The organism is Aminobacter sp. Piv2-1, assembly GCF_037625995.1.
In the GTDB taxonomy this organism is placed as follows: Bacteria; Pseudomonadota; Alphaproteobacteria; order Rhizobiales; family Rhizobiaceae; genus Aminobacter.
Genome location: NZ_JARKMU010000005.1, coordinates 166,711 through 276,332, shown reverse-complemented (window position 1 = coordinate 276,332; position 109,622 = coordinate 166,711). Strand labels below are relative to the sequence as shown.

Below are 109,622 nucleotides of genomic sequence, written 5' to 3'. Positions count from 1 at the left end.
GAAGCTCCGAGCGTTTCAATTCCTCCACATTGTCGATTTTCGATCTTCTGTCTGCGCGCTCCAGCATGCCATGAAGGCGGCGGTGCTCGTCCGGCTTGCGGGTGAGGAACCCTGGGCCTTGCGATTCGGCTTCGGGAAAAGCGGGGGGGGGGCGCGGCTCGACCACTTCATCGCTGCCGGGCAGCGAATCACGTCGCCGTGCAGTCCTCAGAGATATTGCCCGAGCTTGTTGCCGATTCGGATGAAGCGCAGCGGGTCGACAGGCTCGCCGTTGCGGCGCACCTCATAGTGCAGGTGCGGGCCGGTCGAACGGCCGCTGCTGCCGATCTCGCCGATCTGCTGTCCCGGAACGACCTGTTGGTTCGGCACCGCCAGCACCTTGTTCAAATGGGCATAGCGGGTGACGAAGCCGCCGCCGTGGTCGATCTCGACCATGCGGCCGTAGCCGCCGTTCCAGCCGGCCTTGGTAACGGTGCCGGCAGCCGTGGCCAAGGCCGCGGTTCCGTAGGGCGCGCGAAGGTCGGTTCCCGAATGAAGGGCGGCGCTGCCGATCAGCGGGTCCTTGCGCGGCCCGAACGGGCTGGAGACGGACCTGCCGGGGGCGGGATTGGCGAGCGGCAGCTTGCGGGCGCCGGTCTTGAGTCGTTCGAGGACGTCGAGGGCGTCGTCGAGTTCCTTGACCTTGGTGTCGAAGGCCATCGGGCCGTCGAGCGCGATCAGCGGCCCGCCGACATCCACTTTGCCAAAATCCTGGTCGGCCGGCAGGCCCGCGTCCCGCAACGTTTCGGCGATCGTGTCCGCCGCCTGATAGGCATCGCTCGCAAGCGTCGTCACGCGCTCGATCTGGTCGTCTTCGACCGCGCGCAGCGACTTGTTGAGGGTCACGAAAAGCCGGTCGGCGCGGTCGGCCTGGCTTTCGGCCTCGTGGCTGGTCACCCTGGTCGACCAGAAGGAGAAGGGGCGGCTGGCGTCTGCAGTCGCCACGGCGAGCGTCTCCGCCTGAGGAGCGCCGACGAGGCTGGCCTGCTCGTCCGGCGACTTGGCGGGCGGCGCGGCATCGGCGGGCGAGGTGGGTTCCTGATCGGCGGCGGGCCCTAGTCGGCCGTTCCGCAACGACAGCTGCGACTGCCGCGACAGCAGCTCGCTGACCTTGGTTTCCATCAGTTGCTGGTCGAGGAACTGACGGCTGGTGATGCGGTCGACCTGGGCGCGCAGCGCCGAGATGCGGTCCTCGTAGGCCTGCTGCACGCGCGCCTGGCGGGCCATGGTCGCGCCGATCAGGTCGTCGCGGAAGACCAGGTAGGTCGTGGCCGTCAGATAGCCGATCGCGGCCACGGCGAATGCCGAGCCGGCGGCGGCGGCGATCCAGGGGCGCACGGTGAAGTGCCGGATCTCATTGCCGCGCGCGATGATGACCGTATGCGGTTCCTTGCGTCTGCCGAAGGCGGCAGCCTGAGCTGATGTTTTCACCGGACCGAACTCTCACGCCGAGATGTCGACGGTCCGATTACACATTATTAGGGTTAACAAAGATTTTCGGCCGCGAACGCTCAGCGCAGTGCATGCACCGCTTCCAGCACTTCCTCGGCATGGCCGGGCACGCGGACCTTGCGCCAGATCCGGGCGATCTTGCCGTCGGGGCCGATCAGGAAGGTGGTGCGCTCGACGCCCATGTATTTGCGGCCATACATGGACTTCTCGGCCCAGACGCCGTAGGCCTCCAGGGCCGTGCGCTCCTCGTCTGCCACCAGATCGATGCCAATGTCGTGCTTGGCCTTGAATTTGTCGTGTTTCTTGGTGCTGTCGGGAGACATGCCGATGACGACCGCATCTGCGGCCTCGAACTGGGGTTTGAGCCGGCTGAAGTCGATCGCCTCCGCCGTGCAGCCGGTCGTATCGTCCTTGGGATAGAAATAGAGGACAATCGGTTTGCCGGCGAAATCGGAAAGCGTCAGAATACCCCCGCCGTCACGCGGCAGGGCGAATTGCGGGGCGGGTTGGCCAGTCTCGAGTTCAGACACGTCGATACCCTTGTTTGAAGTTAGGCTCGCAGGGATGTCAGGATATTAATGCCGGACTTGGATTCGTCCACGACCGAAACGACTACGGGACACCGCGTGGGTCAGGAAGTGCTTCGGCACGAGAAAATCCGTTTCAGGCGCGACGAGATCACCGATCTTGGCGCGATGCCGTCGGCTGCCGGCCTGGAACTGAGCCCGCCGCCGTCGAAGTGGCGCCGCGCCGGCCATTGCGCGCTCGCGGCGGTCGCCGTGGCGGGCTCGCTGTTGCTTCTGGCGATCATCGCCGTCGAGGCGTTGAGCTATTCCGGCATCGGCCAGGACAGGATGCGCTCGGAGGCCGAGCGGGCCATCGAGGAACTGGCTGGCGTCGATGTCGACGTGTCGATGGGGCAGGTGAGGCTGGCGCTCGACGGCTTGAAGCTTGTCGCCGTCGAGGTGCCGGACGTGCGACTGCGCAGTGCCGGTGGCGCTGAAATCGCCAGCGTGGGGTCGATGCGCTTCGGCATCAGGCTGCTGCCCTTGCTGTCCGGCGACATTCGGCTGGGCAATGCCAGGATCTCCGACGCCCGAATCGTCGTCGAGGCCGTGCCGGGGGGGGGCGGTTCGGACTGGGCGGCTGCGTTGCGCAACGGGCAGGGCCTCGTGGAGCCGCAGAAGGTGCTCGACGGGACGTTCCGCGAGGTGCGCCGCGGCTTCCAGGCGGTGCGCTGGGACGGGCTGCGCGAGATCGCGCTCGACAACGTCGATTTCGTCCTTCCGTCCGGCGGCGAAGTGAAGATCGTCCGCGTTCTGAACGCCGCGCTTGCCAAGACCCGCCTCGGCGATCTTCGCGTTTCCGCCACCTTCGACATCGACGGCCGCGACGTCGAGCTGACGGCCAAGGCGAGCCGCGAAGCCGAAGCCGACAGGATCGCTACGCTCGAAGCGTCGGTCACGATGACGGACCCCTTCGCCGGTCAGGCGCAGGTGCCGGCGGCCAAGGCGAGCCGTATCGGCTCGGCGGATCTGGTGATCACCGGCAGCGAGACCGGCAGCGGTGCGGAGCTCGTCGCCAGGGGTTCGATCGGAAAGTCCACGCTCGACCTCGGCCCGCGCGGCCAACTGGTCGGCGACATCACCGTGGACGCGCGTCTGGCGGACGGCCTGAACAAGCTGGACATCCGCAAGCTGCTGGTCACCACCGACCGCTCCACCTTCGATTTCATCGGCGGCCTCGGCCCGAGGCCCGCCACCAATGCCCCGGGAGACAGTGCGGCCTACCGGTTCGAGCTCATCAGCCGCGAATCGCGGCTGGCTCCGGGAGAATCGCCCGAGCCGGGGATGAACTTCCTCGCTCGCGTCGCCGGCACCTACGATGTGGCGACCAAGACGCTGTCGGCCGACCAGATCGGCGTCAAGTCCGGCCCCACCGGCGAGGTGCTGGGCAAGGCTTCGGTCCGCTTCGTCGAGGGCAAGGCGCCGGGCATCTTCCTGGCGTTCAACGTGCACGACATGCCGGTCGCCCATGTGAAGCAGCTCTGGCCGTGGTTCTCGGCCCGCAACGCCCGGCTGTGGGTCCTGCAGAACCTGTTCGGCGGGCGCGTCGTGGAAGGCAGCGTCCGGTTCGACGTCAGGCCCGACCGCCTGGGCAACGGCGTTCCGCTGACCGCCCAGGAAGTTTCCGGCCGCTTCAGCATCGAAGGCACGCGGTTCGACACCGCCGGTCACATTCCGCCGATCCGCGACGCCGTCGGCGTGGTCGAGTTCTTCGGCAACGACGTCGACGTCGCCTTGTCGTCCGGAACGGTCTTCATGCCCAGCGGCCGCACGGTCGCGGCGAGCAACGGCAAGCTCAAGGTGGTCAAGGCGAACGTCTCGCCCGTCATCGGCGCGCTCGACATCGACGTGGCGGGCAGCGCCGACGCAGTGGCGGAACTTGCCTCCTACGAGCCGATCAATGCCATGCGCCACGTCGGTATCCTGCCGGAGGAACTGAGCGGCGACGTGACCGGCAACGTCAAGGCCGATATCCCGCTCACCAAGGGTATCGACACCGACAAGCTCGACTGGGCCGTGTCGCTCGACTACGAGAAGCTTGCGCTGGCGAAGCCCTTCGACGGCCAGCAGCTGTCGGAGGCGACCGGTTCGATCACCGTGACCCCCAGCAAGGCCGTCGTCTCGGCCAAAGGCAAACTCAACGGCGTCCCGGCTCAGCTCGATCTCGTCGAACCGCTGCGCGAGCAGGAAGGGCTCGAGCGCGAGCGCAACGTGGAGCTGGTGCTTGACGACAAACTTCGCAACGCGCTGATTCCGGGTCTTTCGGAGATGCTGTCCGGCACGATCAAGGTCGATGTCGAGCAGCCGGAACCGGGCAAGCGCAACATCGTCGCCGATCTCACCGCCGCCCGGCTGGATTTTCCATGGGTCGGCTGGAGCAAGGGGCCGGGCATACCCGGCAAGGTGTCGTTCGTCATGAATGGCGACGGCCAGAACGCGACGCTTTCCGGTTTCGAGCTCGAAGGCGCCACCTTCGGCATCAAGGGCGAGGTCACGCTCGCCGGCGGCAGCCTGTCGACGGCGACGTTCAGCCGGGTGCAGCTCAACCGCGGCGACGAGGTTTCGGTAAACATCAGGCGTTCGGGCAAGGGTTTTGCCGTGCGGGTGAAAGGCGACACCCTCGACGCCCGTTCGCTGATCAAGCAGTTCATGGCCGACACCGACACCGCGACCAAGTCGGCGGGCTCCAACTCGGTGTCGGTTAGCGCAAATGTCGCGAAAATGGTCGGGTTCGGCGGGGAAGCGCTCCAGAACGTCTCGATCGACTATTCCGGCTCCGGCGGCCGGATCAACGGCCTCACCGTCGCGGCCACCGCGGCGTCCGGCGGCCTGATCACCGTCAGCAACGCGCCCAAGGGTGACGGCCGCCGCATGGACGTCCGCTCCGCCGATGCCGGCGCCATCCTGCGTTTCCTCGACGTCTACGGCCGCATGCAGGGCGGCAGCCTGGCGCTCGCGCTGGAATCGGCCGGCAATGGCCCGCTCAGGGGACAGGTCGACGTGCGCGAATTCTGGGTGGTCGACGAGCCGCGGCTGGCCTCCATCGTGTCGAGCAAGCCGGCTGGCGACACGCGCAGCCTCAACCAGGCCGTGCGCAAGGACATCGACGTGTCTCGGGTCAAGTTCGAGCGCGGCTTTGCTCAGATCGACAAACGGGAGAAATATCTGGCGCTGGCCGACGGCGTGTTGCGCGGGCCGCTGATCGGCACGACCTTCCAGGGCGTCCTCTACGACCAGCAGGGCCAGATGAACATGACCGGCACCTTCATGCCGGCCTACGGCCTGAACCGCCTCTTCGGCGAGCTGCCTTTGGTCGGCGTGATCCTCGGCAATGGCCGCGACCGCGGCCTGATCGGAGTGACCTACAAGCTCTCGGGCGACGCCAACGCGCCTAGGCTGCAGGTCAATCCTCTGTCGGTGATCGCGCCCGGCATTTTCCGGGCCATCTTCGAATATTGAGCCCGGCCGCCAACGGGCAACCTCCAGATACGAAAATGGCCGGCAGTGCCGGCCATTTCTGATTTTTGCGAGGCGCGGCCTTTACGCCGGGCGCACCAATATGTGCTTTTTCTTGCCGAGCGACAGCTTGACCACGCCTTCCGGCGTCAGGTCGGCGGTGGTCACCGCGCGTCGTTCGTCGTTGACCGGCTGGTCGTTGAGCCTGACGGCGCCGCCCTGCACATGGCGGCGGGCCTCGCCGTTCGAGGCGGCAAGCCCGGCGCGCACGACGAGCGAAAGGAGTCCGATGCCGGCCTTCAATTCGTCGCCGGCAACCTCGACGGTCGGCAGCGTGTCGGCGAGCGCGCCTTCCTCGAAGGTTTTCCGCGCGGTCTCGGCCGATTGCTCTGCCGCGGCACGGCCGTGCAGCATAGCCGTCACCTCGGTTGCCAGCACCTTCTTGGCGTCGTTGATCTCCGAGCCGCCGAGGGCCGCGAGCCTTGCGATCTCGTCTAGCGGCAGCACCGTGTAGAGCTTGAGGAAGCGCTCGACGTCGGCGTCCTCGGTGTTGCGCCAGTACTGCCAGAAGTCGTAGGCCGACAGCATGTCGGCGTTCAGCCACACCGCGCCGTTCATCGACTTGCCCATCTTGGCACCGGAAGAGGTGGTCAGCAGCGGCGAGGTCAGCGCGTAGAGCTGGGGCGTGCCGAGGCGATGGCCGAGGTCGATGCCGTTGACGATGTTGCCCCACTGGTCCGAGCCGCCCATCTGCAGGCGCAGGCCGTACCGCTTGTTGAGCTCGACGAAGTCGTAGGCCTGCAGGATCATGTAGTTGAATTCGAGGAACGACAGCGACTGCTCGCGGTCGAGGCGCTGCTTGACGGAATCGAAGCTCAGCATCCGGTTGACCGAGAAGTGCTGGCCGACGTCGCGCAGGAACTCGAGGTAATTGAGCGGCATCAGCCACTCGGCGTTGTTCGGCATCAGCGCGTCGCGCGGGCCGTCGCCGAAGGTCAGGTACTTCGAGAACACCTGCTTGATGCCGTCGATGTTCGACTGGATCGTCTCCGGCGTCATCAGCTTGCGCGCCTCGTCCTTGAAGGACGGGTCGCCCACCATGCCGGTGCCGCCGCCCATCAGGGCCACGGGCCGATGGCCGGTCTTCTGCATCCAGTAGAGCATCATGATCTGGATGAGGCCGCCGGCATGCAGGCTCGATGCCGTCGGGTCGAAGCCGATATAGGCCGACACGATTTCCTTGGCGAAGAGGTCGTCGAGGCCGGACTCATCCGAGATCTGGTGGATGAAGCCGCGTTCCCAGAGGATGCTCAGGAAATCGGATTTCAGCGAGGGCATGTTCTTGTTCTCTTGTCGGACGGATTGTCTCGGCCGGCCCGGCATTGGATCGGCGCCGCTGGCGCTTTAGCATCTGAACCCATGGAATCACAAGGACAGCAGGCTTCATGGCGCTCCTGACGGCGATCGGATTGATGAGCGGCACCTCGATGGACGGCATCGACATCGCCATCCTGCGTACCGATGGTGTCAACACCATCGAATTCGGGCCTTCGTCGGCGATCGCTTACGAAGCTGCTTTCCGCCGCCGCATCGAGGCTTCGCTGGAAACGGCAAAGGCGATCGTGCGCCGGGAGGACAGGCCCGGCGATCTGGCCGACCTGGAGCGCAAGATCACGCTGCGCCACGCAGCTGTCGTACGCGATTTCGTGGCCGGCCTGCCGGCGGAATGGCGCAAGCCCGACCTGATCGGGTTCCACGGCCAGACCGTCCTGCACCGCCCGCAACTCGGCCTCACCGTCCAACTCGGCGACGGCGGCCTGCTCGCCCGCGAGACCGGCATCCCGGTCGTCTACGACATGCGTGCCGCCGACATGGCGCAGGGCGGGCAGGGGGCGCCGCTGGTGCCGGCCTATCACGCAGCGCTCGCCCGTTCGCTGCCCGAGCCCTATCGCGCGATGAAGCCTGCCGTCTTCGTCAATGTCGGCGGCATCTCCAACATCACCTATGTGCCGGAGGAGGGCGATCCCATCGCCTTCGATAGCGGGCCGGGCAACACGCTGATCGACCAATGGGTCAGCCGCGAGGGCGGTGTTCCCTTCGACGCCGGCGGCGCCATCGCCAGCGAGGGCGGCGTGGTCGCCGAGGTGGTCGCGCGCTACCTCGACAACCCGTTCTTCGACGAATCCGGACCCAAGTCGCTCGACCGCAACGATTTCACGCTTGCACTGGCCGAGGGGCTGGAACTCGCCGACGGCGCCCGCACGCTCGCCAATGTCTCCGCCGAGGCCATCTTGAAATCCGTCGAGCATCTGCCGGAAGCGCCAAGACTCTGGATCGTCTGCGGTGGCGGTCGCAAGAACCCGCATGTCGTCGGCGACCTCAGGGCAGGGGCGGAACGAACCCGTGCAAAGGTCATCGTCGCCGAGGATGCCGGCCTCGACGGCGACGCCACCGAGGCCGAGGCCTGGGCCTTTCTCGCCGTGCGCTCGGCGCTCGGCCTGCCGCTCACCTTCCCGACGACAACCGGCTGCAGCCGGCCCGTCACGGGCGGCGTCCGCGCCGAGCCCTGATCGCTGGGGACTTCATCAAAGTTTCATTCAGGCGTCACCCGGCCGACATGGCGCGCTCCTAGCAGAGGCGCGTCAGTTCAACCAACCGGGGTCCACCATGCGACGCTCCCTCCATCTGGCTGCGGCCATTCTCGCGCTTTCCACCGCCTCCACCCTGGCGGAGGAGAAGGAATATCCGGCGACGCTCGCCGGCCATGCGATCCTGCCCGCCAACACCATCATCCCGGCACCCGAAAATGCGCCCGAGCACCTGCGCACTGCCGGCAAGTTCACCACGCCCGACCGCAAGCGCGCCGAGGGCATCGGCACCGTTCCGGGCAAGGACGGCGTGCGCCCGACCGGCCTTTCGCTGCCCTTCGACGGCCAGCCGTTGCAGGGCTTCTCCGGCATCAAGTCGATGGGCGACGGCACCTTCTGGTCGCTCTCCGACAACGGCTTCGGCAACAAGCTGAATTCGACCGACGCCGCGCTGATGCTGCACCACGTCTCTTTCGATTGGGACAAGGGCACGATGAACCGCATCAAGACCCTTTTCCTCACCGATCCGGACCGCAAGGCGCCGTTCCCGATCGTGCTCGAAGGCTCCGACACCCGCTTCCTGACCGGCGGCGATTTCGACGTCGAGTCGATCCAGCCGGTCGCCGACGGCTTCTGGGTCGGCGAGGAGTTCGGTCCCTATCTGCTGAAATTCGACCTCGACGGCAAGCTGACCGACGTCGTCGGCACCACCGTCGACGGCAAGCCGGTGAAGTCGCCCGACCACGCGACACTGACGCTGCAGGCCAATCCGACGCTGCCGATGCCGGCCTTCAACCTCAAGCGTTCCGGCGGCTACGAGGGCCTCGCCCAGTCGAAGGACGGCTCGAAGCTCTACGGCCTGCTCGAAGGCGCGCTGTTCAAGGAGGACGGCACCATGGAGCAGGTGGAGGGCAATCGCGGCCTGCGCATCGTCGAGTTCGACGTCGCCAGGAAGGAATGGACCGGCCGCAGCTGGCTCTATCCGCTGTCCGCCGGCGGCGACGCGATCGGCGACTTCAACATGATCGACGACACCACCGCCCTTGTCATCGAGCGCGACCAGGGCGCCGGTGTCGCCGCAAAGGCCTGTGCCGACGCCAAGAACCCCAAGCCCGACTGCTTCGCCAGTCCGGCGCTGTTCAAGCGCATCTACAAGATCGAGATGTCCGACGAAAACGCCAGCAATGCCGTGCGCAAGATCGGCTACATCGACCTCATGAAGATCGCCGACCCGGACAACAGGAAGCGCCAGGGCGGCGGCGAGGGCTTCTACGACATGCCCTTCAACACCATCGAGAACGTCGACTTGGTCGATGACACCCACATCGTCGTGGGCGACGACAACAACCTGCCGTTCTCGGCCGGCCGCGCCATCGACAAGGCCGACGACAACGAGTTCGTGCTGCTCGAAGTGGGCGACCTGCTCAAGGCCAAGTAAGACCGGCCATACCGCTTCGGGACGCGTCCGGGCCGCTCTGCGGTCCGGATTCTTTTTCTCAGCGATTTTCCGCAAGTGCCTTGCGAAGATGAAAGAATCCGTCGTCCTGCCGTTCGCCCGCGCGGACGAAACGCAGCTGTCGACGCATTGGGGCAGGTTTTGGTTCGAAGGCGGCTGAAGGCTAGCCGTCGAGCCCGCCGAACCTGCGCACCAGCTGCGCCATCTCGGCGCCCTGGGGCGATGGCCTGCCGGCCTCCAGCCCTTCCGCCACGCCCACCCTGTCGGCGACCGGACGGTTCTGGCTGACCTTCCACTTGCCCTCGATGCTCGCGATGTCGATTTCCAGGCCGACGATGCCCTTGATCTGGGCCGCGACATAGGCGTCGGGAGCGTCGCTCACCTGCCACGGCTCGGCGCGGCCGCCTTCGTGGGTGGCCGTCAGCTCGGCGATCTGCCCGGCGAGCCAGTCCTTGTCGTCCATGACCCGGACCCTTCCGCGCACCTGCACGATGGCATAGTTCCAGGTCGGCACCACCTTGCCGGTCTCGCGCTTGGTCTCGTACCAGGACGGCGTGACGTAGCTGTCGGCACCCTGGAACACGACGAGCGCATCGGGATTGTCGGCGAGCATGCGCCATTGCGGATTGGCACGGGAAAGATGCGCGCGCAGCCGGCCGTGCGGCGCAGGTTCGGCATCGAGCAGGAACGGCAGCGGGTTGGCCACCGGCCCGTCGGCGCCGTTGCAGATCAGCAGGCCCAGCGGGTGGGCCCTGATCAGCGCATGCAGCACGTCCAGCCGCGTTTCCTTGAAGTGAGGCGGCTGGTACATGGCTGCCCTTGCCTACTTGAGCCGCTTCGGACGCGCGTCGGCCAGCTCGCCCGCCAGGCGGCGGTCGAGATATTCGGCGCATTCGTCGATCAGAAGTTCGGGGTCGTTGCCGAAGAAGTGGTTGGCGCCCGACAGCGTCTTCTGCGTGATGGTGATGCCCTTCTGCGTGTGCAGCTTGTCGACCAGGCCCTGCACGTCCTTGGGCGGCGCGACCTTGTCGGCATCGCCATGGATGATGAGGCCCGACGAGGGGCAGGGCGCCAGGAACGAGAAGTCGTAGGTGTTGGGCTGCGGCGCCACCGAGATGAAGCCCTCGATCTCCGGGCGGCGCATCAAAAGCTGCATGCCGATCCAGGCGCCGAAGGAGTAGCCGGCCACCCAGCAGCTCTTCGAATCCGGATGCAGCGACTGCACCCAGTCGAGCGCTGCGGCGGCGTCGGAGAGCTCGCCCGTGCCGTGGTCGAACTCGCCCTGGCTGCGGCCGATGCCGCGGAAATTGAAGCGCAGCGTCGTGAAGTTGCGCTTCTGGAACATGTAGAAGAGGTCGTACACGATCTTGTTGTTCATCGTGCCGCCGAATTGCGGGTGAGGGTGCAGCACGATGGCGATGGGCGCGTTCTTTTCGCTGGACGGCTGATAGCGGCCTTCCAGGCGACCCGCCGGACCGGCAAAAATGACCTCTGGCATATTATACTCCACTTGATGCAGGCGCAGACGATACAATCCTGAGCCCAGCCTTGACGCGGCGGATGCGTCTACATAGAAGCTAGTTTAGAACTGTTCAAAACTGGGCGGCAAAACCGCACGGTTGGCAAAGCGGGTAGATAGGACGGCTCGCCTTGGGATTTCAAGGAAATTGCGCGTCGCTGCTCCCGAACGTGATTTGACAGGGCAAAAACCAGGAAAATGGCCGGACCGCGCGCCTATCTCGACCACAATGCCAGTGCGCCGCTGCTGCCCGCAGCGCGTTCGGCCGTGGTCGCGGCGCTCGATGTGGCGGCCAATCCGTCGTCCGTGCACGGCGAGGGGCGTGCCGCCCGCAAGTTGATCGAGGATGCCCGGCGCGACGTTGCCGCCCTCGTCGGCGCCAGGCCCGAGCACGTCGTCTTCACCTCGGGCGCCACGGAAGCCGCGACCACGCTGCTTTCGCCCGACTGGCGCATGGGCCGCGGCACTGTCCGCATGTCCAGGCTCTACGTCTGCGAGGCCGATCACCCTTGCGTGCTCAACGGCGGCCGCTTCCCGGCCGAGCGTGTCGTGCGCATCGGCGTCGACAGGAACGGCATCGTCGATCTTGCGGCGCTCGAAGCGGCGCTTGCCGCCCACGACAAGTCCGAAGGCCTGCCGCTGGTGGCCATCCACGCCGCCAACAACGAGACCGGCATCATCCAGCCCTTCCGCGCCATCTCCGATTTGGTGAAGGCTTCGGGCGGGGTGCTGGTGCTCGACGCCGTCCAGGCGGCAGGGCGAATTCCTCTCGACATGTCAGAGGGTTACGCCGATTACCTGATTCTCTCCTCGCACAAGATCGGCGGACCCAAGGGCGCAGGTGCGATCGTTGCCATGGCCGACCTGATGATGCCGGCACCCCTGGTCACCGGCGGCGGCCAGGAAAAGGGCCATCGCGGCGGCACCGAAAGCCTGCCTGCGATCGCGGGTTTTGGCGCGGCCGCGCGCGAAGCCCTGGCCGGCCTGGCCGACATGGGCAGGGTGGCAGCCCTGCGCGACCGCATCGAGGATGCGGTCCTGCGGCTCGCTCCCGATGCCGAAATCTTCGGAAACGGCGTCGAACGGCTTGCCAACACGACATTCTTCGCTATTCCGGGCGTCAAGGCCGAGACGGCGCAGATCGCCTTCGATCTCGCGGGCATAGCGCTCTCGGCCGGCTCCGCCTGTTCGTCGGGGAAGGTCGGTCCCAGCCATGTGCTGAAGGCCATGGGCTATGTCGACAATCTCGGCGCGTTGCGCGTCTCGATCGGCCGGCAGACGACGGACGAGGACATCGCGCTGTTTGCGGAGGCGCTGGCCAAGCTCTTGGCGCGCCGGGCCGGAGCGACGCAGGCGGCGTAGACGGATCGGCCCTCGGGCCGCTGAGTGGGTGCATGACGGTCGCCGCGGGCGAAGCTTGCGGGTGAATTCCCGGCCGGGATGCACTATATGGAACTTACGCCGCTCCTGCGGTGCCATAGTTTGAAAACTGCCGGGCCTTGACCCCGGCGTGGATGGAGAACGCTGATGCCTGCTGTGCAGGAGACGATCGAGCAGGTCCGCAAGATCGATGTGGACCAGTACAAATACGGATTCGAGACCGAGATCGAGACCGACAAGGCCCCCAAGGGCCTGAACGAAGACATCATTCGTTTCATCTCGAACAAGAAGAACGAACCGGCATGGATGCTCGAATGGCGTCTCGAGGCGTTCCGCCGCTGGCTGACGCTGGAAGAGCCGACCTGGGCGCGCGTCGACTATCCCAAGATCGACTTCCAGGACATCTATTATTACGCCGCGCCGAAGAACCAGTCGGGCCCGAAGTCGCTTGACGAGGTCGATCCCGAGATTCTCAAGGTTTATGAGAAGCTGGGCATCCCGCTGCGCGAGCAGGAAATCCTCGCCGGCGTCCAGAAGGAGGCCGATCCCGAGTTCGAGGAAGCCAACGACAACGTCTACAAGTCGGGCCGCGTCGCCGTCGACGCCGTGTTCGATTCGGTTTCGGTCGTCACCACCTTCAAGGACGAACTGGCCAAGGCCGGCGTCATCTTCTGTTCGATCTCGGAAGCCATCCGCGAGCATCCCGAACTGGTGAAGAAATATCTGGGCACGGTCGTCCCGACCTCCGACAACTACTATGCGACGCTGAATTCGGCCGTTTTCACCGACGGTTCGTTCGTCTTCGTGCCCAAGGGCGTGCGCTGCCCGATGGAGCTGTCGACCTACTTCCGCATCAACGAGAAGAACACCGGCCAGTTCGAGCGCACCCTCATCATCGCCGAGGAGGGCGCCTACGTCTCCTATCTCGAAGGCTGCACGGCACCCCAGCGCGACGAGAACCAGCTGCATGCCGCGGTGGTCGAGCTCGTCGCGCTCGACGACGCCGAGATCAAGTATTCGACCGTCCAGAACTGGTACCCGGGCGACGCCCAGGGCAAGGGCGGCATCTACAACTTCGTCACCAAGCGCGGCGACTGCCGCGGCGACCGCTCGAAGATCTCCTGGACCCAGGTCGAGACCGGCTCGGCGATCACCTGGAAGTACCCGTCGTGCATCCTGCGCGGCGACGACAGCCAGGGCAATTTCTACTCGATCGCGGTGTCGAACGGCTACCAGCAGGTCGACAGCGGCACCAAGATGATCCACCTCGGCAAGAACACCAGGAGCCGGATCATTTCCAAGGGCATCGCCGCCGGCTTCTCGCAGAACACCTACCGCGGCCAGGTCTCGGCCCACCGCAAGGCGACCGGCGCCCGCAACTTCACCAACTGCGACTCGCTTTTGATCGGCGACCAGTGCGGTGCGCACACGGTGCCCTACATCGAGGCCAAGAACGCCACCGCCAAGTTCGAGCACGAGGCGACGACGTCGAAGATCTCCGAGGACCAGAAGTTCTACGTCATGCAGCGCGGCATCCCCGAGGAGGAAGCCATCGCGCTCATCGTCAACGGCTTCGTCAAGGAAGTCATCCAGGAACTGCCGATGGAATTCGCCGTCGAGGCGCAGAAGCTCATCGGCATCAGCCTCGAGGGCTCGGTCGGCTGATGTCGCGGCAGGGCCGCAATCTGGCGGGCTATTTGGCCCTCGGATGGGTGGCCTACCTGTTTGTGGCGCTGGTGCTTTTGTATTTCGAAAGCTCGCTGGCGACACCGATGATGGCACTGGGTGTCATTCCGCCGCTGGCCTTCTTGTTGCTGAAGAGCCTGCGCGACGGGATATAGCGGCAAAGAGTGAATTGAACTGGTTCGGCATGGAGTTGAACCGAGTGGAAAACAAGGAAGGGAAGACCGGCAAGTACGTTTACCTGCGCGATTGGACGCGGAAGTGGAATGACAGGCTCTCAGCCTTTGTCGAATGGTCCTACTTCATCATCGCAGGTGCCGGAATTCTCTTCGCTACGCTGGCGCTGCTCGCAAAGCTGCCAGTAACGAACTGAAGGACGACAGGAAGAACGATGCTTGAGATCAAGAACCTGCATGCCCGTATCGTCGAGGATGGCACCGAGATCATCCGCGGCCTGAACCTGACCGTGAAGGCCGGCGAAGTCGCCGCCATCATGGGCCCCAACGGCTCCGGCAAGTCGACGCTGTCCTACATCCTCGCCGGCCGCGAGGACTACGAGGTCACCGAGGGCGACATCCTCTACAACGGCGAGTCGATCCTGGAGATGGACCCGGCCGAGCGCGCCGCCAAGGGCATCTTCCTGGCCTTCCAGTATCCGATGGAGATACCGGGCGTCGCCACCATGGAGTTCCTCAAGGTCGCCATGAACTCGCAGCGCAAGGCGCGCGACGAGGAGCAGCTCAAGGTGCCGGACTTCCTCAAGCGCGTGAAGGAGGCGGCCGCCTCGCTCAGCATGGATATCAACATGCTCAAGCGTCCGGTCAATGTCGGCTTCTCCGGCGGCGAGAAGAAGCGCGCCGAGATCCTGCAGATGAAGCTGCTCGAGCCGAAGCTCTGCGTGCTCGACGAGACCGACTCCGGCCTCGACATCGACGCGCTCAAGATCGTCTCGGACGGCGTCAACGCGCTGCGTTCGCCCGACCGCGCCATCGTCGTCATCACCCACTACCAGCGCCTGCTGGAGCACATCGTGCCCGACAGCGTGCACGTGCTCTACAAGGGCCAGGTCATCAAGTCCGGCGACAAGTCGCTGGCGCTCGAACTCGAAGAGAACGGCTACGCCGGGATCATCGAAGAGGCGGCTTGAGGTGGCGGCCATGAACATGCGTGCTGAAATACAGCGCACCCCGGCGGAAGCGGCATTGGTCGACGCCTTCGGCGAGCGGCTGTCGCTGCTGCCGGGCGACGGCACCGTCACCGTCAAGCGCGACGACGCCATCGAACAGATCAAGGCCGGCCTGCCGACGCGCCGCGTCGAGGCCTGGCACTACACCGACCTGCGTCGCCTGCTCGCCGCGGTGCCCGCGTTCGACGCCACCGCCAAGGCCAGTTCGGTCGCGCCGCTGCTCGAAGGCTCGACCGTGGCGTCGATAGCCAATGGCGTGTCGACAGCGGCTGCCGGCATCGACGGCGTGACCTTCCAGCGTCTCAGCGACAAGCTGACCGACGGCAGCTACGCGCCGGCGCTCGTCACCTACGGCAAGGACGACGCCATCGGCGCCATCAACACCGCCTTCGTCGCCGACGGCTATTTCGTCGACATCGAGGCCGGCGCCCGGCTGGAAAAGCCGATCGAGCTGCAGAACATCCAGGCCGGCGGCCAGAGCCACGTGCGCCTGCCGGTGCGCGTCGGCGCCGGCGCCAGGGCCACCATCGTCGAACGCCAGACCGGCGAGGGCGCGGGGCTGGTCAGCTCCGTCAGCCAGCTCCTGCTCGGCGACGATGCCGAGGTGCTGTGGCTGATCGTCCAGGAGCAGCCGGAGACGGCGACCCATCTCGCCCAGTTCAAGGCCGAGCTCGGCAAGAACGCCAGGCTGACGCTGTTCATCATGAATGCCGGCGGCAAGCTCGTCCGCCAGGAGGTCATCGTCAAGACGGTTGGCGAAGGCGCCGACTTCAAGCTGCGCGGCGTCAACCTGCTTGCCGGCGACACCCATGTCGACGTCACCATGGTGCTCGACCACGCCGTGCCGCACACGACCTCGACCGAGGTGGTGCGCAACGTCGTCACCGGCCGCGCCAAAGGCGTCTTCCAGGGCCGCATCAATGTCCACCAGGTGGCGCAGAAGACCGACGCCAAGATGGCCTGCAACACGCTGCTGCTTTCCGACGACGGCGAGTTCTCGACCAAGCCGGAGCTGGAGATCTTCGCCGACGACGTCGCCTGCGGCCATGGCGCCACCGTCACCGAGATCGACCGCAACCATCTCTTCTACCTGATGGCGCGCGGCGTCGACGAGAAGACCGCGCGCGGCCTGCTCATCCGCGCCTTCCTCGCCGAGGTCATCGAGGAACTCGAGGACGAGAGCGTCGTCGATCCGCTGGAAGAGCTTTTGAGCAACTGGTTCGCGACGCACGGATAATGGATGAGGGTGACGGTTTGATCCTTCACCCCTCATTCGGCCTCGCTCGGCTCGGCCACCTTCTCCCGCAAGGGGAGAAGGAGATGCGCCCGACCTTCTCCCCTTGTGGGAGAAGGTGGATTGGCGCGAAGCGCCAAGACGGATGAGGGGTGTTGGACGAAACGTGACGTAGAGAAGACGTGATGGACAAGAAAGTGGTCGAAGACAGCACCTACGACGTCGAGGCGATCCGCCGCGACTTTCCCATCCTGTCGCGCCAGGTCTACGGCAAGCCGCTCGTCTATCTCGACAACGGCGCCTCGGCCCAGAAGCCGCAGGTGGTGATCGACACGGTCAACCACGCCTATTCGAACGAATATGCCAACGTCCATCGCGGCCTGCATTTTCTCTCCAATGCCGCCACCGAGGCTTACGAGAAGGCGCGCGAAAGCGCGCGCCGCTTCCTCAACGCCGGCAGCGCCGAGGAGATCGTCTTCACCAAGTCGGCAACCGAGGCGATCAACACGGTCGCCTACGGCTACGGCATGCCTCACATCGGCGAGGGCGACGAGATCGTGCTCTCGATCATGGAGCACCATTCCAACATCGTGCCTTGGCATTTCATCCGCGAGCGCCAGGGCGCAAAGCTCGTCTGGGTGCCGGTCGACGATCTCGGGGTGTTCCACATCGAGGAGTTCGAAAAGCGGCTGACGGAGCGCACCAGGCTGGTCGCCATCACCCATATGTCGAACGCGCTCGGCACCGTCACCCCGATCAAGGAGATCGTCCGCATCGCGCACGCCCGCGGCATCCCGGTTCTGGTCGACGGCAGCCAGGCGGCGGTGCACCTGCCGGTCGACGTGCGCGACCTCGACGTCGATTTCTACATCTTCACCGGCCACAAGGTCTACGGACCCTCCGGCATCGGCGTGCTCTACGGCAAGCGCGAGATGCTGGAGCGCATGCGTCCCTTCCAGGGCGGCGGCGAGATGATCGTCGAGGTGACCGAGGACATCGTCACCTACAACGAGCCGCCGCACCGCTTCGAGGCCGGCACGCCGCCGATCGTCGAGGCGATCGGCCTGGGTGCCGCGCTCGACTACATGGACAGGATCGGCCGCGAGCGCATCGCCGCCCACGAGGCCACCTTGCGCGACTACGCGCACGAGCGGCTGCGCGCCATCAACTCGCTGCGCATCTTCGGCGAGGCGCCGGGCAAGGGCGCCATCGTCTCCTTCGAGCTGCAGGGCATCCACGCCCACGACGTGTCGATGGTCATCGACCGCCAGGGCGTCGCCGTCCGCGCCGGCACGCATTGTGCACAGCCGCTGTTGAAACGCTTCGGCGTAACCTCCACATGCAGGGCGTCCTTCGGCATGTACAACACCAAGGCCGAGATCGACGTCCTGGCCGAAGCGCTTGAAAAGGCGCGCAAATTCTTCGGGTGAGCACCATGGAAGACGCTATCGCCGCGACCACTGAAGAGACCGCCCCGGACACGGCCGGCAAGGGCATCTTCTCCGCCTCCGCCATTCCCGCCGACGAGCTGGCGCGGATGACCGACGACATCGTCTCGGCGCTGAAGACGGTCTACGACCCGGAGATCCCGGCCGACATCTACGAGCTCGGCCTCGTCTACAAGATCGACATCGAGGACGATCGCACGGTCAAGATCGACATGACGCTCACCGCCCCCGGCTGTCCGGTGGCTGGCGAGATGCCGGGCTGGGTGCAGAACGCCGTCGGCGCCGTCGAGGGCGTGTCGGGCGTCGAGGTCAACATGACCTTCGACCCGCCATGGACCCCCGACCGCATGTCGGAAGAGGCCCAGGTCGCGGTGGGGTGGTACTGACCACCCCGCTTCTGGTGAGGCTTGCGTGGAAAAGCAATCTTCACCATCTTAGCTTTGTAATGGGTCATTCCGCGGGCCTTGAACCCGTCGACGAATGGAGACTGGAATGGGACGCTTTGCCGTCATCTCAATGACCGACCGGGCCGCCGAGCGCGTGCGCGAGATCATGGCCACCCGCGAGAATGCGCAAGGCATTCGCCTCGGCATCAAGAAGGGTGGCTGCGCCGGTATGGAATACACGGTCGACCTGGTGACAGAGCCGAACCCCAAGGACGACCACATCGAGCGCGACGGCGCCCATGTCTATGTCGCGCCGGAGGCGGCGCTGTTCCTGTTTGGCACCGAGATGGATTTCGAGGTGACGGCGCTACGCACCGGCTTCACCTTCCACAACCCGAACCAGAGTTCGGCCTGCGGCTGCGGCGAATCCGTCGAGCTCAAGCCCGCCGACCTCAAGGCGCTGGCCGAGGCCCGCGCCCAAGGCGCAGCCTAGGCGCCTTCCGATGAGCGCCAAGGCCTATCGCTGGCGGTGCTCATGTTGCGGTGAAGATCACGTCGGCCTGCCGATGGACATGATGTTCGACGAGCCTGTCGATTGGGACGCGCTCGACGATGCCACCCGGGCCGCCTCGACCTTGGACGACGACTTCTGCGAAGTGCGCTATTCGACCGGCGAGGTCGACCGCTTTATTCGCTGCCTTCTGCCGCTGCCTGTGCCGAGAATGTCGAGCGAATTTCGCCTTGGCGTCTGGATGTCGGTTTCGGAGCGTAGCTGGGACATCTACAGCGTGGGCTTCGCCTGTGGCACTTATGCCGAAGACGGCTGCTTCGGCTACCTGATGCACGACGTGCCCGAATATCACGGGTCCATGTTCTTCAATGCCGATGTCTGGTTTCAGCCCGCGCGACTTCGGCCACGCGTCGCGCTCCACCAGGCCGATCATCCCTTGTTCTTCGCCCAGCGCGACGGAATCGAACCGGCCCAGGTCGAGCGCTGGGCGGCCCTGATGCACAGCCAGAGTTGAGGGGAACAGATGAGCGACGAAGCCATCCGCGAGGTTTTCTCCGGACTTGGCGATGTGACGATCCGAAAGATGTTCGGCGGCAAGGGCATCTACCGCGATGGTCTGATCGTCGGCGTCGAGGTGCGCGGCGAGATCCTGCTCAAGGCCGATGCGGTTAGTGCCCCCGATTTCGAGGCGGCGGGCGCCAGGCGCTGGACCGATGCCGGCGGCCGGCCAGTCAACATGCCCTACTGGAGCATTCCCGAAAGTGCCGTCGACGATCCGGACGAACTCGCCGTCTGGACGCGCAAGGCTTTTGAAGCCGCGCTGCGCGCCCGGAAGTAGTCTGGCGAGGCACGCCTCCAGCTTGGGTTCCTCGCCCCCACGAAAGTGGGGGAGAGGTGGTTCGCCCTGAGCTTGTCGAAGGGGCGAACCGGTGAGGGGGCTTTTCCGGGCCTTGGTGAGCGGCAGGCCTCCACCGGTCCTCATCCTGAAGTGCTTGCCCGAAGGGCGAGCCTCGAAGGACGCACGTGCCCCGTCTCGAGCTGCCCCTCATCCCCCTGCCGGGACCTTCTCCCCGTGAACGGGGAGAAGGAGGCTGGCCGCAAGCGCCACCACTTCTCCCTTCTCCCCGCCTGCGGGGAGAAGGTCCCGGCAGGGGGATGAGGGGCCGGTCAAGGTCCGTGAAGGCTGGCTTCAGAGCGCCTTGGCGATCCTGGCTGCCAGGCGGGCGTTGTTTTCCACCAGCGCGATGTTGGTCTTGAGGCTGGCGCCGTTGGTCAGTTCCAGGATCTTGGCGAGCAGGAACGGCGTCACGGCCTTGCCCGAGATGTTCTGGGCCTCGGCCGCCTTCTGCGCCGCCTCGATGTAGCCGGCCATCCTGTCGGCCGGGATCTCGTCGCTCTCCGGCACCGGGTTGGCCACCAGCAGGCCACCGCCGAGGCCGAGCGCTGCCCGCGTCGCATGCAGGCGGGCGATCTTTTCGGGCGCATCGAGCCTGAGTGGCGCCGCATAGGGTGACTTGCGCGACCAGAAGGCCGGCACGATGTCGGAGCCGTAGGCCACGACCGGCACGCCGCGCGTCTCCAGCACCTCGAGCGTCTTTTCGATGTCAAGGATCGCCTTGGCCCCGGCCGAGACGACGATCACCGGCGTGCGCGCCAGCTCGTCGAGGTCGGCCGAGATGTCAAAACTCTTCTCGGCGCCCTTGTGCACGCCGCCGATGCCGCCGGTGGCGAACACCCTGATGCCGGCGAGGTGGGCGGCGATCATCGTCGCCGCCACCGTCGTGCCGCCGGTGCGGCCCTCGGCCACTGCATAGGCGATGTCGGCGCGCGACAGCTTCATCGCGCCGCCGGTCATGGCCAGCGATTCGCGCTCGCCGTCGGACAGCCCGATCTTGACGCGGCCGCCGATCACCGCGATGGTCGCGGGCACGGCGCCCTCGTCGGAGATGATCTTCTCGACATTGGCGGCCATGGCGCTGTTGTCGGGGTAGGGCATGCCGTGGGTGATGATGGTGCTTTCGAGCGCCACGACCGGCTTGCCGGCGGCCAGGGCCGCGGCCACGGGCGCGTGGACGTCGATGAAGGGGCGGGCGGTTTCAGGCGTCATCTTGATCTCCATGGGCGGCCTCATGCCATTTCGGCGGCGTGTGGCACAAGGGCCAGGACCTCGTCGAAGGCCCCGGTGTCGAGCTCGGGCACGGCCGAAGGGCTCTCTATCGCAAGTACGGCGGCGGCGATGCCTTCCCGCAGCGCGGCATCGAGCCGCAAGCCGCGCATCAGCGCGACCGTCGCAGCACCCGCCAGCGCGTCGCCCGCGCCGGTGACGTCGACGATCCGGCGCGGGGCGGGGGGGGCAATCCCGATCAGGCCCGAAGCGTCATAGGCAAACACGCCGCTTCCGCCGGCCGTGACGACGCCGCGCTTCAGCCCGGCGGCGCGCAGGCCGCGGACGAATTCGTCCGGCACAGAATCGGCTGCGATGCCGGCCAGCACCGCCGCCTCGCGCCGGTTCATGTAGAGGCAGGACAGCCTGCCGAGGATCGGCACCAGCCGCACCGCCTTGGCGGGCGAGATCGCGATGGCGAAGAGCGGCTTGCCGGCAATCTCGGCGAGCTTCGAGAGTGCGGCTTCCGGCAGGTTGGCGTCGCACAGCACGGCATCCGCGCCTTCCACCGCCTCGCGCGCCTTGGCGCGCCTGAGCTGCTTGGCGAAGGCCAGTTCGTAGAGCCCCATGTCGGCAAGTGCTGCCACCACGTCGCCGTCGCGGTCGAGCAGCGCGGTGTAGCTGGGCGTGGCGCGGTCGAGGAAGATGGCCGACAGGTCCTCGATGCCGCTTGCCGCGATCGCCGCTGCGACCGCGTCGCCCGCCGCGTCGCCGCCGCGCACCGACATCATCACGCCGGTGGCGCCGCGTTGGACCGCGCCGCGCAGGGCGTTGAAGGCGCCGCCGCCGACATCCTCGCTCATCGAGCCGGGGATCGACGCGCCCGGCACGAAGGGGGCCGTCATCCGGCCGCGGCGGTCGACATGGGCGCCGCCGATGGCGAGGATTTTCGGTGCAGTCATCGGTGAGCCATCCGGCAGAATTTCGAAGCCGCGAACTTAGTTCGCCAGTGCCGGTGCAGCAACCGTGGCGAATCGCCTTGCATGTGGAATGTTCGCCGGAGCGATTGCTGCCGCATGCGACATGGCATCACGCATACGGCCGAAACGAAAAAAGAACACATGATGAAAAGTCACAATATTTCAATAAGTTGAAAGCTCTTGCCAAATGAGAACAAAACAGATACAAATTTACCTCGACATTGGATCGAGCGGCCTTCATTGATGACCAGGGGGTGATGTATCATGGCGCAGAATTCGTTGCGGCTTGTAGAGGACAATTCGGTGGACAAATCTAAGGCTCTGGACGCGGCGCTGTCGCAGATCGAACGCGCCTTCGGCAAGGGCTCGATCATGCGGCTTGGCGCCAACGAGCAGGTTGTCGAGATCGGTACGGTCTCCACCGGTTCGCTCGGCCTCGACATCGCGCTCGGCGTCGGCGGCCTGCCGCGCGGCCGCATCATCGAGATCTACGGTCCGGAAAGCTCGGGTAAGACGACGCTCGCCCTGCACACGGTCGCCGAGGCCCAGAAGAAGGGCGGCATCTGCGCCTTCGTCGACGCCGAACACGCGCTCGACCCGGTCTATGCCCGCAAGCTCGGCGTCGATCTCGAAAACCTTTTGATCTCGCAGCCCGATACGGGCGAGCAGGCGCTTGAGATCTGCGACACGCTGGTACGCTCCGGCGCCATCGACGTTCTGGTCGTCGACTCGGTCGCAGCACTCACCCCGCGCGCCGAAATCGAGGGCGAGATGGGCGAGTCGCTGCCGGGCCTCCAGGCCCGCCTGATGAGCCAGGCACTGCGCAAGCTCACCGCGTCGATCTCTCGCTCCAACACCATGGTCATCTTCATCAACCAGATCCGCATGAAGATCGGCGTCATGTACGGTTCGCCGGAAACCACCACCGGCGGCAACGCGCTCAAGTTCTACGCCTCCGTCCGCCTCGACATCCGCCGCATCGGCTCGGTCAAGGATCGCGACGAGGTCGTCGGCAACCAGACCCGCGTCAAGGTCGTCAAGAACAAGCTGGCTCCGCCCTTCAAGCAGGTCGAATTCGACATCATGTATGGCGAGGGTGTGTCGAAGACCGGCGAACTCATCGACCTCGGCGTCAAGGCCGGCGTCGTCGAGAAGTCGGGCGCCTGGTTCTCCTACAATTCGCAGCGTCTCGGCCAGGGGCGTGAGAATGCCAAGCAGTTCCTGCGCAACAATCCCGAGACGGCGCGCGAGATCGAGACCGCGCTGCGCCAGAATGCCGGCCTGATCGCCGAGAAGTTCCTGGAGAACGGCTCGCGCGAAGACTTCGAGGACGATGCCGGCGCCATGTGAGCGCGTGGTAGGGGCGGCACGGTTTCCGCCGCCTCCCGCAAGGATCATTGCTTCCAGGGATGACCGCCGGCCTTCGTGCCGGCGGTTTTCGTTTGGGCCAGGCGGATTCCCCGGCCGAACCGCCTGCAAATGTCGGATTTCCGCCTTCGAGGGCGTCCGGGTGGCGGGTCAGTTTCTTTATGTATTACAACTTCGTGCGCATTCACTGCGCGTCACGCCGGCCATGGCCGCTGGCGTCACCGACAAGCTTTGGGAGATCGCGGACATCGTTGCGCTGATCGAGGCCAAAGAAGCCGAAAAGCCTGCGGTTCGCGGTCCGCACAACCCGTACAACGAGATTGCCTGGCGGCTATATGCCTTCGACGATAACTGAATCGTAGTCCGGGGCTGAAGTGCCGCGCGTATGCCGCAAGGCTAAGTAACCCGCTGCTGCCGTGCGCGCCGCTTCGATGCTCTCGAACTCAATGACCACGATGCGATTATGGAGCGTGCCTTCGATGGCTTCAGTCCGGCCGCCGTTCACCAGCAAAGTGCCGCCGGCCTCCTTCCTAACCTTCACTGCCGCGTTCTTGTATTCTTCGAAACCGTCTGGATCGGTGACGTTGATACTCGCGACGATGTATGCCTTGGGCATCGCTGGCTCCCCGCCCGCGTGATTTTGGGCGAATTTTAGCATGGCCTGCAATGACCAGCTACAACTCACCCGGAAGTCACTTTGTTCCGCCTCCGATTTCAAACTGACCCACTACCGGCGTCCGGGGTTTCTGGACAGGGTAAGGGTGGACGGCTAAAAGGCCAGTTCCAAATTCCGCCGGCAAAGGGCGGACATCTCGATCAGGGCGGCGACAAGGCGACAATATGAGTGGCGTAAACGAGATCCGGTCGGCATTCCTCGACTATTTCAAGAAGAACGGACACGAGATCGTATCCTCCAGTCCGCTGGTGCCGCGCAACGACCCCACGCTGATGTTCACCAACGCCGGCATGGTGCAGTTCAAGAACGTCTTCACCGGGCTGGAGACGCGGCCCTATTCGCGCGCGGCCACCGCGCAGAAATGCGTCCGCGCCGGCGGCAAGCACAACGACCTCGACAATGTCGGCTACACCGCCCGCCATCTCACCTTCTTCGAGATGCTCGGCAACTTCTCCTTCGGCGACTATTTCAAGGAACGCGCCATCGAGCTCGCCTGGAACCTGATCACCAGGGAGTTCGGGCTGAAGAAGGACAAGCTGCTCGTCACCGTCTACCACACCGACGACGAGGCGGCGAACCACTGGAAGAAGATCGCCGGCTTCTCCGACGACCGCATCATCCGCATCGCCACTTCCGACAATTTCTGGGCGATGGGCGATACCGGCCCCTGTGGCCCGTGCTCGGAGATCTTCATCGACCGCGGCGAGCACATCTGGGGCGGCCCTCCCGGCAGCCCAGAGGAGGACGGCGACCGCTTCCTCGAGTTCTGGAACCTCGTCTTCATGCAGTACGAGCAGGTGACGAAGGACGAGCGCATCGACCTGCCGCGTCCGTCGATCGACACCGGCATGGGCCTCGAGCGCATGGCCTCGATCCTGCAGGGCGCGGAGAGCGTCTTCGAGACCGACCTGTTCCGCCATCTCATCGACACCACGTCGTCGGCGATCGGGCGCGGCCCGGATGAGAACAACGTCGGCTCCTACCGCGTGATCGCCGACCACCTGCGCTCGTCCTGCTTCCTCGTTGCCGATGGTGTCCTGCCGTCCAACGAAGGCCGCGGCTACGTGCTTCGCCGCATCATGCGCCGCGCCATGCGCCACGCGCAGCTGCTCGGCGCCAGCGAGCCGCTGATGTGGAAGCTGGTGCCTGCGCTGGTGCGCGAGATGGGCCAGGCCTATCCCGAGCTCGGCCGCGGCGAGGCGCTCATCACCGAGACGCTCAAGCTCGAGGAAACCCGCTTCAGGAAGACGCTCGCCCGCGGCCTCGGGCTCCTGGCCGACGCCACCGAGACGCTGGGCTCGGGCGACATGCTCGACGGCGAGACGGCCTTCAAGCTCTACGACACCTACGGCTTCCCGCTCGACCTGACGCAGGACGCGCTGCGCCAGCGCCACATCTCGGTCGACCTCGCCGCCTTCAACGACGCGATGGAGCGGCAGAAGGCCGAGGCCCGCGCCAACTGGGCCGGCTCGGGCGAGGCGGCGACCGAAACCGTCTGGTTCGCCGTGCGCGAGAAGGCGGGCGCCACCGACTTCCTCGGCTACGAGACGGAGCAGGCCGAGGGTGTGGTCCTGACGCTCATCAGGGACGGCGCGGTCGTCGATGCGGCCAAGCAGGGTGAGGACGTTGCCGTCGTCGTCAACCAGACGCCATTCTACGGCGAGTCCGGCGGCCAGATGGGCGACACCGGCACGATCTCGGGCGAAGGCTTCGCCATCGAGGTGACGGACACCCAGAAGAAGGCCGACGGCCTGTTCGTCCACTACGGCAGGGTGACCAAGGGTTCGCTCAAGACCGGCGTCGCCGTCGAGCTGAAGGTCGACCACGCCCGCCGCTCGAAGCTGCGCGCCAACCATTCGGCCACCCACCTCATCCACGAGGCGCTGCGCGAGGTGCTGGGCACCCATGTCGCGCAGAAGGGCTCGCTGGTGGCGCCCGAGCGCCTGCGTTTCGACATCTCGCACAACAAGCCGATTTCCGCCGAGGAACTCGAGGAAGTCGAGCGCATGTCCAACGAGATCGTCATCCAGAACAGCCCGGTCACGACCCGCCTGATGACCGTCGACGACGCCATTGCCGAGGGTGCCATGGCGCTGTTCGGCGAGAAGTATGGCGACGAGGTCCGCGTCGTTTCGATGGGCACCGGCCTGCACGGCGCCAAGGCCAACCGGCCCTATTCGGTCGAGCTCTGCGGCGGCACGCATGTGTCGGCCACGGGCGACATCGGCCTGGTGCGCATCGTCTCCGATGGCGCGGTCGCGGCCGGCGTACGCCGCATCGAGGCGCTGACGGGCGATGCCGCCCGCCGCCACCTCGACGAGCAGGACCGCCGCCTCAAGTCGGTCGCGGCATCCCTCAAGGTGGCGCCGGGCGACGTACTCGCCCGCGTCGAGGCGCTGCTCGACGAGCGCAAGAAGCTCGAGAGGGAACTCACCGACGCCCGCAAGAAGCTCGCCATGGGCGGCGGAGCGGGCGGCTCGGCCGATGCCGTGCGCGAGATTTCCGGGGTCAAGTATCTCGGCAAGGTGGTGTCCGGCGTCGATCCCAAGGATCTCAAGGGCCTCGCCGACGAAGGCAAGGCCGGTCTGGGCTCGGGCGTCGTCACCCTGATCGGCGTGTCCGAGGACGGCAAGGCAAGTGCGGTCGTCGCCGTCACCGCTGACCTCGTCGGCCGCTTCAGCGCCGTCGACCTGGTGCGCGTCGCGTCCGCCGCGCTCGGCGGCAAGGGCGGCGGCGGGCGGCCCGACATGGCCCAGGCCGGCGGCCCCGATGCCACCAAGGCCGACGAGGCCGTCGAGGCGGTCGCCGGGGCGATGGCCGGCTGATCGCGCCGACCCACGCGAAACTCTGCAAATCCGAAAGGCGGAGGCTCCGGCTTCCGCCTTTTGCGTTTGCGGGGAGGCGCCGCCCTTCCTCATCCTGAGGTGCCCGCCAAGCGGGCCTTGGAGGCGCGCCTCGAAGGCGCACCGGGACAGCGCGCCTCGAAAAGAAAAAAGCCCCGGATCGCTCCGGGGCCTTTCTCATTCAGACCTGGCCAAGGCTTGGATCAGCCCATCGCCTTCTGCAGGTTCTCGTCGATCTTGTCGAGGAAGCCGGTGGTCGACAGCCAGGGCTGGTCCGGACCGATCAGCAGCGACAGGTCCTTGGTCATGAAGCCCGACTCGACGGTCTGGATGCAGACCTTTTCGAGCGTCTCGGCAAAGCGCTTCAGTTCGGCGTTTTCGTCGAGCTTGGCGCGGTGCGCCAGGCCGCGGGTCCAGGCGAAGATCGAGGCGATCGAGTTGGTCGAGGTTTCCTCGCCCTTCTGGTGCTGGCGGTAGTGGCGGGTCACGGTGCCGTGCGCGGCTTCCGCTTCCACGGTCTTGCCGTCCGGCGTCATGAGCACCGAGGTCATCAGGCCGAGCGAGCCGAACCCTTGCGCCACCGTGTCCGACTGCACGTCGCCGTCATAGTTCTTGCAGGCCCAGACATAGCCGCCGGACCACTTCAGGCTCGATGCCACCATGTCGTCGATGAGGCGGTGTTCGTACCAAAGCTTGCGCGCCTTGAACTCGGCCTCGAATTCCTTCTCATAGACTTCCTGGAAGATGTCCTTGAAGCGGCCGTCATAGGCCTTGAGGATGGTGTTTTTGGTCGAGAGATAGACCGGATAGTTGCGCAGCAGGCCGTAGTTCAGCGAGGCGCGGGCGAATTCGCGGATCGACTCGTCGAGGTTGTACATGGCCATCGCCACGCCGGCGCCCGGCGCGTCGAACACGTCGTGCTCGATCACCTGGCCGTCCTCGCCGACGAACTTGATCGACAGCTTGCCCTTGCCCGGGTACTTGAAATCGGTCGCCTTGTACTGGTCGCCGAAGGCATGGCGGCCGACGATGATCGGCTTGGTCCAGCCCGGCACCAGGCGCGGCACGTTCTTCATGATGATCGGCTCGCGGAAGATGGTGCCGCCCAGGATGTTGCGGATCGTGCCGTTGGGCGACTTCCACATCTTCTTGAGCTTGAACTCCTCGACGCGCTGCTCGTCGGGGGTGATGGTCGCGCACTTCACGCCGACGCCCCACTTGTTGATGGCGTTGGCGGCGTCGATCGTCACCTGGTCGTTGGTGGCGTCGCGGTGCTCGATGCCGAGGTCGTAATATTCGAGGTTCAGGTCGAGATAAGGGTGGATCAGCTTGTCCTTGATGAACTGCCAGATGATGCGGGTCATCTCGTCGCCGTCGAGTTCGACGACGGGGTTGGCCACCTTGATCTTCGCCATTGAAAGTGCCTCTTTCTGCTTGAAGCCGGTCGGCTCCGGAGCGGTTCGTGATAGGGAGTGCGGCCCCTATATCAAAGCCGACCGGGCCGCGCAAATGATTGCAACTGCTACATTTGGCGCACTCCGCCGACAATGTATGAGAAGCGCCTGATCTGCTGATTTTGCGGTGCTCGCCGCGCTATTTCTTCTTCTTGGCTCCGGGCTTCTTCGCGGGCATGGCGCCGACGAACCGCGACGCCATGGCGATCCATCGCTTGAGCGCGTCGTCGCTGAGCTCATCGGCCGCCACGATGATGAAGCCCTTCATCTCGCGGCCGGTGAAATTCATGCGCGTCGCGCCCGGTTTCGACAGCGCCTCGGCTTCCTGCCCCTCGCCGACGCGGGCGAGCAGGGTGCCGTCCTTCATCGTGCCGACCATCATGTTGCCGTTGAGGGTGAAGCAGATGCCGCCGAACATGCGGATTTCGCCGATGTTGGGGTCTTCGCCGATGGCTTGCCTGATGCGTTCCGCGAGGTCGTCGGGCATGCTGGTTCCTTACCGGAACTTCATTTTCCGCGCCGAATATGTCAGGGACGCGCAAAAGTCGCAATTTTTGGTTCAATCGCATCCATGTCCGCCACAGAAGCACCCCAGCCATCCGCCGCGCCCGTCATCATCCTCGTCGAGCCGCAGCTCGGCGAAAACATCGGCATGGTGGCGCGCGCCATGGCCAATTTCGGCGTCACCGAACTCAGGCTCGTCAATCCGCGCGACGGCTGGCCGAACGAGAAGGCGCGGGCGGCTGCCAGCCGCGCCGACCATGTCATCGACGGCGTCGTGGTCTTCCCCGACCTCGCTTCGGCGATTGCCGACCTGAATTTCGTCTTCGCCACCACTGCGCGCGAGCGCGACGGCTTCAAGGAAGTGCGCGGTCCGGTCGAGGCGGGCAGGGCGCTCAGGGCGCGCTGCGTTTCCGGCCAGCGCACCGGCATCCTGTTCGGGCGCGAGCGCTTCGGCCTCTACAACGAGGAGGTCGGCCTCGCCGACGAGATCGTCACCTTCCCGGTCGATCCCGGCTTTTCCTCGCTCAACATCGCCCAGGCGGTGCTGCTCATGTCCTACGAGTGGATGAAGTCGGGGCTGGAGGACGAGACCAGGACCAATTTCTCCGGTCCGGAGATGATGCCCGCGACCAAGCAGCAGTTGCAGGGCCTGTTCGACCATCTCGAAGCCGCGCTCGAATCCCGCGGCTATTTCCGTCCGGCGGCCAAGAAGCCGAAGATGGTGGACAATTTGCGTGCCGTTTTGACCCGGGCCGGTTTCCACGAGCCCGAACTCAAGGTTCTGCGCGGCGTCGTAGCCTCGCTCGACTATTTCTCGCCCAAGGAGCCGCGTGGCGCCGGCTATCCCGAGCGCAAGGCGAAAGTCGACCATGCCGCGCACGTGGCTGGCTCGGACAATGACGACGACGACACGCCGCCAGTCGGCGGCAAGGGGCTCGACAATGACTGACCGCCCGATCCTGATGTTCGATTCGGGCATCGGGGGACTGACCGTGCTGCGCGAGGCGCGCGTGCTCATGCCCGACCGTCGCTTCGTCTATGTCGCCGACGACGCCGCCTTTCCCTATGGCAATTGGGAAGAGCCGGCGCTGAAGCAGCGCATCCTCGGCCTGTTTGCCGAACTGCTCGAACGCTTCAAGCCGGAGCTGTCGGTCATCCCCTGCAACACCGCGTCCACGCTGGTCATCGAGGCGATCCGCGAGCGCTTCCCCGGCCATCCCTTCGTCGGCACCGTGCCGGCGATCAAGCCGGCGGCCGAGCGCACCCGCTCGGGCCTCGTGTCGGTGCTGGCCACGCCCGGCACGGTGAAGCGGCAATATACCCGCGACCTCATCACCCAGTGGGCGTCCAAGTGCCATGTCCGGCTCGTCGGCAGCCAGAAGCTGGCGGCCCTCGCTGAGACCTACATGCGCGAGGGCTTCGTCGACGAGCAGGCCGTCGCCGAGGAGATCGCCCCGTGCTTCGTCGAGCAGGACGGCCGGCGCACCGACATCGTCGTGCTCGCCTGCACCCACTATCCGTTCCTGGTCAACCGCATGCGCAAGACCGCGCCCTGGCCGGTCGACTGGATCGATCCGGCCGAGGCGATCGCGCGGCGGGCCCTGTCGCTGCTCAATGGTTCGCAGGCGACGCGGCCGGTCGAACCCGACCTTGCCGTCTTCACCTCGGGCAGGGCCGATTTCGCCACGCGCCGCCTCATGCAGGGCTTTGGCCTGACGGTCTGAGCGGACATCGGCTCCCGGCGGGCGTTTCCGTTGCTCAGCGAAAGGAGATGCGACATGCCTGCCGCATCCAGGGCCCAGCAGAAGGCCGCCGGCGCGGCGCTAGCCGCCAAGCGCGGCGAGATCGAGAAGAGCGAACTCTTCGGCGCCTCGAAGGAAATGTACGCAACGATGACCGAGAAGGAACTCGAGGAGTTCGCCGAGACGAAACACAAGGGTCTGCCGGAGCACAAGGCCAAGCACTGAGCCCGCCAGACCCTGTTTCGATGCGCCCTCAGTAGCCCGCGGTGAAGCGCTTGCCCGTGTGTTGCGGCGCCTCCGCCTCGTCGACGATCGCGACGGCCAGGTCCTCGACCGAAATGTGGCTCTGGCCGTCCGCATCGAAGACCGGCTGATCGGCCCCGAGGCGGAACTTTCCGGTTCGCTTGCCCGGCGCAAGATGGATCGCGGGCGAGACGAACGACCATTCGAGACCGGTCTGGCCGCGCAAAGCCGCGAGCGCGTCGCGTGCGGCGCGCGCGCCGTCCTTGTATTCGGCCGGAAATTCGGGGCTGTCGACCAGCTGTTTGCCGCCGATCTCCAGGCTGCCGGCGCCCCCGATGATGACGATGCGCTTGCCGGCGGCCTTGGCAGCCGCAGCGACCGCCTTCGATCCGGCGAGATGCTTGTCATAGATCTCCGGGTCGCCCCATCCGCCGTTGAAGGCCGAAACGACGACGTCGCTGCCGGCGATGGCCGCGTTCAGTGCGTCGGCGTCGGTGATGTCGGCTTTCATGGCATTCACGCCATCCAGCTTGGCCACCTTCTCGGGCTTGCGGACGATTGCCGTTACCTTGTGGCCGCGCGAGGCGGCTTCCTTGAGCACTGCGCCGCCGACGAATCCGGATGCGCCGATGAGTGCGATCTTCATGCTTGTTCTCCTTCGCGCCGCTTTGCCTTTGCACGGCAAAGCAGGTATGATCTGTAATCAGGTTACCAACGATAACCATATAGACTCGACGCGAAGACCCGAAAAGAACGCATGATTTCGTGCCCAGGTTACCCGGAGAGAACCGCATGAACGCCTCCGCCAGGCCCAGGGAGACGGCAGCCCCGCTGCTGCACGCCACGCCCGGCTTCGAAAGCGACGGCCGCAGCTGTCCGATACGCGATGTGCTGGATCGTGTCGGCGACACCTGGAGCCTGATGGTCATCATCAACCTGCAGGAGCAGCCGGTGCGCTTCAACGCGCTGAAGCGGGCGATCGAGGGCATTTCCCAGCGCATGCTGACGGTGACGCTGCGCTCGCTCGAACGTGACGGGCTGGTGCGCCGCACCGTGCGCCCGACGACGCCGCCGGAGGTGGAATACGGGCTGACCGAGCTCGGCCAGTCGATCGCCGTGCCCATCGGTGCGCTCGGCAGCTGGGCCGCCACCAACCGCGACCAGATGCGCTGCGCTCGCGAGGCTTTCGACGCGACCGGCTGATCGCAGCGCATGAATCGGAATGCGGCGCTCGCGTTCGGCTCCTAACCTCACGGCGAAGCTGAGAGGAGTGAAGCGGATGGACGCCCGTCGCATGCAGGCACCGGACATAGTCGAAAACCTTGATTGGGACCGCATCCTTGGTGAACTCGACGAGTTCGGCGTTGCCCCTACAGGCCCGTTGCTCGACCGCGAGACGTGTCGTGAACTGCGGGCGCTTTACGACGACGACCAGCATTTCCGCAGCCGCATCGTCATGCCGCGCCACGGCTTCGGTTCGGGCGAATACAAATACTTCGCCAATCCGCTGCCGGACGCTATCTCGGCGCTACGCCACGCCTTCTACGAGCGGCTTGCGCCTTTCGCCAACCAGTGGAACGAGCGCATGGGCATCGCGCGCCGCTATCCGCCCGAGCTCGACGCCTTCCTCGCCGAATGCCATGCCGACGGCCAGGCGAGGCCGACGCCGCTGCTGCTCAAATATGGCGCTGGCGACTACAACTGCCTGCATCAGGATGTCTACGGCGCCCATCTCTTTCCGGTGCAGCTGGTGATTCTCCTGAGCGAGCCGGGCGACGAGTTCGACGGCGGCGAATTCGTCATGACCGAGCAGCGTCCGCGCATGCAGTCGCGCGCCGAGGTCGTGCCGCTGCGCATGGGCTGTGGCGCGCTGTTTGCCGTCAACGACCGGCCCAAGGCTGGAAGCCGCGGCGACTACCGGGTAAGGATGCGCCACGGCGTCAGCCGCATCCGCTCGGGCGAGCGTTTCACCCTCGGCATCATCTTCCACGACGCGAAGTGAGCCGGCTGCGGCCTGCAGCGTTGACAATCCCGGCCGTTTCCCCTAGTTAGCCGCCAACGCCGGGCCGAAACGCCCGGTGTTTCATTTGACGTGTCCCGTGGACCTTTTCCGCAAAGCGTGCGTGGAAGGTCCTGTCAGGTCCCGAAAACGGGGGCCAGAGGAGGGCGCGTTTTCCTCGCCTGGAACGTGAAGTTCCGGGTGCAACGTTTTGAAGGGAAATGCGATGAGCAAGCGCGAATCCGCTAAGTACAAAATCGATCGCCGTCTTGGCGAGAACATCTGGGGCCGCCCGAAGTCCCCGGTCAACAAGCGTGAATACGGCCCCGGCCAGCACGGCCAGCGCCGCAAGGGCAAGCTCTCGGACTTCGGTCTGCAGCTGCGCGCCAAGCAGAAGCTGAAGGGTCACTACGGTGACGTTTCCGAGAAGCAGTTCCGCAAGACCTACGAAGAGGCCAACCGCCGCAAGGGCGACACCTCCGAGAACCTGATCGGCCTGCTCGAGTCGCGCCTGGATGCGGTCGTTTACCGCGCCAAGTTCGTGCCGACCATTTTCGCCGCCCGTCAGTTCGTCAACCACGGCCACGTCAACGTCAACGGCAAGCGCACCAACATCTCGTCCTACCGCTGCAAGGCTGGCGACGTGATCGAGGTCCGCGAGAAGTCGAAGCAGCTGGTGATCGTGCTCGAGTCCGTTGCTCTCGCCGAGCGTGACGTTCCGGACTACATCGAAGTCGACCACAACAAGATGGTCGCGACCTTCGCTCGCGTTCCGGGCCTGTCGGACGTGCCGTTCGCCGTCCAGATGGAGCCGAACCTCGTCGTCGAATTCTATTCGCGCTAATCCTTCGGGATCAGCATCGAATTTCGGAGAGCGGCCGGCAACGGCCGCTCTTTTCGTTTGCGGCGGGCTCCGGGTGCGTCTTGCGCCGAACCGCGATTTGCGGAATACCGCAGGCGACGGGCCACCGGAGTTTGGCCGCCCGCGGAGTTTTGAGGACCGGACCGATGGGCATTCACGAACAGGACGCGCTGGCCGAGCCGGAAATCGCCTTCCCGCTCTATCGCGACGCGCCTTCGTCTGTGGAGTTCAACAAGCTGCGCAAGCGCCTGCTGCGCCTGACGCGGCAGGCCATCGAGGACTACGCCATGGCCAAGCCGGGCGAGCGCTGGCTGGTGGCGCTGTCGGGCGGCAAGGATTCCTACGGCCTGCTCGCCATCCTGCTCGATCTCAAATGGCGCGGCCTGCTGCCGGTCGAGCTGCTCGCCTGCAACCTCGACCAGGGCCAGCCGAACTTCCCCAAGAACGTGCTGCCCGACTATCTCAATGCCAATGGCATCGCCCACCGCATCGAATATCGCGACACCTATTCCATCGTCACCGACAAGCTCGCCGAGGGCAGTACCTACTGCTCGCTGTGCTCGCGCCTGAGGCGAGGGCACCTCTATCGCATTGCGCGCGAGGAGGGCTGCTCGTCGCTGGTGCTCGGCCACCACCGCGAGGACATCCTCGAGACCTTCTTCATGAACCTGTTCCACGGTGGCCGCCTCGCCGCCATGCCGCCCAAGCTCCTCAACGACGAGGGCGACGTCATGGTGCTCCGCCCGCTGGCCCTCTGCGCCGAAGCCGACATGGCCAGGTTCGCCGACGCCATGAAGTTCCCGATCATCCCTTGCGACCTCTGCGGCAGCCAGGAAGGGCTCCAGCGCAACGCCATGAAGGCGATGCTCGACGACATCGAGCGCCGCATGCCAGGCCGCAAGGACACGATGATCCGCGCGCTCGCCAATGTGCGGCCGTCGCACATGCTCGACCGCAAGCTCTTCGATTTCGCCGGGCTGGCGCTCGGCGCCTGATCGCCGCTGCAATCATGGCACCAAATGAAAAACCCCATCCCGATGTCCTCGGGATGGGGTTTTGTCGTTGTGCAGCAAGCGCCTGCGCCGTCAGTGCGGCGCTTTCGGCGCGTTCGGCGCCCCGAACAGCCTGCCGCGTTCGGCGATCAGCACCATGACCAGGCCGAGAAGCGCCACGCTGCAGTAGCCGGCGGCCAGCGGCCTGACGGTGCCGTCGAATGCCTGGCCGATCAGCGCGCCGATCAGCCCGCCGCCCACCGTCTGCAGGAAACCCTGCACCGATGAGGCCGTTCCGGCGAGGTGCCCCAGCGGCTCCATGGCGATCGCGTTGAAGTTCGAGCCGATCCAGCCGAACTGGAACATCGCCGCCGCAAACAGGGCCACGAACACGGGGAAGGGCACCCAGCCGGTCAGCGACCAGGCGAACCAGACGGCGCTGACCGCAAGGAAGCCGAGCAGCGCGCCGTGCGACAGCCGGCGCATGCCGATCTTCACGACCAGCCGGGAATTGAGGAACGACGACACCGACATCAACGCCGCGATGGCGGCGAACACCACCGGGAACCACACGCCGAGCCCGTAGATGCCGACATAGACCTGCTGCGCGGAATTGATGAAGCCGAACAGCGACCCGAAGATGATCATCGAGGCGAGCGTGTAGAACAGCGACACCCGGGTCGTCAGCACGATGCGGAAGCCCTGGGCGATGGACATGATGCTGAGCGGCCTGCGGTCCTCGGGATGCATGGTCTCGGGCAGGCGGAGTGCTGCCCACAGCGTGATCGCGAGCGCGATCAGCGACATGATGATGAAGATCATGTGCCACTCGGAGAACAGCATGACGAGCTGGCCGAGGCCCGGCGCGATCACCGGAATGATCATGAAGACCATGAACACCAGCGACATGATCTCGGCCATCTGCCTCCCGCCGTAGCGGTCGCGCACCACCGAGATGGCGATGACGCGCGTCGAGGCGGCACCGATGCCCTGGATGAAGCGTAGCGCCAGCAGGCTCTCGAAGGTCGGCGCGAAGGCCGCGGCAAACGCCGCCACGACGTAGATGGAAAGCCCGAACAGCAGCGGCTTGCGGCGGCCGAAACGGTCCGACGCAGGCCCGTAGAACAGCAGCGCCAGCCCCATGCCGGCGATGTAGGCGGTGATGACGAACTGCCGGTGGTTCTCGCTCTCGACCCCGAGGCTCGCGCCCATCTGCTGCAGCGCCGGCAGCATGATATCGATTGCAAGCGCGTTGACCGCCATCAGCGCGGCGCAGATCGCGATGAACTCCCAGCGGGGCAGGGGAAACAGCGCGTCGATCGCGTCCTGGGTATTCTTCTGTTCCATCGTCGAATCCGGTCCAAACGAAAATGCGCCGGAGTGCCGGCGCATCTCAGCTGCGGTGAGCCCCGAATGGACCGGAGCCGATGGTCTTGTCAGCCGATCAGGCGGCGCCCTTGACGCTCACGCCCTTCTCTTGGAGGAACGACTGCAGTTCGCCGGCCTGGAACATCTCGCGGATGATGTCGCAACCGCCGACGAACTCGCCCTTGACGTAGAGCTGCGGGATGGTCGGCCAGTTGGAATAGTCCTTGATGCCCTGGCGAAGCTCGTTCGAGGTCAGCACGTTGACGCCTTTGTAGTCGACGCCGAGATAGTCGAGGATCTGCACGACCTGGCCGGAAAAGCCGCACTGCGGGAAGCCGGGCGTTCCCTTCATGAAGACCACGACGTCCTGGCTCTTCACTTCGCTGTCGATGTATTCGTTGATTCCGCTCATGGGCCCAAAACCTCAATCTGGCCGGACTGACGCACCGGCAATATCCGTTAGACTGCTAGCATCAGCCACTATGTGGTTGCAACAGTCGAACTTTCCAAGCCTTGCGCCAATCCGGAAAAGTGCACGGCCGTGCGCCAATCATGCCGGTCCTGCCGTCAGATGCGCCCGGCCGGCCGTTTTTCTGCCGCTCAGTAGCCGCGCCGGCGGACCTTCGAGCGGGCGCGCGTGGTGCGCTTGCGGCTCGTCTGCTTCTTGGCTGGCCTCAGAAGCTTCTCGATCTGGCGCAGCGTCGCCGAACCCGAAGACGCCGTCCGCTTGCGCCGGCGCGTGCGCTTCGACGTGCTCGAGGACTTCCGCAGGATATCCTTGAGCGCGCCGTCGACGACGCCCTCGACCAGGTCGCTCAGCAACGACATGACGCGATCACTCCGGGACGCTGGTCTGCAGGGCGAGTGCGTGCAGCACGCCGCCCATGTTGCCCTTCAGCGCGTCGTAGACCATCTGGTGCTGCTGCACGCGGCTCTTGCCGCGGAAGCTCTCCGAAACGACCTCGGCTGCGTAGTGGTCACCGTCGCCGGCGAGGTCGCGGATGGTCACCTTGGCGTCCGGAATGCCTTCCTTGATCAGTTTCTCGATGTCGTGGGCATCCATTGCCATGTCGGTTGTCCTGCTCAGATATCCATGAAGCGAGGGAACCAGGATTCGTGAGCCGAGGTCAACTCGTCGATCGTCACGGCCCGCGCCTCGCCCAGCTTCAGTTCCTTGCCGCCGGTCGTCCCGATCCACGGAGCGTGGATGCCGAGCGCCTTGGCTTCGTTCCACAATTCCTGCATCTCGGCCGACTGCGGGTCAAGCTTGACGGTGACCAGGTAGCGGCCCTGGTCCTCGCCGAAGAACACCGGGATCGGATCGGTGCCGCTGAGGCCGGGAACGACAGCACCGATGCCCGAGGCCATCGCCATTTCGGCGAGTGCAACCGCAAGCCCGCCATCCGACAGGTCGTGCACGGCGGTGGCCGTGCCGCTGCGGATGAGCTTGCGCACGAAGTCGCCGACCGTCTTCTCGTGTTCGAGGTCGACGGCTGGCGGCGGGCCGTCGCTGCGGCCATGGATGTCGCGCATGTAGATCGACTGGGCGAGGTGGGTGCCCCACTTGGCCGGGCCGCCGACCAAGAGGATCACTTCGCCTTCCTTGGCGAAGCAGGCCTTGGCCATCTTCGACCAGTCGTCGATCAGGCCGACGCCGCCGATGGTCGGCGTCGGCAGGATGCCTTGCCCGTTGGTCTCGTTGTAGAGGGAGACGTTGCCAGAGACGATCGGGAAGCCGAGCGCCCGGCAGGCGTCGCCGATGCCGGTCACCGCCTTGACGAACTGGCCCATGATCTCGGGGCGCTCGGGGTTGCCGAAATTGAGGTTGTCGGTGGCAGCCAGCGGCACAGCACCGGTCGCGGTCAGGTTGCGCCAGCATTCGGCCACCGCCTGCTTGCCGCCCTCGTAGGGGTCGGCCTCGCAATAGCGCGGGGTGACGTCGGACGAGAACGCCAGCGCCTTGGTGGCATGGCCCTCGACGCGCACCACACCGGCGTCGCCGCCCGGCCGCTGCAGCGAGTTGCCCTGGATCATCGTGTCGTACTGCTCGTAGACCCAGCGGCGCGACGACAGGTCAGGCCCGCCGAGCATCTTCAAGAGCGCGTCGGCCACGTCAGATTGAGGGACATCGTCGGCGGCGAGCGGCGCGCGCTTGGCCGGCTCGACCCACGGACGGTCGTATTCCGGCGCCTCGTCGCCGAGTTCCTTGATCGGCAGGTTGGCCACTTCCGTGCCCTGGTGGATGACGCGGAAGCGCAAATCGTCGGTGGTCTTGCCGACGATGGCGAAGTCGAGGCCCCACTTGACGAAGATCGCCTCGGCTTCCTCTTCCTTTTCGGGCCGCAGCACCATGAGCATGCGCTCCTGGCTCTCCGACAGCATCATCTCGTAGGCGCTCATGCGCTCTTCGCGCACCGGCACCTTGTCGAGGTCGAGTTCGATGCCGAGGTCGCCCTTGGCGCCCATCTCGACGGCCGAGCAGGTGAGGCCCGCGGCACCCATGTCCTGGATGGCGATGACGGCGCCCGAGGCCATCAGTTCGAGGCAGGCTTCGAGCAGGCACTTCTCGGTGAACGGATCGCCCACCTGCACGGTCGGGCGCTTCTCGTCGATCTTGTCGTCGAACTCGGCTGAGGCCATGGTCGCGCCGCCGACGCCGTCGCGGCCGGTCTTGGCGCCGAGATAGACGACCGGCAGGCCGACACCCTTGGCCTGCGACAGGAAGATGCCGTCGGTCCTGGCAAGGCCGGCGGCAAAGGCGTTGACCAGGATGTTGCCGTTGTAGCGGGCGTCGAAGTTCACTTCGCCGCCGACGGTCGGCACGCCGAAGGCGTTGCCGTAGCCGCCGACGCCGGCGACCACGCCCGAAACCAGGTGGCGGGTCTTGGGGTGGTCGGGCGCGCCGAAGCGCAGCGCGTTCATCGAAGCGACGGGGCGGGCGCCCATGGTGAAGACGTCGCGCAGGATGCCGCCAACGCCGGTCGCGGCCCCCTGGTAGGGCTCGATGTAGGAGGGGTGGTTGTGGCTCTCCATCTTGAAGACCACGCAGTCGCCATCGCCGATGTCGACCACGCCGGCGTTTTCGCCGGGGCCCTGGATGACGACGTCGCCCTTGGTCGGCAGCGTCCGCAGCCACTTCTTCGACGATTTGTAGGAGCAGTGCTCGTTCCACATCGCCGAGAAGATGCCGAGCTCGGTGAAGGTCGGTTCGCGTCCGACGAGGTCGAGTATGCGCTGATATTCGTCCGGCTTGAGCCCGTGCGCGGCGATGAGTTCGCCGGTGATCTTCACGTCATTCTGAATGGTCATCGTAGATCGCAGAATCCGTTGGGGGAGGCGTTGGTGGCTCCATAGCGCATGATTGGCCCGGGATATACCGCCAATGGCCAGAAAGTCACCCTTTATGGCGGGGAAACGGACCTTTGGGCGCGGGATACGGCCGGCCTCAGCCGAAACTGTCGTACCCGGCGTCCCCCTCGTCGAGCAACTGGCGGATCTTGGCCAGCCCGTTGCCCACTTCGCTGCGCGTACCAGGCGCGGATATGCCGATCCTGACCCGGTGGAACACCTGGTCCGAGCGTCCCGCCTTGAACTCGTCCTCGTCGTCGATCAGCACGCCCTGGCCATAGGCGGCATTCTTGAAGGTGCCCGAATTCCACGGTTCCGGCAGTGCCAGCCAGACGAAGGGGATGTTGGCAGTGATGTTGAAATCATACCCGTCGAGTGTCCTGCGCACGGCATCCAGGCGGGCATTGATTTCGGCGATCGAGCGGCCGCGAATGGCGGAGGCTTCGCCCGACAGCACGAGTTGCGCGCAGAGTTCGGCCAAAAGGAACGGCATGCCGCCGGTCACCATCTTGTGGGCGACACGGATGCTGTGGCGGTAATGCGTCGGGCACGAAACCCAGCCGCCGCGCACGCCGGCCGCCACCGATTTCGACAGGCCGCCGACGACGAAGGCGCGCTCCGGCGCGAACTCGGCCAGAAGCGGCGTCGCATCGTCGGTCAGCGCGCCGTAGAGGTCGTCCTCGACCAGGAGCACGTTGTACTTGCGGGCGATCTCGGCGATCGCCGCGCGCCGCTCGGCCGGCATCGTCGCGACGGTGGGGTTCTGCGCCGTCGGCATCAGGAACGCCAGCTTGGGGTGCTTCTGCGCGCAGACCGCCTCGAAGTCGTCGGGATCGACGCCATGCGCGTCCGAATTGACCAGCGCCATGCGCCGGCCGATCAGCCCGGCGCTGCGTGCGATCTGCGTATAGGTCACATGTTCGAACAGGATGTGATCGCCCGGCTGCGTCACCGCCGCGATGGTGGCGACGACGGCCGCATGCGCGCCGAGCGTCGGCACGATCGTTTCGGGCGAGGGGCGAAAGCCGTTGCGCGACAGCCAGTTGCTGCCCGCCTCGAACCAATGGTCCGGGAAGGTCCTGGTGTAGCTCGTCACGTCGTCGGGATTGTCCCGGCCGATCGCTGCCAGGATTGTCTCGATCGTCTTGTTCTGTCCGACATTGGGTGCGGCCGTACTGTCGAAACGCAGCTTGCCGGGCGGGGCTTCGACCGCGCGCGATCCTTCATGGGCCAGCGTCTGCGGCGCGCTCGGGGAGGGCCGGCTGCCGTGCCGCTCCAGCACATAGGTGCCGCGGCCGACTTCGCCGCTGACCAGTCCGCGTTCGCGCAGCAGGGCATAGGCCCGGCCGACGGTGCCGATGGTCACGCCGATGTCATAGGCGAGGTCGCGCTGCGGCGGCAGCTTGCTGCCCGAGGCGAGCACGCCGCTGTCGATGTCGCTCTCGATGCGCTCGGCGAGGCGCAGATAGAGCGGGCCGGAGCCGGTCGAGAGATCGGGAAGCCAAATTGTCATGGTGACAATTCCTACATTGCTATCGAGATTGAGTCAATTCATAGCATTGTTTGTCACCAATAGACACAATGCGGATTTCAAAGATGAGTACAATTGATGCAATTGGCGGAGCGGCCGCAGGTGCATCTCCGCAGGAGAAGCGCAACCATCTTCGCCGCTTCGTGCGATGGCTGGCGTTTTGCATGGAGCGGCGGCGCACCCGGATGGCCCTGCTGGAGCTTACCGACGTGCAACTCGCCGACATCGGCATTTCGCGCTGCGATGCTTATCGCGAAGGGTCTCGCCCCTTTTACGAATGACCACTCCCATGGTCGCGGACCGTCACGACCCACTGGCGGTCCGATCTGGGTGGAGGCGCTCCCCTGTGCCTCCACCCCTTTTGGGCAAAGCAGGTCAGTTCGGCCTTGCGGCCCTCCGCAAGCTCGAAATGCTGCGGTCTGCGACAATCACAGCGACGCACAGCACGAGAAACAGAATGGTCATCGCAAGCGCCGACCTGGCGACGCCGGCCACCCCGTTGGCGGCGATGTCGAGGAAGGGGTAGGGCACTTCGCCGGCGATCGGCGCGCGCGCCAGCGCGTAGACCAGATAGATCACCGGATAGGCGACCCAATAGCCGATGTCGGCCCATCTGGTCGAGCCGTCGGCGCCCGCCGTCAGCCACCAGAGGAGGTAGATGACGGGCGTCACGTAGTGCAGCAGCACGTCGCAGACCAGGAACAGGCCCTCAGGCTGCCACAGCGGCGCGAGCACCGTGACATAGACGATCATCACCATGGCGATCGCCGCCGCCACGCCGCCACGCATCCGTGCGCTCGAAAAGCGGCCAAGCAGGCCCGTGCCTGCGCCGCGGAGCGAGGCGAGATGCACCAGCACCGCGCCGATATTGGTCAGGATGGTGAAGAAGCTGAAATAAAAGACGACGGAGCCGAAGAAGCTGCGGCCGGCCGCCATCGAGGCCGGCATGGTGATCGCGAACTGCAGGATCAGCGCGGCCAGGCCGATTGCAAGCCCCGCGATCTGCAGCCAGCGCGCCATGCCTCAGGCGGTGCCGCCGCAGGAGGTGTCGCCGCCGCGCCAGCGGGCGATGTCGGAGCCGATGCGCGCGCCGAGCGCCTCGTTCATCAGCGGCCCGAACACCTCGACCTGGCTGGAGGCGCCGCGCGCCTGCACGACCAGCAGCGGCTTGGCGCCGTACTGCTTGGCGGGCACCAGCAGGAAGCGCGGCGTGCCGCCGAAATTGTTGAGCTCGTTGGCCATCTGGTACTTCCTGAAGGCCTGGTCCTTGCTGGCGAACCAGCATTTGTGGGCGGCGATCGCCACCTGTTCCATGGCGCGCAGCGAAGCGCTCTTGCCCGAACCCGACGGCGGCGGCGTCTTCGGACCCGAATTGCAGGCGGCGAGACCGATGACCGCGGCCGTTGCCGCCAGAATCCGCAGAGACTTCATGCGCCGATGCCGCCCTTCGTCAGGTGAGGTTGGGAAAATCGATGTGCCGTCAGGCTGCCTTGGGCAGCCCGAGCGCGCCCTCGAACAGCGCCCGGCCGTCATTGCCGCCATGCGCCGCCTCGATCAGGTTCTCCGGATGCGGCATCAGGCCGAGCACGTTGCCCTTGTCGTTGATGATGCCGGCAATATCGTTGATCGAGCCGTTCGGATTGGTGCCTTCGGCATAGCGGAACACCACCTGGCCGTCGCCCTCGATGCGCTTGAGCGTCTCGGGATCGGCGAAATAGTTGCCGTCGTGGTGCGCCACCGGGCAGCGGATGACCTGGCCGGCGGCATAGTTGCGGGTGAAGGCGGTGTTGGCGTTGGCGATCTCGAGCTTCACTTCGCGGCAGACGAACTTGAGCGAGGTGTTGCGCATCAGCGCGCCGGGCAGGAGGCCGGCTTCGACCAGGATCTGGAAGCCGTTGCACACGCCCACCACCTGCACGCCCTTGGCTGCCTTCTCGGCCACCGCGCGCAGCACCGGCATGTGGGCCGCGATCGCGCCGCAGCGCAGGTAGTCGCCGAACGAGAAGCCGCCGGGAATGGCGATCAGGTCGACGTCGGGGATCTCGGTGTCCGTCTGCCAGACGGTGACGGGAGCCTTGCCCGAAATCTTGGTCAGCGCCGCAATCATGTCGCGGTCGCGGTTGAGCCCGGGAAGGAGAACGACAGCTGATTTCATTTCGGTTCGTAAGGCCTCTGGGGTTCGGCGAGTTCACGCAGTTCTAGGCGGCGCTCGATGCGTTCGAGCCGTTCGTCGTGGCGATCCAGTCTGCGGTTCACGCCGGCCAGCGCCTCTTCCGCACCTGTCATGCGTCGCTTGATCTCCTGGAGGTCGAACTTCATCTCCGAGAGATCGCCGTGAACGCGCTTCAAAAGCTCGTACATCAGCTCGTTGGTGACTTCAGGCAATTCACCCTCCGGTGCAACCTCAGGTAAGCGTCACACTATAATTCTCGATCACCGTGTTCGCCAGAAGCTTCTCGCACATGGCGTTGAGGTCGGCTTCCGCCTTGGCGCGGTCGTTGCCGTCGATCTCGACGTCGAAGACCTTGCCCTGGCGCACGGAACCGATGCCGCCGAAGCCGAGGCCGTCGAGCGCATGTTCGATCGCCTTGCCTTGGGGGTCGAGCACGCCGTTCTTGAGGGTGACGGTGACGCGGGCCTTGATCACGGGAATTTCACTCCGGGTGGGCTTGGAAAACATTCGGGCGCGACCTTGGCCGCGCCCGCTGGGATTCATGTCTGTCAGTGCTTGACGAGAACCGGCCCGGTCGGGCGGGGCGCCTCGTTCTCGTTCATGATGCCGAGACGGCGCGCCACTTCCTGGTAGGCCTCGACCAGCCCGCCCATGTCGCGGCGGAAGCGGTCCTTGTCCAGCTTGTCCTGGGTGGCCACGTCCCACAGCCGGCAGCTGTCGGGCGAGATCTCGTCGGCGACGACGATGCGCATCATGTCGCCCTCGAACAGGCGGCCGCACTCGATCTTGAAGTCGACGAGCTGGATGCCGACGCCCATGAACAGGCCGGAGAGGAAGTCGTTGACGCGGATGGCCAGCGCCATGATGTCGTCGATTTCCTGCGGGCTCGCCCAGCCGAAGGCGGTGATGTGCTCTTCCGAGACCATCGGGTCGTCGAGCGCGTCGGCCTTGTAGTAGAACTCGATGATCGAGCGCGGCAGCACCGTGCCTTCCTCGATGCCGAGGCGCTTTGCCAGCGAGCCGGCGGCGACGTTGCGCACCACCACCTCGAGCGGGATGATCTCGACTTCCTTGATCAGCTGCTCGCGCATGTTGAGCCGGCGGATGAAGTGGGTCGGGATGCCCATGCGGTTCAGGTGGTTGAAGATGTGCTCGGAGATGCGGTTGTTCAGCACGCCCTTGCCGTCGACCACCTCATGCTTCTTCTTGTTGAAGGCGGTGGCGTCGTCCTTGAAGAACTGGATCAGCGTGCCCGGCTCAGGCCCTTCGTAAAGGATCTTGGCCTTGCCTTCGTAAATGCGTCGGCGTGACTTCATTTGATTGTTTCTCTGGTTGGAAGGGCAGTCGGCAAGCACCGGTCCCTTTCTCACGCCGCAAAGCCGCGGCGGCTGTGGGTCTCAAGGCCGGTCTCTACCGCAATCGCGCCCTTTGCTCAATGACCATTTCCGGCCAATCAACGCCTTTTGGTACGGAAATGACGCACTGCAACACCGAAACAGTGCCAAAGAGGCATATTGACCGGGCGATGGGCTTTTGGTTTGAGAAACGCGACAGTACATAAGGCCGAAGTCGAATCGAACATCTGAGCTCGGAGGATTGCCATGAGCACCATGAAGGACCGCGAAGAAGGCTTCGAGCGCAAGTTCGTCTTCGACGAAGAGCTGCGCTTCAAGGCCAATGCGCGGCGCAACAAGACGCTCGGCCTCTGGGCCGCTGAAAAGCTCGGCAAGTCCGGCGCCGACGCCGAGGCCTATGCCAAGGAAGTCGTCGTCGCCGACATCCAGGAAGCCGGCGATCACGACGTGTTCCGCAAGATCCGGGCCGACTTCGACGCCGCCGGCATCGACCAGTCCGACCATCAGATCCGTCGCACCATGGACGAGCTGATGGCGCAGGCGATCGACGAGATCAAGAACAGCTGATTTCAGCCTGGCGCTGGACCAACGAACCGCCCGGATTCCGGGCGGTTTTTGTTTGCGCCGAGCCGTGGTTCCGGCTGAAATGGCGCCTGCTTGAAGGAGATCCGAACATGTCGCTCGTCGAGAAACTGAACGCCGGCCAGACCGTCCTCACCGCATGGTCATGCGTGCCGGATGCGCTCACCGTCGAGATCTTGGCGCGGCAGGGTTTCGACGCGGTCACGCTCGACATGCAGCATGGCGGCCACAATGAAGACAGCGTGCTGCGCTCGCTGGCACCCGTGCTGGGCGCGGGCAGGCATGCCCTGGTGCGCGTGCCGGTCGGCCGCTTCGACATGGCGAGCCGGGCGCTCGATTTCGGTGCCGAGGCGGTCATCGCGCCGATGGTCAATTCGGTCGACGACGCCCAGCGCTTTGCCGCCGCTATGAAATATCCGCCGCTCGGCGAACGTTCGTGGGGGCCGACCTATGCTGCGCCGCGCCACGGCAGCAAGGATTCCGTTGCCTGGCTGCACGAGAGCAATGCCCGCACGGTGTCCTTCGCCATGGTCGAGACCCACGCCGCCGTTGCCGCGCTCGACGGCATCCTGGCGACCCCTGGCATCGACGGCATCTTCGTTGGCCCGGGCGATTTCTCGATTGCCTGGAGCAAGGGCGAAACGATCAACGGTACGCTGGAGGCCATGATGGGGACGGTGGCCGACGTCGCGAGGCGCACGCGTGCCGCCGGCAAGCATGCCGGCATCTACATCACCAATCCGGCGATCGCCGGCCGCTTCGTCGAGATGGGCTTCCAGCTGCTCGCCACCGGGTCGGAGCAACAGCTGATTGCGGCTGGCGCCTCAGGGTTGCTCGCCGATCTCAGGAAGTCGATCGGCTGACGGCCCGGGGCGATCAGCCTTCCAGTCGCGACAGGAACTGGGCGAACACCATCGAGCCCTCCGGCCACGGCCCGTGGCCGGAATCGGCGTTGAGGTGGCCGGAATCGCCGGCGTCGATGAACAGCGAGCCCCAGGCCGCCGCGATGTCCTCGGCCACGTCGAGGCTGCAATAGGGATCGTTGCGGCTCGCGACCACCACCGAGGGAAACGGCAGCGGGTCGCGCGGGTAGGGCCCGAAGGTCATCAGGTGCTTGGGCTTGATGGCCGGATTGGAGACGTCGGGCGGCGCCACGAAGAAGGCTCCGGCCACCCGCTTGGTGAACTGCGGGATGGCGTGGATCGCGGTCGGAATGCCGAGCGAATGGGCGACGAGCACGACCGGGCGTTCGGCCTTGTTGACCTCCTCGACCACGCGGGCGGTCCAGTCCTCGCGCACCGGCTTCGACCATTCGGCCTGCTCGACGCGGCGCGCGGTCGAAAGCTTTTCCTCCCAGCGGCTTTGCCAATGGGCGGGCCCGGAATTGGTGTATCCGGGAACGATGATGATGTCGGCGTCTTTGACTTTCATGCCGCGCATGTAGCGACGACGCGGCTGCGCCGCAACTGTCCCGCTGTAGTTGCGCGAAATGTTGAACGACGTGTTCGATCTTTGCTGCCTTGTGTGAACGACTGGCTCGGCTGACATATGCGCCGCCGGACTCTGCGGCCGGATTGGCTGGAGGCTGGATTTTGGATTTGACACGACGCAAACTGGTCGCTGGCGCAGCGTTCCTGGCAATGGGAGCGTCCGCGGCCCGGCCATACGGAGCCTGAGATGAGCAACATTCCCTTCGCCGCAACCACGCCGATCAGCGTTTCCCGTGTCGGGCTCAAGTCCCGCGATGCCGGCGCGCTGGCGGCCTTCTATCGCGACGTGGTCGGCTTGCAGGAGCTCAGGCGCGACGGCGAGACGATCACGCTCGGCGCCGGCAGCCGCGCGCTGCTCGACATCGAGTCCGACAAGGCCGCAACTCCCGACGATCCGCGCTCGGCCGGCCTGTTCCACACCGCCTTCCTCCTGCCCACCCGTGCCGATCTCGGCCGCTGGATCAGGCATGCCATCGACAGGCGCATTCCGGTAGACGGCGCCTCGGACCACAGGGTCAGCGAAGCGCTCTATCTGACCGACCCCGAAGGCAACGGCATCGAGATCTACGCCGACCGGCCGCACACGAGCTGGAAGTGGAACGGCTCGCAGGTCGAGATGGCCACCGAGCAGCTCGACATCGGCTCGATCGTCGCGGAGGTCCCGGCTGGCGACGCCGGCTGGCAGGGCGCGCCCGAAGACAGCATCGTCGGCCACGTGCATCTGCGCGTCGGCGATCCCGCGGTGGCGGCCGAATGGTGGAACAAGGAGTTCGGCTTCGACACCGTGGCCAGGTATGGCGCCGCCGCCGTGTTCTTGTCGTCGGGCGGCTACCACCACCACATCGGCGCCAATTCCTGGCAGAGCCCGCGCGCCGGCCGCCGCGATCCGTCGCGTACCGGTCTCGCCTGGGTCGAGATGCGCTCGGCCACGGCCGACAAGACCGACAGCCGCGAGGACCCCTGGGGCACGGTCATCCGCACCATCCCGGGCCAGCCGGGCTGAGCATCCTGACATAGCCTGGCTGGGTCACGTGCTATGCGCGGTGGAACGGAACCCGCCATCCGGGCGGATTCTGTTCCACCGGCATATGCAGAATTGAGGCCGTCCATGTTGAAGGTCATCGCCCAGGATTTCATCAAGCCCGAGTTCATCGAGGTTGTACTGCCGCTCTATGCCGAACTCGTCGAGAAGACCAAGCTCGAACCGCTCTGCATCTCCTACGATCTCTTCGTGGACCAGAAGGACCCGGGACATTTCGTCTTCGTCGAGGAATGGCCCGACCGCGCGGCCCTCGATGCGCATTGCCGGTCCGAGCATTTCAGGCGCCTCGTGCCGCTGATCAACGAGCACCAGCGGCAGGATCCGACGTTCATCCTGATGGATGCGTTTGCGGCTTGACGAAGTGCGGCAGCGTTTCAGCCCCGAGAATGGAAAAAAGCCCTCGCGGCGATCTGCCGTGAGGGCTTTTCGAGTCTTGTGGACCGAGTGGCCAGGACGCTTTCGGTTTATCCGAACACGCGCTTGAAGATCGTGTCGACATGCTTGGTGTGGTAGCCGAGGTCGAATTTTTCCCGGATCTCCGCTTCCGGCAGCGCTGCCGTCACTTCCTTGTCGGCGAGCAGCTCCTCGAGGAAGTCCTTGCCTTCCTCCCACACCTTCATGGCGTTGCGCTGCACCAGCCGGTAGGCGTCCTCGCGCGACACGCCGGCCTGGGTCAGCGCCAGCAGCACGCGCTGCGAGTGAACAAGTCCGCGGAACTTGTTCATGTTCTTCAGCATGTTGTCGGGATAGACCACCAGCTTGTCGATGACGCCGGTGAGGCGCGCCAGCGCGAAGTCGAGCGTGACGGTTGCGTCCGGGCCGATCATGCGCTCGACCGACGAGTGCGAGATGTCGCGCTCGTGCCACAGCGCAACGTTCTCCATCGCCGGTGCCGCATAGGAGCGGACCATGCGGGCGAGACCGGTCAGGTTTTCGGTCAGCACGGGGTTGCGCTTGTGCGGCATCGCCGACGAGCCCTTCTGGCCCGGCGAGAAATACTCTTCCGCTTCCAGCACCTCGGTGCGCTGCAGGTGGCGGATTTCAGTCGCGAGCCGCTCGATCGACGAGGCGATGACGCCGAGCGTGGCAAAGAACATGGCGTGGCGGTCGCGCGGGATGACCTGGGTCGACACCGGCTCCGGCTTCAGGCCGAGCTTGGCGGCGACATGTTCCTCGACGCGCGGGTCGATGTTGGCGAAGGTGCCGACGGCGCCCGAGATCGCGCAGGTGGCGATGTCCTCGCGGGCATGCACCAGCCGTTCGCGGCAGCGCGAGAACTCGGCATAGGCCAGCGCCAGCTTGACGCCGAAGGTGGTCGGCTCGGCATGGATGCCGTGGCTGCGACCGATGGTGACGGTGTCCTTGTGCTCGAAGGCACGGCGCTTCAGCGCGGCAAGCAGCGCATCGAGATCGGCGAGCAGGATGTCGGTCGCCCGCACCAGCTGCACCGAAAGGCAGGTGTCGAGCACGTCCGACGAGGTCATGCCCTGGTGGATGAAGCGCGAATCCGGGCCGACGAACTCGGCGAGGTGGGTCAGGAAGGCGATGACGTCATGCTTGGTCACGCGCTCGATCTCGTCGATGCGCTCGACGTCGAACTTGGCAGCGCCGCCCTTTTCCCAGATCGTCTTCGCCGCTTCCTTGGGGATCACGCCGATTTCGGCGAGAGCGTCGCAGGCATGGGCCTCGATCTCGAACCAGATGCGGAAGCGCGTTTCGGGAGACCAGATGGCGACCATCTCGGGCCGCGAATAGCGAGGGATCATTGCGGGGCTCGTCCTGCTGCGGTTTCGTTGCGGCTCCCCTAACAGAGGTGGGCCCAATGCTCAACGCGAACGTCGGGCAAACCAGAGCGCGGCTGCGAAAAGCGCTGCCATGCCGAACGGAATATAGAGCCGGATGCCGAGAACGGCGAACTGGTACAGCGCGACGAGGCCGGTGAAGACGAACTGCAGCGTCCAGGTCACGGTGAAGGGGTCGGCGTGCCATTCGGCATAGTAGCGCCGGTACTGCAGCGCGTAGATCAGCGCGGTCAACCCGATCGTGACCGTTGTGAAGGACACCAAGGCTGCGGCAAACGCGGTCTGCCGGTTGCGGCCGCGCGAAACCATCCGGGCGATCGTGCAGGCGAGGGGAAAGGCCAGCGCCCCACCCACGGCGAACAGCACGACGACCGAACGCACCAGCGCCAGGGTTTCCCAATGGACGAAGAGCAGCGACGCGAGCGCGCTCGCGCCCATCGCCGCACCCCACAGGAGCGAGCCCGCCAGGGCCGTCCGCCGCGCCGGCATGGCCTCGCGCAACCGTGGCCAGAAGCCGTCGCCGGCAGCAGCCGGGGCTTCCGTCCGGGCCAAGGCGCGCTGGGTTCTCATCGCCTGCCGGTCACGGCCAGCCAGCGATGGTCAGGTCCCTCGAAGCCCTGTCCGATGACCGACACGAGCACGGCATACACCGCGCCGCCGTCGAAGGTCTGCACCCCGCCGATCCTGTAGCCGGTCGGGCAGCCGCGGCTCTGCGGCACCGAATTGTCTTCCTGCAGCACCTTGTCGCCCGCCTTGGCGTCGACGCGCGACAGCTTGAAGCCCTTGATCGGGCCAAACGGGCAGCGTTCGATCTCGCCGAGCGAGACCTCTTCCAGCCGGAACTCGAGTTGCTCGTCGATCGGCGGGAACACCGGCCGCGGATTGACCGTCATCCGGTAGGGATCGGCGCTGGTTTCGGTGATCGCGTTGAAGCCGGCGAGATAGCCGCGATTCTCGGCCAGCACCTCGTCCGCGACGATCTTGGCGCCCTGCTTGCCGGCTTCGGCGCGCGCCGCTCCGAGGCCCGCGGCCTCGTCGTCGAGGCGCACCCTGACCGGCGTGCCGGGCATGAACTTGTCGGTGGCGGTGTCGATGTAGAAGCGGTTGGCATAAGGGAAGCCGGAGCCGTCCTGGATGCCGAACTCCTCGAAGGCGAAGATGTTTCCGTCGGCGCTGAAGCCGAGCACGTTGAGCTCGGACGCGTCGCCCGCCAGGGCGACCTGCGAGACGCCCAGCGACAGCGCGCCCGCGAGGCAAAAGAGCTTCCAGCTACCCACGCCACCTCTCCTTGGATTTGAATCAGTCGTTCAGGCGAATGCGCTAAACTACAGATCAAAAAGGATATTGCATCACCGCGTCGACCATGGCGGCATCACATCGCCGGGAGCGGCGGTTGCCGCATGCACCCCGCGTGCGATCGCCCGCGCCATGGTCGAGGCCGCTGCGGCATAGAAATCGACGATATCCGCTTGCCCCACCGAAATCCCGCTCGCTCCGGTCGCCAGTCCGAAGACGAGGTCCCCGTCGAAGGGCGTGTGCACCGGCCAGATGGCGCGGGTGAAGCCATCATGGGCGGCGATCGCGAGCCGCTTCGCCCCGGCCTTGCTCAGCACCGCATCTGTGGCGATCACGGCGATGGTGGTGTTGGCCACGGCGCCGTTGTCCTCCTCGTATTTCTTGAAGACCCGGGCCGCATCCGCCGGCATCGGCGAGGGATAGCCGAGGCCGCCGAACTCGCCGCCGAGTTCGAAGGGAGCCGCCCAGAAATGCCGGCCCCGCCCGATTGCCACCGATCCCGTGGCGTTGACCGCGACCAGCGCGCCGACGGTCACGCCGTTGGGCAGGACGGTCGAGGCCGAGCCGAGCCCGCCCTTGAGCCCTGCGGTCAGCGCTCCCGTGCCGGCGCCCGCCGTGCCGAGCGCGAATTCCCGCGTGGCGGCCTGCGTCGCCTCGTAGCCGAGCTCGCGATAGGGCGGATAGCGGCCCCAGTCCTTGTCGCCGCCATTCAGCATGTCGAACAGGATCGCCGCCGGCACGATCGGGATCACCTGGTCGCGCATGGCAAAGCCGATGCCCTTTTCGCGCAGCGCCGCCTGCACGCCCGACGCGGCGTCGAGGCCGAAGGCCGAGCCGCCCGACAGCGCGAGGGCGTTGATCGTCTCGACCGTGTTGTGCGGTTCGAGAAGGTCGGTCTCGCGCGTGCCCGGCGCCCCGCCCAGCACCTGCACGGCGGCCGTCGCGGGCGTGTCGCAAACCACCACCGTCACACCCGACTTCACCTTCTCGTCGGCGGCATTGCCGACGCGGAGGCCAGCGACGTCGGTGATCAGGTTGAGCGGTCCGGCTTTCAGCGTCATTGCGTTTCCAGGGGCACGTAGTTCGTTCCGTCGAAGCGGAACAGCCGGTAGGGATTTGTGGCCAGGTCGCCCTTGGCGTCGAAACGGACCGTTCCCAGCGCAGTGGCGAAATCGCCGCCGTCCAGCGCCTCGGCGGGCGGTTTGCCGCTGGCGGCGGCTGCGTTGGCGATCTCGACCGCCGCATAGGCTGGCAGCGCATAGCCGTCGGTCGTCGCCTTGCGGGCCTCGAACGCCGAGACGACCGCGGGCGCGGCCATGCTCGTCCATTCCGCCGGAGCGATCATCAGCGTGCCTTCGGCGGGCGGAACCGCGCGGTCCGCCAGGCGCAGCGTCTCGCCGCCGGCAAACACCATGTCGGTGCCGAGCACGGCCGCGTCGCGCGCCATGACCGCGATGTCCTCGCCGTCGCCGCCCACGAACACATGCGTCGCGCCCGCCTTGCGCAGGCGCCCCACCAGCGCCACCTGGTTGTCGAACTGCGGCCTGAAGGTGTCGACGAACACCGGCTTGAGGCCGGACTGCTCGGCCGCCACGCGGAAGCTCTCGGCGAGTTCGCGGCCATAGATCGTCCCGTCGTCGACGACGGCGAACAGTTCGCTGCGCCACATCTTCGTCAGGATCGCTGCCGCTGCCTCGCGCTCGCCATCGCCGCGCGGGCCGAGCCGGTAGACCGGCCAGCCGGTCTTTTCGCGCCGGTCGGTCAGGCTGTCGGTGCGCACGCCGACGGTGATGACCGGGATCCCCGCCTGCTTCAGCGCGGGCAGGGCGGCTTCGAGGGCTTCCGAGCACAGAAACCCGGCGGCGACCGCGACCTTGGCTTCGACGAAACGTTTGGCCGCCTCGGCGCCGCCCTCGGCGGTGCAGCGATCGTCGGCGACGTCGAGCGCCACGCCGAGCGACTCGGCAGCGATCACCGCGCCCGTTCGGACCTGACCGCCCAATATGGCCGACGCGCCGGACAGTGGCGCGGCCACCCCGATCCTTGCCGGTTCAGCCTGGGCGGCCAACGCTAGCAACGAGGCCGCACATGCCGTGATGAAGCCCGCAGCGGGTCGCATTCGATCCAACAATATCCTCTGCGTGCGTATATTTACGCAGCCTGCTTGACCTACTGCCTGGCCCGGACAAGCGCAATGCACTTGTGGCCCATTTGCTTGTGGGCTCAATTATGCGGCCATATATAGCGATCAGGTTCCACCGCAGGAAAAGTTTGGTGCTGAAGAAGTTTGAAGTCGGGCCGCAGGCCTACCGCGACGCGATGAGCCACTTTGCCGGTGCGGTGCATCTGGTGACCACCGATGGAGCGGCCGGCAGGCGCGGCGCGACCGTGATTGCCGCCTGCTCCGTTACCGACAATCCGCCCACCGTGCTCGTCTGCGTCAATCGCGAGAACCCGAAGAACGACGCCTTCGTCAAGAACGGCAACTTTGCCCTCAACACCCTGGCCGCCAGGCACGAACCGCTGGCGGTCGCCTTTTCCGGCGTCACCGGCCTGGCGCCGGAAGACCGGTTCGCCATGGCCGAGTGGGAGGTGCTGGCATCCGGCGCCCCGGTGCTCGTCGACGCGGTGGCGGTGTTCGATTGCGAACTCGTCGACGCCAAGGAAATGGCCACCCACCGCATCATGTTCGGCAAGGTGACAGGCCTGCGCATCGGCGATAACCTCCGTCCCCTGATCTACCACGGCCGCAGCTACCACGTGCTCTAGGCCGATCCTCGGAAGCACCATGACCGATCTTGCGCCTCGTCCCCTGCCCAATTCGATCGACGAGACGCTCGACATGCTCGCCGGCGCCGACTATGTCGCCGACCGCGCGCTTGCGACCGTGCTCTTCCTCAGCCTGCGCATGCGCCGCCCGCTGTTCCTCGAGGGCGAGGCCGGGGTCGGCAAGACCGAGATCGCCAAGGTTCTGGCCAGCGCGCTCGGCCGCAGGCTGATCCGCCTGCAGTGCTACGAGGGTCTCGACGTCTCCTCCGCGGTCTACGAGTGGAACTATGCGGCGCAGATGATCGAGATCCGCATGGAGGAGGCTACCGGCAAGGTCGACCGCAAGGACATGGAGAAGAACGTCTTCTCCGAGAAGTACCTGATCCGCCGCCCGGTGCTCGATGCGCTGACCGGCAAGGAGGGGGCGGCCCCCGTCTTTCTCATCGACGAACTCGACCGCACCGACGAGGCCTTCGAGGCGTTCCTGCTCGAAATCCTCTCCGACTACCAGGTGACGGTGCCCGAACTCGGCACCATCAAGGCCGAGGAACCGCCGATCGTCATCATCACCACCAACCGCACGCGCGAGATCCACGACGCGCTGAAGCGCCGCTGCCTCTACCATTGGGTCGACTATCCCAATGCCGAGCGCGAACTCGAGATCGTCCGCCGCAAGGTGCCCGAAGCCAACCGCCGGCTTTCGGCCGAGGTCGTCCGCTTCATCCAGAGGCTGCGCGAGATCGAGTTGTTCAAGGTGCCGGGCGTGGCCGAGACCATTGACTGGGCCGGCGCCCTGACCGAGCTGGACAAGATAGCGCTCGACCCCGAGACCGTGTCCGACACCATCGGCGTGCTGCTCAAGTACCAGGACGACATCGCCCGCATCGAGCAGGGCGAGGGCCGCCGCATCCTCGAAGAGGTGAAGGCGGAGCTGGCGGCGGCGGAGTAGGGCGTTGGAAGCTGTGTTGTTTACCCCCATCCCTGACCCCTCCCCACAAGGGGGAGGAGGACTTGGAGTGCGGCCGTTGACAACCCATCGGAGTGCATCGCGAAAGGCTGGCGCGAACGCAGCAGAAATTCCCCTACCCCTTCTGGGGAGGGGCTAGGGGTGACAACGGTGACACCCTCAACGAGCGTCATCCAGCCCGAAGGTCGCATCGCCGACAACATCGTCTATTTCGCCCGGGCGCTGCGCAAGGCGGGCATGCGGGTCGGTCCCGCCTCGGTCAAGGACGCCATCGAGGCGGTGCTCGCGGCCGGCATCGGGTCACGCGACGATTTCTACTGGACGCTGCACGCCGTGCTCGTCACGCGCCACGAGGACCACGCCACATTCGACGAGGCCTTCCGCCTGTTCTGGAAGTCGCGCGAGCTGATCGAGAAGATGCTGGCGATGTTTTCGCCCGTGGCGCTCGATCACCGCGAGAAGCAGAAGCCGCGCGCTGCCGAAAGCCGGGTCAGCCAGGCAATGTTCGAGGGCCACGAGAAGGCCCAGCCACCGCGCGAGATTCCCGAAATCGAGGTCGACGCCCGCTTCACGGTCTCCGGCAACGAGGTGCTGCGCGCCAAGGACTTTGCCCAGATGAGCGCCGCCGAGCTTTCGCGGGCACGGCGGGAGATCGCGGCGCTCAGGCTGCCTTTCGACATGGTACGCACGCGCCGCTTCAAGCCCGACCCGCATGGCGCCAAGGCCGATCCGCGCGCGATGTTGCGTGCGGCGGCCCGCATCGGCGGCCAGTTGATCCTGCCGAAGTTCCGTTCGGCCCGTGAGGTGCATCCGCCGCTCGTCGTGCTTGCCGATATTTCGGGCTCGATGAGCCAGTACACGCGCATCTTCCTGCATTTCCTGCATGCGCTGACCGAGAAGCGGCGGCGCGTGCATACCTTCGTCTTCGGCACGCGGCTTACCAATCTCACGCGCCAGATGCGCCACCGCGACCCCGACGAGGCCCTGGCCGGCTGCGCGGCCATGGTCAAGGACTGGTCGGGCGGCACGCGCATCGGCGACGCGCTCGGCGAATTCAACCGGCTATGGTCGCGGCGGGTGCTGGGTCAGGGCGCGGTCGTCCTGCTCATCACCGACGGGCTGGAGCGCGACGACGTCGCCGGCCTGTCCGAGGAGATGGAGCGGCTGAAAAAATCCTGCCGGCGGCTGATCTGGCTCAATCCGCTGCTGCGCTTCGACGGTTTCGAGGCGCGTGCCCGCGGCGTGCGCGCCATGCTGCCGCATGTCGACGAGTTCCGCGCCGTCCACAATCTCAATGCGCTCGGCGATCTCTGCGCCTCGCTCGGCGCGCCCGCCTCGCGCAGCAGCGATCCGAGGCGATGGCTCGCCGGCCTGAGCCGCGCGGCCTGAGCATCGGAAGGGAGGAAGCGATGCCAAGCAAGTTCCTGGACGAAGCCCGCGATCCGCTGATCATCGCGGAGGGCTGGATGAAGGACGGAAAGGACGTGGCGGTCGCCACCGTCGTCGAGACCTGGGGCTCCGCGCCGCGCCCCGTCGGCAGCCACTTGGTCATCGATGCCGAGGGCACCTTCCACGGCTCCGTCTCCGGCGGCTGCGTCGAAGGCGCGGTCATTTCCGAGGCGCTGGACGTCATTGCCAGCGGCAAGCCCAGGATGCTCGATTTCGGCGTCGCCGATGAGACGGCCTGGCGGGTCGGGCTCTCCTGCGGCGGCCGCATCCGGGTCTATGTCGAGCGGCTGGGGTGATCGAATGGATCCGTATGTTCTCAAGACCCTGAATGCCGAGCGCCGGGCGCGGCGCGCGGCCATCGTCGTCACCGACCTCGGCGACGGCCGCGACCGCGTGGTCAGGGAAGGCGATGCGGTTGCCGGCGATCTCGGTGCCGCCATCGGCAAGGCGTTCCGCACCGGCGCCTCTGGCATGGTCGAGGCCGAGGGCCGCAGCTTCTTCCTCAACGTGCATCTGCCGCAGCCGCGGCTGGTGGTGATCGGCGCGGTGCACATCAGCCAGGCGCTGGCACCGATGGCCAGGATCGCCGGCTTCCCGCTCGAGATCATCGATCCGCGCACGGCGTTTGCCAGCGGCGAGCGTTTTCCCGACGTCGAGCTCAGCGCCGAATGGCCCGAGGACGTGCTCAGGGATCATCCGCTCGACCGCTACGCAGCACTTGCGGCCGTTACCCACGATCCCAAGATCGACGACTATCCGCTCAAGGCAGCACTTGACGCCGGATGTTTCTATGTCGGCGCGCTGGGCAGCCGGAAGACCCACGCCAGGCGCATCGAGCGGCTGCTCGCCATGGGCGCGACGCCGGAGCAGATCGAGTGCATCAACGCGCCGATCGGGCTCGCCATCGGTGCCGCCAACCCGGCCGAGATCGCCGTCGCGGTCTTGGCGCAGGTCATCGCCGCCTTCCGCTCGCGCGGGCTCGCCGGCGACACGAAAGGCGAGGCGGCGTGAAGTTCGGACCCATTCCGGTTGCCGAAGCCCAGGGCGCGGTGCTGGCCCACGCGACCGCTGCCGGCGACCGTCGCTACCGCAAGGGCCATGTGCTCGGTGCCGAGGACGTGGCAGCCTTGCAGGCGGCAGGGCTGGGCGAGGTCGTCGTCGCCGTCTTGGAGCCGGGCGACCTTGGCGAGGACGCGGCTGCCGCGGCGATCGCCGCCGCCATGCGCCATCGCCATGTCGAGGTGAAGCCGGCCGCCACCGGCCGCGTTAATCTCCATGCCGGCGCGGCGGGCGTCTTCACCGTCGATGCCGCCCTGGTCGACGCCATCAACGCGGTCGACCCGTCGATCACGGTCGCCACGCTTGCCCGCCACGCCACCGTCGAGGCGGGCCAGATGGTCGCGACCGTCAAGATCATTCCCTTCGCGGTGGCCGGCGAACTGGTGCGCAAGGTCGTCGACCTGTGCGCCGGCCGCGAGATCTTCGCCGTCAATCCGTTCGTTGCCAGGCGCGTCGGCGTCATCCAGACCGTGCTGCCGAGCGTGAAGGCGAGCGTGCTCGACAAGACCGCGCGCGTCACCGAGCAGCGGCTCGCGCGTTCCGGCAGCCGCATGACCGCGGAACGGCGCACGCCGCACGAGGCGGGCGCCGTGGCGGAGGCCGCGAAGGCGCTTGCCCGCGATCACGACCTGCTCGTCATCTTCGGCGCCTCGGCGCTCGCCGATTTCGACGACGTCATCCCCGCGGCGATCCGCGCCGCCGGCGGCAGCGTCACCCGTTCCGGCATGCCGGTCGACCCCGGCAACCTTTTGGTGCTCGGCCATATCGGCCAGACCGCCGTGCTCGGTGCCCCCGGCTGCGCCCGCAGCCCCAAGGAGAACGGCTTCGACTGGGTGCTCGACCGCCTGATCGCCGGCCTCGAGATCACCGCGGCCGACATCGGCGGCATGGGGGTAGGGGGCCTGCTCATGGAAATCCCCTCGCGGCCGCAGCCGCGCGAGGCGCCAGCCGTGCCCGTTCCGCCCAAGGTCCATGCCGTCTTGCTCGCCGCCGGGCGCTCCAGCCGCATGGGCGGCCCCAACAAGCTGTTGGCGCTTTTCCAGGGCAAGCCGCTGGTGCGCCGCACCGCCGAACGCGTCCTCGCCTCGAAGGCCGAGGCGGTGGTGGTCGTCACCGGCCACCAGGCCAGCCGCATCCGCGAGGCGCTGACCGGGCTCGACCTGCCCGTCGCCCACAATGCCGACTTCGCCAGCGGCCTCGCCGGTTCGCTGAAGGCGGGCGTCGCGGCACTGTCCGAGGAGGCTGCCGGCGCGCTGATCGTGCTCGGCGACATGCCCGAGCTGCTGCCGGCCGATCTCGACCGCCTGATCGACGCCTTCGAGCGCGCCGGGGCTCGCGCCGTCGTCCGCGCCACCCATGGCGGCAAGCGCGGCAACCCGGTGATCCTGCCCAGGGCGCTGTTCGCAGCCGTCGCCCATCTCGAAGGCGACACCGGCGCCCGCCACCTGATCGAGAGCGAGGGCGTCGATGTCGTCGACGTCGAGATCGGCATCGGTGCGGCCGTCGACGTCGACACGCCCGAGGCGCTGCGAACGGCCGGCGGGGTGCTGCAGGATTGACAAACGCCCTCTCGGTTAGCCAACCCTAGGTCATGTCTCTCGATTCAGCCCCGCATTCCTTCGCGCCCCCCTCTGGCCCTGAGCTTGTCGAAGGGCCGGCCATCTCCCCCTCAAGGGCCAGCAGCTTTGCCGGCGTCGCTTACCCGACGTTGCAGAAGGGCGAAGGCGCCGACGACAGCCAATCTCCCCCCTTGTGGGGGAGATGTCCGGCAGGACAGAGGGGGGTGCGCAGGAGCGCAAGGTTCCACGGGCTTTCTGCCTGCCTTTTGCGTGCGGTGGCACCGGTCCTGCTCGCCACCTTCGCCTTCCCCGCCCACGCCCAGACGCTGGCCCCCTACAAGGACGAGCTCTTCGCCTATCCGTCGCTGTTGTCCTCGGAGGGCGAAACCTACCGCGTCGTCGACTATCGCGAGGCGCGCGACATCGACGAGCGCGACCAGGTGCCGGAACGCCGCGTGCAGGGCAAATACGTCTCCACCGGCGTCCGCCGGGCGCAGCAGGACCTGGTGCTCAAGACCGATGCCGGCGACATCCGGCATTTCGCCGTCGGCAAGACCGAGGGTGCTGCGGTCATCGTGCTCTACCTCCACGGCCAGGGCGGCAGCCGCAAGCAGGGGGTCGACGACTTCACCTTCGGCGGCAATTTCAACCGCATCAAGAACCTGATGGCCGCCAATGGCGGGCTCTATCTGTCGCCGGATTTCTCCGACTTCGGCGACAAGGGCGTGGCCGAGGTGGCGGCGCTGATCGACCACTACGCCGCGCGATCGCCCGGCGCGAAGATCGTGGTCGCCTGCGGCTCGATGGGCGGGGCGCTGTGCTGGGGGCTGGCGCGCGACGCCGACGTTGCCAGGCAACTCAGCGGGCTGATGCTGCTCGGCTCGCTGTGGGACGACGGCTTCCTCAAGTCGCCCGCCTTCGCCGCCAAGGTGCCGGTGTTCTTCGGCCAGGGCAGCGAGGACCCGGTGTTCCCGGTCGAGAAGCAGGAGGCCTTCTTCCGCTCCATCCTCGCTAAGAACAAAAGCTACCCGACGCGCTTCGTGCGTTTCGAGACCGGCACGCATGGCACGCCGATCCGCATGACCGACTGGCGCGAGACGCTCAACTGGATCCTGGAGTAATTCCGGGAAAGGCGCGGAGCCGTTTTCCGTCCGGAAGCAGCCGGGTCGCGGTCACGGTCCGGTGTCGTAGTCGAGCACATTCTCCGGGTTGATCTCGCCGTCATAGGAGGCGTCGACGTCGTACTTGACGAGCGTGAAGGCGCCGTCGCGGAAGATCCACAGCCCGTCCGACGAGGCGTCGCCGACGCCGCGCCACTTCGAGTGCGAGGCGATCGACAGCTTCTTGTCGTCGTAGAACGAGTTGACCAGCTCGCTTTCGGAGCGATAGCCGACGATGTCGACGCTCTCGACCTTGCCTTCGGTGTTGTCGTTCTCATAGCTGATGTCGAGTTCGGGCACTGCGAAATGCAGCTCGCGCAGGCCCTCGACCTCGTTCCACAGATAGTAGACGTGGGTCTCGTTGTAGGCGCCCATCGAGCAGAAGAAGCGGAACAGCCGGGCCGTGCTGGGCGCGGCGTCATCGGCGTCTGTCTTGTTGCGGTAGGAGATGGTGTAGTTCGCGACCGCGTCTTCGCGGCTGCCGTCGCCGGCGTCGCATTGACCCTTGCGGCTGGTCGCGAACAGCTTCCTGGCAAGCTCGAGCACGGCGTCGGTCTCGGGCGGTGGCGCCTCGCCGCACTGCTTGGGCAGGGCGTCGGCAAGCTCGCCGTCCGCCGGCTTGAGACTGCCCTTGTCGAGCTGGATCGGCCTGAACGGCGGCTCCTGGATCGAGGCGCTCACCTGCCGGGCGGTGTAGCAGCCGGCAAACACATTCTCCGACCCGTCGGCGTTCACGGCGCGGATCGCGACCGGGATGTTGTAGAAGATGCTGCCGGCGGCCCCTTCCTCGCTCACCGGACCGGTCTCGACGTCGACCCGGCTGGTCGTCTCGTATCCCTTGGCGAAGCTCGCAAAATCCTTGGCGGGCTTGGTGTCGCCGAAATAGTCCCAGGCTCGGGCATATTCCTTGCGGCTGACGGCGTTGTAGAGCGAGCGCACCACGGCCGCGGGATCGGAGCGGTCGTCGAGGTAGGGCAATTCGGCTGCAAGCGATTGCAGGGACCAGAGCCCGGTCAGGGCCAGGATGGCGGCTGCGCTGGTCGAAGAAAAGGTCCTCATCGCGAATCTCCTGCCTGCTGCAATCATGCATCATGGATTGCGGCAGCGCAGTGACGCGAAAGGCCACTCACGCCTGGCGTGCCGACATTTCGCGGGCGATGCGCGGGAAGTCCGCCGGCTTGATGCCGATGTCGAAACGGTCGGCATTGCTCATGGCGTTGAGCAGCGCCAGCGCTGCGCGATAGCGCGCCTCTTCGCGGGGGCGCGGACGGGCGAACAATTCGGTGTAGAAACCCATCTCTCAGGCTCCTGTTGGTCCTCCCTGACCTGCATATAGGTGATTCCCTGTCTATTGTGCAGTGCAGCATAAGCATATCTGCCATGCAGGCCCCGTCCCGGGGCCGCCGCCGAACCTGTCCGGAATCCAATAAGATGCGGCAATTGCCTCGAAGCGATTATTAACCGGCTTGGACTATGTTCCGGCCAGTTTTGCCGTATCATGCGTTTCGTGCGGGAGGGGCTTGCATGGGCACCGAAACCAGTCGCGACTTCGCTTCGCTGCTCGACGACCTGATCGTCGCGTCGGAGCGGACTGAGGTTGCGCCCGCGCCTACCATCCCCTTCGACTATCTCGCCGTCGCCGAAGAGCTCCATTCGGGCCGCATCCGCGTCGACGGGCAGACGGTCGTCGCCGAATACCGCGAGGCGGGGGCTGCGCTCGAAGACGAGTTCGTGTCGCTGCTCGACATGATGAAGACCGAAACCGCGGCCGCCGACGAACCCGAACCGCCGTCGATCGATCCGGATGCGATCGCCGCCGAACTCGGACTCGCCGAGGCCAAGCCCGCCGAGCTTGCCAAAATGCGCCGCAGCTTCGCGCTCGCCAACCATCCCGACCGGGTGGCCCCGCATCTGCGCCAGCGCGCCATGGTGCGCATGCAACTCGCCAACATGCTGATCGACGATGCCAGGCGACGCGCGGCGAAGAAGAAGCCCTGACCGCCGAAGCCTCTCGACAGCGCGGCCCATCTGCGAAAATCTATAGCTCGTGCCTGTGCGGGAGCCTCCATGCTCAGAATTCAGCGTATCCCACTCGATGCCATCTACGTGCCCGCCGCGCGCCGCAAGACGCTGCATCCCGAGACCGTGCGCCATCTCGCCGAGGACATCCTCGAGAACGGCATGAAGATGCCGATCCAGGTGCGGGTCGACGGCGGCCGCTATGTCCTGATCGAGGGGCTGCACCGGCTCGAAGCCGCGAAGTGGCTGGGCGAAACGGCCATCGACGCCTACCTGGTGCACGCCCGCCGGCATTGACCTCGCAAAGATTTTACTCCGTGCGTGTCGGAAACGCTGGACGCCGTACGTCCTTGTCGTGGAATTTGACCTCATTTGGAGATTTTCTCATGACCACCGTTGTTGAAGCCACCCCCGCCAGCGACCGCGAACTCGTTCTCTGCCGCATCATCGACGCGCCGCGCGAGAAGGTGTTCCGCTGCTGGACCGACGCGGCGCTGCTGCCCAAGTGGTTCGCGCCGCTGCCCTGGACGACGCCGAGCGCCAGGCTCGACGTCCGTACCGGCGGCACGAGCGCGGTCGTGATGCGCAGCCCCGAGGGCGTCGACTATCCGAGTTCCGGCATCTACCTCGAGGTCGTGCCGAACCAGAAGCTGGTGTTCACCGACGCCTTCACCAAGGCGTGGGAGCCTTCCGAAAAGCCCTTCATGGTGGGCATCCTGACCTTCGAGGACGCCGGCGGCGGCAAGACGAAATACACCGCCACCGTCAGGCACTGGTCGGTCGCCGACCGCGACGCGCACGACAAGATGGGCTTCCACGAGGGCTGGGGCCTGTGCACCGAGCAGCTCGAGGCGCTCGCCCAGACGCTCTGAGTCCGACTTTTTGATTGCAAAGGGCCAGGTCGGCATCGGCCTGGCCTTTTTGTCGTTGGCCGTCGATGACGGCCTGATCTCCCCCCTTGTGGGGGGTGAGGAGTGGTCGCCGAAGGCGACGAAAAGCCACTTGCTTGGCCTTTCGAACGACGAATGCCGGCAGCCCAGAGGGGGGTGCGAAGGAATGCAGCTTGCCAACATTTCGCACTTCTCCATTGCCACGCCCCGTTTTCGGTCTGGCCATTGCTAGGGAAAAAGTTCGGGAAGCGGGGCGCGCGGCCGAGCCTTCCGATAGTTTGATACATGGCGCGAACCGCGCGCCCCGCCCGGTGTCTGTCCCTCGGTCGGCCGGTCACAGGTCCGTCCCACGTACATTCCGTGGCCTGAACCCGCGGCTTCTCCGCACCGTTCGGCACCCGCCATTTGCGGCGCGCGCCGGACGACGCCGGCCTGTCGTCGGGCCCTCGGAGCCACGGCTACCGCAGCCGTGGCGGGAGGTCACCGCCGCCCTTCCTGACACCCGGTGCGCACCAGGTCCCGACAAGGGCAGTGGCACAAGAATACGGGAGGTTTTGGAGGGGGTGGAAAAACGGCAAGATTTCTCCACGCGGTCTGCTGACAGAGTTCCTGACAAAGGGCGGGGTACGAGCGGGAGGCAAGCCTTCTACGTCTCATTCCGTCCCACCCCCCTCTGTCCTGCCGGACATCTCCCCCTCAAGGGGGGAGATTGGGCCTTCATCGGCGCCGCAGCCAATCGCCAACGTAGCTGCTTGCTCCTTGCGGCCTCGCAGGATGGGGGCCGCCGTGGACGTGACTAATCTCCCCCCTTGAGGGGGAGATGGGCGGCAGGACAGAGGGGTGTGGGAAGGAATGAGACGTTGAAATGGTCGACCCTCAGGCAGGTCCAGACGAAGGGCCGGCCCGCACGAAAAAATCTCCGCCCCGTGGAAAAGGTCTGCACACACGAGGACCAGGTCACGGCATGGATCCCAGGGGCTGCGCAACGGCGCTAACGCGCCTGCTCCGCCCTCTAGGATGACCCTACGCTGGCGTCCGACCAATTTCCGCACCTGCCTGGGCACTGCGGCAACTCCACTCACGCGCAAAAATTTTCTCTACCATGTCGGGTCTGCTACGGTCCGTTCGTCCTAGGGGGCGAAGGGCCGGAGCGGTCCGCAAAACGAGGAAGGACGACAGATGCGCAGTTTCATCACCATGCTGGTCGCGGCCGCAATGACGATCATCGTCGGCGGCGCGGCGCTGGCCCAGGCGGCCGCCGACGGGGTCAAGAGCGGCTATGCCAAGGTCAATGGCGTCAACTATTACTACGAGATCCGCGGTGAGGGCGAACCACTGCTGCTGCTGCACGGCGGGCTGGGCTCGATCGACATGTTCGGGCCGGTGCTGCCGGCCCTGTCGAAGAACAGGCAGGTGATCGCGGTCGACCTCTACGGCCACGGCCGCACCGCCCTGACCGACCGCAAGATGAGCCTGATCGACATGGGCGACGACATGGCCGGGCTGCTTGAGCAGCTGGGCTACGAAAAGGTCGACGCCATGGGCTACTCCCTCGGCAGCGGCGTCGCCATGCGGCTTGCGGTGCAGCATCCCGACATGGTGCGCCGCCTGGTGCTGGTCTCGGCCGGCTTCGCCCAGGACGGCTTCTATCCGGAAATGCTGCCGATGCAGGCGCAGGTGGGCGCCGCCATGGCCGAGATGATGAAGCCGACCCCGATGTACCAGTCCTATGCGGCCGTCGCGCCGAAGGTCGAGGACTTTCCGAAGCTGCTCGACCTGATGGGCGAGTTGATGCGCAAGCCCTTCGACTGGTCCGAGGACGTCAAGACGCTGAAGATGCCGGTGATGCTCGTCTATGGCGACAGCGACATGTATCGCCCCGAGCACATCGTGAAGTTCTACCAGCTGCTCGGCGGCGGGCTGAAGGACGCCGGCTGGATGCGCGAGAACATGTCGCAGAACCGGCTGGCGATCATCCCCAACCGTACCCACTACGACGTCTTCTTCGCCCCCGAACTGGCGGCGATGGCGCTGCCCTTCCTCAATGGCGAGACCAAGGTGAAGACCTGGGACGAGCAGGTGAAGGAAGCGCAGTAGGCCGGCGATCCTGCTCCTGGCCGCGCGGGTCCGGACCGGGCCCGCGCGGCCAAGACCCTTGCCCCGCGGGGGTGAGGGGATGTATCGTTCCGCCACGCTGAGAATGCCCCATGCGGGCATCGTAGGATGCGGCCAGCCGACCCCGAGACATGGCTGGCGATGAGGCGGCCGAACCCTTGCCGCGCGGCGCGTGCCGCACGCTTTCGCCATTTCCGGCCGCAGTGAGGCGATGTTGCCGCGGAAGGAAAGTGGTCATGGCTATCTCATTGACAGTGCAAGAGTATCTCGAGGACAACCACATCCATTACGACGCCACCAAGCATGCGCGGACCGGCTGTTCGATGATGACGGCGGAGGCTTGCCACGTGCCCGGCAATGCGATCGCCAAGGGTGTGGTGCTGAAATGGGACGACGGCTACGTGCTCGCCGTGCTGCCGGCCACCCGCCACGTCGATCTGGCGCGAATGCGCGAGATCGTCGGCGACAAGATCAGGCTGGCCACCGAGGACGAGGCCAGTTCGCTGTTCCCCGACTGCGAGGAGGGCGCGGTGCCGATCCTCGGCGTGCCCTACCGGGTGGCCTGCGTCATCGACGAGCAGCTGCGCCGCGGCGGCGACATCTATTTCGAGGGCGGCGACCACCGCACGCTGGTGCACGTCACCGGCGATGAGTTCGGCAGACTGATGTACGGCATGCCGCAGGCGCGCATCAGCTGGTAGCTGGGGCCGTGCTTGGCCTACGGGTGGCCAACGAATTGCCCGCTTGGTGTCACGCAACCGCCATTCGCCGGTCATGGTTGGCGCCTAGGATGCGTGAGGTCGAATGGTCACGAACGGAGGCGACTATGGCCGGTCACCCGGAACCGACGCTTGAGGAACTGCTGCGCGAACCCATCATCCTGAGCTTGATGGAACGCGACAGATACAGTGCCGACGACATCCGCCTGCTGGCGCGGCAGGCAACGGAGAAAACCCGCCTCGGCGCCGGCGCAAGGAGCTTTGCCCCATCGATGCGGGCCGCCGCCCGGCAGAACGCCTGCCTCGCCGCGTGCCGGTGAGGGCACTACAATCGCCAAACAGGGAACGCGCCGTCGCCGTGCCGGGGCAACCGCCGCGGCCGGCGATGACCTTGCGATGTCGTTCAGCCCGGATTGCAGGTCATGCCGTTGCGCTGGGCGTTGGCGACGCAGTCGCTTCTGTTCGAATAGCCTTGGGTCGCCGAGCCGACGATGCGCCCATTGGAGGCGGTTCGCCGCCAGCGCCATCCGTCGGTTGAATTGTAGATTTCCCACGTATCGCCAGTCCGGTCGGTGCAGCTTGCCATCTCGCACGCTCCTGTTGCTCGAGAAGACATGACCTATGGCGATTCCGGTTGCAGGTTCCACGAATTGGCTGCAACTGTAGGATGTTGAAACCGGCGGGCGGGTTGCCGGGATGGTGGCTGCAGGCAATTCGAAGTGCCGAGGGAATGCGGCGTTTCATGCCGGTTGGGTCGAGGTCTCGGCATGACCGGCTTCGTCTACATGACCGCCAGCCAGAAGCGCGGCACGATCTATATCGGCGTGACCAACGATCTGGCGCGCCGGCTGCCCGAGCACAAGGCGGGCCAGGGCTCCGGCTTCACTGCCCGGTACGGCGTGCACCGCCTCGTCTGGTACGAGGAACATTTCGACATCCGCGATGCCATCCAGCGCGAAAAATCGCTGAAGCGCTGGCCGCGCCAATGGAAGATCGAATTGATCGAAAAGACCAATCCCGACTGGCACGAACTGTTTCGCGGGCTCGGCTGGTGAGGCACTTGCCGGGAGCGGTCTCCCCACTTCGTCATCCTCGGGCTTGACCCGAGGAGCCATGCCGTGAGGGCGACGAGAGTGCGCGGCGGTTGGAGCGCGCACAAAAATGCGCGACGGTCAGGGAAGACTGCCCGCGTTCTGGACCGCTTAAGCCATGCCGCGAGGTCACGGCATGGATCCTAGGGTCTCCGCGACGGAGCTGCGCTCCTGCTCTGCCCTAGGATGACGAGAGACGTGGACGCTTCCGCCAATCGTCGGCGGAGGGCCGGGGGCGTGTCGAGGGGTTCTTGTCGAGGCGGGGCCCGGGTTCGCGTCGAGGCGGGGGGCGGGTTCGCGTCGAGGCGGGGGGCGGGTTCGCGTCGAGGCGGGGGGCGGGTTCGTGTCGAGGTGGAGGGCCGGGGGCCGCGTCGAGGCAGCGCTCGCGCCAATCGCAGGCGTTGGGGACTGCCGACGGCCTCACCGCCTTCGTCATCCTCGGGCTTGACCCGAGGATCCATGCCGTGAGGGTGGCGAGAGTGCGCGGCGGTTGGAGCGCGCACAAAAATGCGCGGCGTTCGGGGAAGACCGTCCGCGTTCTGGACCGCTTAAGCCAAGCAGCGAAGTCACGGCATGGATCCTAGGGTCTCCGCGACGGAGCTGCGCTCCTGCTCCACCCTAGGATGACGAGAGACGTGGACGCTTCCGCCAATCGTCGGCGGAGGTGCGGGGCGCGCGTCGAGGGGTTCGCGTCGAGGCGGAGTGGGCGGGGCGCGCGTCGAGGCGGGATGGGCCGGCGGCGCGTCGAGGCGGGGGGCGGGTTCGTGTCGAGGTGGAGGGCCGGGGGCCGCGTCGAGGCAGCGCTCGCGCCAAGCGCAGGCGTTGGGGACTGCCGACGGCCTCACCGCCTTCGTCATCCTCGGGCTTGACCCGAGGATCCATGCCGTGAGGGTGGCGAGAGTGCGCGGCGGTTGGAGCGCGCACAAAAATGCGCGGCGTTCGGGGAAGGCCGTCCGCGTTCTGGACCGCTTAAGCCATGCCGCGAAGTCACGGCATGGATCCTAGGGTCTTCGCGACGGAGCTTCGCTCCTGCTCCGCCCTAGGATGACGACAGACGTGGACGCCGCCGCCAAACGTCGACGGAGGGCCGGGGGGCGCGTCGAGGCGGAATGGGCCGGGGCGCGTCGAGGCGGAGGGGCCGGGTTCTCGTCAAAGCGGCGTTCGCGCCAATCGCAGGCGTTGGGGACTGCCGACGGCCTCACCGCCTTCGTCATCCTCGGGCTTGACCCGAGGATCCATGCCGTGAGGGTGGCGAGAGTGCGCGGCGGTTGGCGCGCGCGCAGCAATGCGCGGCGTTCGGGGAAGGCCGTCCGCGTTCTGGACCGCTTGAGCCATGCCGCGAGGTCACGGCATGGATCCTAGGGTCTTCGCGACGGAGCTGCGCTCCTGCTCCGCCCTGGGATGACGAAGGCTTTCGAACTCTGCCCCTTTGCAGTTTCGGCCCGATCTTGCGACCGGGCCGAAACTGTTACTTCTCATGCTATCCGGTGCCGCCAGCGGGGGAGCACCGCCGAAACGCCCCCTCAGCTGCAGCCGCTGGTCGCGCCGCAGGTGTCGCACTTCTCGCAGGTGCCGTTACGCACCATGGTGAAGTTGTGGCACTCGAGGCATTCGTTGCCGGTGTAGCCCTGCATCATCGCCTGGCTGCGGCGGGCAGCCGCCAGCTTCTTGGCTTCCGCTGCTTCGTTGGCAGCAGCGTCGGTGAACAGCGCCGAGGTGGTTTCGGTCACGGTTTCCTCCTCGGCGATGTCTTCGGCGAACTCCCTGGCGCGCTCCTCGTAGTCGCGCTTGTAGGCGGTCGATTCCTCGCGCAGTTCCGAGGTGACCGACTTGAGCGCCGTCACCGTCGCACCCGACGAGATTGCGCGCACGTTCGAGCCCGCGAACGCGGTCGGCGCGGCCTTCACCGGCGCCGATGCGGGCGTGGCCGAACCCTTGGGATCGGAGCCGGCGAGGCCGGAGACGACCTTGAGCGGGGCGCCGCGGGTCAGGCCCTTGGAGAAGGGCAGGGCCTTGCCTTCGTTGATGCCGCGGCCAAGTGCCGTGTTGCCGAAGTCGGAAGTGTCGACATGGGCGAGGTCGTTGCGGGCGAGATAGGAAACGGCCAGCTCGCGGAAGACGTAGTCGAGGATCGAGGTGGCGTTCTTGATCGCATCGTTTCCGATGACGATGCCGGCCGGCTCGAACTTGGTGAAGGTGAAGGCCTCGACATATTCCTCGAGCGGCACGCCGTACTGCAGGCCGAGCGAAATCGCGATGGCGAAGTTGTTCATCATCGCGCGGAAGGCGGCGCCTTCCTTGTGCATGTCGATGAAGATCTCGCCGAGGCGGCCGTCGTCGAACTCGCCGGTGCGCAGGTAGACCTTGTGGCCGCCGACGACGGCCTTCTGGGTGTAGCCCTTGCGGCGGTTCGGCAGCTTTTCGCGGTCGCGGTAGAGACGCTCGACGACGCGCTCGACGATCTTCTCGGTGACCTGCACGGCCTTGGCGGCGGCGGGAGCCGCGACCAGCGCCTCGACCGCGTCGTCCTCGTCCTCGTCGTTGTCGGCGATCAGCGAGGCATTCAGCGGCTGCGACAGCTTCGAGCCGTCACGGTAGAGTGCGTTGGCCTTCAGCGCCAGCTTCCACGACAGCATGTAGGCGTTCTTGCAGTCGTCGACCGTCGCCTCGTTGGGCATGTTGATGGTCTTGGAGATAGCGCCCGAGATGAAGGGCTGGGCGGCGGCCATCATCAGGATGTGGCTGTCGACCGAGAGATAGCGCTTGCCGATCTTGCCGCACGGGTTGGCGCAGTCGAACACGGCGAGGTGCTCGTCCTTCAGGAACGGCGCGCCTTCCAGCGTCATCGCGCCGCAGACGTGGATGTTGGCGGCTTCGATCTCGCGCTTGGAGAAGCCGAGCGCCGGCAACATCTCGAAGGTGAAGTCGTCGAGCTGCGCGTCGGTGAAGCCGAGCACGTCCTTGCAGAAGTCCTCGCCCAGCGTCCACTTGTTGAACACGAACTTGATGTCGAAGGCGCTCTTCAGCGCCGCGTTCAGCACCTCGATCTTGTCGTCGCTGAAGCCCTTGGCCTTGAGCGTCGAGGGGTTGATGCCCGAGGCCTGGTTGAGGTTGCCGTGGCCGACGGCATAGGCCTCGATCTCGGCGATCTGGCTTTCCGAGTAGCCGAGCGTGCGGAGCGCCTCAGGAACGGCGCGGTTGATGATCTTGAAGTAGCCGCCGCCGGCGAGCTTCTTGAACTTTACGAGCGCGAAGTCGGGCTCGATGCCGGTGGTGTCGCAGTCCATGACCAGGCCGATCGTGCCGGTGGGCGCGATCACGGTCGCCTGGGCGTTGCGGTAGCCGTGCTCCTCGCCAAGCTCGATGGCGCGGTCCCAGGCAGCACGGGCGTGGCTCACCAGTTCCTGCTGCTTGAGGTCGGCGGCGACCAGCGGCACCGGGCTGACCGACAGCTTCTCGTAGCCGTCCTTGTCGCCATAGGCGGCGCGGCGATGGTTGCGCATGACGCGCAGCATGTTCTGGGCGTTGCGGTCGTAGTCGGGGAAGGCGCCGAGCTCGGAGGCCATCTCGGCCGAGGTGGCATAGGCGGTGCCGGTCATGATCGCGGTGAGTGCGGCGCAGATGGCGCGGCCCTCGTCGGAGTCATAGGGAATGCCCGAGGTCATCAAGAGGCCGCCGATGTTGGCGTAGCCGAGGCCGAGCGTGCGGTATTCGTAGGAGAGCTTGGCGATTTCCTTGGACGGGAACTGCGCCATCATCACCGAGATTTCGAGGACGACGGTCCACAGGCGGACAGTGTGCTCGTAGGCAGCGATGTCGATCTCGCCGTTCTCCATGCGGTAGGGCAGGAGGTTGATCGAGGCGAGGTTGCAGGCCGTGTCGTCGAGGAACATGTATTCCGAGCACGGGTTCGACGCACGGATGGCGCCCGCGGAGGCGCAGGTGTGCCAGTCGTTCATCGTGGTGTTGAAGTGCAGGCCCGGATCGGCCGAAGCCCAGGCGGCGTAGCCGATCTTCTCCCACAGGTCGCGGGCCTTCAGCGTCTTCAGCACCTTGCCGTCCTTGCGGGCGGTCAGGTGCCAGTCGCCGTCGTCCTCGACGGCGCGCAGGAAGTTGTCCTTGAGCGAGACCGAGTTGTTGGAGTTCTGGCCGGAGACGGTGAGGTAGGCTTCCGAATCCCAGTCGGTGTCGTAGGTCGAAAAGTCGATCGAGGTGTAGCCCTGGCGCGCGAACTGGATGACGCGCTTGATGTAGTTCTCCGGAACCGAGCTCTTCTTGGCCGCCTTGATCTCGCGCTTGAGCGCGGTGTTGACGGTCGGGTCGAAGCAGTCGTCGTCCTGGCCCTGGCAGTTGACGCAGGCCGCCATGATCTTGGTCAGGTGCTGGCGCACGATCTTGGAGCCGGTGACGAGCGCCGCCACCTTCTGCTCTTCCTTCACCTTCCAGTCGATATAGGCCTCGATGTCGGGATGGTCGGCGTCGACGACGACCATCTTGGCCGCACGGCGGGTGGTGCCGCCCGACTTGATGGCGCCCGCTGCGCGGTCGCCGATCTTGAGGAAGCTCATCAGGCCCGACGAGCGGCCGCCGCCCGAAAGCTTTTCGCCTTCGCCGCGCAGGTGCGAGAAGTTCGAGCCGGTGCCCGAGCCGTATTTGAACAGGCGTGCCTCGCGCACCCACAGGTCCATGATGCCGCCCTCGTTGACGAGGTCGTCGGCGACCGACTGGATGAAGCAGGCGTGCGGCTGCGGGTGCTCGTAGGCCGACTTGGACTTGGTCAGCTTGCCGGTGAAGGGGTCGACATAGAAATGGCCCTGGCCGGGACCGTCGATGCCATAGGCCCAGTGCAGGCCGGTGTTGAACCACTGCGGCGAGTTGGGCGCCACGCGCTGGGTGGCGAGCATGTAGGCGAGCTCGTCGCGGAAGGCGCTCGCATCAGCCTCGCTCTTGAAGTAGCCGCCCTTCCAGCCCCAGTAGGTCCAGGTGCCGGCGAGACGGTCGAAGACCTGACGGGCGTCGGTCTCGGAGCCGTAGCGTTCGTTCTCGGGCAGCTTTTCGAGTTCGGCCTCATCGGGAACCGAGCGCCACAGGAAGGAGGGGACGTCGTTCTCCTCGATCTTCTTCAGGCGCGCGGGAACGCCGGCCTTGCGGAAATACTTCTGGGCGAGGATGTCGGCCGCGACCTGGCTGAACTGGGCGGGCACGTCGATGTCGGCGAGCCGGAAGACGATCGAACCGTCCGGGTTCTTGATCTCGGAGACGGCTTTGCGGAATTCGATCTCCGCATATGCCGATTGTCCATCCTTGGTGAAACGCCGCTCGATCTGCATCGGTCGATTTCCTTTTGTCTATATATAGCGTCTTTCGCCGGGGATTGCCCGTAGTGATTGCGAAGGACGCGCGCCCGTTCTCTCCGGCCGTCTGGGCGGCCGGTTGCTATTTTCCGAATTAGCCGCCGACCGACTGAAGGATCTCCTTGCGGAGGGCCTTTCCCGCCAGCCTGCGAGCCGCCTCGGACCCGTCGAACTGAAACTTTGGTTGCGACTCCCTCATTGAGGGCAACTCACACTATCTAGCGTCCAGACTGCCTGCAAACACTAAATATAGTATTAACAGAAGATTTCCGCCAGTCCCCAATTTTTACCCGCCAACCCCTTGGCACCCCCAAAACGCACGCGTCCGCGCCCCGCCTGGGCAGGTGCAAATGCGAGCGAGAACTCACGAAAGCTGGGAAAAAAGACCGGGCTCGAAACTTTCCGGCCGCACGCTCTACAAGCGCGCTTGAGTCATAAAAGGCGACTCGGGGGTCAACGTCAAGAAGTCGTTTATGCAGATTTTATGACCCCAATATCTTGTGTGCGGCAAGTGTGGATAACGGGGAGAACGGCGCCCCTCCGGAGAGGGTAACCGGAGCGCCGGGGACAGCGCCCCAGACCATGGATCCGGCCGCCAGGCGGCGGTCCGGTCGCATTTGCGCAACGCCAGACGATATTGTCCGGCGGCAAGATGTCTTATGCGGCGACCCTGGTCTGCGCCGCGCCGAAGGCGAGGATGAGGCGGCCGAGATCGGCTTCGTTGACCATGCGGGCAGCCTCGCCGGGCGTCACCCACTTGCGCGTGCGCTGGCGCCGCTCTTTCCACTTTTCCGCGACCTTGCGCACCTCGAGCGGGTAGACGAGCACTTCGCAGGCGACATGCTCGCCGCCGGCGAGCTCCTTGCTGTAGTAGTAGCGCCCGGTCTCGTGGGTATCGATCGAGCCGCTCAGGCCGGCTTCTTCGCTCGCTTCGCGTGCGGCGGTCTCGCACAGCCGTTCGGACTCCTCGGGCCAGCCCTTGGGCAGGACCCAGCGCCCGGTGTCGCGGCTGGTGATCAGCATGATCTCGATGGCGCCTGATGCGGTCCGGTGCCAGGGCAGGGCCGCGACCTGGAGCCGGCAGGCCGAGGCTCCAAAGAGCCGGCGCAAGCGCTCGACCAGATAGTTGTGATTCATCAGCATAGGCGCCTGCCCGAGTCCGAGACTCAACTGCCGTTTCACCGATTGTAGGGTTAATCCTCCGTAACAAAAGTAAATAGACTGATAACGAAAACGCCCGGCCAGCTGGCCGGGCGTCGAAAGCGGTCGGAATGTCGGGGAGACCCGAAAAACGCGCGATCAACCCTTGTGATCGTCGGCGATCGGCTTCTGGTAGGTGAAGCCCATGTCCCAGGGGAAGTAGATCCAGGTGTCCTGCGACACCTCGGTGACGAAGGTGTCGACCAGCGGCCGGCCCTTGGGCTTGGCATAGACGGTGGCGAAATGCGCTTTGGGCATCATGGCGCGGACGATGGCCGCGGTCTTGCCGGTGTCGGTCAGGTCGTCGACGATCAGGATGCCTTCGCCTTCGCCCTCGAGCAGGCTGGGGGTGATTTCCTTGAGCACGTGGAGCTGACCCTGCGAGTCATAGTCGTGGTAGGAGGCCACGCACACGCTCTCGATAACGCGGATGCCGAGTTCGCGCGAAATAATGGCAGCAGGCACCAGGCCGCCGCGGGTGATGCAGACGATCGCCTTCCACTGTCCGTTGACGCCGGACAGGCGCCAGGCGAGCGCGCGGGCGTCGCGGTGGAACTGGTCCCAGGACACGGGAAAGGCTTTTTCGGGAAGGGACATCGACGCGCACTCCTGATAGCGCGCCAAACGCGCGCGAAAACTGGGGAATGCAGGCGGAATTAGCCGGAAAGCCCCGCTCTTGGCAAGCGGGGCCGTGCAAAATCGAGGGAAACGTCAGCGTGAAAGCAGGACCGCCACGTCGCCGGCCTGCAAGACGCTGCGCGTGATGCCGCCGAACAGGAACTCGCGCAGCCATGAATGGCTGTAGGCGCCCATCACCAGAAGGTCGGCGCCGCTCTCGACGACCTTGTCGTGGATGACGGCGTCGACCGAGTGGCCGCGGGAGTCCTGCAGGCTGACCGACACCTTGGCGCCGTGGCGGGAGAAGGCCGCCGCCATCTCGGCTCCGGCCGAATCCTTGCTGCGGACGTCGGTGTCCGAGGGGTCCACCACCAGGATCTCGGTGTGGTTGGCCTCGATGACGAAGGGCAGCGCGTCGAACGCGGCGCGCGCCGCCTCGCGGCTTCCGTTCCAGGCGACGACGAGGCGGTTGAAGGTCGAGATGAGCGGTCCCGAATGCGGGACGACGAGCACCGGCCGGCCGGCCTCGTAGATCAGGGAATCGATGTCGGCGGCGACCGAGTCCTTTGTTTCGGCGGAACCCTGCGAGACCATCACGAGATCGGCGCAGCGGGCGCTCTCGACGCCCGACAGGGCGCTGTCGCCGGAAAAGCTCTCGAAGCTGCGCCATTCGTAGGACAGCCCAGCCGGCTCCATGCGGGCGAGATAGGCGCGTTCGATCTTTTCGGCCCGCTCCTTGCACAGTTCCGCATTGGCCTGGATGAATTCCGTGTCGGGAAAGCCCACCGCCGTGGTGTAGGGCATCGCCAGCGCCTCGGCATGGACGCCGATCAGGTGGCTTTCGTGGCGCTCGGCGAAGGGGATTGCCACGTCCAGCACGCGGGCGACGTCGCGCTCGCTCTGGATGATGGCGACGATGGTCTTGAACGGCATGGCAACCTCCTTTGCTTGAACCTCAAAAGCCTGGTTCGACAAAGAAACAGTATCGTGCCCGCTGTTGTTCCGGGTTGATCGACGTCAACCCAATACTACGCCGCTTTCGCGATTTCCGACAGCATTGCCTCGATGGCGCTACTGGCGCGCTCCATTGCTTCTTGCGAGCGCGAGCGGACGACGAGTTCGGTCCAGAACTTGCCGTCGAGATATTTCGGGTAGGAGCCGATGATGGTGTCGGGATGCGCCTTCTGGATCTCGGCCAGCGGCCCGCCGATGGTGCCTTCGCCATAGGGGCAGGGGATGGTGGTGGAGAGCAGCCTGGCGCCGGTCCTGAGGCTGGGCACGACGTTGTCGAGCATCGCCTGGAAGATCGACGGGACGCCGGCCATGACATGGACATTGCCGATGCGGAAGCCAGGCGCCACCGAAACCGGGTTCAGGATGAGGTCGGCGCCGCGCGGCATGCGCGCCATGCGCTTGCGCGCCTCGGAGAACTCCAGGCCGCGCGAGGCATAGTTGGCCTCGAGCATGGCGTAGGCGCGCGGCTCGTACTCGCAGGGCACGCCGAACGCCTTGGAGACGGAATCGGCGGTGATGTCGTCATGCGTCGGGCCGATGCCGCCGGTGGTGAAGACGTAAGTGTAGCGCGCCCTGAGCGCGTTGACGGCGGCGACGATCTCGTCCTCCTCGTCGGGCACGACGCGCACTTGCTTGAGGTCGATGCCGACGGCGGTCATCATCTCGGCGAGGTGGCCGATGTTCTTGTCCTTGGTGCGGCCGGACAGGATCTCGTCGCCGATGACGATCATTGCTGCGGTGACGATATCGGTCATTTCGCGCGCTCCGTTGTGGGCCCACGTCAGATACAGGCCACAGCGCGAGGCGGCAATAGTCGCCGATCTGTGAACGATGCGTCACGGTTGGGGGCGCTTTCGCTGAACGGGCTTTGCATTACATCTTGGCCATCGCCGACGCGAGACGGCGCAACGAGATTTCCTGCTGGAGAGATGAAATGGCTAAGATTCTTGTTCTCTACTATTCGAGCTGGGGCCACATGGAACAGATGGCCAAGGCTGCCGCCGAAGGCGCGCGTGCCGCCGGCGCCGACGTGACCATCAAGCGCGTTCCCGAGCTGGTGCCCGAAGCCGTCGCCAAGGCCGCCTACTACAAGCTCGACCAGGAGGCGCCGATCGCCGAGCCGCTCGAACTGGCCGACTATGACGGCATCATCATCGGTACCGCCACCCGTTACGGCACCATGGCCTCGCAGATGAAGAACTTCCTCGACCAGACCGGCCCGCTCTGGGCCAAGGGTGCGCTGCTCGACAAGGTCGGCTCGGTGATGGTGTCGACCGCCACCCAACACGGCGGCGCCGAACTCGCGCTGATCAACGCCCAGATCCACCTGCAGCACCACGGCATGGTGATCGTGCCGCTGTCCTATGCCTACCAGGGCCAGATGGGCAACGACGTGGTCCGCGGCGGCGCGCCCTACGGCATGACCACCACCTCGGACGGCGACGGCTCGCGCCAGCCCTCCGCGCAGGAGCTCGAAGGCGCCCACTTCCAGGGCAAGCGCGTGGCCGAGATCACCATGCGCCTGCACGGCAAGGGCACCAAGTCGGCCCAGGAAGCCGCGTAAGCCTCTACACCGACGCCATCTTCGAACGGGCGGCCTCGCGGCCGCCCGTTTTGCATCCGGGCGGGCCTTGCCGGAGCGGCGCCCGGCGGTAAGGTGGCGGCCGGTCTTCGGCGGAGAGCTTCTGGTGGTCGCCTCGTTTCTGTTCTGGCTCGGCACGGCCGCGGTTCTCGTCGCCGCCTTCGCCGGCGGCTACTTCGTGCTCGCCACCCGGCGCATCGCCGGCGAGGCCGAGCGGGCGGTGCCGGCGTCGGGCAAGTTCCTCGACCTCGGCGAGCATCGCATCCACTATTTCGAGCAGGGCGAGGGCAGGCCGATCCTGTTCGTCCACGGCTTGGGCGGCCAGTCGCATCATTTCCGCGGCACGCTGTTTGCCGAACTCGGCCAGGACTTTCGCCTCGTCGCCCTCGACCGTCCCGGGTCGGGCTATTCGGCGCGGCCGTCCGGCTTCACCGGCAGGCTGACAGAGCAGGCGGAACTGCTGCGCCGCTTCATCGACGCGCTGGGGCTGGAGAAGCCGCTGGTCGTCGGCCATTCGCTGGGCGGCGCGGTCGCGCTGACGCTGGCGCTGCAGCACCCGGAGGCAATCTCGGGCCTGGCGCTGCTTGCGCCGCTGACCCACCTCGAAGACGAGGTGCGGCCCGAATTCCGGTCGCTCTATGTGCGCTCGCCCCTGCTCAGGTCCACCCTGGCGCAGACGCTGTGGGTGCCGACGTCGCTGAGATATGCGCCGCAGACGCTCGCCTTCGTGTTCGGGCCACAGGCCCCGACGAAGGACTACGGCATCGCCGGCGGCGGACTGGCCGGCCTGCGCCCGAGCCACATCTACGCGACCTCCTCGGATCTCGTGGCGATCGAGCACGATCTCGGCGCCGTCGAGGCGCGTTACGAGGAGATCGCCATGCCGGTCGGCGTGATGTTCGGCAAGGCCGACCGCGTGCTCGACTACAGGCTGAACGGGGAGCCGCTGATCGGCCGCATCGGCAATCTCGAACTCGAGCTGGTCGAGGGGCTTGGCCACATGCCGCAATTCATCGAGCCGCGGCGGGTCGCCGACTTCATCCGGCGGATCGCCGGACGGGCCTTTGCCTAGGACATTGACCTCCCCGCCACGCGTGCTCAAGTCTCCTGACCGCCGGCCAGGCTAGTCGGAGACCTCCGTGTCCGGCCGGTCGTCGCCGCGGGCGACCTCGTCGTGCCAGCGGCCCTCGGCGTCTTCAAACTGGATGCCGTCGGTCGAGCCGGCCACCCGCTGCTCGGCGGCAGCGGTTTCGGCGGCGCGCAGGGCATCCTCGTGGCTGGGGAACGTCTCGGAATAGGTCTCGCCGACCTTGTACGCCCAGCCGCCGTCGTGCTGGACGATTTCGTAGAAGAGCTTGGCCATCGTCGATCCTCGATTGGCGGTCATGGCCGCTCAAACGTCGACGCGGGCAATTGGTTGCACGGACACCGCCGAAATGCGGCGGGGCAGGGCCGTCTTTTGCCTCAGAGCGGCACGATGGAGAGGATCACCCAGGCGCTGCAGAGCGCGGCTGCGACACCGTAGCAGGCGGTGCGGTGTCTTTCCCAGAAGTACGGCGCACGTTCCCAGTTGTACTGCATACGCATATCCCCTCTTACTTCTACGCGGTGAAGTTGTATTTCACCCTGTAACAATCTGCAATTTCGGAGAGACGTTTTGCCGAATCAAAAACGCCGCCAAGTTGCATTTTGGCAACAGCACGGATTTGTTTCGAAGCCGCGTCGTCGGGTTACCGGGCGGAAACGCTCGCCAGTGAGACCCAGCGCGGGCTGGGTTTGACCTGGCGGCACCGGGCGGGCGACTATCGTAGTCCCGGCCTCCGGCGAACGGATCAGCGAGACGACCATGAAGAGCAGGATCATCGAAAGGCGCATGCTGCACCGGGGCTGGGCGACGCTCGAGCGCCGCGTCCTGGACGTCGACAAATTCGATGGCGGCAGCGCGACCCTGATCCGCGAGGTCTTCACCAGTGGCGACGCGGCGGCGGTGCTGCCGTTCGACCGCGAGCGCGGCACCGTGCTTCTGATCAACCAGTATTGCGCCGGAGCCGATGCCTGGGTGCTGACCGTATGCGCCGGCAAGCTCGACCTGGACGCGCCGGAGGCGGCGGCCATCCGCGAGGCCGAGGAGGAACTGGGCTACCGCATCGGCAATTGCGCGCATGTGACGACCGCCTATGTCAGCCCCGGCGCCAACACCGAACGGATCGCGCTGTTCCTGGCCACCTACGGTGCTGCCGACAAGGTATCGGACGGCGGTGGGGTCGCGACCGAACACGAGGACATAGAGGTCGTCGAAATGACGTTCGCCGAGGCACTTGGCAAAGTCCGCTCGGGCAAGATCTGCGACCTGAAGACGATCGTGCTGCTGCAGCACCTCGCCGCTCTCGAACGCGGCGAAGATGTGCGGCGCTGATTGTGCGACGTCCGGCGAATGGCGGCGCATCGGCTCTGCGAAAGGTGGCGTTTCAAGCTGTGAGCATGGCGGCGCAGCCTTGCTTCGCGCGCCAGATCGACGTGGTGCGGACGGCGGGGATCGAACCCGCATAGCCGAGGCTGAGGGATTTTAAGTCCCTTGCGTCTACCAGTTCCGCCACGTCCGCCTGGGCGGAACTGGTAAAGCAGCCGGGCGATATTGCAAGTGCCGGCCGGCGCTTGGCGCTGTTTCCGGTCGACGAATTCGAGCGCGGATTTGTGTCGTCGCCGAAGCCCGCCGCGCGAGATCTGCGCTTGGGGGACCTGGTCTAGTTGCAGTTGCGCCTGCGGGTGGCGTCGATCGTGGCCTGCTCGGCCTGGAGCCGTTCAATTCTGGCCGTCTGCCTGTCCTGGATGAGGTCGACGGCCTTGGCCCCGCCCGGAGCCCAGAACGGCACGTTCCATTTGGCGACCCGTCCTCGGCTTATCGCGGTGGCCGAAATGCCCTTCGAAGTGCCGCCGATCTCGTTGTTGAGTTCGGAACAGGACAACGCGCCGTATTTCGAGGCATCGACGGGGCCGCCGCCTGGCTGCGTGGCACAACCCGAGACCAAGGCAAGGGCGAGAGCGAGTGCTTTCGTCTGCATCCGGGCAGCCTAACAAGACCATGCCGGGATTGGAACCGGCACGACCTGCCTGGCCGGTCGGCCGCTTGTTCCTCTGAAGCGGAGCCAGACGCGCTGCGGCAACCTCATGTGCAAAAAGCCAACGGGCGGAAGATCCGCCCGTTGATAGCGCCGGGAATGCGCGATCCCCCTCAGGCGTCTTCCTCGACGAAGACCTCGTCGCGCTTCTTGCGCACCGCCGGCAGCAGCACCACGACCAGCACGGCGGCGGCGATCGCGAGCAGCAGCGCGCTGATCGGCCGCGTGACGAAGGTGGTGGGGTCGCCGCGCGACAGGATCATGGCGCGGCGCAGGTTTTCCTCGAGCAGCGGCCCGAGCACGAAGCCGAGCAGCAGCGGCGCCGGCTCGCAGCGCAGCTTGACCAGCGCGTAGCCGATCAGGCCGAAGAAGGCGACGGCATAGAGGTCGAAGACGTTGGAATTGACGCTGTAGACGCCGATGGCGCAGAACGCCATGATGATCGGGAACAGCACGTAATAGGGCACCGTCAGCAGCTTCACCCACAGCCCGATGAGCGGCAGGTTGAGGATGATCAGCATCAGGTTGCCGATCCACATCGAGGCGATGATGCCCCAGAACAGCGCCGGCTGCTCGGTGGCGACGTTGGGGCCGGGCACGATGCCCTGGATGATCATCGCGCCGATCATCAGCGCCATGACCGGGTTGGCCGGGATGCCGAGCGTCAGCATCGGGATGAACGAGGTCTGCGCGCCGGCGTTGTTGGCCGATTCCGGCCCGGCGACGCCGGCGATGGCACCCTTGCCGAACTCCTGCGGACGGTCGGACAGGCGCTTTTCCACCGTGTAGGAGGCAAAGGCCGCGAGGATGGCGCCGCCGCCGGGCAGGATGCCGAGCGCCGAGCCGATCGCCGTGCCGCGCAGGATGGGCGCTGCCATGCGCTTGAAGTCGTCGCGCGTCGGCATCAGGCCGGAGACCTTGGCCATCAGAACCTCACGGGTCTTTTCGCTTTCGAGGTTGCGCAGGATCTCGGCGATGCCGAAGACGCCGACGGCGACGGCGACGAAGTTGAGCCCGTCGGCATATTCGCGAATGCCGAGGGTGAAGCGCGGCGTGCCGGTGTAGATGTCGGTGCCGACGAGGCCGAGCAGCAGGCCGAGCACGACCATGGCCAGCGCCTTGACGATGGAGCCGTGGGCCAGCGCGATGGAGGAGACCAGGCCGACGACCATCAGCGAGAAATATTCGGCCGCGCCGAACTGCAGCGCGATCGCGGTGAGCGGCGGGGCGAAGATGGCGACCAGGAAGGTGGACACCGTGCCGGCGAAGAAGGAGCCGATGGCGGCGATGGCGAGGGCGGCCCCGGCGCGGCCCTTGCGGGCCATCTGGTAGCCGTCGATGGCGGTGACGGCGGACGAGGATTCGCCGGGCATGTTGATGAGGATCGCCGTGGTCGAGCCGCCATATTGCGCGCCGTAGTAGATGCCGGCGAGCATGATCAGCGACGACACCGGGTCGCCGATCTGGAAGGTGATCGGCAACAGCATGGCGATGGTTGCGGTTGCGCCGATGCCGGGCAGCACGCCGATGAGCGTGCCGAGCAGCACGCCGATCAGGCAGAAGCCGAGGTTGGCGAGTGTGGAGGCGGTCGAGAAGCCGAGCGCGAGATTGCTGAAGAGCTCCATATGAATGTCCTCCTCAGAACGGCAGCCAGGGGCCGAAGCGCTGGAACGGCAGGCCGAGCGCGTAGCTGAACACCGCCACCGAGAAGAGGGTGACGGCAAACGCCAGCGCCAGCGCGGCGAGCGGCTTCATGCGCGACGAGGCGAAGGCGGCGATCAGGCAGGTGACGAACAGCGACGGCACGAAGCCCAGGCCGCGCACGGTGAGCCCGAAGAAGATCGGCGCCGGCAGGATGAAGGCCATGCCGCGCCAGGCGATCGGGCCAATCGGCTCGCCTTCGACGCGTGTCGCCTGGATGACGATGACGAGGCCGAGCACGACCAGCACCAGCGACAGCGCCAGCGGGAAGTAGCCGGGGCCCATGCGCAGCGAGGTGCCCAGTTCGAGGCCGAGCGCCTGGTAGGCGAAGAAGGCGCCGGCGGCGGTGAGCAGCGCACCGCAGGCGCCATTGGTGGGGTCGATGGAAAGCTTGTTCATGGGATGACCGCCTCTTTGGATGGCTGGATCAATTGAGCGAAGCACTGCCCCTCATCGCCTGCCGGCACCTTCTCCGCGCAGACGGGGAGAAGGGATTTGGCATCAGGAGCCACGCACAGTTGGCGACGTCGGCGCAGTGGAGTGCGGCAGTCTACCTTCTCCCCGCAGACGGAGAGAAGGTGCCGGCCCTTCGATAAATTCAGGACCGGAGGGGCAGCGCCGCCGGAAATCAGCGGCGGCACCAATCCGCAACTGCCTTTCGCCTCAGTCGGCGTACTGGCCGGCGGCCTCGATGATCGGCTTCCAGCGGGCGATCTCGCCTTCGAGCTTGGCCTTCAGTGCCGCCGGGGTGGCATCGGCCTCGGGCGACGGCGTGGTGCCGAGCTCGGCGAAGCGGGCGATCACGTTCGGATCCTTCAGTGCTGCCTGCAGCGACTTGGACAGGCGCTCGGTCACTTCGGCCGGCGTTCCCTTGGGGGCGTAGAGGCCGTGCCAGATGCCGATTTCAAGGCCCTCGACGCCGCCTTCCTTGGTGGTCGGAACGTCTTTCAGGACGTCGAGACGCGCGGGCGAGGTCACGGCGTAAGCCTTGATGGTGCCGCCCTGGATCTGCTTGGTGGTGTTGGTGGTCTGGTCGCACATGATGTCGACCTGGCCGCCGAGCAGGTCGGTCATGGCCGGGCCGGTGCCCTTGTAGGGGACGGTGACCAGCGGCGTGCCGATGGCGCTCATGAACAGCATGCCGCAGAGATGCGAGGCGGCGCCGATGCCGGCATTGGCGACGGTGACGGTATCCTTGTTGGCCTTGGCGTATTCGACAAGGCCCTTGAGGTCGGTCGCCTCGAGGTCCTTGCGGGCGACGATGGTCATCGGCACTTCGGTGACGAGGCCGACATATTCGAAGGCGTTCAGCGGGTCGTAAGCGAGCTTGCGGTAGAGCGACGCGCTGGTGGCCATGCCGATGTGGTGGAGCAGCAGCGTGTAGCCGTCCGGATCGGCGTTGGCGACGCGGCCGGCACCGAGCGTGCCGCCGGCACCGCCGACATTCTCGACGATGACCTGCTGGCCGAGATCCTTGGACATCGATTCGGCGACGAGGCGGGTGACCGTATCGGTCGGGCCGCCGGCCGAGAACGGCACCACCACGGTGATGGTGCGCTCGGGATAGGTCTGTGCGTCGGCGGCGAGCGGGAAAATGGCAACGGCGGCGGCAGTCGCCAGCGAGGCGAAAAGTTTCTTCACGGAATCCTCCCAGGGTCTTGTTCGTGACCTCCACCCGCGCCGCAGATCCTCCCGGCACCGGCAGTGGATGAGCGATTAGGGCGAGGACAGGCCGCGTTGCGCAACGCGCCGGACGGTTTGTCGGCAGAGAAAATGAGGCTCGGGCGTCCGCGATGGGTGGAAACGGTAACATCGGCTTCCGGGCGTGTGTGGAATTCCACACATCGCATCGGCGCTAACCGTCAGAGCCCTCGATGCCGCCGATGCGATTCTTGTCGAGGCCGTAGCGCTGCATCTTCTCGTAGAGCGTCTTGCGCGAGATTCCGAGCGTCTCGTAGACCGGCTTGAGGCTGCCGCCATGGGCGAGGAGGGCGGCCGAGATGGCCTTCTTTTCGAACTCGGCGACGCGGTCGGCGAGTTTCTCGGCTGCGCCGTTGGTTTCGGCTTCCGCCGCCTGCTGGAGCCCGAGGCCGAGGACGAAGCGGTCGGCGGCGTTGCGCAGCTCGCGCACGTTGCCCGGCCAGTCGCGGCGGGCGACGTCGGCCACGATTTGGGCCGGCACCTCGACGTCGTCGCGCCGGTAGCGCGCAGCCGCCTCCCGCACCAGCTGGAGGAACAGCAGCGGCACGTCCTCGCGGCGCGTCGCAAGGTTCGGCATGCGCAGCGTGACCACGTTCAGCCGATAGAGCAGGTCGGCCCGGAAGCGGCCCGCGCCGGCCTCGGCGTCGAGATCGGCCTTGCTGGTGGCGATGAAGCGCACGTCGAGCGGGATGGCCTCGTTGGAGCCGAGGCGGGTGATGACCCGTTCCTGGATGACCCGCAGCAGCTTGGCCTGCAGGTCGGCCGGCATGGAGCCGATCTCGTCGAGCAGGACGGTTCCGCCGCGCGCATGCTCGAACTTGCCGTAGCGCGGGCGCAGCGCGCCGGGAAAGGCGCCGGCCTCGTGGCCGAAGAGTTCGCTTTCGATGAGGGTGGCGGGCAGGGCGGCGCAGTTGATGGCGACGAAGGGCCTGGTGGCGCGGCCGCTGATGTCGTGCAGGGCGCGCGCCGCCACCTCCTTGCCGGTGCCGGTGTCGCCGATGACCAGCACGTCGGCATCGGTGGCGGCGACGGCGCGCAGCTTGTAGCGCAGGTCGACCATGATCTGGCTGCGGCCGGGCAGCCGGGCCTCGATGTCGTCGCGCTTGCCGGCGACGGCGCGCAGCTCGCGGTTCTCGAGCACCAGCTTGCGGCGGTCGATGGCGCGCGCCGCCATTTCGACCAGATGCTGGGTGGCGAAGGGCTTCTCTACGAAGTCATAGGCGCCTTCGCGCATGGCGCGGACGGCGAGCTGCACGTCGCCGTGGCCGGTGAACAGGATGACCGGGATGTCGGCATCGATCTCGCGGATGCGGCCCAGAAGCGACATCCCGTCCATGCCCGGCATGCGGATGTCGGAGATGACCACGCCGTTGAAGCCCTGGGTGATGAAGTCGAGCGCGCGTTCGGCCGACGCGCTGTCCTGGACGGTGAAGCCGGCAAGGTCGAGCGACTGCGCGGTTGAGCGGCGCAGCTCGTCCTCGTCCTCGACGAGCAGCACGACGGGCGGCTTCATTCCGCCGCCTCGCGGGCGGCCGGCCGTGCCGCGTCGAGCTCGATGGTGAACAAGGCTCCGCCTTCCGGATGATTCACTGCGCCAAGACTCCCCCTGAAGTCCTTGACGATGTTGTAGGAAATCGAAAGGCCCAATCCAAGGCCCTTGCCCACGCCCTTGGTCGAGAAGAACGGATCGAAGATGCGGTCGGCGACGGCTGCCGGCACGCCCGGTCCATGGTCGCGGATGGCGATCACGACCTTGCCGCCGTTGCGGCGCGCGGAGAGCTCGATGCGGCGGTCGGGGCGGCCCTCCACTGCGTCCGCGGCATTCGTGATGATGTTGACCAGTACCTGCTGCAGGCGCACGGAACCTGCCCTGACCGCCAGCGGCACCGGGCCGAGATCGACCGAAAGTGTGGCGTCGGCGGCCTTGAGCCGCCAGGCGACGATCTCCTGGGTGTCGACCATCACCTCGTCGAGGCTGACGGGGCCGAGCTTCTGGTTGGGCTTGCGGGCGAAGTTCCTGAGATGCCGGCTGATGGAGGCCATGCGGTCGGCGAGGCTGGAGATGCGCGAGACGTTGTCGCGCGCCTCCTCGATGCGGGCGCGGTCGATCAGCACGGCGGCATTGTCGGCATAGGTCTTCACCGCCGCGAGCGGCTGGTTGAATTCGTGCGAAAGGGCAGCCGACATCTGGCCGAGCGCGGCGAGCTTGCCGGCCTGGATGAGGTCGGCCTGGGTTTGGCGCAGCTGCTGTTCGGCGGCGCGGCGCTCGGCGACCTCGGTTTCGAGGCGGCTGTTGACCAGCGCAAGGTCGGACGTGCGCTCCTCGACGCGCCGCTCCAGCTCGACCTGGGCGCTCTGCTGCAGCTGCAGGCGCTCGGCGAGGCGGGCGCGGCGCTGCAGGATCACGGCGCCGCCGAGCGTGGCGAGGCTGAGCGCGAGCAGGGCCGAGATGACGGCGGTCAGCGCCTGGGCCTTGGCCGAGGCGGTGTCGGCGAGCACCCGCACCGTCCAGCCTTCCAGCGGCATCGCCTCCGCGAGTTCGATGAATTCGCGCGACCTGCCGCCCTCGTCGATCGTCATCAGCGGATGGCCGGTTTCGGAAACCGTCTGAGTGACGGGCAGTTCGCGCAGCATCTCGTCGGCGTAGCGCCGCGATGCTTCGGTGCGCGCCAGCCGTTCGGGCGTCAGCGGCAGCACGCCGGCATAAAGCCATTCCGGCCGCCCGGTCATGAAGATGATGCCCTCGGGGTCGGTGACGATGATCTGGTGCTCGCCGCCCTTCCAGGACGCCTCGATGCCGTCGATGTCGACCTTGAAGACGACCACGCCGCGGATCTCCATGCCGACCCGGATGGGGGAGGAGAAGTAGTAGCCGCGCTTCAAGGACGTCGTGCCGAGGGCGAAGAAACGCCCGAGATTGCCGCGGATCGCATCCTGATAATAGGGACGGTAGGAGAAGTTCTCGCCGACGAAGCTGATCGGCTGGTCGTAGTTGCTGGCGGCGATGGTGTCGCCGCCGGGAAGAACCACGTAGATGTCCGAAGACTTGAGCAGCGCGTTGATGTCCTTGAGATAGTCGTTGGCGCGCGCGCGTAGCCGGGCATTGTCCGGATCGCTGACGAGCTCCTTGATGTCGTCATTGTCGGCGATGAGCTCGGGCAGGGGCTCGAACCGGCTCATGTTGCCGGCCAGCGCCGCGACCGCAAGGCGCAGCGTCGTCTCGCCGCGCGCCGCGGTCTCGTCCATGTACATGCGCCTGGCGAGCCCGCCGCCGACAACCACGATCGCCAGCGCCAGGACGGCCAGGGCAAGGCCGGGCAGGATCCAGCGGCGACCTCCAGGAAATTTCGGCATCTGCGTGGCGCTAATCCATTGTCGGGTCCGAAGTATAGCGGGGTCGGCAACGCAGACAACCAAGCCCCTGTTTTCCCGCGCGGCTTTCGCTACAGTCGGGGCGAAAGTCCAGAGGAATCCCTGAAATGCCGAAGACCGCACGATTTGCCAAACCCCGCCCGTGGACGGAATCCGCGACCCATCTGGTCGATGTCGCCATGGGCCGCCGCCCGGCCGACCTCGTCATCCGCAACGGCCGCTGGGTGAACGTGCATTCGGGCGAGATCATTGCCGGCACCGATCTTGCAATCACGGCTGGCCGCTTCGCCTATTGCGGGCCGGACGCCAGCCACGCCATCGGCGAGGGCACCAAGGTGGTCGATGCCGGCGGCCGCTACCTCGTGCCCGGCCTGTGCGATGCGCACATGCATGTCGAGAGCGGCATGGTGACGGTGACCGAATTCTCCCGCGCGGTCATCCCGCACGGCACCACCTCGATGTTCATCGACCCGCACGAGATCGCCAACGTGCTGGGCCTGGACGGCGTGCGGCTGATGCATGACGAGGCACTGGCCATGCCGATCAACGTGCATGTGCAGATGCCGTCCTGCGTGCCTTCGGCGCCCGGGCTGGAGAATGCGGGTGCGGCGCTGACCGTCGAGGACGTCGCCGAGGCGATGGGCTGGGAGAACATCATCGGCCTCGGCGAGGTGATGAATTTCCCCGGCGTCGCCGCGAACAACCCGGTCATGTCCGGCGAGATCGCCGCCACCGTGCGCGCCGGCAAGACCGTCGGCGGCCATTATGCCTCGCCCGATCTCGGCCTGCCGTTCCACGGCTATGTCGCCGGCGGGCCGGAGGACGACCACGAGGGCACCCGCGCCGAGGACGCCATAGCGCGCGTCCGCCAGGGCATGAAGGCGATGCTGAGGCTGGGTTCGGCCTGGTACGACGTCGCCAGCCAGATCAAGGCGGTGACCGAGCAGGGCATCGATCCGCGCAACTTCATCCTCTGCACCGACGACAGCCATTCCGGCACGCTGGTGCATGAGGGCCACATGGACCGGGTTGTGCGCCACGCCATCCAGCAGGGCCTGAAGCCGGTGACGGCGATCCAGATGGCGACGATCAACACCGCCCAGCACTTCCGCCTGGAGCGCGAGATCGGCTCGATCGCGCCCGGCAGGCTGGCCGACTTCCTGATCGTCTCGAACCTTGCCGAACTCAGGATCGACGAGGTGTTCGCTCGCGGCGTGCGCGTGGCGAAGGCCGGCAAGCTGGAGATCGACATTCCCGCCTATGCCTACCCCGCTGCCGCGAAGAACACGGTCAAGCTCGGCAAGAAACTCGCCGGCGGCGACTTCGACATCAAGGCGCCGGAGGGCGCAAACGAGGTCCGCGTGCGCGTCATCGGCGTGATCGAGAACCAGGCGCCGACGCGGGCGCTGGAGGCGGACCTTTCGGTCGAGAGCGGCCTCGTGAGCATGGACCGGCGCAACGACGTCTGCCAGATCGCACTGGTCGAGCGCCACAGGGCGACCGGCCAGGTGACCAACGCCTTCGTCTCGGGCTTCGGCTACATGAAGGACTGCGCCATGGCCTCGACGGTGGCGCATGACAGCCATCACATGATCGTGGTCGGCACCAACAAGGCCGACATGGCGCTGGCCGCCAACCGGCTGGGCGAGGTGGGCGGCGGCGTGGTGCTGTTCTCGGAGGGCAAGGAGCTGGCGCTGGTCGAGATGCCGATCGCCGGGCTGATGTCGGACGAGCGCGCCGAGATCGTCGCGGCCAAGGCCGACAGGCTGGTGCAGGCCATGCGCGACATGGGCTGCAGCCTCAACAACGCCTACATGCAGCACTCGCTGCTGGCGCTGGTGGTCATTCCGGAACTGCGCATCTCGGACGTCGGTCTGGTCGACGTGACCAAATTCGAAAAGGTCGACCTGTTCGTGTGAATGCCGAATTTCCCTCCCCACAAGGGGGAGGGAGTCGCCCGCCTTGAGGCTACATCAACCCGCCTTCGAGCAGGCGGAGCCGGTCGGTGACGTCGCGGTCGCTGGCGAAGCCGTCGTCGGTGCGCAGGCGCTGGCCGAGCAGCTTCACCATCTCGGGATTGTCGGCGAACTTGGTGTGGTTGAAGGCGTCGCCGCTCTTGGTGTTCGAAAGGTCGACGACGATGACGCCGTATTCGGCGAGGTCGGCCGCGTTCTTGTAGTCGCCGAGGCGCGGCTTGGAGCCGGCGATCAGGCCCGACAGCTTGAGCGCCCGGTCGTCGTCCGACAGCATCAGGAAGAACGGCTTGGTCGGCTTGCCGTAGCGGCGCATCTGGCTCTTGAACACGTCGACGTCGATGTCGGGCGAGGCCAGCACCACGTCGCCGAGCTTGCCACCGAGGTCGCGGTCGCCGGTGAGCGCCAGCTGGCGCAGTGCCTCCATGGTCACCCACGTGCCCATGGAATGGGCGACGATGTCGATGCGGCGCGCGCCCGACTGGGCCAGCATGCGCAGCGTCGCCTCGAGCTGGTCGCGGGCGGCCGAGGCGCTCTCCTTGTCGTAGACATAGTCGGTCGTGCTGCCGCCCGAAGCCCAGGAGAACAGCACCGGCGTGCCGGTGTAGCCCGAATCCTGCGCGATCTGGGTGGCGCGGTAGACGCCGGCGTCGAAGGAGGTGTTGTAGCCGTGCACGAATACCATGGCGCGGCCGCCGCGCGCGGCGATGTCGGAGCTCAGCGCCTTGGAGAATTCCGGCTGCGTCTCGAAGGTGACCGCGTCGGTGGCGGTGAAGTACTTGCTCGGATCGGCCTCCTTGCCGCTCTTGCGCAGCTCGATCTGACCGACCTTGTGGATCTTCGGCACGGTGACGTTGACGCGCGCGAAGTTGAGCATCGCCGAACGTCCGCGGTCGAAGACCTGCTTGTCGTCGGCCGCGCGCTCGCGCGTCGAGGCGATGAAGATGGCATGGTTGCCGGCTATCTCGGTGACCGGGACGTTGACGACCGAACTCGTCAACAGCTCGCCCGAAGGCTGGTTGATGCAACCGGACAGGAAGAGGGCGGCGGCGACTATGATGAACTTGGACGGCAACACTTCGTAATCTCGCTGACGGGCAGTACGTGCAGGGTAGCTTCTTCCCGAGCGGCTGATAGTGGCGGAAGTAAGTCCGGTCCAGCCGAAAAGGACCACCGCCTGGGCAATTGCGCGCCGGGTGTTGCCCGAATGCCAAAACTGCGGTGGAAACAGGGACTTCTCAGGTCCTGTTCACGAAGTTAGCGACCCCAGAAAGTTGGCGTGAAGACCACCAGCACGGCAAGTATTTCGAGACGCCCGAGCAGCATGGCGGCCGACGAGATCCACTTCGCGGCGTCCGGCAGGGACGAGAAGTTGCCGACCGGCCCGATGATCGGCCCGAGGCCCGGTCCGACATTGGTCAGCGCCGTCAGCACGCCGGTCATGGAGGTGACGAGGTCGAGCCCGGTGGCGGCCATCAGGATCGTGCCGATCGCCCAGAGCACGAAGAAGGAAGCGATGAACAGCACGACCGCGCGCTGCATGTCGGCATCGACGATGCGGTCGCCATAGCGGACGGGCGTGACCGAGTTGGGGTAGATGAGCCGGCGCAGGCCGTTGGCGAGCAGCTCGAACAGGATGAGGAAGCGATAGGCCTTGATGCCGCCGGTGGTCGACCCCGAGCAGCCGCCCATGAAGGTGGCGACGAAGATGCAGGCGACCGCGAACGGTCCCCAGAGACTGTAGTCGTCGCTGGCGAAGCCCGTGGTCGATATCACCGACATGAAGTTGAAGGCGGTGTGGGTCAGCGCGGTCAGGAACGGCATGCCCGTCCGCAGGCTGAGGTAGACGGCGACCGAGACGGCGAAGACGATGCAGTAGCCTGCGAAGACCTTGATCTGGGGGTCGCGCAGCGCGTCGAGGCGGCCGCGCACGGCAAACAGAATCATGATCGAGAAGGGCAGGCTGCCGATGAACATGAAGATGGTGCCGACCCACAGGATCGCGGGCTGGCCTGCATAGCGGATGAAGGAGGTGTCGCTGGTGGCCATGCCGCCGGTGGCGAGGGTCGACATGGCGTGGTTGATGGCGTCGAAAGCTTCCATGCCGGCCACCGCGTAGGCGATGGCGCAGGCGGTGACGAGCGCGGTGTAGATGCCGATGAGGCTGACGGCGAAGGTCTGGAAGCGTTCGAACGGACGCTCCTCGATGTCGGAGGATTCGATCTTGAAGTAGGACACGCCACCGATGTTGAGGAACGGCAGCAGGAACAGGCCGAGCGCGATGACGCCGAGGCCGCCCATGAAGTTGAGCAGGGACCGCCAGATGAGGACGCCGGGTGGGGCGCTGTCGAGGCCGCTGATGACGGTGGAGCCGGTGGTGGTGATGCCGGACACCGATTCGAAGAAGGCATCGGTGACGCTGAGCTGCAGCGACGATGTCATGAACGGCACCGCGCCCGCGATCGCCAGCGTCAGCCACAGGAAGTTGACGAGCAGGAAGCCGAAGCGCGTGTTGGCCGGCGGCTTGTGCCCTTGGGTGGCGAGGGCGACCGCCAGCGCCAGGGCGCCCATGAACATGGCCGTGAAGGCGAAGGAGCGCCAGTCGTCGTTGCGGTAGAACAGGTCGACAGCAGCCGGTATGAGCATTGCGACCGAGAGATAGATGGCAAAGACCGCGGCCACGTGGATCGCGGCGCGGACGGCAATTCTGTTCACCGTGACGTGTCCCCAGTTTTGATCGCGGCGAGACGGTTGGACCTGGCGGCGGGTGCCGGACAGTGGCTTCCCGTCGTCGAATATGCAATAGCCCATCCACGCGGGCCACAGCATTTGCCCGGCCAAATCCAGGAGTGCCGTCGCCATGACCAGCTTTGCCGAAAGGGTTGCTCTGGCGGCCAAGGCAACAAGGCAGCTTTTCCCCGAAACGCCGCTGCAGCTGAACGACTATCTGTCGCGCAAGACCGGCGCGCGCGTGCTGCTCAAGCGCGAAGACCTGACCCCGGTGCGCTCGTACAAGATCAGGGGGGCGTTCAACTTCTTCCGCAAGGCGCTGGCAGCCGGCAACCACGCCGAACTGTTCGTCTGCGCCTCGGCCGGCAACCATGCCCAGGGCTTCGCCTTCGTCTGCCGGCACTTCGGCAAGAAGGGGGTGGTGTTCATGCCGGTAACGACGCCGCAGCAGAAGATCGACAAGACCAAGCTGTTCGGCGGCGAGTTCGTCGAGATCAGGCTGGTGGGCGACTTCTTCGACGACTGCTACCGCGCCGCGCTCGAATTCGCCGACCATTCCGGCGGCCACATGGTGCCGCCCTTCGACCACAAGGACATCATCGAGGGCCAGGCGACGGTGGCACTCGAGATCGCAGCGCAGATGCCCGGCGGCAAATCGCCCGACATGGTGCTGCTGCCGGTCGGCGGCGGCGGCCTGGCGGCGGGTGTGACGCGTTACCTCGCCGAGACCGGCGATGCCCCGCGCTTCGTGTTCTGCGAGCCGGCGGGCGCGCCGAGCCTGAGGGAGAGCCTCGCCACCGGCAAGCGGGTCAAGCTCGCCAAGGTCGACAATTTCGTCGACGGCGCGGCCGTTGCCGAGATCGGGCGCGAGCCGCTGCGCCACCTCAAGGACTTTCCCGCCGACGCTGTCAGGCTGGTGCCGGAGAACCGGCTCTGCGCCACGATGGTGGAGATGCTCAATGTCGAGGGCGTGGTGCTGGAACCCGCCGGTGCGCTCGCCATCGACGCGCTCAAGGATTTCTCCAAGAAGGAGCTGAAGGGCAAGACGGTGGTGGCCGTGGTGTCCGGCGGCAACTTCGACTTCGAGCGGCTGCCCGACGTCAAGGAGCGGGCGCTGCGCTTCGAGGGGCTGAAGAAGTACTTCGTCATCCGCTTTCCCCAGCGGCCGGGCGCGCTGCGCGACTTCCTCGAACTTCTCGGGCCGGACGACGACATCACCCGCTTCGAATATCTCAAGAAGTCGGCCCGCAACTTCGGCTCGGTGCTGATCGGCATCGAGACCAAGGACCGCCGCAACTTCGACCTGCTCAAGGCGCGCTTCGACGTCGAGGGCGTGCAGTACCACGACATCACCGACAACGAGACGCTCGGCGGCTTCATCATATGACCGTGTATGTGGCGCTGTTTTCCGGCATCAACGTCGGCGGCAACCGCATCGTGAAGATGGCGGAGCTCCGTGCCTTCTTCGAGGACCAGGGCTTTGGCGATGTCGCGACCTACATCCAGAGCGGCAACGTCGTCTTCACGGGCGAGGGCGATGCTGCCGCGCTGACGGAGCGGATGGAAAAGGCCTTCGAGGCGCGCTGGGGCTTCCGCTCGCGCATCATGGTGCGCGATGCCGCCTGGTTCGGGAATGTCGTCGCGAAAAATCCCTATCCGGAGATGGCGGGCGACCCCACCAGGCTGCACGCCTATGTGCTGGAGCGCGCGCCGACGGCGGCGGAGATCGAACTGGTGGCCGAGCGCTGCACCGGGCCGGAGCGGTTCGAGGTGATCGGCGACGTGCTCTACCTGCACGCGCCGGACGGCCTCGGCAAGTCGAAGTTCGCCGAGGTTTTGCCGCGCGTGCTCAAGGTGCCGGCGACGGCGCGCAACTGGCGCACCGTGCTTGCGCTCGTTGAAATGGCGAAGGGCGCCTGAGGCGCCCTTCGGTCGGCTGCAATCTGGCCTGCCCGGCGGGCGAAGCGCCTACCAGGAACCGGTGTTGGGCATCGACAGCCACGGCTCGGCCGGGACCTTGCGCTCGCCTTTCTGCAGCAGCTCGATGGAGATGCCGTCGGGCGACTTGATGAAGGCCATGTTGCCGTCGCGCGGCGGGCGGTTGATGACGACGCCCTTGTCCATCAGGGTCTGGCAAGTGGCGTAGATGTCGTCGACCTCGTAGGCGAGATGGCCGAAGTTGCGGCCGCCCTTGTAGTCTTCCGGATCCCAGTTGTAGGTCAGCTCCAGCAGCGGCGCGCGTTCGTCGGCGGCGCGCTCGTCGCCGGGTGCGGCGAGGAAGATCAGCGTGAAGCGGCCGTTCTCGTTGGTGTGACGGCGGACTTCCTTCAGCCCGAGCTTGTTGCAGTAGAAATCCAGGGAAGCGTCGACGTCGGCGACGCGGACCATTGTGTGCAGATAGCGCATCTCTGTTCCTCAGCTGTTCGGGAGCGTGCCGATACATAGGGCGGGCCAGCCGGGCTCGGCAAGCCGGCCTGCAACTTTTGTGCGCTGAAGGTCAGGCGGGTCTCTCTATTCTCGGGACGAAGTTGAAAAATGGCTGACCGGCCCTTGCGCATGTCCAAAGCGGAAGTGTTAATCTTACGTCAAGAATCAGTAGCGGCGTTTGCAAGGAAAGGGGGCGTTCTGATGGGGGAAAAGGCCTCTCTCTTGATGCATGACATCACTGGTCGGGATGCTTTCGCGGATGACGGCGCCGACAATGTGGGTCTCGTAGAGGTTTCCGGCGCCATCAAGTGGTTCGACGTCGCCAAGGGCTATGGCTTCATCCTTCCCGACCGGGGGGGCACCAGCGACGTGCTGCTGCATGTGACCTGCCTGCGCCGCGACGGCTTCCAGACGGCGCTCGAGGGCGCCCGCGTGGTGTGCCTCGCCAAGCAGGGCGACCGCGGCCTGCAGGCCTTCCGCGTCCTCTCCATGGACACCTCGACCGCCGTTCACCCGGCCGAGATGCAGGAGCAGCGCACCCATGTGGCGGTGACCGCCGAGAGCGGGCTCGAGCGCGCCCTGGTGAAGTGGTTCAACCGCACCAAGGGCTTCGGCTTCCTGACGCGCGGCGACGGCACCGAGGACATCTTCGTGCACATGGAGACGCTGCGCCGCTACGGTGTCACGGAGCTGCGCCCCGGCCAGGTCGTGCTCGTTCGTTTCGGACGCGGCGACAAAGGCCTTATGGCTGCCGAAATTCACCCTGATCTAGGAACCCTGCCGGTCGCGCACTGAGCGGTTCAGCGCGCGGTCGAGGGCAGGGCTCGGATTGCCGGCCGCATGCGGCCGGGCGGGGGATTTCATGAACAGACGTAGATTTATGCTGGCTGGCGCGATCGGCGCCGCGACCGCTGCGGCGGTGGTCGCGCTGTCGCTCACCTGGACATCGCCGGGTCTGGCGGAGAGCCAGCCGATGGCACTGCCGCAGGACCCCGATCCGCTGGTCGCGGTGACGGCCAAGGGCGACGTGTCGTTCCGCATCGAAGTGGCGGACGAGCCGGCGGAGCGGTCGATGGGGCTGATGTTCCGCAAGGATCTCGCCGACGACCAGGGCATGCTGTTCGTCTTCGACCAGACCCAGCCGGTCGGCTTCTGGATGAAGAACACGCCGCTACCGCTGGATCTTCTGTTCATCGGCGAGGACGGCAAGGTGCGCGACATCCAGCAGGGCGAACCCTTCTCCGAAGCGGTCATCGCGCCAGACGAACCGGTGCGTTTCGTGCTCGAACTCAAGGCCGGCACGGCCGGGAAGGCCGGCATCAAGGACGGCGACCAGTTGAAGCACCGCGTCATCGCCGAGGCCGGCGTGGCCAATCCGGGATAGGCGGCGGGATCGATATGGCTGTGGATCATTTCTCGCACGAAGGCTTCGACCTGGCGTTTCTCGACCAGCCGCCGGTGGTGGCGGGCAGCGGCGCGCCGGTGCTGATGATCCACGGCTTCGCCTCGAGCCATTTCGTCAACTGGGTGTCGCCCGGCTGGTTCAAGACGCTGACGGAAGCGGGCTACCGGGCGATCGCATTCGACAATCGCGGCCATGGCCTGACGTCGAAGAGCTACGACGAGGCCGACTACACGCCCTCGAAGATGGCCGGCGACGCGGTGGCGCTTCTCGACCATCTAGGTATCGAGCGCGCTCATGTGATGGGCTATTCGATGGGCGCGCGCGTCTCGGCGTTCCTGGCGCTCGCCGCGCCCGAGCGGGTCGCGACGCTGGTGTTCGGCGGGCTAGGCATCGGCATGGTCGACGGCGTCGGCGACTGGGACCCGATCGCCGATGCCCTGCTGGCGGCAGACCCCGAGACCATCACGCATCGGCGCGGAAAATCGTTCCGCGCCTTCGCCGACCAGACCCGCAGCGACAAGCGGGCGCTGGCCGCCTGCATCGCCACCTCGCGCGAGCTTTTGAGCGAGGACGACATGGCCCGCATCACCCAGCCGACGCTGGTGGCCGTGGGCACGACCGACGACATCGGCGGTTCGGCCGCCGAACTCGCGGCGCTGATGCCGAATGCCGAGAGCTTCGACATCGAAGGCCGCGACCATATGCTCGCCGTCGGCGACCGAACCTTCAAGAAGAGGGTGCTTGAGTTCTACGCCGAGCATCCGCTCTGAACTCAGGCCTCCAGGGCCTCGAGCGACCGCTGCATGTTCGCCCGTGCCCGTGCCTCGAAGCGCCGAGCAAGAATGTCGGTGTGGAAGATGCGCGGGCGGGCGAGGAAATTGCTGAGCACGGCGGCGCGGCCGACACGCCAGTCGGCATCGCTGACCCAGCCATATTCGCGCCTGACGGCCGCCTCGTAGGCGTCGAAAGCCTCGGCGGGCGCGCCGAGGATCGACAGGTCCATGTCCAGGAACAGGGCCGCGTCCTTTTGCGCGGCCACGTCCCCGAATTCCGGCACCTGATGCGTCGCGGTTGCCTCGATCATCGCGACGATGCGGGCAAGGCGCGTGTCGTCGACATGGCCGCTGAGCCTGTCGGCGGCGAGTTCGGCACTTGCCGGCTCGTTGTCCTTGCGGCGGCTGTCGTAGATGGCGTCATGGAACCAGATCGCCGCCTCGACCGCCTCGGGATCGGCGAAGGCCTGGCGGTGCTCTTCGAGCAGGGCAAGCAGCGCCTCGATGTGGCGGAGACCGTGGTAGTGGCGGTCGGCGGCCCGGTAGAGCTTCGTCAGTTCCGCCTTTGTCGCGGCGTCGAGGATCGGCATGGCGTCAGCGCCCCTTGAAATGCGGCGTGCGCCGCGCGTGGAACGCGGCGCGGCCCTCGGCATAGTCCTCGCTGAGGAATGTGGCGTCGCCGAGCGACTGGGCGAGGGCTGCCTCGGCAGGATCGTGGCTCAGGGCGGCGCGGATGGCGGCCTTGGAAGCCCTGACCGACAGCGGCGCGTTGCGGGCGATGCCCCGGGCGACCTCCTCGATGCGGGCGTCGAATTCGGCTGCTTCGACGATCTCGAGCAGGAAGCCGGCGGCAAGGGCTGCCTGGGCGTCGATGCGGCCAGCGGTGTAGGTGAGATAGCGTGCCATCTGCGGGCCGGCGGCCGAGACGATGTCGCCCATGGCGTCCTGCGGATAGGCGAGGCCGAGGCGCGCCGCAGGCACGGCGAACACGGCGTCGGGCGTGGCGATCCTGAGGTCACCGGCAGCGGCGAGGCCGAAGCCGCCGCCGAAGCAGATGCCGCGGATCGCCGCGATCACCGGCACGGAGCAGTTCCGGAGCGCGGCGAAGGCCGCCGAATTGCCGGCTTCGTAGGCGCGGGCGCTGTCGGGCGAGCCGCGCAGCGTGTCGAATTCGGCGATGTCGGCGCCGGCGGAGAAATCCTGGCCGGCGCCGCGCAGCACGATCACCCTGGCCTCCGGATCGGCCGAGAGCCGGTTTACGGTCGCGGCGAGCTCGGTCCACATCGCCTGGGTGACGGCGTTCTTGCGCGCCGGGCGGTTGATGACGATGGTCGCCATGCCGTCGCTGGTCGTGACCCTGAGGGGCTGGCTTTCCATGATGCCTCGAATATCCGTGAACCAAATCCTTCAGCAGCCGCACCAACGAAACGTGCTGATCCTCCGCTAAGGAAAATTGAGTTCAATCATGTTAGCATGTGGCTTATATGTCCGGCGCGGGAATGCACAAGCCGACTGTGAACGGAGACCGTCGATGAACACCATAACCGCTGCGCGCCACGGCGCGCTGAAGCCGCTGGACCCGATCTGGCAGTCGGTGCGCGACGAAGCTGCCGACGCGGTCGCCCGCGACCCGCTGCTTGCGGCATTCCTCTACGCCACGATCCTCAACCAGGACACGCTGGAGGAGGCGGTGATCCACCGCCTGGCCGAACGGCTTGCGCATCAGGACCTCGGCGCCGACCTGCTGCGCCAGACTTTCTATGCGATGCTCGAGGACAGGCAGGAGTGGAGCGACATCATCCGCACCGACATCCAAGCCTATTACGACCGCGACCCGGCCTGCGATCGCTACCTGATGCCGGTGCTCTATTTCAAAGGCTTCCACGCCATCCAGACGCACCGGCTGGCGCACTGGCTGTGGAACCGCGGCCGCAAGGACTTCGCGCTCTACCTGCAGAGCCGCTCGTCGTCGGTGTTCCAGACCGACATCAACCCGGCCGCGCGCATGGGCAAGGGCATCTTCATCGACCATGCCACCGGCCTCGTCGTCGGCGAGACCGCCGTCATCGAGGACGACGTGTCGATCCTGCACGGCGTGACGCTGGGCGGCACCGGCAAGGCCGGCGGCGACCGCCACCCCAAGGTGCGCTACGGCGTGCTGATCGGCGCCGGCGCCAAGATCCTCGGCAACATCGAGATCGGCCATTGCGCCAAGATCGCGGCCGGTTCGGTGGTGCTGTCGCCAGTGCCGCACAACAAGACGGTTGCCGGCGTGCCCGCGCGCGTGGTCGGCGAAACCGGCTGCGACCGTCCGTCGAGCCAGATGGACCAGTTGCTGCCGTCGCAGAGCATGGATCACGTCGTCACCTTCGACATCTGATGTTTGCCGGCGCGTCCTGGCTGCGCGGAATACGTGAATTGCGCAGCCCGGGCGGCTCCTTGCCTTTACATCGTCATGCCGGGCGTGCCAGAAGCGCCTCTCTCAAACTACAAGCCGGAGAAGCCAGTTGAAGCCGGAAGAAATCCGAAAGCTCGACGCTTATTTCAAGCGCCAGTTCCAGAACCCCAACCTCATGGTCAAGGCTCGTCCGCGCAAGGACGACTCGGCCGAGGTCTATATCGGCGACGAATTCCTCGGCATCGTTTTCAAGGACGAGGACGACGGCGACTATAATTTCTCGATGGCGATCCTCGACGTCGACCTGGGCTGATCGAAGGCCGCGCGACCTGTCGCGCGGCAGTCACCTGGCGGCGAGCATCGCGTTCGCCGTCGCCAGCACCGCCGCATCGAGCGCGCGCCACTCCCCCAGCAGTTCCCGCGGGAACCTGTAGGTCAGGCTGAGATCCTTGCCGACGAACACGTCGCGCTCGCAAGGCGCAAGCGATTCCTCGGCGGCAGCGCCGCCGAGGCAGCGGGCCACGAAGGCGGGCTCGCCCAGGCGGGCCGCGACCGCCAGCACCTCGTTGAGATAGCCGGACGTTCCGGAGAAGCCGAACAGCGTCATGCCGTCCGGGCCGGGTACGCCGGGCTTGACGGTGAGCGCGTCGTAGATCGGCCCGAGCCGTCCGCTCATGTCGCGCGCCATCATGCGCGGCTCGAAACTCAGGAAGATGATGCGCTTGCGGCCGTCGGCATTGTTGAAGGCGTCGCGGGCGGCGCTGCTGTAGCCGTCCATCTCGGGCCAGCGCAGATAGAGGTCGAGCCGGCTCGCCGGGCCGTCGCTGCGTGCCTTGTCGAAGCGGATCATGTTGGCCGGGGCGATGATCGCTTCACCGTCGACCACGATGGTGCGCTTCGTCGTGTCGTCGCTGTGGCCCCCCATCTCGATCGCATGGCCGTACCAGCGGCCCGCGACGCTGATTGCCACCGACAGCAGCGCCAGCACCGCAAGCGCGCAGAAGATCTTCATCATCGGCGCGGAACCGACGACCTCGAAATCCGGGTCGTTCATCGCCTGCTGATTCATCGATGTCTCCAGGATCGGCTGCCGGTGCCCCGTCCGGTTCGGTGACCGTGGCTTTCGCGTCCGAATGCGCGATGCGGAGGCGGCCCAATATCGCACCGACATTGCGCCGGTATGGTTAAGCGGTGGTAAATGCGTCCGGCGCTTGCCACGCGGGCCCGCGCTCCATAGGTTGCGCCCGGACAATCGGAAGGGAATTCAAGATGCCGCTCTATGCACTCGACGGAGCCGAGCCGAAGTTCGAGGATCGCGACAGCAACTGGATCGCGCCGGACGCGTCGGTGGTGGGCGACGTCAGGATTGGCCGCGACGTCGGCATCTGGTTCGGGGCCGCGATCCGCGGCGACCGCGAGCCGATTACCATCGGCGCGCGCAGCAACATCCAGGAACACACGGTCATGCACACCGATCCGGGCTATCCGCTGACCATCGGCGAAGGATGCACCGTGGGCCACCGCGCCATCCTGCATGGCTGCACGGTGGGCGACAACAGCCTGATCGGCATGGGCGCCATCGTGCTCAACGGCGCCAAGATCGGCAGGAACTGCCTGGTGGGCGCGGGCGCGCTGGTGACCGAGGGCAAGGAGTTTCCCGACAATTCGCTGATCGTCGGCTCGCCCGCCAAGGTGATGCGCACGCTCGACGATGCCGCCGCCGACCGGCTGCGCAAGTCGGCGGCGGACTATGTCGCCAACCAGAAGCGTTTCAAGGCGGGCCTGAAGAAGGTGGCCGACTGAGTCGGGGTAAAAAAACGGAGCCGGCCCTGGATGGGGCCGGCTCCTGAACCCGGTCGTTGGGGACGGGGAGGGTGGGGACGCGACCGGGTTTTCCCGGAGTGGCCTAGCGAACCGACGCGACGGAGTCGGCGCGGCCGTCGTTGATGCCGATCCAGACGCCGGAGTTCCGCTCCGACTGACGCTTCAGATAGGTGTAGACGGTCTCGTCCCAGGCCATGATGCGCGGATCAAGATTGTCGAGGATGTACTCGCCCATGCTGGTGCGGACCGTCAGCACGGCATGGCCCTCGCCGTTGGGCTGGCGCGCCACCGTCAGCAGCAGGTCGCCCGCCGGAACGCCGAGTTCCATCAGCTTGCGGCGCTTTTCCAGCGCGTAGTCCTCGCAGTCGCCGGCGCTGGCGGGATAGGACCAGACCTCTTCCTTGCCCCACATTTCCATGTCGGTGCGCGGGGCGACCGCGGTGTTGACCTCGTTGTTGATGTCGACCATCGCCTGCCAGAGCGTGCGGGTCAGTTCCACCGGCGCGCGAACATCGGTCTTCTGGCTGCACTCGTCCGGAAGCCGCTTGCACAGTTCGTAGTGGCCGACCGGCTGGGTCGTGCGGCCGTTGGTCTGCATGACCGACGGCACGGCCAGCGCGGTGCCGATCGCGCCGGCCTGGAGTGTGGCGGCCAGAAGAACCAGCCATCCCTGTCGCTTGTTCATGTGATTGTCTCCCCGTTTGAGAGGACAATGACAGGTGCGGATTTATTTCACGCAAAGCGACGAAGTAGATGTTGAGTAAAAACAAAACAGGAGTTTCTGAAATCAAGAATAGAATAAGAATAAATGTTTAGGAGAATTTGATTAGAATTTTATCGGAATGGCGCGATACACCAAGCGTTTCCTGGTCCGTTTCGGCACGGCAGGATGGGGCTGTGCCGAAATGGGGCAGGGGCCGGTGTGCAGGCGCGGGCGGCCGGAGATGACTTTGGCTGGGCTGTAGCGGTACCGGGACGTGGCTGGCCGGTGCTGGACGAGATGTCGCAGGGCTCGCGCGGACCGGCGATACGCCGGTTGGATCATGATCCCGAAAGGCGGGAACCGGTTTTCGAAAGAAACGAGGCGTAGTCGGGACAACGGAGTTCCGTTCCGATCTAATCGGAATGGAACAGGTTCTAGGCGCGCGGCCTGTTGAATTCGGAGTCGAGCGTCTCGGGGCGCTGGACGACGGCGAATTCGATGGCGACGCCGTCCTGGAAGTGACGCACGACCTGGCCGCGCATGGTGCCCAGCATGACCTGGACGCCGATGGCCGGCTTGACCTCGATCTCGATCGCCGCGCCCGACAGCGACAGGTCGATGATGCGGCACGGATACTGCCGGCCGTCGGTGAGTTGCAGGACGCTGACCGGGTTGCGCGGCGCGACGCGTTCGTGGCGCCGGTCCTCGGGCAGGTCGAGCTCGTGCTTGTTGGCAAGCCAGGTGAGCTGCGCCGCCAGCTTGTCGCGCTTGCGCTCGGAGGCGATGACCGTCATGGCGAAGCCGTCCGGCAGGCGGCGCGTGACGACGCCTTCGACGCGGCCGATATGGTCGATATAGGCGATGACCTTCTCGCCCGGAGCGCCGGAGTGATCGGTGCGGAAGGCGACGTCGCCGGGGGACATGTCGATGACCTGTCCGGCATGCTCGCTGCGATCCTCAAGCATGAACCGGCCATAAATCTTGACGCGGACGCGTTGGAAGTTGCGCCGTTCCGCTCGTGACGGCGCGTAGTCGGTCGCCGCTGGCCTCATTCTGCCCTCTTTGCCGCAAACTCCCATGGACCGTGAGCGGCAGGGAGCCATTGCCACAATCTAGCGGCAAAGAGGTTAATAAAACGCGTAGCGGCTACCCCTGCGGCAGCCGGTATCGGCTATTCCTCGCGTCCGCCTTCGAGCACGAAAAGGTGGCGTATGCGGCGCGCGCCGTCGAGCGGGTTCGGCTCGCCCTCGAGCGTCGCGTCGCTGGGCGCCAGCGAGGGCACGGTCACTGCGGGACGGTTCTTCAGGTACATCGGCTCGACGTTCGGATCGACGACGCGCACGCTCTCGATCGAGGCGTCCGTGACCGCGTCGGAGCCCAGCCAGAAGGGGCGGTCGGCGCTCGACAGGACGCCCAGGCTGCGCGGGTTCTCGACGCCGCCGTCGAGCGGCAGGAGCAGCATTTCGAAGGTCGCGCAGCGCCGGCTGGCGGTGAAGCCCTCAAAGCCGATCACGACCACCGATTTCTGCTGGAACACGCCGTAGGCAAGGCGCGCGATCAGGCGCTGGTCCTTCTGCCGCCACAGCGACGGGAACGAGAATCCCTTGAGTTCGCGCCCGAAGGTAGCGCACAGCCGCGTGCCCGCGAGCCGGAATACGGCCTCGCCACGGGCATCGCGTTCGAGGATGAAGGTGTCGGCCAGAAGGCCCTTGATGTCGGCAGGCTCGACTTCCGTGCGTTTGGGTGCGGGCCGGCCGTCGCGAAGGCGGTTCCAATACTGGAACAGTGCCAGCGATCCTTTCTGTTTCATCTTGCTCCGCTCCGAGCGATCCTGTTCGGGATGTGCCATCGCTGGACAGAATCGCTTCATTCTTGAGAACTACATGAGCGGTGGAGCAGGACCCGTGCCAGTCACAGTAACAGTTGTTAACGGGTGGGGGACGTTAAGGTTAACAAGTGGTTTACGTTGCCGCGCCGGGCGCCGTGTGGCAGGCTGCGGTCACTCCATGATGTTGGCCGCCCGGCGGCCGGCAGCACTTCAGTCAAAGGTTTGGGGGCGGGCAAGGGGGCTCGACCAGCCGTTCAGGGGAAACCCTGGACGGCTTCTTTTTTTGCGCTTTGGCCGGCGGTCGCGTAGATGGGGCGGATGACCGAGACGGACCCGAGCAGAATGAGCGAGCCAGCCAACCCGATCGAGAACGAAGCGCCGGCGGTTGAGCCGGATCGGCGCGAGCCGGTCTTCAACGTGCCGGGCATCGTGATCGCCATCATCGCTGCCTGCGTCGGCATCCAGCTGATCGGCGATTATCTGTTGGACCCGTCTCAATATGTAGAGTTTCTGGAGCGGGCTGCGTTTATCCCGCTACGATACTGGGCGGTATACGCCGGCGAAATTCCGCTCGACGTCTACGCTTTCACCAGTCCGCTGACCTATGCGTTCCTGCATGGCGGCTACACTCATCTCATCATCAACATGGTCTGGCTCGCCGCCTTCGGCTCGCCGCTGGCCAACCGGCTGGGCGCGCTGCGCTTCTCGCTGTTCTTCGCCGTGACCGCGCTGGCCGCGGTTGCGCTGCACTATGTGCTGCATCCGCTCGACAACGCCCCGCTGGTCGGCGCATCGGGTGCGATCTCGGGGATGATGGGCGCCGCCGCCCGCTTCAATTTCCGCATCGACCGCGCGCAGGGGCAGCCCGCCTTCGCCGGCGCCGTGCTGCCCATCGGCGAGGTGCTCCGCTCGCGCATGGCGATGACCTTCCTCGGCGCCTGGATGGTCATCAACCTGATTACCGGTCTCGTCGGTTTTGCGCCCGGCGTCGAAAACCAGATCGCCTGGGAAGCCCATATCGGCGGCTTCCTGGCCGGCTTCTTCGGCATCCGTCTCTTCGACCGCAAGCCCGCCTAGCGCCGCGCTGCGCACTTGAAATGCAGCCTGATGCAGCGCACCATGCAATCGGCCGCAATGGCCACTGGAAGTGCATGCGCAGACCGCTACGGAAGGAGGTCCCGATGACTGTGAAGGCAATCCTGGACAAGAAGGGCCATGACGTGTTCACCGTCGGCCCCAACGTTCCGCTGTCGGAGGCCGCGCGCATGCTTGCCGAGCACCGGATCGGTGCGCTGGTCGTCACCAATGGCGACCGCAAGATCGTCGGCATTCTCTCCGAGCGCGACGTGGTGCGCGTGGTCGGCAAGGAAGGCGCTTCGGCGCTCGACAAGACCGTGCGCGAAGTGATGACCCCCAAGGTCAAGATCTGCAACGAGAGCCACACAGTGAACCAGGTCATGGAGATCATGACCAACGGCCGCTTCCGCCATCTGCCGGTCGAGCGCGACGGCTATCTCCACGGCATCGTCTCCATCGGCGACGTGGTCAAGCGCCGCATCGAGGACGTCGAGCGCGAGGCCGAGGAGATCAAGGCCTACATCGCCACCGCCTGAGGCTGGCATGGTACCGCCGGCCGGGAGACCCGACCGGCGGTTTTTCGCGGTCACCTGTTGTCGAGTTCGGAGCGAACGAGTTCGAGCCCGCGCCTGGTGATGCGATAGGGGCCGCCATTGGACGAGGCGACCGCCTTCTTGCGCTTCAGTTTCCTGAACAGTTCGAGGTCGAAGCCCGGATAGAGCCAGCCGTCGCGGGTGAGGCAGATGACCGCCTCGACCTTCCTGTGTTCGTTCTTCTCGATTTCGATGCGCCCGCCCTGGGCGAGCATGTGGAGGATGCGCTGCTCCGTGCGCGAAATGTCCATTCTTGGAAATGTCCCGGAAAACCTGGCTGAAACAGCCAATGGAAAATGCCGCCGCCGCGAAGCTTCGCGGCACGGGGTTTCAGGTTTTCACGCCCCGCCTTCCTCGGAAGGTCGGGGCCTCAGCGGGACTCAGACGAGTTGAACATCCACTCTCCATGGGGATGCGCGCCTTATAGGCCAGCGGTGCCGTGAAGGCCAGCCTAGCGCGGCGATGCCCCGCATTTCGAACGGGAAAGGTTGCAACGCGGCAACGATTGATCTAGCGAAACCATTAAGGTTTGCCGGCCGACACGAGCCGACACGACAGACAAACGATTCCGGATCACCATGACCATCATCGACACCCGCACGCCCGATCCCAAGCGACTGATCCCCGGCGCCACCGGCGACTGGGAAGTCATCATCGGCCTCGAGGTTCATGCCCAGGTGACTTCGGAGGCGAAGCTGTTCTCGGGTGCTTCGACGGCGTTCGGCGCCGAGCCCAATGCCAATGTCAGCCTGGTCGACGCGGCGATGCCCGGTATGCTCCCCGTGATCAACGAGGAATGCGTGCGCCAGGCGATCCGCACCGGCCTCGGGCTGAAGGCGCAGATCAACCTGAAGTCGGTCTTCGACCGCAAGAACTACTTCTATCCCGACCTGCCGCAGGGCTACCAGATCTCGCAGTTCAAGCAGCCGATCGTCGGCGAGGGCACGATCACCATTTCGGTCGGCCCCGACCGCAAGGGCGAGTTCGAGGACATCGACATCGGCATCGAGCGCCTGCATCTCGAACAGGACGCCGGCAAGTCGATCCACGACCAGCACCCGACCATGTCCTATGTCGACCTCAATCGCTCGGGCGTGGCGCTGATGGAGATCGTCTCCAAGCCCGACATGCGCTCGGCCGACGAGGCCAAGGCCTATGTCACCAAGCTGCGCACCATCGTGCGCTACCTCGGCACCTGCGACGGCAACATGGACGAAGGCTCGATGCGCGCCGACGTCAACGTCTCGGTGCGCCGCCCCGGCGGCGAGTTCGGCACGCGCTGCGAGATCAAGAACGTCAACTCGATCCGCTTCGTCGGCCAGGCCATCGAATACGAGGCGCGGCGCCAGATCGCCGTCCTCGAGGACGGCGGCAAGATCGACCAGGAAACCCGCCTGTTCGACCCGAACAAGGGCGAGACGCGCTCGATGCGCTCCAAGGAAGAGGCGCACGACTATCGCTACTTCCCCGATCCGGACCTCTTGCCGCTCGAATTCGACCAGGCCTATGTCGACGCGCTCGCCAAGGATCTCGTCGAATTGCCCGACGACAAGAAGGAGCGGCTGGTCAAGTCGCTCGGCCTGTCGATCTACGACGCCTCGATCCTAGTGTCGGAAAAGTCGATCGCCGACTATTTCGAGAAGGTGGCTTCCGGACGAGACGGCAAGCTCGCCGCCAACTGGGTCATCAACGACCTGCTCGGCGCGCTCAACAAGGCCGGCAAGGACATCGACGACGCCCCTGTCTCGCCCGACCAACTGGGCGCCATCATCGACCTCATCAAGGAAGGCACGATCTCCGGCAAGATCGCCAAGGACCTGTTCGAGATCGTCTGGAACGAGGGCGGCGACCCGAAGGAGCTGGTCGAGAGCCGCGGCATGAAGCAGGTGACCGACACCGGCGCCATCGAGAAGGCCGTCGACGACGTCATCGCCGCCAATCCCGACAAGGCCGAACAGGCGCGTGCCAAGCCGACCATGGCCGGCTGGTTCGTCGGCCAGGTGATGAAGGCCACCGGCGGCAAGGCCAACCCGCAGGCGGTCAACGACCTGGTCAAGGCCAAGCTCGGCATCGAGGAGTAAGGCGGATGTTCGTCCGCACCGCGAGCGAACGCGACCTGGAAGTGATCAAGGCACTGCTCGCCGACACCTGGCACGCGACCTACGATGCCATCTATGGCGCCGAGCGGGTGGACGAGATCACGGCCGAGTGGCATTCGCTCGCCGCGCTCAAGGCGCGGCTGACCCGGCCGAACTCGGAGTTCCTGGTCGCCGACGACGGCAAGCGGATCGCCGGGACGGCTTTTGCCGCCGCGACCAGCGACGGCAAGTCCGTCGTGCTCTACCAGCTCTATGTGCAGCCTGGGAGCCAGCGGGCGGGCATCGGCCGCCTGCTGCTCGACGAGGTCGAGCAGTGCTTCCCGGAAGCGCGCACGCTGCGCCTCGAAGTGGAAAAGTCGAATTCCAAGGCGATCGCCTTCTACCAGGCAAACGGCTTCGCGCAGGTAGGGGAGACGGCCAACTGCGGTTCGGAGCAGTCCGGCATTCCGGCGCTCATCTTCGAGAAGCAACTGGGCTGAGCCCTGAAGGCAACCCCGGCTTGCGAGCGGCGTGTTTCCTGTTTGCGCTGGCGCAAACAGCGCCTCAACGGTTGAGGTTATCCTGGCGCGCGGACGAAACGGAGAAACGCGCGTGCCCGACACCAATCAAGAAAGCACCTTGGTCCCGATGCTGGTTGGCGGGCTCATCCTCGTCGTGGTCGGCGCCATCGTCGTCATGACATTCGTTTGACGCCCACTTGATCTCTGACGCGAGGCGAGACCGGTAGCCGGCCGTCAATCTGCCCCCAGTCAGCGCGTTAGGTTCAGGTCTTCCGTACCTCGACATTGTCGATCAGGCGCGTCTTGCCGAGCCGTGCCGCCACCAGCACGCGACCCTCGGCCCCGCGCCTCCAGGGCGCAAGCGTAAGGCTCTCGCGCGCCTCGACATAATCGACGCCGTCGAAGCCGGCATCGAGGACCTCCTGCCGCGCCGTTGCCATCGTCGCCGTCTCGTCGGCGCCGACCTGAAGCGCTGCCGCCGCCTTGCGCAGCGCCTTGTTGAGCTTGCGCGCGATCTCCAGCTCGGCGGGGCTCAGATAGGCGTTGCGCGACGACATGGCGAGGCCTTCGGCGTCGCGGATCGTGGGCGAGCCGACGACCTCGACCGGCAGGTTCAGGTCGAGGCAGAGCTTCCTGACCACGCAAAGCTGCTGATAATCCTTCTCGCCGAAGACGGCGATGTCGGGCGCGGCCTGGACGAACAGCTTGGCGACCACCGTCGCCACGCCGTCGAAGAAGGCGGGGCGGAAATCGGTTTCGAGCCCGGCCGACGGGCCGCCAACCGAAATCGTCGTGGCGAAGCCCTCGGGATAAACCTCGTCGACGCTCGGGGTGAAGGCGAGGTGGACGCCGGCCCGGTGCAGCTTGTCCAGGTCGAGCGCCAGCTGGCGCGGATATTTGTCGAGGTCCTCGGTCGGCGCGAACTGGCGCGGATTGACGAAGATCGAGACGACGCAGCGGTCGGCGCGTTGCCGTGCGGCGCGCATCAAGGAGACGTGCCCTTCGTGCAGGGCGCCCATCGTCGGCACCAGCGCGACCTTGAGCCCGGCGGCGCGCCATGCGTTGACCTGTGCGCGCAGGGCGGCGACGGTTTCGACGACCTCGGTCATGCCTTGTCCTTGTCGGGGGTGAACAGATGCTCCGGCGCGGGGAATGCGCCGCTGCGGACGTCATTGGCGTAGGCTGCGGCCGCATCCGCGACGATGTCGCGCAGATGGGCGTATTGCTTGACGAATTTCGGCACGCGGTCGACGGTCAGCCCGATCGCGTCGTCGATGACGAGGATCTGGCCGTCGCATTTCGGGCTGGCGCCGATGCCGATCGTCGGGATCGCGAGCATGGCGGACAAAGCGGCCGCGACCGGCTCCATGGTGCCCTCGATTACCACCGAGAAGGCGCCCGCCGCCTCGACCGCGCGGGCGTCGGCATGGAGCTGCACGATGTTTTCGTCGGACCGGCCCTTGATCTTGTAGCCGCCTTCCTTCTCGACCGACTGCGGCAACAGCCCGATATGGCCCATGACCGGGATGCCGGTGGCGACGATGGCCGCGATCTGCGGGGCCATCGCCACGCCGCCCTCGAGCTTGACGGCATCGCAGCCGGTCTCGTTCACGATGCGCCGGGCGGAGGCGACCGCAGTCTCGACCGAATCCTCGTAGGAGCCGGCGGGCATGTCGACGACCACGCATGCCTGGGTCGCGCCGCGCATCACCGCCTGTCCGTGGGCGACCATCATGTCCATGGTGGCGCCGAGCGTGGTCTCGTGCCCGTGCAGCACCATGGCGACGCTGTCGCCGACGAGCAAAAGGTCGACATGCGGATCGAGCAGCCGGGCAATGGGGTAGGTGTAGGCGGTGAGGCAGACGATCGGCAGGCCGCCCTTGCGGCGCAGCAGATCTGCGGGCGTGATGCGGCCGCCTGCGGCTGGCGCGTCAGATGCCATATGTTCCTCCCTCGACGCTGCTGGCCAAGCCAGTGCGGGAGCCCTGTGGGGCCAGAGTTGTTTACGGACCGGCTAATGTTTTTGCAAGTGCGAGATGAAACCGTGAGCAGGTGCAAAAACATCGTCCGTCAGGACGAGCGGCCGGCCGCTTCCTCTTCGGCGATGCGCCGGATGTAGGCGGCGAATTCCGGGTCCTCGCCGGGCAGCAGCTGGGGCAGGGCGGCGCGGAAATCCTCGCGCCGGCACCACTCGCGCATGAAGTCCTCCCACGAGGCCCAGCGGCGCCTGCGCCGTTCGGGCATGCCGGGCTCGTAGGCGACGAGATAGGCGCGCTCGAACAGCGAGATCAGTATGGCGAACATGGCAAGCAGGCGGTCCCTCTGCTCGGGGCTGAGGTCGCTGGTCGCCTGCTGCGACTGCAGCTGCAGGTCGGAATGGTCGAGCGACAGCGTCAGGAAGTTGGTGTAGCCGTCCGACAACATCTGGTAGATCTCCTCCTCCTCGTTGATGCGCTCCTTGCGCTGCTCGTAGACGAAGATGAAGATGGCAAGCGGCAGGCCGAAGATGGTCACCAGCATGCTCAGCATTTCGAGGATCTGCATGGAGGGCATTTCGGCTGTCCCCGCGACGGCAAATGCTGGACAGTAGGTTGTGATTGTCCGTCTGCCAATCGTCGCAGCCGGCGCTAAACCCTTGCGTTCGGGCGAGGGGGACGCCATAAGCGGAAAACATTCGACGCGCCCGCCGCGAGGACCCGATGAAGAAATTCCTTGTCCAGTTTTTCACCTGGTGGAACGGCCAGACCCTTGGCACGCGCTTCCATACCTGGCGCAAGGGCACCAAGGTCGGCCAGGACGAGTTCGGCAACACCTACTACGAGGGCGGCAAGGACTCCGAGGGCCGCACCCGCCGCTGGGTGATCTACAAGGGCTATTCGGAAGCCTCGATGATCCCGCCCGGCTGGCACGGCTGGATGCACCATCGCGTCGACGTGGCGCCGAGCCAGGACAACTACATTCCGCGCGACTGGCAGAAGCCGCACCAGCCGAACCTCACCGGCTCGGCCGCCGCTTACCGTCCGAAGGGCTCGGTGCTCGGCACCTCGCACCGGCCGCAGGTGACCGGCGACTACGACGCCTGGACGCCCGGCGCGTAACGCCCGCTTCCGCTGCCCGGACATTTGTCGCCACAATTGGCAGCTAACGGCTTGCCCATCGGGTTGAGGCCACTAGCC

At 66.0% G+C, this 109,622-nt stretch carries 116 protein-coding genes, 1 tRNA gene and 1 pseudogene; 60 read left to right on the top strand and 58 right to left on the bottom strand.

Features of this window, described 5'->3' with window-relative positions:
* Positions 1-207: 207 nt before the first annotated feature.
* Positions 208-1,470: a M23 family metallopeptidase gene (locus AmiPiv_RS11675; protein WP_340037624.1), complete on the bottom strand. Its 1,263-nt coding sequence runs from the start codon at positions 1,468-1,470 to the stop codon at positions 208-210.
* A gap of 80 nt (positions 1,471-1,550) precedes the next feature.
* Entirely contained in the window at positions 1,551-2,021 is a 471-nt protein-coding gene (locus tag AmiPiv_RS11670) for a peroxiredoxin (RefSeq protein WP_340037623.1), read from the bottom strand.
* 48 nt (positions 2,022-2,069) lie between these two features.
* Between AmiPiv_RS11670 and AmiPiv_RS11665 the strand changes: the two genes are divergently transcribed.
* A complete protein-coding gene (locus AmiPiv_RS11665) occupies positions 2,070-5,516 on the top strand; it encodes a hypothetical protein (RefSeq protein ID WP_445206943.1) in 3,447 nt (1,148 codons plus the stop codon).
* 81 nt (positions 5,517-5,597) lie between these two features.
* Here AmiPiv_RS11665 and tyrS read toward each other — a convergent pair whose 3' ends face one another.
* On the bottom strand, positions 5,598-6,851 hold the full coding sequence (tyrS, locus tag AmiPiv_RS11660; RefSeq protein ID WP_340037621.1) for a tyrosine--tRNA ligase: 1,254 nt from the start codon (positions 6,849-6,851) through the stop codon (positions 5,598-5,600).
* A 107-nt stretch (positions 6,852-6,958) separates the two neighbouring features.
* Here tyrS and AmiPiv_RS11655 point away from each other — a divergent pair, with 107 nt between their 5' ends.
* Together AmiPiv_RS11655 and AmiPiv_RS11650 are read left to right on the top strand one after the other, a co-directional pair.
* Entirely contained in the window at positions 6,959-8,083 is a 1,125-nt protein-coding gene (locus tag AmiPiv_RS11655; protein WP_340037620.1) for an anhydro-N-acetylmuramic acid kinase, read from the top strand.
* Between the two features lie 97 nt (positions 8,084-8,180).
* Positions 8,181-9,539, top strand: coding sequence for an esterase-like activity of phytase family protein (locus AmiPiv_RS11650; protein WP_340037619.1), 1,359 nt, complete (start codon positions 8,181-8,183; stop codon positions 9,537-9,539).
* Between the two features lie 181 nt (positions 9,540-9,720).
* Here the strand turns inward: AmiPiv_RS11650 and AmiPiv_RS11645 are convergent, their stop codons facing one another.
* Positions 9,721-10,368 carry an FMN-binding negative transcriptional regulator gene (locus AmiPiv_RS11645; RefSeq protein WP_340037618.1) on the bottom strand — a complete coding sequence of 216 codons (648 nt, stop codon included), beginning with the start codon at positions 10,366-10,368 and terminating at the stop codon, positions 9,721-9,723.
* A 12-nt stretch (positions 10,369-10,380) separates the two neighbouring features.
* Positions 10,381-11,055 (bottom strand): alpha/beta hydrolase, encoded by a 675-nt coding sequence (locus AmiPiv_RS11640; RefSeq protein ID WP_340037617.1) that lies wholly within the window; start codon positions 11,053-11,055, stop codon positions 10,381-10,383.
* Between the two features lie 219 nt (positions 11,056-11,274).
* Between AmiPiv_RS11640 and AmiPiv_RS11635 the strand changes: the two genes are divergently transcribed.
* From AmiPiv_RS11635 to AmiPiv_RS11585, 11 genes are all read left to right on the top strand, one after another.
* Positions 11,275-12,438: a cysteine desulfurase family protein gene (locus AmiPiv_RS11635; protein WP_340037616.1), complete on the top strand. Its 1,164-nt coding sequence runs from the start codon at positions 11,275-11,277 to the stop codon at positions 12,436-12,438.
* A gap of 165 nt (positions 12,439-12,603) precedes the next feature.
* Complete coding sequence (sufB, locus tag AmiPiv_RS11630; protein ID WP_340037615.1) at positions 12,604-14,121, top strand: Fe-S cluster assembly protein SufB; 1,518 nt, start codon at positions 12,604-12,606, stop codon at positions 14,119-14,121.
* The gene (locus AmiPiv_RS11625) at positions 14,121-14,297 is read left to right on the top strand and encodes a hypothetical protein (RefSeq protein WP_340037614.1); all 177 of its coding nucleotides are present in this window, start codon (positions 14,121-14,123) and stop codon (positions 14,295-14,297) included. The genes sufB and AmiPiv_RS11625 overlap by 1 nt, the downstream gene beginning before the upstream one ends.
* A 14-nt stretch (positions 14,298-14,311) precedes the next feature.
* Positions 14,312-14,512 (top strand): hypothetical protein, encoded by a 201-nt coding sequence (locus tag AmiPiv_RS11620; RefSeq protein WP_340037613.1) that lies wholly within the window; start codon positions 14,312-14,314, stop codon positions 14,510-14,512.
* Between the two features lie 18 nt (positions 14,513-14,530).
* Positions 14,531-15,286 (top strand): Fe-S cluster assembly ATPase SufC, encoded by a 756-nt coding sequence (gene sufC / locus AmiPiv_RS11615; protein WP_340037612.1) that lies wholly within the window; start codon positions 14,531-14,533, stop codon positions 15,284-15,286.
* A 10-nt stretch (positions 15,287-15,296) separates the two neighbouring features.
* Positions 15,297-16,562: a Fe-S cluster assembly protein SufD gene (sufD, locus tag AmiPiv_RS11610; protein ID WP_340037611.1), complete on the top strand. Its 1,266-nt coding sequence runs from the start codon at positions 15,297-15,299 to the stop codon at positions 16,560-16,562.
* Positions 16,563-16,744: 182 nt separating this feature from the next.
* On the top strand, positions 16,745-17,989 hold the full coding sequence (locus AmiPiv_RS11605; RefSeq protein WP_340037610.1) for a cysteine desulfurase: 1,245 nt from the start codon (positions 16,745-16,747) through the stop codon (positions 17,987-17,989).
* Positions 17,990-17,994: 5 nt separating this feature from the next.
* Complete coding sequence (locus AmiPiv_RS11600) at positions 17,995-18,393, top strand: SUF system Fe-S cluster assembly protein (protein WP_340037609.1); 399 nt, start codon at positions 17,995-17,997, stop codon at positions 18,391-18,393.
* Positions 18,394-18,499: 106 nt separating this feature from the next.
* On the top strand, positions 18,500-18,886 hold the full coding sequence (sufA, locus tag AmiPiv_RS11595) for a Fe-S cluster assembly scaffold SufA (protein WP_340037608.1): 387 nt from the start codon (positions 18,500-18,502) through the stop codon (positions 18,884-18,886).
* A gap of 10 nt (positions 18,887-18,896) precedes the next feature.
* Positions 18,897-19,418, top strand: coding sequence for a DUF2199 domain-containing protein (locus AmiPiv_RS11590; protein ID WP_340037607.1), 522 nt, complete (start codon positions 18,897-18,899; stop codon positions 19,416-19,418).
* Between the two features lie 9 nt (positions 19,419-19,427).
* Complete coding sequence (locus tag AmiPiv_RS11585; RefSeq protein WP_340037606.1) at positions 19,428-19,742, top strand: TfoX/Sxy family protein; 315 nt, start codon at positions 19,428-19,430, stop codon at positions 19,740-19,742.
* Positions 19,743-20,093: 351 nt separating this feature from the next.
* Here AmiPiv_RS11585 and AmiPiv_RS11580 read toward each other — a convergent pair whose 3' ends face one another.
* Together AmiPiv_RS11580 and AmiPiv_RS11575 are read right to left on the bottom strand one after the other, a co-directional pair.
* Entirely contained in the window at positions 20,094-21,011 is a 918-nt protein-coding gene (locus AmiPiv_RS11580) for a pseudouridine-5'-phosphate glycosidase (RefSeq protein WP_340037605.1), read from the bottom strand.
* A 20-nt stretch (positions 21,012-21,031) separates the two neighbouring features.
* The gene (locus tag AmiPiv_RS11575; RefSeq protein ID WP_340037604.1) at positions 21,032-21,970 is read right to left on the bottom strand and encodes a carbohydrate kinase family protein; all 939 of its coding nucleotides are present in this window, start codon (positions 21,968-21,970) and stop codon (positions 21,032-21,034) included.
* A gap of 282 nt (positions 21,971-22,252) precedes the next feature.
* On the opposite strand from AmiPiv_RS11575, the gene recA reads away from it, so the two are divergent.
* Positions 22,253-23,338, top strand: coding sequence for a recombinase RecA (gene recA / locus AmiPiv_RS11570; RefSeq protein ID WP_340037603.1), 1,086 nt, complete (start codon positions 22,253-22,255; stop codon positions 23,336-23,338).
* A gap of 179 nt (positions 23,339-23,517) precedes the next feature.
* A pseudogene (locus tag AmiPiv_RS11565) lies at positions 23,518-23,711 on the top strand (hypothetical protein); the annotation flags it as partial.
* On the opposite strand, the gene AmiPiv_RS11560 reads toward AmiPiv_RS11565, so the two are convergent.
* A complete protein-coding gene (locus tag AmiPiv_RS11560) occupies positions 23,688-23,972 on the bottom strand; it encodes a DUF1330 domain-containing protein (RefSeq protein WP_340037602.1) in 285 nt (94 codons plus the stop codon). The pseudogene AmiPiv_RS11565 and the gene AmiPiv_RS11560 sit on opposite strands and share 24 nt — an antisense overlap.
* 224 nt (positions 23,973-24,196) lie before the next feature.
* On the opposite strand from AmiPiv_RS11560, the gene alaS reads away from it, so the two are divergent.
* Entirely contained in the window at positions 24,197-26,857 is a 2,661-nt protein-coding gene (gene alaS, locus AmiPiv_RS11555) for an alanine--tRNA ligase (protein ID WP_340037601.1), read from the top strand.
* Positions 26,858-27,078: 221 nt separating this feature from the next.
* Here alaS and AmiPiv_RS11550 read toward each other — a convergent pair whose 3' ends face one another.
* The gene (locus AmiPiv_RS11550) at positions 27,079-28,290 is read right to left on the bottom strand and encodes an NADP-dependent isocitrate dehydrogenase (protein ID WP_340037600.1); all 1,212 of its coding nucleotides are present in this window, start codon (positions 28,288-28,290) and stop codon (positions 27,079-27,081) included.
* 178 nt (positions 28,291-28,468) lie between these two features.
* Positions 28,469-28,816: a TfoX/Sxy family protein gene (locus AmiPiv_RS11545; RefSeq protein ID WP_340037599.1), complete on the bottom strand. Its 348-nt coding sequence runs from the start codon at positions 28,814-28,816 to the stop codon at positions 28,469-28,471.
* An 84-nt stretch (positions 28,817-28,900) separates the two neighbouring features.
* Between AmiPiv_RS11545 and AmiPiv_RS11540 the strand changes: the two genes are divergently transcribed.
* The 3 genes from AmiPiv_RS11540 to AmiPiv_RS11530 are packed head-to-tail and all read left to right on the top strand — an operon-like array spanning position 28,901 to position 30,800.
* A complete protein-coding gene (locus AmiPiv_RS11540; protein WP_340037598.1) occupies positions 28,901-29,782 on the top strand; it encodes an RNA methyltransferase in 882 nt (293 codons plus the stop codon).
* A complete protein-coding gene (murI, locus tag AmiPiv_RS11535) occupies positions 29,775-30,557 on the top strand; it encodes a glutamate racemase (RefSeq protein WP_340037597.1) in 783 nt (260 codons plus the stop codon). Before AmiPiv_RS11540 ends, murI begins: the two co-directional genes overlap by 8 nt.
* A 54-nt stretch (positions 30,558-30,611) precedes the next feature.
* Positions 30,612-30,800, top strand: a complete 189-nt coding sequence (locus tag AmiPiv_RS11530; RefSeq protein WP_340037596.1) for a DUF3008 family protein — start codon at positions 30,612-30,614, stop codon at positions 30,798-30,800.
* A gap of 28 nt (positions 30,801-30,828) precedes the next feature.
* Here the strand turns inward: AmiPiv_RS11530 and AmiPiv_RS11525 are convergent, their stop codons facing one another.
* Entirely contained in the window at positions 30,829-31,464 is a 636-nt protein-coding gene (locus AmiPiv_RS11525; protein ID WP_340037595.1) for an NAD(P)-dependent oxidoreductase, read from the bottom strand.
* A gap of 146 nt (positions 31,465-31,610) precedes the next feature.
* Between AmiPiv_RS11525 and AmiPiv_RS11520 the strand changes: the two genes are divergently transcribed.
* The 4 genes from AmiPiv_RS11520 to ttcA all read left to right on the top strand — a co-directional run bounded on the left by AmiPiv_RS11520 (position 31,611) and on the right by ttcA (position 34,674).
* Entirely contained in the window at positions 31,611-32,021 is a 411-nt protein-coding gene (locus tag AmiPiv_RS11520) for a winged helix-turn-helix transcriptional regulator (protein WP_340037594.1), read from the top strand.
* A gap of 76 nt (positions 32,022-32,097) precedes the next feature.
* Positions 32,098-32,820: a 2OG-Fe(II) oxygenase gene (locus AmiPiv_RS11515; protein WP_340037593.1), complete on the top strand. Its 723-nt coding sequence runs from the start codon at positions 32,098-32,100 to the stop codon at positions 32,818-32,820.
* A gap of 223 nt (positions 32,821-33,043) precedes the next feature.
* Entirely contained in the window at positions 33,044-33,661 is a 618-nt protein-coding gene (gene rpsD, locus AmiPiv_RS11510) for a 30S ribosomal protein S4 (RefSeq protein ID WP_340037592.1), read from the top strand.
* A gap of 164 nt (positions 33,662-33,825) precedes the next feature.
* Positions 33,826-34,674 carry a tRNA 2-thiocytidine(32) synthetase TtcA gene (ttcA, locus tag AmiPiv_RS11505; protein WP_340037591.1) on the top strand — a complete coding sequence of 283 codons (849 nt, stop codon included), beginning with the start codon at positions 33,826-33,828 and terminating at the stop codon, positions 34,672-34,674.
* 90 nt (positions 34,675-34,764) lie between these two features.
* Here ttcA and AmiPiv_RS11500 read toward each other — a convergent pair whose 3' ends face one another.
* The 6 genes from AmiPiv_RS11500 to AmiPiv_RS11475 all read right to left on the bottom strand — a co-directional run bounded on the left by AmiPiv_RS11500 (position 34,765) and on the right by AmiPiv_RS11475 (position 40,900).
* Entirely contained in the window at positions 34,765-36,018 is a 1,254-nt protein-coding gene (locus AmiPiv_RS11500; protein WP_340037590.1) for a multidrug effflux MFS transporter, read from the bottom strand.
* 97 nt (positions 36,019-36,115) lie between these two features.
* Entirely contained in the window at positions 36,116-36,451 is a 336-nt protein-coding gene (grxD, locus tag AmiPiv_RS11495) for a Grx4 family monothiol glutaredoxin (RefSeq protein ID WP_184697601.1), read from the bottom strand.
* A gap of 188 nt (positions 36,452-36,639) precedes the next feature.
* Positions 36,640-36,867: a hypothetical protein gene (locus AmiPiv_RS11490; RefSeq protein WP_340037589.1), complete on the bottom strand. Its 228-nt coding sequence runs from the start codon at positions 36,865-36,867 to the stop codon at positions 36,640-36,642.
* 7 nt (positions 36,868-36,874) lie between these two features.
* Positions 36,875-37,108, bottom strand: coding sequence for a BolA family protein (locus AmiPiv_RS11485; protein WP_340037588.1), 234 nt, complete (start codon positions 37,106-37,108; stop codon positions 36,875-36,877).
* A 14-nt stretch (positions 37,109-37,122) separates the two neighbouring features.
* Positions 37,123-39,348 carry a phosphoribosylformylglycinamidine synthase subunit PurL gene (purL, locus tag AmiPiv_RS11480; RefSeq protein WP_340037587.1) on the bottom strand — a complete coding sequence of 742 codons (2,226 nt, stop codon included), beginning with the start codon at positions 39,346-39,348 and terminating at the stop codon, positions 37,123-37,125.
* 136 nt (positions 39,349-39,484) lie between these two features.
* Positions 39,485-40,900, bottom strand: a complete 1,416-nt coding sequence (locus AmiPiv_RS11475; protein ID WP_340037586.1) for an aminotransferase-like domain-containing protein — start codon at positions 40,898-40,900, stop codon at positions 39,485-39,487.
* A gap of 68 nt (positions 40,901-40,968) precedes the next feature.
* On the opposite strand from AmiPiv_RS11475, the gene AmiPiv_RS11470 reads away from it, so the two are divergent.
* Entirely contained in the window at positions 40,969-41,199 is a 231-nt protein-coding gene (locus tag AmiPiv_RS11470; RefSeq protein ID WP_340037585.1) for a DUF1127 domain-containing protein, read from the top strand.
* 94 nt (positions 41,200-41,293) lie between these two features.
* Here AmiPiv_RS11470 and AmiPiv_RS11465 read toward each other — a convergent pair whose 3' ends face one another.
* The 6 genes from AmiPiv_RS11465 to purC form a co-directional block, all read right to left on the bottom strand.
* Positions 41,294-41,938 carry a Pr6Pr family membrane protein gene (locus tag AmiPiv_RS11465; protein WP_340037583.1) on the bottom strand — a complete coding sequence of 215 codons (645 nt, stop codon included), beginning with the start codon at positions 41,936-41,938 and terminating at the stop codon, positions 41,294-41,296.
* A 3-nt stretch (positions 41,939-41,941) separates the two neighbouring features.
* Positions 41,942-42,349 (bottom strand): hypothetical protein, encoded by a 408-nt coding sequence (locus AmiPiv_RS11460; RefSeq protein WP_340037582.1) that lies wholly within the window; start codon positions 42,347-42,349, stop codon positions 41,942-41,944.
* Between the two features lie 49 nt (positions 42,350-42,398).
* Positions 42,399-43,073 carry a phosphoribosylformylglycinamidine synthase subunit PurQ gene (gene purQ, locus AmiPiv_RS11455; protein WP_340037581.1) on the bottom strand — a complete coding sequence of 225 codons (675 nt, stop codon included), beginning with the start codon at positions 43,071-43,073 and terminating at the stop codon, positions 42,399-42,401.
* Positions 43,070-43,303, bottom strand: a complete 234-nt coding sequence (locus AmiPiv_RS11450; RefSeq protein WP_055968981.1) for a hypothetical protein — start codon at positions 43,301-43,303, stop codon at positions 43,070-43,072. Before AmiPiv_RS11450 ends, purQ begins: the two co-directional genes overlap by 4 nt.
* Positions 43,304-43,322: 19 nt before the next feature.
* Positions 43,323-43,565: a phosphoribosylformylglycinamidine synthase subunit PurS gene (gene purS, locus AmiPiv_RS11445; protein WP_340037577.1), complete on the bottom strand. Its 243-nt coding sequence runs from the start codon at positions 43,563-43,565 to the stop codon at positions 43,323-43,325.
* Positions 43,566-43,639: 74 nt separating this feature from the next.
* A complete protein-coding gene (purC, locus tag AmiPiv_RS11440) occupies positions 43,640-44,407 on the bottom strand; it encodes a phosphoribosylaminoimidazolesuccinocarboxamide synthase (RefSeq protein WP_340037575.1) in 768 nt (255 codons plus the stop codon).
* 285 nt (positions 44,408-44,692) lie between these two features.
* On the opposite strand from purC, the gene AmiPiv_RS11435 reads away from it, so the two are divergent.
* Together AmiPiv_RS11435 and AmiPiv_RS11430 are read left to right on the top strand one after the other, a co-directional pair.
* Positions 44,693-45,013 (top strand): DUF1476 domain-containing protein, encoded by a 321-nt coding sequence (locus tag AmiPiv_RS11435; RefSeq protein ID WP_340037574.1) that lies wholly within the window; start codon positions 44,693-44,695, stop codon positions 45,011-45,013.
* Between the two features lie 107 nt (positions 45,014-45,120).
* On the top strand, positions 45,121-45,891 hold the full coding sequence (locus tag AmiPiv_RS11430) for an HpcH/HpaI aldolase family protein (RefSeq protein ID WP_340037572.1): 771 nt from the start codon (positions 45,121-45,123) through the stop codon (positions 45,889-45,891).
* Between the two features lie 13 nt (positions 45,892-45,904).
* Here the strand turns inward: AmiPiv_RS11430 and AmiPiv_RS11425 are convergent, their stop codons facing one another.
* The gene (locus tag AmiPiv_RS11425) at positions 45,905-46,459 is read right to left on the bottom strand and encodes an RBBP9/YdeN family alpha/beta hydrolase (protein ID WP_340037570.1); all 555 of its coding nucleotides are present in this window, start codon (positions 46,457-46,459) and stop codon (positions 45,905-45,907) included.
* A gap of 246 nt (positions 46,460-46,705) precedes the next feature.
* On the opposite strand from AmiPiv_RS11425, the gene AmiPiv_RS11420 reads away from it, so the two are divergent.
* A complete protein-coding gene (locus AmiPiv_RS11420; protein WP_340037568.1) occupies positions 46,706-47,521 on the top strand; it encodes a VOC family protein in 816 nt (271 codons plus the stop codon).
* A gap of 105 nt (positions 47,522-47,626) precedes the next feature.
* The gene (locus AmiPiv_RS11415) at positions 47,627-47,917 is read left to right on the top strand and encodes a putative quinol monooxygenase (RefSeq protein ID WP_340037567.1); all 291 of its coding nucleotides are present in this window, start codon (positions 47,627-47,629) and stop codon (positions 47,915-47,917) included.
* Positions 47,918-48,024: 107 nt separating this feature from the next.
* On the opposite strand, the gene purB is transcribed toward AmiPiv_RS11415, so the two are convergent.
* From purB to AmiPiv_RS11390, 5 genes are all read right to left on the bottom strand, one after another.
* Positions 48,025-49,326: an adenylosuccinate lyase gene (purB, locus tag AmiPiv_RS11410; RefSeq protein WP_340037565.1), complete on the bottom strand. Its 1,302-nt coding sequence runs from the start codon at positions 49,324-49,326 to the stop codon at positions 48,025-48,027.
* A gap of 60 nt (positions 49,327-49,386) precedes the next feature.
* The gene (locus AmiPiv_RS11405) at positions 49,387-49,932 is read right to left on the bottom strand and encodes a hypothetical protein (protein WP_340037563.1); all 546 of its coding nucleotides are present in this window, start codon (positions 49,930-49,932) and stop codon (positions 49,387-49,389) included.
* Complete coding sequence (locus tag AmiPiv_RS11400; RefSeq protein ID WP_340037562.1) at positions 49,929-50,639, bottom strand: DUF2259 domain-containing protein; 711 nt, start codon at positions 50,637-50,639, stop codon at positions 49,929-49,931. Before AmiPiv_RS11400 ends, AmiPiv_RS11405 begins: the two co-directional genes overlap by 4 nt.
* A 72-nt stretch (positions 50,640-50,711) precedes the next feature.
* Positions 50,712-51,719 carry a P1 family peptidase gene (locus tag AmiPiv_RS11395; RefSeq protein WP_340037561.1) on the bottom strand — a complete coding sequence of 336 codons (1,008 nt, stop codon included), beginning with the start codon at positions 51,717-51,719 and terminating at the stop codon, positions 50,712-50,714.
* Positions 51,716-52,777 carry a branched-chain amino acid ABC transporter substrate-binding protein gene (locus AmiPiv_RS11390; protein ID WP_340037559.1) on the bottom strand — a complete coding sequence of 354 codons (1,062 nt, stop codon included), beginning with the start codon at positions 52,775-52,777 and terminating at the stop codon, positions 51,716-51,718. The genes AmiPiv_RS11395 and AmiPiv_RS11390 overlap by 4 nt, the downstream gene beginning before the upstream one ends.
* A 155-nt stretch (positions 52,778-52,932) precedes the next feature.
* Here AmiPiv_RS11390 and AmiPiv_RS11385 point away from each other — a divergent pair, with 155 nt between their 5' ends.
* The 7 genes from AmiPiv_RS11385 to AmiPiv_RS11355 all read left to right on the top strand — a co-directional run bounded on the left by AmiPiv_RS11385 (position 52,933) and on the right by AmiPiv_RS11355 (position 59,582).
* Positions 52,933-53,427, top strand: coding sequence for a flavin reductase (locus AmiPiv_RS11385; RefSeq protein WP_340037557.1), 495 nt, complete (start codon positions 52,933-52,935; stop codon positions 53,425-53,427).
* 19 nt (positions 53,428-53,446) lie between these two features.
* Positions 53,447-54,376 (top strand): AAA family ATPase, encoded by a 930-nt coding sequence (locus tag AmiPiv_RS11380; protein ID WP_340037556.1) that lies wholly within the window; start codon positions 53,447-53,449, stop codon positions 54,374-54,376.
* 168 nt (positions 54,377-54,544) lie between these two features.
* Complete coding sequence (locus AmiPiv_RS11375; protein WP_340037555.1) at positions 54,545-55,783, top strand: vWA domain-containing protein; 1,239 nt, start codon at positions 54,545-54,547, stop codon at positions 55,781-55,783.
* Between the two features lie 20 nt (positions 55,784-55,803).
* On the top strand, positions 55,804-56,139 hold the full coding sequence (locus AmiPiv_RS11370; RefSeq protein ID WP_340037554.1) for an XdhC family protein: 336 nt from the start codon (positions 55,804-55,806) through the stop codon (positions 56,137-56,139).
* A 4-nt stretch (positions 56,140-56,143) separates the two neighbouring features.
* Positions 56,144-56,854 (top strand): XdhC family protein, encoded by a 711-nt coding sequence (locus tag AmiPiv_RS11365; RefSeq protein WP_340037553.1) that lies wholly within the window; start codon positions 56,144-56,146, stop codon positions 56,852-56,854.
* Positions 56,851-58,461, top strand: coding sequence for a molybdopterin-binding/glycosyltransferase family 2 protein (locus AmiPiv_RS11360; RefSeq protein WP_340037552.1), 1,611 nt, complete (start codon positions 56,851-56,853; stop codon positions 58,459-58,461). Before AmiPiv_RS11365 ends, AmiPiv_RS11360 begins: the two co-directional genes overlap by 4 nt.
* Positions 58,462-58,727: 266 nt before the next feature.
* Complete coding sequence (locus tag AmiPiv_RS11355; protein WP_445206949.1) at positions 58,728-59,582, top strand: alpha/beta hydrolase family protein; 855 nt, start codon at positions 58,728-58,730, stop codon at positions 59,580-59,582.
* Between the two features lie 51 nt (positions 59,583-59,633).
* On the opposite strand, the gene AmiPiv_RS11350 is transcribed toward AmiPiv_RS11355, so the two are convergent.
* Both AmiPiv_RS11350 and AmiPiv_RS11345 read right to left on the bottom strand, forming a co-directional pair.
* A complete protein-coding gene (locus AmiPiv_RS11350; protein WP_340037550.1) occupies positions 59,634-60,680 on the bottom strand; it encodes a DUF1176 domain-containing protein in 1,047 nt (348 codons plus the stop codon).
* 67 nt (positions 60,681-60,747) lie between these two features.
* Positions 60,748-60,918, bottom strand: a complete 171-nt coding sequence (locus tag AmiPiv_RS11345) for a hypothetical protein (RefSeq protein ID WP_340037548.1) — start codon at positions 60,916-60,918, stop codon at positions 60,748-60,750.
* Positions 60,919-61,145: 227 nt separating this feature from the next.
* Here AmiPiv_RS11345 and AmiPiv_RS11340 point away from each other — a divergent pair, with 227 nt between their 5' ends.
* The 6 genes from AmiPiv_RS11340 to AmiPiv_RS11315 all read left to right on the top strand — a co-directional run bounded on the left by AmiPiv_RS11340 (position 61,146) and on the right by AmiPiv_RS11315 (position 65,684).
* Entirely contained in the window at positions 61,146-61,619 is a 474-nt protein-coding gene (locus AmiPiv_RS11340) for a hypothetical protein (protein WP_340037546.1), read from the top strand.
* Between the two features lie 69 nt (positions 61,620-61,688).
* Complete coding sequence (locus AmiPiv_RS11335) at positions 61,689-61,937, top strand: ParB N-terminal domain-containing protein (RefSeq protein ID WP_340037544.1); 249 nt, start codon at positions 61,689-61,691, stop codon at positions 61,935-61,937.
* 89 nt (positions 61,938-62,026) lie between these two features.
* Positions 62,027-62,512 carry an SRPBCC family protein gene (locus tag AmiPiv_RS11330; protein WP_340037542.1) on the top strand — a complete coding sequence of 162 codons (486 nt, stop codon included), beginning with the start codon at positions 62,027-62,029 and terminating at the stop codon, positions 62,510-62,512.
* 1,197 nt (positions 62,513-63,709) lie between these two features.
* Positions 63,710-64,627, top strand: coding sequence for an alpha/beta fold hydrolase (locus tag AmiPiv_RS11325; RefSeq protein WP_445206942.1), 918 nt, complete (start codon positions 63,710-63,712; stop codon positions 64,625-64,627).
* A 254-nt stretch (positions 64,628-64,881) separates the two neighbouring features.
* On the top strand, positions 64,882-65,346 hold the full coding sequence (locus tag AmiPiv_RS11320; protein WP_340037540.1) for an aminoacyl-tRNA deacylase: 465 nt from the start codon (positions 64,882-64,884) through the stop codon (positions 65,344-65,346).
* A 125-nt stretch (positions 65,347-65,471) separates the two neighbouring features.
* A complete protein-coding gene (locus AmiPiv_RS11315) occupies positions 65,472-65,684 on the top strand; it encodes a hypothetical protein (protein WP_340037539.1) in 213 nt (70 codons plus the stop codon).
* A gap of 83 nt (positions 65,685-65,767) precedes the next feature.
* On the opposite strand, the gene AmiPiv_RS11310 is transcribed toward AmiPiv_RS11315, so the two are convergent.
* Positions 65,768-65,950: a YegP family protein gene (locus AmiPiv_RS11310; RefSeq protein ID WP_340037538.1), complete on the bottom strand. Its 183-nt coding sequence runs from the start codon at positions 65,948-65,950 to the stop codon at positions 65,768-65,770.
* Positions 65,951-66,131: 181 nt separating this feature from the next.
* On the opposite strand from AmiPiv_RS11310, the gene AmiPiv_RS11305 reads away from it, so the two are divergent.
* On the top strand, positions 66,132-66,419 hold the full coding sequence (locus AmiPiv_RS11305; protein WP_340037537.1) for a GIY-YIG nuclease family protein: 288 nt from the start codon (positions 66,132-66,134) through the stop codon (positions 66,417-66,419).
* Positions 66,420-67,978: 1,559 nt separating this feature from the next.
* Here the strand turns inward: AmiPiv_RS11305 and AmiPiv_RS11300 are convergent.
* The 5 genes from AmiPiv_RS11300 to AmiPiv_RS11280 all read right to left on the bottom strand — a co-directional run bounded on the left by AmiPiv_RS11300 (position 67,979) and on the right by AmiPiv_RS11280 (position 75,396).
* Positions 67,979-71,785 (bottom strand): vitamin B12-dependent ribonucleotide reductase, encoded by a 3,807-nt coding sequence (locus tag AmiPiv_RS11300; RefSeq protein WP_340037535.1) that lies wholly within the window; start codon positions 71,783-71,785, stop codon positions 67,979-67,981.
* 681 nt (positions 71,786-72,466) lie between these two features.
* Complete coding sequence (locus AmiPiv_RS11295; RefSeq protein ID WP_340037533.1) at positions 72,467-72,952, bottom strand: NUDIX hydrolase; 486 nt, start codon at positions 72,950-72,952, stop codon at positions 72,467-72,469.
* Between the two features lie 156 nt (positions 72,953-73,108).
* Positions 73,109-73,606, bottom strand: coding sequence for a xanthine phosphoribosyltransferase (gene gpt, locus AmiPiv_RS11290; RefSeq protein ID WP_340037532.1), 498 nt, complete (start codon positions 73,604-73,606; stop codon positions 73,109-73,111).
* A gap of 114 nt (positions 73,607-73,720) precedes the next feature.
* On the bottom strand, positions 73,721-74,560 hold the full coding sequence (locus tag AmiPiv_RS11285; RefSeq protein WP_340037531.1) for a universal stress protein: 840 nt from the start codon (positions 74,558-74,560) through the stop codon (positions 73,721-73,723).
* A gap of 95 nt (positions 74,561-74,655) precedes the next feature.
* Positions 74,656-75,396 (bottom strand): competence/damage-inducible protein A, encoded by a 741-nt coding sequence (locus tag AmiPiv_RS11280; protein WP_340037529.1) that lies wholly within the window; start codon positions 75,394-75,396, stop codon positions 74,656-74,658.
* A gap of 179 nt (positions 75,397-75,575) precedes the next feature.
* On the opposite strand from AmiPiv_RS11280, the gene wrbA reads away from it, so the two are divergent.
* Both wrbA and AmiPiv_RS11270 read left to right on the top strand, forming a co-directional pair.
* Positions 75,576-76,205, top strand: a complete 630-nt coding sequence (gene wrbA, locus AmiPiv_RS11275) for an NAD(P)H:quinone oxidoreductase type IV (protein ID WP_340037527.1) — start codon at positions 75,576-75,578, stop codon at positions 76,203-76,205.
* Between the two features lie 124 nt (positions 76,206-76,329).
* A complete protein-coding gene (locus tag AmiPiv_RS11270) occupies positions 76,330-77,295 on the top strand; it encodes an alpha/beta fold hydrolase (RefSeq protein ID WP_340037526.1) in 966 nt (321 codons plus the stop codon).
* A gap of 51 nt (positions 77,296-77,346) precedes the next feature.
* On the opposite strand, the gene AmiPiv_RS11265 is transcribed toward AmiPiv_RS11270, so the two are convergent.
* Positions 77,347-77,586, bottom strand: coding sequence for a DUF2188 domain-containing protein (locus tag AmiPiv_RS11265; protein WP_340037738.1), 240 nt, complete (start codon positions 77,584-77,586; stop codon positions 77,347-77,349).
* 483 nt (positions 77,587-78,069) lie between these two features.
* Between AmiPiv_RS11265 and AmiPiv_RS11260 the strand changes: the two genes are divergently transcribed.
* The gene (locus AmiPiv_RS11260; protein ID WP_340037525.1) at positions 78,070-78,639 is read left to right on the top strand and encodes an NUDIX domain-containing protein; all 570 of its coding nucleotides are present in this window, start codon (positions 78,070-78,072) and stop codon (positions 78,637-78,639) included.
* A gap of 102 nt (positions 78,640-78,741) precedes the next feature.
* Here AmiPiv_RS11260 and AmiPiv_RS11255 read toward each other — a convergent pair.
* From AmiPiv_RS11255 to AmiPiv_RS11225, 7 genes are all read right to left on the bottom strand, one after another.
* Positions 78,742-78,826: transfer RNA gene (locus AmiPiv_RS11255), tRNA-Leu, on the bottom strand.
* Between the two features lie 141 nt (positions 78,827-78,967).
* Entirely contained in the window at positions 78,968-79,285 is a 318-nt protein-coding gene (locus tag AmiPiv_RS11250) for a hypothetical protein (protein ID WP_340037524.1), read from the bottom strand.
* Between the two features lie 170 nt (positions 79,286-79,455).
* Positions 79,456-80,967, bottom strand: a complete 1,512-nt coding sequence (locus tag AmiPiv_RS11245) for a tripartite tricarboxylate transporter permease (protein ID WP_340037523.1) — start codon at positions 80,965-80,967, stop codon at positions 79,456-79,458.
* 13 nt (positions 80,968-80,980) lie between these two features.
* Complete coding sequence (locus AmiPiv_RS11240) at positions 80,981-81,442, bottom strand: tripartite tricarboxylate transporter TctB family protein (RefSeq protein ID WP_340037522.1); 462 nt, start codon at positions 81,440-81,442, stop codon at positions 80,981-80,983.
* 264 nt (positions 81,443-81,706) lie between these two features.
* Complete coding sequence (locus AmiPiv_RS11235) at positions 81,707-82,684, bottom strand: tripartite tricarboxylate transporter substrate-binding protein (protein ID WP_340037520.1); 978 nt, start codon at positions 82,682-82,684, stop codon at positions 81,707-81,709.
* Between the two features lie 214 nt (positions 82,685-82,898).
* A complete protein-coding gene (locus AmiPiv_RS11230) occupies positions 82,899-84,257 on the bottom strand; it encodes a sigma-54-dependent transcriptional regulator (RefSeq protein WP_340037518.1) in 1,359 nt (452 codons plus the stop codon).
* Positions 84,254-86,098, bottom strand: a complete 1,845-nt coding sequence (locus AmiPiv_RS11225) for a sensor histidine kinase (protein WP_340037516.1) — start codon at positions 86,096-86,098, stop codon at positions 84,254-84,256. Before AmiPiv_RS11225 ends, AmiPiv_RS11230 begins: the two co-directional genes overlap by 4 nt.
* Before the next feature lie 125 nt (positions 86,099-86,223).
* Between AmiPiv_RS11225 and ade the strand changes: the two genes are divergently transcribed.
* Entirely contained in the window at positions 86,224-88,035 is a 1,812-nt protein-coding gene (gene ade / locus AmiPiv_RS11220) for an adenine deaminase (protein ID WP_340037515.1), read from the top strand.
* 49 nt (positions 88,036-88,084) lie between these two features.
* On the opposite strand, the gene AmiPiv_RS11215 is transcribed toward ade, so the two are convergent.
* Entirely contained in the window at positions 88,085-89,167 is a 1,083-nt protein-coding gene (locus AmiPiv_RS11215) for an alpha/beta hydrolase (protein ID WP_340037513.1), read from the bottom strand.
* Between the two features lie 179 nt (positions 89,168-89,346).
* Positions 89,347-90,804 (bottom strand): TrkH family potassium uptake protein, encoded by a 1,458-nt coding sequence (locus AmiPiv_RS11210; RefSeq protein ID WP_340037512.1) that lies wholly within the window; start codon positions 90,802-90,804, stop codon positions 89,347-89,349.
* Between the two features lie 145 nt (positions 90,805-90,949).
* On the opposite strand from AmiPiv_RS11210, the gene ilvA reads away from it, so the two are divergent.
* Positions 90,950-92,206, top strand: a complete 1,257-nt coding sequence (gene ilvA / locus AmiPiv_RS11205) for a threonine ammonia-lyase IlvA (RefSeq protein ID WP_340037511.1) — start codon at positions 90,950-90,952, stop codon at positions 92,204-92,206.
* A complete protein-coding gene (locus AmiPiv_RS11200) occupies positions 92,203-92,739 on the top strand; it encodes a DUF1697 domain-containing protein (protein WP_340037510.1) in 537 nt (178 codons plus the stop codon). Before ilvA ends, AmiPiv_RS11200 begins: the two co-directional genes overlap by 4 nt.
* Before the next feature lie 48 nt (positions 92,740-92,787).
* On the opposite strand, the gene AmiPiv_RS11195 is transcribed toward AmiPiv_RS11200, so the two are convergent.
* Positions 92,788-93,225, bottom strand: a complete 438-nt coding sequence (locus AmiPiv_RS11195; RefSeq protein ID WP_340037509.1) for a VOC family protein — start codon at positions 93,223-93,225, stop codon at positions 92,788-92,790.
* 246 nt (positions 93,226-93,471) lie between these two features.
* Here AmiPiv_RS11195 and AmiPiv_RS11190 point away from each other — a divergent pair, with 246 nt between their 5' ends.
* From AmiPiv_RS11190 to AmiPiv_RS11180, 3 genes are all read left to right on the top strand, one after another.
* Positions 93,472-94,041, top strand: coding sequence for a cold-shock protein (locus AmiPiv_RS11190; protein ID WP_340037507.1), 570 nt, complete (start codon positions 93,472-93,474; stop codon positions 94,039-94,041).
* Positions 94,042-94,108: 67 nt separating this feature from the next.
* Entirely contained in the window at positions 94,109-94,630 is a 522-nt protein-coding gene (locus AmiPiv_RS11185; RefSeq protein ID WP_340037506.1) for a DUF192 domain-containing protein, read from the top strand.
* A gap of 20 nt (positions 94,631-94,650) precedes the next feature.
* Complete coding sequence (locus AmiPiv_RS11180; protein ID WP_340037737.1) at positions 94,651-95,421, top strand: alpha/beta fold hydrolase; 771 nt, start codon at positions 94,651-94,653, stop codon at positions 95,419-95,421.
* Positions 95,422-95,423: 2 nt separating this feature from the next.
* On the opposite strand, the gene AmiPiv_RS11175 is transcribed toward AmiPiv_RS11180, so the two are convergent.
* Positions 95,424-96,014: an HD domain-containing protein gene (locus AmiPiv_RS11175; protein WP_340037505.1), complete on the bottom strand. Its 591-nt coding sequence runs from the start codon at positions 96,012-96,014 to the stop codon at positions 95,424-95,426.
* A 4-nt stretch (positions 96,015-96,018) separates the two neighbouring features.
* Positions 96,019-96,801, bottom strand: a complete 783-nt coding sequence (locus AmiPiv_RS11170) for an enoyl-CoA hydratase-related protein (protein ID WP_340037504.1) — start codon at positions 96,799-96,801, stop codon at positions 96,019-96,021.
* 154 nt (positions 96,802-96,955) lie between these two features.
* Here AmiPiv_RS11170 and cysE point away from each other — a divergent pair, with 154 nt between their 5' ends.
* Together cysE and AmiPiv_RS11160 are read left to right on the top strand one after the other, a co-directional pair.
* Positions 96,956-97,804 (top strand): serine O-acetyltransferase, encoded by an 849-nt coding sequence (gene cysE, locus AmiPiv_RS11165; RefSeq protein WP_340037503.1) that lies wholly within the window; start codon positions 96,956-96,958, stop codon positions 97,802-97,804.
* A 127-nt stretch (positions 97,805-97,931) separates the two neighbouring features.
* Positions 97,932-98,135 (top strand): DUF3126 family protein, encoded by a 204-nt coding sequence (locus tag AmiPiv_RS11160; protein ID WP_018427625.1) that lies wholly within the window; start codon positions 97,932-97,934, stop codon positions 98,133-98,135.
* A gap of 30 nt (positions 98,136-98,165) precedes the next feature.
* Here AmiPiv_RS11160 and AmiPiv_RS11155 read toward each other — a convergent pair whose 3' ends face one another.
* Entirely contained in the window at positions 98,166-98,891 is a 726-nt protein-coding gene (locus AmiPiv_RS11155; protein ID WP_340037502.1) for a hypothetical protein, read from the bottom strand.
* A gap of 200 nt (positions 98,892-99,091) precedes the next feature.
* Between AmiPiv_RS11155 and AmiPiv_RS11150 the strand changes: the two genes are divergently transcribed.
* Positions 99,092-99,625, top strand: a complete 534-nt coding sequence (locus AmiPiv_RS11150) for a gamma carbonic anhydrase family protein (protein ID WP_340037501.1) — start codon at positions 99,092-99,094, stop codon at positions 99,623-99,625.
* 103 nt (positions 99,626-99,728) lie between these two features.
* Here AmiPiv_RS11150 and AmiPiv_RS11145 read toward each other — a convergent pair whose 3' ends face one another.
* The 3 genes from AmiPiv_RS11145 to AmiPiv_RS11135 form a co-directional block, all read right to left on the bottom strand.
* A complete protein-coding gene (locus AmiPiv_RS11145) occupies positions 99,729-100,331 on the bottom strand; it encodes a transglutaminase-like cysteine peptidase (RefSeq protein ID WP_340037499.1) in 603 nt (200 codons plus the stop codon).
* A gap of 452 nt (positions 100,332-100,783) precedes the next feature.
* Positions 100,784-101,401, bottom strand: coding sequence for a PilZ domain-containing protein (locus AmiPiv_RS11140; RefSeq protein WP_340037498.1), 618 nt, complete (start codon positions 101,399-101,401; stop codon positions 100,784-100,786).
* A gap of 119 nt (positions 101,402-101,520) precedes the next feature.
* On the bottom strand, positions 101,521-102,159 hold the full coding sequence (locus AmiPiv_RS11135) for a PAS domain-containing protein (protein WP_340037497.1): 639 nt from the start codon (positions 102,157-102,159) through the stop codon (positions 101,521-101,523).
* A gap of 360 nt (positions 102,160-102,519) precedes the next feature.
* Here AmiPiv_RS11135 and AmiPiv_RS11130 point away from each other — a divergent pair, with 360 nt between their 5' ends.
* Positions 102,520-103,254 (top strand): rhomboid family intramembrane serine protease, encoded by a 735-nt coding sequence (locus tag AmiPiv_RS11130; RefSeq protein ID WP_340037496.1) that lies wholly within the window; start codon positions 102,520-102,522, stop codon positions 103,252-103,254.
* Positions 103,255-103,358: 104 nt separating this feature from the next.
* Complete coding sequence (locus AmiPiv_RS11125; RefSeq protein ID WP_340037495.1) at positions 103,359-103,790, top strand: CBS domain-containing protein; 432 nt, start codon at positions 103,359-103,361, stop codon at positions 103,788-103,790.
* Positions 103,791-103,840: 50 nt separating this feature from the next.
* On the opposite strand, the gene AmiPiv_RS11120 is transcribed toward AmiPiv_RS11125, so the two are convergent.
* On the bottom strand, positions 103,841-104,098 hold the full coding sequence (locus AmiPiv_RS11120) for a YjhX family toxin (protein WP_340037493.1): 258 nt from the start codon (positions 104,096-104,098) through the stop codon (positions 103,841-103,843).
* Between the two features lie 327 nt (positions 104,099-104,425).
* Here AmiPiv_RS11120 and gatB point away from each other — a divergent pair, with 327 nt between their 5' ends.
* Positions 104,426-105,928: an Asp-tRNA(Asn)/Glu-tRNA(Gln) amidotransferase subunit GatB gene (gene gatB / locus AmiPiv_RS11115; RefSeq protein WP_340037492.1), complete on the top strand. Its 1,503-nt coding sequence runs from the start codon at positions 104,426-104,428 to the stop codon at positions 105,926-105,928.
* A 5-nt stretch (positions 105,929-105,933) separates the two neighbouring features.
* Positions 105,934-106,425, top strand: coding sequence for a GNAT family N-acetyltransferase (locus tag AmiPiv_RS11110; RefSeq protein ID WP_340037491.1), 492 nt, complete (start codon positions 105,934-105,936; stop codon positions 106,423-106,425).
* Positions 106,426-106,709: 284 nt separating this feature from the next.
* On the opposite strand, the gene panC is transcribed toward AmiPiv_RS11110, so the two are convergent.
* The 3 genes from panC to AmiPiv_RS11095 all read right to left on the bottom strand — a co-directional run bounded on the left by panC (position 106,710) and on the right by AmiPiv_RS11095 (position 108,999).
* A complete protein-coding gene (gene panC, locus AmiPiv_RS11105) occupies positions 106,710-107,555 on the bottom strand; it encodes a pantoate--beta-alanine ligase (protein WP_340037490.1) in 846 nt (281 codons plus the stop codon).
* The gene (panB, locus tag AmiPiv_RS11100; RefSeq protein WP_340037489.1) at positions 107,552-108,388 is read right to left on the bottom strand and encodes a 3-methyl-2-oxobutanoate hydroxymethyltransferase; all 837 of its coding nucleotides are present in this window, start codon (positions 108,386-108,388) and stop codon (positions 107,552-107,554) included. The genes panC and panB overlap by 4 nt, the downstream gene beginning before the upstream one ends.
* Before the next feature lie 128 nt (positions 108,389-108,516).
* A complete protein-coding gene (locus tag AmiPiv_RS11095) occupies positions 108,517-108,999 on the bottom strand; it encodes a hypothetical protein (RefSeq protein WP_340037487.1) in 483 nt (160 codons plus the stop codon).
* Positions 109,000-109,145: 146 nt separating this feature from the next.
* On the opposite strand from AmiPiv_RS11095, the gene AmiPiv_RS11090 reads away from it, so the two are divergent.
* Entirely contained in the window at positions 109,146-109,544 is a 399-nt protein-coding gene (locus AmiPiv_RS11090; RefSeq protein WP_340037486.1) for an NADH:ubiquinone oxidoreductase subunit NDUFA12, read from the top strand.
* Positions 109,545-109,622 lie beyond the last annotated feature (78 nt).

Coding starts and splice junctions, on each gene's coding strand:
- AmiPiv_RS11665 (WP_445206943.1), top strand. CDS start 2,070: ATGCCGGACTTGGATTCGTCCACGACCGAAACGACTACGGGACACCGC.
- tyrS (WP_340037621.1), bottom strand. CDS start 6,851: ATGCCCTCGCTGAAATCCGATTTCCTGAGCATCCTCTGGGAACGCGGC.
- AmiPiv_RS11655 (WP_340037620.1), top strand. CDS start 6,959: ATGGCGCTCCTGACGGCGATCGGATTGATGAGCGGCACCTCGATGGAC.
- AmiPiv_RS11650 (WP_340037619.1), top strand. CDS start 8,181: ATGCGACGCTCCCTCCATCTGGCTGCGGCCATTCTCGCGCTTTCCACC.
- AmiPiv_RS11645 (WP_340037618.1), bottom strand. CDS start 10,368: ATGTACCAGCCGCCTCACTTCAAGGAAACGCGGCTGGACGTGCTGCAT.
- AmiPiv_RS11640 (WP_340037617.1), bottom strand. CDS start 11,055: ATGCCAGAGGTCATTTTTGCCGGTCCGGCGGGTCGCCTGGAAGGCCGC.
- AmiPiv_RS11635 (WP_340037616.1), top strand. CDS start 11,275: ATGGCCGGACCGCGCGCCTATCTCGACCACAATGCCAGTGCGCCGCTG.
- sufB (WP_340037615.1), top strand. CDS start 12,604: ATGCCTGCTGTGCAGGAGACGATCGAGCAGGTCCGCAAGATCGATGTG.
- AmiPiv_RS11625 (WP_340037614.1), top strand. CDS start 14,121: ATGTCGCGGCAGGGCCGCAATCTGGCGGGCTATTTGGCCCTCGGATGG.
- sufC (WP_340037612.1), top strand. CDS start 14,531: ATGCTTGAGATCAAGAACCTGCATGCCCGTATCGTCGAGGATGGCACC.
- sufD (WP_340037611.1), top strand. CDS start 15,297: ATGAACATGCGTGCTGAAATACAGCGCACCCCGGCGGAAGCGGCATTG.
- AmiPiv_RS11605 (WP_340037610.1), top strand. CDS start 16,745: ATGGACAAGAAAGTGGTCGAAGACAGCACCTACGACGTCGAGGCGATC.
- AmiPiv_RS11600 (WP_340037609.1), top strand. CDS start 17,995: ATGGAAGACGCTATCGCCGCGACCACTGAAGAGACCGCCCCGGACACG.
- sufA (WP_340037608.1), top strand. CDS start 18,500: ATGGGACGCTTTGCCGTCATCTCAATGACCGACCGGGCCGCCGAGCGC.
- AmiPiv_RS11590 (WP_340037607.1), top strand. CDS start 18,897: ATGAGCGCCAAGGCCTATCGCTGGCGGTGCTCATGTTGCGGTGAAGAT.
- AmiPiv_RS11585 (WP_340037606.1), top strand. CDS start 19,428: ATGAGCGACGAAGCCATCCGCGAGGTTTTCTCCGGACTTGGCGATGTG.
- AmiPiv_RS11580 (WP_340037605.1), bottom strand. CDS start 21,011: ATGACGCCTGAAACCGCCCGCCCCTTCATCGACGTCCACGCGCCCGTG.
- AmiPiv_RS11575 (WP_340037604.1), bottom strand. CDS start 21,970: ATGACTGCACCGAAAATCCTCGCCATCGGCGGCGCCCATGTCGACCGC.
- recA (WP_340037603.1), top strand. CDS start 22,253: ATGGCGCAGAATTCGTTGCGGCTTGTAGAGGACAATTCGGTGGACAAA.
- AmiPiv_RS11560 (WP_340037602.1), bottom strand. CDS start 23,972: ATGCCCAAGGCATACATCGTCGCGAGTATCAACGTCACCGATCCAGAC.
- alaS (WP_340037601.1), top strand. CDS start 24,197: ATGAGTGGCGTAAACGAGATCCGGTCGGCATTCCTCGACTATTTCAAG.
- AmiPiv_RS11550 (WP_340037600.1), bottom strand. CDS start 28,290: ATGGCGAAGATCAAGGTGGCCAACCCCGTCGTCGAACTCGACGGCGAC.
- AmiPiv_RS11545 (WP_340037599.1), bottom strand. CDS start 28,816: ATGCCCGACGACCTCGCGGAACGCATCAGGCAAGCCATCGGCGAAGAC.
- AmiPiv_RS11540 (WP_340037598.1), top strand. CDS start 28,901: ATGTCCGCCACAGAAGCACCCCAGCCATCCGCCGCGCCCGTCATCATC.
- murI (WP_340037597.1), top strand. CDS start 29,775: ATGACTGACCGCCCGATCCTGATGTTCGATTCGGGCATCGGGGGACTG.
- AmiPiv_RS11530 (WP_340037596.1), top strand. CDS start 30,612: ATGCCTGCCGCATCCAGGGCCCAGCAGAAGGCCGCCGGCGCGGCGCTA.
- AmiPiv_RS11525 (WP_340037595.1), bottom strand. CDS start 31,464: ATGAAGATCGCACTCATCGGCGCATCCGGATTCGTCGGCGGCGCAGTG.
- AmiPiv_RS11520 (WP_340037594.1), top strand. CDS start 31,611: ATGAACGCCTCCGCCAGGCCCAGGGAGACGGCAGCCCCGCTGCTGCAC.
- AmiPiv_RS11515 (WP_340037593.1), top strand. CDS start 32,098: ATGGACGCCCGTCGCATGCAGGCACCGGACATAGTCGAAAACCTTGAT.
- rpsD (WP_340037592.1), top strand. CDS start 33,044: ATGAGCAAGCGCGAATCCGCTAAGTACAAAATCGATCGCCGTCTTGGC.
- ttcA (WP_340037591.1), top strand. CDS start 33,826: ATGGGCATTCACGAACAGGACGCGCTGGCCGAGCCGGAAATCGCCTTC.
- AmiPiv_RS11500 (WP_340037590.1), bottom strand. CDS start 36,018: ATGGAACAGAAGAATACCCAGGACGCGATCGACGCGCTGTTTCCCCTG.
- grxD (WP_184697601.1), bottom strand. CDS start 36,451: ATGAGCGGAATCAACGAATACATCGACAGCGAAGTGAAGAGCCAGGAC.
- AmiPiv_RS11490 (WP_340037589.1), bottom strand. CDS start 36,867: ATGTCGTTGCTGAGCGACCTGGTCGAGGGCGTCGTCGACGGCGCGCTC.
- AmiPiv_RS11485 (WP_340037588.1), bottom strand. CDS start 37,108: ATGGCAATGGATGCCCACGACATCGAGAAACTGATCAAGGAAGGCATT.
- purL (WP_340037587.1), bottom strand. CDS start 39,348: ATGACCATTCAGAATGACGTGAAGATCACCGGCGAACTCATCGCCGCG.
- AmiPiv_RS11475 (WP_340037586.1), bottom strand. CDS start 40,900: ATGACAATTTGGCTTCCCGATCTCTCGACCGGCTCCGGCCCGCTCTAT.
- AmiPiv_RS11470 (WP_340037585.1), top strand. CDS start 40,969: ATGCGGATTTCAAAGATGAGTACAATTGATGCAATTGGCGGAGCGGCC.
- AmiPiv_RS11465 (WP_340037583.1), bottom strand. CDS start 41,938: ATGGCGCGCTGGCTGCAGATCGCGGGGCTTGCAATCGGCCTGGCCGCG.
- AmiPiv_RS11460 (WP_340037582.1), bottom strand. CDS start 42,349: ATGAAGTCTCTGCGGATTCTGGCGGCAACGGCCGCGGTCATCGGTCTC.
- purQ (WP_340037581.1), bottom strand. CDS start 43,073: ATGAAATCAGCTGTCGTTCTCCTTCCCGGGCTCAACCGCGACCGCGAC.
- purC (WP_340037575.1), bottom strand. CDS start 44,407: ATGAAGTCACGCCGACGCATTTACGAAGGCAAGGCCAAGATCCTTTAC.
- AmiPiv_RS11435 (WP_340037574.1), top strand. CDS start 44,693: ATGAGCACCATGAAGGACCGCGAAGAAGGCTTCGAGCGCAAGTTCGTC.
- AmiPiv_RS11430 (WP_340037572.1), top strand. CDS start 45,121: ATGTCGCTCGTCGAGAAACTGAACGCCGGCCAGACCGTCCTCACCGCA.
- AmiPiv_RS11425 (WP_340037570.1), bottom strand. CDS start 46,459: ATGAAAGTCAAAGACGCCGACATCATCATCGTTCCCGGATACACCAAT.
- AmiPiv_RS11420 (WP_340037568.1), top strand. CDS start 46,706: ATGAGCAACATTCCCTTCGCCGCAACCACGCCGATCAGCGTTTCCCGT.
- AmiPiv_RS11415 (WP_340037567.1), top strand. CDS start 47,627: ATGTTGAAGGTCATCGCCCAGGATTTCATCAAGCCCGAGTTCATCGAG.
- purB (WP_340037565.1), bottom strand. CDS start 49,326: ATGATCCCTCGCTATTCGCGGCCCGAGATGGTCGCCATCTGGTCTCCC.
- AmiPiv_RS11405 (WP_340037563.1), bottom strand. CDS start 49,932: ATGAGAACCCAGCGCGCCTTGGCCCGGACGGAAGCCCCGGCTGCTGCC.
- AmiPiv_RS11395 (WP_340037561.1), bottom strand. CDS start 51,719: ATGACGCTGAAAGCCGGACCGCTCAACCTGATCACCGACGTCGCTGGC.
- AmiPiv_RS11390 (WP_340037559.1), bottom strand. CDS start 52,777: ATGCGACCCGCTGCGGGCTTCATCACGGCATGTGCGGCCTCGTTGCTA.
- AmiPiv_RS11380 (WP_340037556.1), top strand. CDS start 53,447: ATGACCGATCTTGCGCCTCGTCCCCTGCCCAATTCGATCGACGAGACG.
- AmiPiv_RS11370 (WP_340037554.1), top strand. CDS start 55,804: ATGCCAAGCAAGTTCCTGGACGAAGCCCGCGATCCGCTGATCATCGCG.
- AmiPiv_RS11365 (WP_340037553.1), top strand. CDS start 56,144: ATGGATCCGTATGTTCTCAAGACCCTGAATGCCGAGCGCCGGGCGCGG.
- AmiPiv_RS11350 (WP_340037550.1), bottom strand. CDS start 60,680: ATGAGGACCTTTTCTTCGACCAGCGCAGCCGCCATCCTGGCCCTGACC.
- AmiPiv_RS11345 (WP_340037548.1), bottom strand. CDS start 60,918: ATGGGTTTCTACACCGAATTGTTCGCCCGTCCGCGCCCCCGCGAAGAG.
- AmiPiv_RS11340 (WP_340037546.1), top strand. CDS start 61,146: ATGGGCACCGAAACCAGTCGCGACTTCGCTTCGCTGCTCGACGACCTG.
- AmiPiv_RS11335 (WP_340037544.1), top strand. CDS start 61,689: ATGCTCAGAATTCAGCGTATCCCACTCGATGCCATCTACGTGCCCGCC.
- AmiPiv_RS11330 (WP_340037542.1), top strand. CDS start 62,027: ATGACCACCGTTGTTGAAGCCACCCCCGCCAGCGACCGCGAACTCGTT.
- AmiPiv_RS11325 (WP_445206942.1), top strand. CDS start 63,710: ATGCGCAGTTTCATCACCATGCTGGTCGCGGCCGCAATGACGATCATC.
- AmiPiv_RS11320 (WP_340037540.1), top strand. CDS start 64,882: ATGGCTATCTCATTGACAGTGCAAGAGTATCTCGAGGACAACCACATC.
- AmiPiv_RS11315 (WP_340037539.1), top strand. CDS start 65,472: ATGGCCGGTCACCCGGAACCGACGCTTGAGGAACTGCTGCGCGAACCC.
- AmiPiv_RS11310 (WP_340037538.1), bottom strand. CDS start 65,950: ATGGCAAGCTGCACCGACCGGACTGGCGATACGTGGGAAATCTACAAT.
- AmiPiv_RS11305 (WP_340037537.1), top strand. CDS start 66,132: ATGACCGGCTTCGTCTACATGACCGCCAGCCAGAAGCGCGGCACGATC.
- AmiPiv_RS11300 (WP_340037535.1), bottom strand. CDS start 71,785: ATGCAGATCGAGCGGCGTTTCACCAAGGATGGACAATCGGCATATGCG.
- AmiPiv_RS11295 (WP_340037533.1), bottom strand. CDS start 72,952: ATGCTGATGAATCACAACTATCTGGTCGAGCGCTTGCGCCGGCTCTTT.
- gpt (WP_340037532.1), bottom strand. CDS start 73,606: ATGTCCCTTCCCGAAAAAGCCTTTCCCGTGTCCTGGGACCAGTTCCAC.
- AmiPiv_RS11285 (WP_340037531.1), bottom strand. CDS start 74,560: ATGCCGTTCAAGACCATCGTCGCCATCATCCAGAGCGAGCGCGACGTC.
- AmiPiv_RS11280 (WP_340037529.1), bottom strand. CDS start 75,396: ATGACCGATATCGTCACCGCAGCAATGATCGTCATCGGCGACGAGATC.
- wrbA (WP_340037527.1), top strand. CDS start 75,576: ATGGCTAAGATTCTTGTTCTCTACTATTCGAGCTGGGGCCACATGGAA.
- AmiPiv_RS11265 (WP_340037738.1), bottom strand. CDS start 77,586: ATGGCCAAGCTCTTCTACGAAATCGTCCAGCACGACGGCGGCTGGGCG.
- AmiPiv_RS11260 (WP_340037525.1), top strand. CDS start 78,070: ATGAAGAGCAGGATCATCGAAAGGCGCATGCTGCACCGGGGCTGGGCG.
- AmiPiv_RS11250 (WP_340037524.1), bottom strand. CDS start 79,285: ATGCAGACGAAAGCACTCGCTCTCGCCCTTGCCTTGGTCTCGGGTTGT.
- AmiPiv_RS11245 (WP_340037523.1), bottom strand. CDS start 80,967: ATGGAGCTCTTCAGCAATCTCGCGCTCGGCTTCTCGACCGCCTCCACA.
- AmiPiv_RS11240 (WP_340037522.1), bottom strand. CDS start 81,442: ATGAACAAGCTTTCCATCGACCCCACCAATGGCGCCTGCGGTGCGCTG.
- AmiPiv_RS11230 (WP_340037518.1), bottom strand. CDS start 84,257: ATGAAGCCGCCCGTCGTGCTGCTCGTCGAGGACGAGGACGAGCTGCGC.
- AmiPiv_RS11225 (WP_340037516.1), bottom strand. CDS start 86,098: ATGCCGAAATTTCCTGGAGGTCGCCGCTGGATCCTGCCCGGCCTTGCC.
- ade (WP_340037515.1), top strand. CDS start 86,224: ATGCCGAAGACCGCACGATTTGCCAAACCCCGCCCGTGGACGGAATCC.
- ilvA (WP_340037511.1), top strand. CDS start 90,950: ATGACCAGCTTTGCCGAAAGGGTTGCTCTGGCGGCCAAGGCAACAAGG.
- AmiPiv_RS11200 (WP_340037510.1), top strand. CDS start 92,203: ATGACCGTGTATGTGGCGCTGTTTTCCGGCATCAACGTCGGCGGCAAC.
- AmiPiv_RS11195 (WP_340037509.1), bottom strand. CDS start 93,225: ATGCGCTATCTGCACACAATGGTCCGCGTCGCCGACGTCGACGCTTCC.
- AmiPiv_RS11190 (WP_340037507.1), top strand. CDS start 93,472: ATGCATGACATCACTGGTCGGGATGCTTTCGCGGATGACGGCGCCGAC.
- AmiPiv_RS11185 (WP_340037506.1), top strand. CDS start 94,109: ATGAACAGACGTAGATTTATGCTGGCTGGCGCGATCGGCGCCGCGACC.
- AmiPiv_RS11175 (WP_340037505.1), bottom strand. CDS start 96,014: ATGCCGATCCTCGACGCCGCGACAAAGGCGGAACTGACGAAGCTCTAC.
- AmiPiv_RS11170 (WP_340037504.1), bottom strand. CDS start 96,801: ATGGAAAGCCAGCCCCTCAGGGTCACGACCAGCGACGGCATGGCGACC.
- cysE (WP_340037503.1), top strand. CDS start 96,956: ATGAACACCATAACCGCTGCGCGCCACGGCGCGCTGAAGCCGCTGGAC.
- AmiPiv_RS11155 (WP_340037502.1), bottom strand. CDS start 98,891: ATGAATCAGCAGGCGATGAACGACCCGGATTTCGAGGTCGTCGGTTCC.
- AmiPiv_RS11150 (WP_340037501.1), top strand. CDS start 99,092: ATGCCGCTCTATGCACTCGACGGAGCCGAGCCGAAGTTCGAGGATCGC.
- AmiPiv_RS11145 (WP_340037499.1), bottom strand. CDS start 100,331: ATGAACAAGCGACAGGGATGGCTGGTTCTTCTGGCCGCCACACTCCAG.
- AmiPiv_RS11140 (WP_340037498.1), bottom strand. CDS start 101,401: ATGAGGCCAGCGGCGACCGACTACGCGCCGTCACGAGCGGAACGGCGC.
- AmiPiv_RS11135 (WP_340037497.1), bottom strand. CDS start 102,159: ATGAAACAGAAAGGATCGCTGGCACTGTTCCAGTATTGGAACCGCCTT.
- AmiPiv_RS11130 (WP_340037496.1), top strand. CDS start 102,520: ATGAGCGAGCCAGCCAACCCGATCGAGAACGAAGCGCCGGCGGTTGAG.
- AmiPiv_RS11125 (WP_340037495.1), top strand. CDS start 103,359: ATGACTGTGAAGGCAATCCTGGACAAGAAGGGCCATGACGTGTTCACC.
- AmiPiv_RS11120 (WP_340037493.1), bottom strand. CDS start 104,098: ATGGACATTTCGCGCACGGAGCAGCGCATCCTCCACATGCTCGCCCAG.
- gatB (WP_340037492.1), top strand. CDS start 104,426: ATGACCATCATCGACACCCGCACGCCCGATCCCAAGCGACTGATCCCC.
- AmiPiv_RS11110 (WP_340037491.1), top strand. CDS start 105,934: ATGTTCGTCCGCACCGCGAGCGAACGCGACCTGGAAGTGATCAAGGCA.
- panC (WP_340037490.1), bottom strand. CDS start 107,555: ATGACCGAGGTCGTCGAAACCGTCGCCGCCCTGCGCGCACAGGTCAAC.
- panB (WP_340037489.1), bottom strand. CDS start 108,388: ATGGCATCTGACGCGCCAGCCGCAGGCGGCCGCATCACGCCCGCAGAT.
- AmiPiv_RS11095 (WP_340037487.1), bottom strand. CDS start 108,999: ATGCCCTCCATGCAGATCCTCGAAATGCTGAGCATGCTGGTGACCATC.
- AmiPiv_RS11090 (WP_340037486.1), top strand. CDS start 109,146: ATGAAGAAATTCCTTGTCCAGTTTTTCACCTGGTGGAACGGCCAGACC.